We start from the raw sequence: 115,343 nt of genomic DNA on the forward strand, positions 1-115,343 counted from the left end.
ATACGGCGGCACCGGCGGCGACCCGGGCCAGGAACGGTGGTCGAGGCATGGTCCTAGCCTGCCCGAAATGGTGTGTTATGCAAAGGCGGGGTGGGTGCGGTTCGCATTTTCGTCCGGTCAGGCCGGTGCCGAGTCGGCCGACATTATCGCCCCACGTCGAGGTGATCGGTCGTCGCAAGACCGGGTTGCGGCGGAAGACTCCCACAAGTGGCGGGATCCAGTGCCGCACGTATCCTGTGGGCATGTCTTCGGCTATTCCCTTGAACGTCGGAATCGCCCGCTCGGCGGGCACCGGAAACGCCGATGCTGACGGCGGTAAGCGAGTGTTGCTCGCCGAGCCGCGCGGGTACTGCGCCGGTGTGGACCGTGCGGTCGAAACCGTCGAGAAGTCGCTGGAGAAGCACGGCGCGCCGATCTATGTGCGTAAGGAGATCGTGCACAACCGACACGTGGTGGAGACATTGCGTGAGCGCGGCGTCATCTTCGTCGACGAAACCGACGAGGTGCCCGAAGGGGCGGTGGTCGTGTTCTCCGCGCATGGCGTCTCGCCCGCGGTGCACGAATCCGCCGCCGCCCGCAACCTGCACACCATCGATGCGACCTGCCCGCTGGTGACGAAGGTGCACCAGGAAGCGAAGCGGTTCGCCCGCGACGACTACGACATTCTGCTGATCGGCCACGAGGGCCATGAGGAGGTCGAGGGTACCGCCGGTGAGGCGCCCGAGCATGTGCAGTTGGTCGACGGCCCCGAGTCGGTCGACAAGGTCAGCGTGCGCGACGAATCGAAGGTGATCTGGCTCTCGCAGACCACGCTGAGCGTGGACGAGACGATGGAGACGGTGAAGCGGCTGCGGGAACGATTCCCAGGTCTGCAGGATCCGCCGAGTGACGACATCTGCTATGCCACGCAGAACCGTCAGGTCGCGGTGAAGGCGATGGCGCCGGAATGCGATCTGGTGATCGTGGTCGGCTCCCGCAATTCCTCCAACTCGGTGCGCCTGGTCGAGGTCGCGCTCAACGCGGGAGCGCGGGCGGCGCACCTGGTGGACTTCGCCCGCGAGGTCGACCCGGCCTGGCTCGACGGTGTGCGCACGATCGGCGTCACCTCGGGTGCGTCGGTCCCCGACATCCTGGTCCGCGGCGTCCTGGACATGCTGGCCGAGCACGGTTATGGCGACGTCCAGCCGGTCACCACCGCGAACGAGACGCTCGTCTTCGCATTGCCCCGAGAACTGCGCGCGACGCGCCACTGACCGGATCCGCCGCGCGTCGGCACTTGTGGTCGGCTCCGTCGACGCGGCAGGGCGATCCTGTTTCCCGGCCGGTCGAGGCTGTCGACGTACGGGTTGAACTCATCGGAATGAACCGGTCGGGCTCCGTTGTCGCTGTTGGCCGAATTCGCTGACAGCGCGCAAACCTGGTCGCCGCGGACCATGCGGTGCTGCCACCAGAAGATTCGCGGCGGCCGAACGGGCACCGGTTTGCGCCGATAGCGCTGCTCGGCTTCCGAGCGTGCGGCAACGTCATACGTCGACAGCTACGGGTTGTCCGGCCTGCGTCGTTCGGTGCGGCTCGAATCGCGTTCGCGGTAGCGCACATTGGGCTGGGGGTGCGGGGGCACATCGCGGCGGCGCGGGCCTCCGCGTGTCGGTTCGCCGTCGGCGCGGGGTGCGGCCGCCGTCGGACGGGGGCCGGTGCGTGGCGGGTCGCCCTCGGCACGGGGCATAGCCGCCGTCGGACGGGAGATGCCGCGGGCGGGGGTGCGGCCTTCGCGCGGGCGCGACGGCGTGACGCGGGGGGGAGCGTCGGCGACCTGCGCTCCCTGGCGGCGGGTCGGGCGAGGAGAGTCCGCGCTCGACCTGGGCTCGTCGGCTTCATCCAGCGGGCGGCGCGACTGGCGGCGCGCCGAGTCCGTCGCCGGGCCGGAAGGGCGGCCGGGCCTGGTCCGCTTGGCAGCGGACCTGCCCGAGTTTTCGCCCCGGCGCGATGTCGGTGGCCGGCCCTCCGCCTCCTCGCGGCGATGCATCATGATTCGAGCGCCGGCGATCAGCAGGACGACGACGGTGGCCAACATCATGGTCGGGAATCGGTTCACCAGCGGGATCGCCAGGTTCAGCAGGATGTCCTTGATCGAGGTCGAGCCGCCCGCGGTGAGCTGCTGGTAGGCCAGCGGCACGGCAACGAACAGCAGCAGCGGCGGCAACACCATCGTGCTGAACAATCCGCGGTAGCGCACGGCGGATACGGCCGCCACACACCCGACGATGTACAGCGCGGCGAACGTGCCGGTCAACTCGGCGCCGCCGCCGCTTGCATCGATCAGAAATCCCAGAAACGTGCAGGCAACCGCGATCAGGACCGCCGCGCCAACCGGGATTCCCGGCACCGACGGCAGGATCGAGCGTTGCGGCGCGGGCACCCGGGATCGCACACGTTGGGAAGCAGCCACATTATGCACACTAACTGTCGCCGCGTTCGGCGGCGTGATGGCACGGCCATTGCCCGCTACTCGCCGACATCGGCGAAGCCGACGACACGCGGCCGGGCATCCAGCCGCTGGATGGCAGACACCTCCTGTTCAGCTATTTCCAGGTCGTGCAGTTTGCGTGCGGTGACCAGCACACGCGACTCGACCGAGGCGACGGTGTAGTTGAACGCATCCACGGCCTTGCCGAGCTGCCTGCCGAGCTGGTCCAGGTGCTTGCCCGTCATCCCCAGCCGTTGATAGAGCTCACGCCCGAGGCGCTGCACCGTCGCCATGTCCCTGGACAGCGCTTCCTGCCGCCAGCCGAACGCGATCGTGCGCAGCAGCGCGATCAAGGTGGTGGGCGTCGCGAGGATCACGTTCCGGCCGAACGCGTACTCCAGCAGCGTCGAGTCCGTGGTCAGCGCGGCGTCCAGGAATGGATCGCCGGGCACGAACAGCACCACGAACTCCGGCGCCGGATCGAACGCCGCCCAATACGCTTTGTCGGACAGCTGGTCGACATGGGTGCGCAGATGTTTGGCGTGTCTGGTGAGCAGCCCGGCCCGAACGTCGGGATCGTCCGTCGCGCTCGCGTCCAGGTAGGCGGTGAACGGAACCTTGGCGTCTACCACGATGTGCCTACCGCCCGCGAGATGGACGACGAGATCCGGTCGCACCGCGCGGTCACCGTCGCTGCGGGCCGCCCGGCTCACCTGGGTCTCGAAATCACAGTGCTTGGTCATCCCGGCCAGCTCGACCACCCGCTCCAGCTGGATCTCGCCCCATCGCCCGCGCACCTGCGGCGCGCGCAGGGCCGCGACCAGCTGACCGGTCTGGCTGGTGAGCTGGTGCGAGGTGCGCTGCATGCCCGCGACTTGTTCACGCAGACTCGAATACGCGGCGATGCGATGCTGCTCGACCTGCTGGATGTGCTGGTTCAGCATGCCGACGGCCGCGCGCAGCGGTTCCACCATGGCGCCGATGGCGTGCGAATGCCTGCGCGCGGCATCCTCGTTCGCCGCGTCCAGAGACCGCCGCAGCAGCACCTCGTTGTCGGTGGTCGCCGCGAGTCTCGCCTCCGCCGCGGTGGCGCGATGTCCGGAGCGCGCGGTATGGCCGAGCCAGCCGAGGCCGGCCCCCGCGGCGAACACCAGCATCAGTGCGACGAGCATCGGTGCGGTCATAGCGCAGATAGTGCCGCACGGCACCGACAAGAGCGAGGATCGAGCAACTGTTCGGCATCGCGTCGGCAACCGGCACTGCCAGCGACTTGCCGAACGCTCGGCAAATCTTTCGATCGTGTGGCATCCAGAACCGGCCGGATTCCGGCGTCCGGGAAGCCGAGGTGTGCGCGGCGACTCATCGCTACCCGGCTGCCGAGCCCGCCGACCCGGGACACGCGGCAGCGGGCGAAGAGACACGCCGGGCCGCGGTCCGGCAGATTCGGCACGGTAGGCGCGGCGCTTGGAGTCTGTCGGTGGGTTGGCCTACGGTTTCGCGGCATGCGGATGCTGCACACCTCGGACTGGCACATCGGGCGCACGTTCCACGGCGTGGATCTGCTTGCCGACCAGGCCCATTCACTGGCCGCGATCGCGGAGTTGGTTGCCGAGGAGTCGATCGACGTCGTCGTGTTGCCCGGGGATGTGTACGACCGGTCCATCCCCAGCGCGGACGCGATCGCTGTGTGCAACCGGGGATTCGAGGCCATCCGGGCGGCAGGGGCACAGATCGTCGCCACCTCGGGCAATCACGATTCGCCCACACGGCTCGGGGCCGGCGCGAGTTTCGCCGCGGCGGGCGGGTTGCATCTGCGCACCACCATTGCCGATGCCAACCGACCTGTGTTGCTCGCGGACGAGCACGGGTTCGTGGCGTTCTACGGCATCCCGTACCTGGAACCGGAGATCACCCGCGCCGAACTCGGTGTACCGCAGGCGCGTTCGCATGCCGAGATCCTGGCAGCGGCGATGGACCGGATCCGCGTGGACCTGGCGGGGCGCGACAGCCTGCGGACAGTGGTGCTCGCGCACGCCTTTGTCGTCGGCGCGCAGGCCACCGGGTCGGAGCGGTCGATCTCGGTCGGCGGAGTGGAGACCGTGCCGCTGGCAGCCTTCGCGGGTATCGACTACGTGGCGCTCGGTCACTTGCATTCGCCGCAGACCCTGTCGGAGTCGGTGCGCTACTGCGGCTCGCCGTTGCCGTATTCGTTCGCCGAGAGCTCGCACCGCAAGGCGGTCTGGATCGTCGAGCTGGACGGGTCCGGATTGCACTCGGTCCGCCGCCGAGATCTGCCGCTGGTCCGGGGATTGAGCACACTCACCGGCACCCTCGACGAATTGCTGACCGATGCGGGGCACAACGCCGCCGAACAGCATTACGTGTCGGCGGTGCTCACCGACTCCGCCCGCCCGGTCGACGCGATGCGCAAGCTGCGGGAGCGGTTCCCGTACGCGGTGCACGTGGAATGGGCGCGGCCCGAAGGAAACCCCGAGTTGCGCTACCGTGAACGGGTGCACGGCCGCCACGACACCGAAGTAGCACGCAGTTTCCTCACCGACGTCCGTGGCGAGCCGAGCGCGGGCGAGGCGGCGTGGCTGGAACGCGCACTCGCCGCCGCCGTCGCGGAGCGGGATCCGGTAGCGGTGGGCGCCCCGGCCGGGGAACTGTCGGCATGATCCCTCGGCCGGATCCGGGTGTGGCGGCGGCATGAGGCTGCACAAGCTCGAGATGACCGCGTTCGGCCCGTTCGCCGAGACCACGGTTGTCGACTTCGACGCACTCGGTGCCGACGGACTGTTCCTGCTGCACGGCCAGACCGGCGCGGGCAAGACCACTGTGCTGGACGCGATCGCCTTCGCCCTCTACGGCAAGGTTCCCGGCGCACGCGGGGAGAGCAAGCGGCTGCACTCCGACCACGCCGCCGAACAGACGCCCCCGCTGGTCATGCTCGAAGCGACCCTGAGTGGGCGGCGACTACGTCTGACCCGCACGCCGGAGTTCGAGCGGCCGAAGAGACACGGCACCGGCCTGCGCACCGAGCGGGCCAAGGCGACGTTGACCTGGATGGACGGCCGCGGCGAAAATCTGTCCCGGATCCCTGATATCGGCGAGGAGATTCTCCGCCTGCTCGGGATGAGCGCCGATCAGTTCTTCCAGGTAGTGCTGCTGCCACAGGGGGATTTCGCCCGATTCCTGCGGGCGGAGAACGAAGATCGCGAGAAGCTGCTGGAAAAGCTCTTCGACACGCGGCGTTTCGGTACCGCGGAGCAGTGGCTGGCGGACAAGCGCCGCGCCGCGCACGCCGATCTCGACGCACGGTCGGAGGGCATCACCCGACTGATCACGCAGGTCGGGATGGCGGCCGGAGTCGCGGATTCGGTCGGCTCGGCGGAGTCCGTCGGCTGGTCCCAGGATCTGCTGTGTACCGCGCGCGACGATCTCACCACCGCTGCCGCGGAGGTCGAACGCTGCCAGCGGGAGTCGACGTTGGTCCGTGCGCAGGCCGAACAACAACGCCGGGTGCACGAGCTGCAGCGCCGCATGGCCGCGGCGCGTCGACAGTTGGACGACTACGCCGCGGACGCCGAGCGGCGCACCGCCTGGCAAGCCGAGCTCGAGCTGGCGCGCCGCGCCGAGCCGATCGCGGCGACCATCGACGAGGCGCGTTCGGCGGTCCGGATGCAGCGGCACCGCGACAGCGAAAAGCGGAGCGCGGCGCAGCGATTGGCCGCCTTGCTGCGGGAGCTGGCAAGCGCCGATCTCGGCGGCGGCGAGCTGGTGCGATCCGCGGACGGGACGAAGGTTCGTGATGACGTGTTCGGTGCGGACAGTGATGCGGCGATCCGGCTGTGGAGCGCGCAGATCGGCGCGCTGGACGAAGTCCGCGCGGATGCCGCTGTCGCCACCCGTCTCGGTGCCGAACTCAGCGTGCTGCGCGCCGAGGCCGCGACGCTGGTCGGCCGCGCCGCGGAACTCGCCGCGCGGCGTGACCGGCTGCCCGCCGCACTCGCCACCGCGGAAACAAGGCTGCGCGAGGCGACCGAAGCGGTCGCGGCGCTACCTGGCCTGTCCGCGGAAACCGAACGGCTACACACCGCGGCGACGGCGGCCGTCGAACTGGCCGCGCGGCGCACGGCGCTGGACCACGCCAGGGTCGAGTTCGACACCGCCCGCTCGGCTCACCTCGACGCCAAGGAGTCCGTGCTCGACCTGCGCGAGCGTCGGCTGACCGGGATGGCCGCCGAGCTGGCCGCCGAACTGGTCGAGGGGAGTCCGTGCGCGGTTTGTGGTTCAGCCGACCATCCCGCGCCCGCCCGGCCTACCGCGACCGCGGTGTCCGAGGCGGAGGAAGAGGCCGCCGTGGCCGCCGAGCGCGCGGCAGAGGACCTCCGCGACCGGACGCTGGCCCGTATCACCGGACTCGAACGCGAGATCGAGGCGCTCGTCGCACGCGGTGGCGATACCGACCGGGTCGCGCTGGCCGCCCAGGTTCGCGCCGCCACCGACCGTTACGCGGACACGGCCGAACTTGCCGCCCAGGCTGAGGGCCTGACCAGCGAACTCACCCGCCTGCGTGACGAGCAGACCCGCCTGCACGACGAGCTGCGTGAGTCCGAGGCCGGCCACAGCGCTGTCACGGCCACCATCGCCTCCGCCCAGGCGCGCCTCGACGAACTCACCGACCGATTGCGCAAGGCGGCGGGCGCCGACGAGACCATCGACCGGCGCCGCGCCCGGCTCGCCGCCCTGGTCGCCGCGGCGACCGCGCTCCGCGATGCCCGCGCGGAAGCGGTGGCCGCGCGCGAGCAGGTATCGGCGATTGCCGAGCGGGTCGTAAAGCTCGCCGGTGCGGCGGGTTTCGTGCCGGAGGACGAAGAGGGCGGCGATCGCAGTCCCGGTATCGGCGACGCTGCCTCGATCACGAGAGAACTGTCCGCGGATCACTCGGCGACCGAGGGGCCACCTGATGGCGTCGGGGTGCTGGCCGCATACGCGAAGGTCATCGCCGCTGCTTCCCGTTCCCTCGAGCGACAGGCGGAGATCGAAGGTGATCTCGTGGCGGCCGACCGGGCCCGAGCCCACGCGGAAGCCGTCTTGGCGGAGCCGGAGATCCAGGCGGTCGTGTCGCTGCGGCCGGGCGACCTGACCGAGCTCGACGGACAGGTCGCCGCCGCGCAGACCAGTCTCAACGCCGCGATCGCCGCCCACGCCGACGTGAGCAAGCGGGTGAGCCTTCTCGAGGACCTCGGCAGTCAGCTCTGGGCCGCGGTCGATCGGATCGCCCCGGCACGGCAGGCGTTCGAGGAGCTGGACGGGCTGGCCGATGTGGTCGCCGGGCGCGGCGCGAACAACCGGCGCATGTCCCTGCACTCCTACGTGTTGGCCGCCCGGCTGGAAGAGGTGGCGCAGGCGGGATCGTTGCGGTTACGCAGGATGTCCAGCGGCCGTTACGAATTCGTCCATTCGGACAAGGCCGGGCCGCGCGGGCGGCGGGGCGGGCTCGGACTCGACATCCGTGACGACTACACCGGCGCCATCCGCCCCGCCAAAACGCTCTCCGGCGGCGAAACGTTCATGGCCTCGTTGTCGTTGGCACTCGGCCTGGCCGACACCGTGGCCGCCGAGTCGGGCGGGCTCGTGCTGGATACCCTCTTCATCGACGAGGGCTTCGGCGGCCTCGACGGCGACACCCTCGACGCGGTGATGGGCGTGCTGGACGAACTCCGTGCCGGTGGCCGGGTGGTCGGCGTGGTCAGTCACGTGGACGAGATGCGACAGCGCATTCCGAGCCGGCTGCACGTCCTGCGCGGACGTACCGGCTCTCGGGTCAAGGCGACCGTTGCCTGAGTGCGCGCGCCGCAACACTCGGTGAGTGTCCGCGCCGCGGCGTAGCGTCGACGCCACGAACGCGCTGGCCACTCACTCCTCGTGATCGAGCAACCACCGCTTGATCGGCAGGCCCCAGCGGAAGCCGCCGAGTGCCCCGCCGACACGAAAGATCCGATGGCACGGTACGAAGAGCGCGGCGGCGTTGCGGGCGCAGGCGTTGGCCGCGGCTCGGGTGGCGTTCGGGCGTCCGGAGATGGCGGCGAATTCGGTATAGCTGAGGGGGCTGCCCGCGGGGACCTTGCGCAGCACGTCCCACGCGTGCATCAGGAATTCTCCGGAACGCTGCCGAACCGGAATGCTGTCGATCGCCGTGACATCGCCCGCGTGGTAGGCGATGACGGCGCTGGTCACCGAGCCGAGCGAAGACCGCTGGCGCAGTGTGGCGGGACGCAGCACGGGATGGATCAGGCCCTGCAGGTTCACCGCGTCGGCGGTCCAGCCGGCGGCGAGCACGGCTCCGTCCGCGTCGACGAGCGTGGTGAAGGGACCGATCGGGGTATCGGTGATGGCGAAATCCGCAGTGGTGGAGGCGGAGGTCTCGCGAACTGTGCGGGGGTCTACAGGGATGGTGTTCATGATTCGACGCTCCTTCTCGCCGCGGCGAGCGCGGCGGTTCTCGATGGTGTGGCGCGGCCGCTCAGCGCCGCCTTCCACAAATGCATGGACAGGTAGGACCGCCACGGCGCCCAACGCACGGTGTCGGTGAGATCGATGCCGAGCAGGCTCGCGCCCTGGCGGACGACCAGATCGGTGCTGAGCAGGACATCAGGGTCGGCGAGCAGGCGCATGGTGACGTAGTCGGCCGTCCATGGCCCGACGCCGTCCATCGCGAGCAGTTCGCGGCGTAGATCGGCCGCGGTGCGACCCTGGTGCAGCGCCAGCTCGCCGGAGGCGAGCGCCTCCGCCGCGGCGACGATCGCGCGGACTCGCCGTGCGGGGCCGGTCAAGACCTCGGCGCCACGTTCGGCGATCATCGCCGGCGTGGGGAACAGCAGGGGGATCGGTCCGTCCACCCGCTCGCCCAGTGCCTCGACAAGCCGGGCGGTGTGGGTCGCGGCGGCGGACACCGAGATCTGCTGTCCGATCATGGTGCGCAGGAGCAGTTCGGGCCCGTCGAGGCAGCCGGGCGCCCGAATGCCCGGCGTGAACGCGATGTGCTGCGGCTCGGAGCGGCCGGCCTCGGGCATCGCCTCGGCGTCCGGTCGTGACCCCGCGCCCGCGTCCAGTAGTTGTTCGGTGCGCGGGTCCGAGAGTCGTTCGTCAGAGGGTGCGGCCCCGGCCCCGAGGGCCTCGTCGATGCCGATCGGATCGGCATCCAGATCGAGCAAATGCCGTAGCCGAGCCACCGTCGGCGCCAGATCGCGCATATCGCGCAGGGACAATTCGGCGCGCACATGGTCGCGCTGGAAGCTGAGGCGTGTCGTGGCGTGTCCATGCGGAGTGCGCAGGTTCCTGGTGTACGCGCGGTCCGCCCAAAGTTCCAGGCCGGGTGCGACATGTGCGGAGAGAAACCACTCCAGCCAGGCGCGGTCCAACGGCTCGCGGTAGGGAAGTCGCAGGATGAGCGACCCGGTGGCCGGGGGAACCGGATGCGCGTCGGATCCGGCACGCCGCACCTCGGTCCGCATGGTGGTCGGGCTGACCGCGAAGACCTCGCGTACCGTGTCGTTGAACTGGCGGATGGAGGCGAACCCGGCCGCGAACGCGATGTCCGACATCGGCATGGCCGTGGTCTGGATCAGCAGCCGCGCGGTGTGCGCCCGGTGCGCACGGGCCAGCGCCAATGGTCCGGCGCCCAACTCGGTGGTCAGCACGCGGGTGAGTTGGCGCTGTGAATAGCCGAGCGTGGCGGCCAGCGCGGGTACTCCGCCGCGTTCGATGACGCCGTCACCGATCAGCCGCATCGCCCGCGCGGCCAGATCCGCCCTGGTATTCCACAGCGGCGAGCCCGGCGCGGCATCCGGTAGGCAGCGCCGGCAGGCCCGGTAGCCTGCCTGCTGTGCCGCGGCGGCGGTCGGCAGGAACGACACGTTGACGCGCTTCGGCGTGATGGCCGGACAGGAAGGGCGGCAATAGATTCCGGTGCTCCGCACCGCGGTGAAGAATTGCCCGTCGAAGCGGGAGTCTCGGGTCGACACCGCCCGATAGCAACGCTCGAAATCCAATGCCGTCATGGTCACGTCCACCACAATGTCAGCCACGACCGACCTGCGCTAGCGGAAATCAGCCATCGTTGCCAGCGCTGACGCGCCCTTCGCACAGGCGCCGTGACATCGCACAACGAACCAGCTCGGGTGGGTTCGAACTACCGATTCGACATGCGACGACGCGCGCCGAAATCGGTGCCATCAGGTTCGGACTCAGCAGCAGCGATTCGTGGGATTGTTGTCCGCTTCGGCATGACGTTGCCGCCAGTACTCCCGCTCGGTCGGAATCTCGCACCCTGGATGGGTGCGCCGCAGATGGTCGACGTACCGCTGGTAGTCCTGCCCGCCCAGGATCGAATCGAACCACCAGATGCCGGCGCGAGCGCCTTTGACGCATATCCGCGCCGCGCCGCGCAGCCGGGCGCCGGCTGGTCCATTCGACCAGCCGGCCCGCGGCGCCGTGGCATCGCTCATCGCGCGTGCGCGTGCGCCGCGCCGGAAGCACGCACCTTTCCGGCCGCGATCAGCTCGTCCCACTGCTTCTGAACTTCCTTCTCCGCCGCGGTGGCGACGAACCCGCTGGGCGCGAAGATCTTCGACGGCTCTTCCGGCGTCTCGGTGGTCGTGGGCTGTCCGGACCGCCAGGCACGGAAAGCCACCACGGCGCCGACGATCGCGACGATCAGCACCAGCACCGCGAAGATGATCGACAGCGTGCCCTGGATGAAGGTATTGCGCAGGATCGCGGTCATGTCGTCCTGGGTCTTGGCCGTCAGGCACATCTTGCCGGCCGCCTGCGCCGTCTGGCAGATGCTGTGCTGCTTCCAGTAACCGACCTTCGGATCGGCGGAGAAGATCTTCTGCCAGGACGCGGTCATGGTCACCGCGAGGTCCCAGACCAGCGGAAGGCCCGGAATCCAGGCCCACTTGGCCAGGCCCTTACGCACCACGATCACCAGAACGACGGTCAGCGCCATCGCCGCGAGCAACTGGTTGGCGATGCCGAACAGCGGGAAGAGCGTGTTGATACCGCCCAGCGGGTCGGTGACGCCCATCAGCAGGATCGAACCCCAGGCCGCGACGACGACGGCCGAGCACAGCCAGGCACCGACCCGCCAGGACGGATCACGGAACTTCTTCGCCGCACCACCGAAGTTGCCCAGCGCGTCCGACAGCATGAAGCGCGCGACGCGGGTGCCCGCATCGATCGTGGTGAGGATGAACAGTGCCTCGAACATGATCGCGAAGTGATACCAGAACGACTTCATACTCGCGCCGCCGAGGAACTGGTGGAAGACCTCGGAGATCCCGACCGCCAGCGTGGGCGCACCGCCGGTCCGGGAGATGATGGTGGTCTCACCGACATCACTCGCTGCCTGGCTCAGTCCGGCGGCCGTCGCGGGGGCGCCGCTCAGCCCGAGGCTGTTGGTGTAGGCCGCGGCCTTCTCCGCGGTGCCGCCGGTGAGGCCGAGCGGCGCGTTCATCGCGAAATACAGGTGCTGGTCGATGATCGAAGCGGTGATGATGGCCATGACCGCGACGAACGACTCCATCAGCATGCCGCCGTAGCCGATCATCTTCGCGTGCGATTCCTTCTCCAGCAACTTCGGCGTGGTGCCGGAGGAGACCAAGGCGTGGAAACCGCTCAACGCACCGCACGCGATGGTGATGAACAGGAACGGGAACAGCGAGCCCGCGAAGGCGGGGCCGGTGCCGGAGGTCGCGAAATCCGAGACCGCGGGGGCCTTCAGTACCGGGAGGGTGACCAGAATGCCGACCGCGAGCAGGACAATGGTGCCGACCTTCATAAAGGTGGACAGGTAGTCGCGCGGGGCGAGCAGCAGCCACACCGGAAGCACCGAGGCGAAGAAGCCGTAGGCGATCAGCAGCCAGGAGATGGTCACCGGCGAGAGTGTGAACAAGTCGGTGCCCCACTCGGTTTCCGACACCCAGCCACCACCGAGGATGGCCAGGATCAGCAACGCGAACCCGATGACGGACACCTCGCCGACCTTGCCGGGGCGCAGATAACGCAGATACAGGCCCATGAACAGCGCGATCGGGATGGTCATGCCGATCGAGAAGACGCCCCACGGGCTTGCCGCGAGCGCGTTGACCACGACCAGCGCGAGCACCGCGAGCAGGATCATCATGATCACGAGAACGCCGACGATGGCCGACCAGCCGCCGATCACACCCAGTTCGTCGCGTGCCATCTGTCCGAGGCTGCGACCGCGCCGTTTCAACGAGACCCAGAGCACCAGGTAGTCCTGCACCGCCCCGGCGAGCACCACGCCGACCACGATCCAGATCGTTCCCGGCAGGTACCCCATCTGTGCCGCGAGCACCGGGCCGACCAGCGGACCGGCGCCGGCGATGGCGGCGAAGTGGTGCCCATACAGCACGCGCCGGTCCATCGGCATGTAGTCCCTGCCGTTCTCCAAAATCTCGGCGGGGGTAGCCAGGTCATCGCGTGGTTTGGTGATCTTGCGCTCGATGAACCTGGCGTAGAACCGGTACGCGAGGATGTAGGTACAGACGGCGGCGATCACGATCCAGACCGCGTTGACCGATTCGCCACGGGATACCGCGAGCACCGCCCAGGCAATGGCGCCGAGTACGGCGATACCGGCGAAGATCGCTTTCTTGGCCGGAGTGATCGGGGACTTGTCGACTACACCGACAGGCGGCAAATCGGGATCGGTCCGTAGATATTCGATTGTCGCCATCCGTCTACTCTCCTGTAAAACGCGCAGGATCCTGCTGAAACACGTGACAACGTATCCGATCGGCGCTCGCCCTCGTGCCGATTCCGAGCGCAAGGCAAGTGCCGTGAAATATTGTTCATGTGTCGGCCGTCACCATGATGTAGCCGAACGTATGCTGCCATGCGGTTCGAGAAAGCACCACATCTGCCCTGGAGGAGGGCTGTGTCGCATTCCAGGTCGCATTCCAACCCTGTCACCCGGGTCCGACGTCGGACGCTGCTCGGGTCGGCGGTGGCGGCGCCCTTACTCGCCGCCACCGGCTGCGGCTCTTCCGATGACGCGCTGACCTTCTTCTTCCAGGCCAGACCAGAAGAGGCGCGAGTGCGGCTGGCGATCATCGACGAGTTCCGAAAACGGCACCCGGACATCAGGATTCGCACCATCATGTCGGGGCCGGACCCGATGCAGCAGATGCTCACCTATTGCGCGGGCGGCAAGTGCCCGGACGTGATGATGGCCTGGGAGCTGTTGTATTCCGGGTTGGCAGAGCGTGGTGTGCTGCTGGATCTGAATATCCTGCTCGACCGTGATCCGGCCTACGCGACCGCGTTGCGTGCCGACAGCTACCCCGCGCTCTACGACACCTTCACCTTCGGCGGTGGTCAGTACGCCCTGCCCGAGCAATGGTCGGGGGTGTTCCTCTACTACAACCGGGAGCTGTTCGCCGACGTCGGGCTCGTGCCGCCCGCGCGCTGGCGCGACGCCTGGTCGTTCGAGGAGTTCCTCGCCGCCGCTCACACGCTGACCAGGCACGAATCCTCCGGACGAACCCAGTGGGGCTTCGCCGACGCCTGGGTGCCGTACTTTTCGGCGGCCTGTTTCGGTATGAACAACGGCGCCGAGTGGTTCACGCCGTCGGTTCGTCCGACCAGAGCAAATCTGGGTGATCCGAAGTTCGCCGAAGGATTTCAGTTCTACGCCGACCTCGCGGTCCGCCACCGGGTGGCGCCGAAAGTATCCGACACCCAATCGGTGTCGGCACCGGACCTGTTCCGGCGCGGCCGGGCGGCGATGGCTTTGGGCGGGCACTGGCTCTACTCCGAGTTCGCCGGGCACGACGATCTCGCCATCGACGTCACGGTGCTGCCGGTCGGCCCGCACGGCGGCCCCGGCGCGATCACCGACGTCGGCAGCACGGGCCTGTCCATCGCCGCGGACAGCCCGCGGATCGAACAGGCTTGGGAGTTCGTCAAATTCGCGACCGGGCCGGTGGGGCAGGCGATCATCGCCGCGTCCGGACTGTTCGTGCCGGTGCTGAAATCCGCGATGGGCGCACCGGGTTTCGCCGCCGCGCACCGGGAAGTCCGCAACCTCGAGGTGTTCACCGACGGCCCGGCCAACTCCCGCCCCCTCCCGGTGACGCCCGCGTGGGGCAAGGTCTCCGCGCTGTTGGAGCGCGGCGCCAACCGGGTGCTTCGCGGTGCGGATACCGCCGCCTCGCTGAACGGTAGCTTCACCTCCGACGTCGACGCCATCCTGGACACGCCATGACGAGATCGCAGTGGTCGCAGACCGTCGGCAAAGTCCTGCGCCACGCTCCAGCCGGTGCACCGTCCGGTTTGGCGCGGCGTCGGGAACGGGCCGGCTGGGCGTTCGTCGCGCCGAATGTGGCGGCTGTCGCCGTTTTCTTGTTGTTCCCGTTGATGTTTTCGCTCTATCTGAGTTTTCATTCGTGGGATCTGTTCGGCCCCATGAGCTTTGTCGGATCGAACAACTATCGGCGATTGTTCGGTTCGGATCCACTGTTTCTCATCGCCTTGCGCAATACCGCCGTTTTCACCGTGCTGACATTGCTGCCCACGGTGGCGATCGGTCTCGGAGTGGCGGCGATAGTGAATCGAAAGTGCGTTGGTATCGGGATCTTTCGAACGATGGCGTTCCTGCCTCTGGTCGCTTCCACGGTCGCCATGGCAGTGGTGTGGCGGTTCATCTTCACCGAAGACGGGTTGCTGAACCTCGCACTCGGCGGGATCGGAATCGATGCGGTGCCTTGGCTGACCGATCCGAACTGGGCGCTGGTCTCGCTCAGCATCGTCACGGTGTGGAAGAGCGTGCCGTTCGCGACGGTCATTCTGCTGGCGGCGATGCAAGGGGTGCCGGAGACGCTCTACGAGGCGTCGAAGATCGACGGCGCCGGAGCGTTGCGCCGGTTCTCCTCGATCACGCTGCCGTTGATCCGCGGGCCGCTGTCGTTCGTCTTCATCATCACGATCATCAACTCGGTGCAGGCTTTCGACCAGGCCTACGCGCTGACCGGAGGCAACGGCGGACCCGAGACCGGCACCTATTTGCTCGGGATCATGTTGTTCCAGAACGCGTTCGGCTTCTACGAGGTCGGCTACGCGTCCGCGCTGGCCTGGGTGATCTTCGCGATCCTGTTCGTGCTGACGCTGCTGCAGTTGCGCATGGCCCGGCGCGCGGAGGTCGAACAGTGAATGCCTATGAGGTGGTGCGTCGCGCGCTGCCGGTCCGGCGCGACAGCGTGGTTGTCGCGCGCTGTCGGGTCGAGCGGGCGATCATGCGGCGGTTGCTGCGCGGCATCGCGGTCTATGCCGCGCTCGTCGCCGTCGGCTGGTGCGCGCTCGCGCCGATTCTGTGGGCGGTCTCCGGGTCGCTGAAGCAGGAGGGTGAGATCGCCGACGCCGCGCTGCTTCCGGAGCATCCGCAGTGGTCGAACTACGGCAAAGTCTTCGAACTGCTGCCGCTCGGCCGCATGCTGCTCAATACGGCCGTCTACGCGCTGTGTGTCACAGCGGGCCAGGTCTTCTTCTGCTCGCTGGCGGGTTACGCTTTCGCGCGCTTGCATTTTCGTGGACGCGAAGTGCTGTTCCTCGCCTATCTCGGCACGCTGATGGTGCCGTTGACCGTGACAGTGATTCCGCAGTTCCTGCTGATGCGGGCCTTCGGCTGGGTCGACACCCCGTGGGCGATGATCGTGCCCGGCCTGTTCGGCAGCGCGTTCGGCACCTATCTGATGCGCCAGTTCTTCCGGACACTGCCGACCGAGTTGGAGGAGGCGGCGATCCTCGACGGCTGCTCCACCTGGCAGGTCTATTGGCGAGTCCTGCTCCCGCACACCCGCCCCGCCTTGATGGTGCTCGCCGTGCTCACCTGGATCACGGTGTGGAACGACTTCCTCTGGCCATTGGTCATGATCCAACGCAACGACATCGCCACCGCGACCCTGGGTCTGGTACGGCTGCAGGGGCAGTACCACACCCAGTGGCCCCTCCTCATGGCTACCGCGGTGATCATTCTGCTTCCGCTGCTGGTGATCTACGCGATAGCCCAGCGCGCGTTCATCCGTGGCATCGCGCTGTCGGGAGTCGGCGGTCGCTAGGAGCCCCAGTAGGTCCCGAAACTCCAGAGGTTGCCTTCGGGATCGCGGACCGTGAAACCGCGGGAGCCGTACTCCTCGTCGCGCAGGCCCTGCACCACGTCGGCGCCCGCGGCGGTGGCGCGGGCGAACAAGGCGTCGGGGTTTTCGCAGACCAGATAGACCGCGTCGTGGCCGGGCGGGCGCGCGCCGAACGGGCCGTCGTCCTTGCCCGCCGACCCGAACATGATGCCGCCGCCCAGCGGCCAGCGCAGTTCCGCGTGTTCGACGATGGACGGATCGTCGGCGCGGGTGTAGAGCGCGCTCTGGCGGAAGCCGAACGCCGCGACGAGGAAGGCGGCCATCGCGTGGGCATCGCGGAAGGCCAGGGTGGGCCACACCGCGGTACGGGTGCCGGTTTCGGCAGTCGTCGGATTTGTCATGTCGTTCATCGTCATCCCGCGAACTCGTCGGAGTCTTGGACGGATGGAATCTCCTCGGCCAGCCAGGTCGTTGGGCTGACCCCGGCGAGTTCGGCGAAATCGCGATCGAGATGAGCCTGGTCGTAGTAGCCGCAGGTGGCCGCAACCTGCGCGAGGGTGACGAACGACGGTGTGCGCGCGAGCATCCGCCGGGCCCGCTCGAACCGGGTGATCCGCGCCGCCAGTTTCGGGCCCAGGCCGAATTCCCGGGTGAACCGGCGGGTGAGATGCTGCCTGCTCCACCCGATCTCCTCGGCCAACGGGCCGACCGCGATCGCGCCGCCGGAACGGACCACGGTGCGCCACGCCCAGGTCAACTCGGGCCCGACCACGCGGTCCTGGTCGGCGAGCGCCGAGAGCACTCGGTCGCACGCCGCGAAGCGTTCCGGCCAGGTCGGCGCGTGCTGCACGCGCTCGCACAATTCCATGCCCGCCGGACCGACCAGGTCGGCGAACTCGACCGAGGTGTCCCACAGCGCCGCCGCGGGCATCCCGAACAGCGTGCGGCTGCCCAGCGGTGTCAGCTGCACGCCCACGCCTTCCTGATATCCGCTGTGCGCGATCAGCGCCGTGCTCGCCTGCAGACCACTCACCACACAGCGGTAGCTTTGTGGCGACTGACGCGGATCGGTCTGCTCGACGACATCGATGGTGGGGCCGAGGGCGACGATGAAAGTCATGTGCCGCGAGGGCAACCCGCGATGCACCGCCGCGGCGAACCCGGACATGCGGTAGCCGACGTAGCGGTCGACGAATGCCGCGAGCGCCGGTGCCGGACGCGCCATCACCACCTCTGTGGTCGGCTCCATGTCGATTACGGTACGCCGAGGGAGCCACGAGACGCGGACGACGGCGCAGGCGGGTCTCGAAGCGGAACAGTTCGGGATGTACCGGCCGCAACGTTGTCGCGATGCCACATGTCCTGCGGCCGAACGGCCTGGAATTCCGGCGTCTGGAACGGCGCGCCGACCGCAACCCGCGGAGGTGAGATCGCACACCTTCGCGGCTATATGGGTGGGTAGTGGCACCGCGGTCCGGTTAGCGTTGCGCCTTCGAACGGTTTTCTGGAGGTGCGATGCGGCAGGTTCACTACGAGCGCAGCGGTGGACCCGAGGTGCTCGAGCTCGTATCGGTCGAAGCGCCGACGCCGGGCCCCGGCGAGCTCCTGGTCCGTGTCGAGGCGATCGGGGTGACCCTGCCGGTGGTGCGGAAGGTGCGCGAGCAGCGTGCGCCGATCGCATTGGGCGGCGAAGTCGCCGGTGAGGTGGTCGCGGTCGGCGAGGGCGTCGAGGGGTGGGCGCCCGGCTATCGAATCACCGGGTTGGTGTTCGGACCCGGGTATGCCGAGTACGCGCTGCTGTCGGCGGCCATGGCCACGCCGATTCCCGACGGTGCCTCGGCGGTCGACGCCGTCGCACTGGTACGCAGCGGTCTGGTCGCACTCGGCGCGCTCGACGCCGCGTCCCCACAGCAGGGTGAGTCGACACTGATCACCGCTGCCGCGAGCGGCGTCGGACACCTCGCGGTCCAGCTGGCCCGGGTGCGCGGAGCGGGGCGTGTGGTCGGCGCGGTATCGGATCCGGCCAAGGCGGATTTCGTGCGGCAGCTCGGCGCCGACGAGGTGGTGGGATACGGCCAGGAGTCCTGGGGCGAGCCCGTCGACTACGTGCTCGACGCGGTCGGCGGCGATCTGCTCACACCCGCGATCGCTGCCCTTGTGCCCGGTGGCCGGCTGGTCGCCTACAGCTCCGGTGGCGGAGCCATCCAGGCGTATGACCTGCTCGTCGGCGCAAAATCGGTGGTCGGCTTCCAGCTGGCCCGCATCGCGCGAGGGCAGCCCGATCGATACGAGCACTGGCGTCAGGAGTTGTGGCAGTACTTCGCGTCGGGCCAGCTGCGTCCCGCCGTGCACGCCGAGTTCGCACTCGAGGACGCCGCCGAAGCGCACGCCGTCATCGAACGCCGTGCCAACCTCGGCAAAGTAGTGCTGATCCCCTGAACATACTGGTCCCCACACATCGGCCCGATCCCGACCGACCACAGGTCGAAAAGCGCCTGGCATCCCTGAACTCCTCGAACTGGGCATCGGGCCGATCGGCCGCGCGAGAGCGGCGCGGTGCTGCCTTGCGGCAGGCGCGGGGTAGCGGGGTCGGTGTGCCGCGTAGACTCTGTTCCTCGTGAGTCTCACCCTCGGAATCGTCGGCCTGCCCAACGTCGGAAAGTCGACGCTGTTCAATGCGTTGACCAAGAACGATGTGCTCGCCGCGAACTATCCGTTCGCGACCATCGAGCCCAACGTCGGGGTGGTCCCGCTGCCCGATCCTCGGCTCAACCAGTTGGCGGAGATCTTCGGTTCCGAGCGCATCGTGCCCGCCACCGTGTCCTTCGTCGACATCGCGGGCATCGTGAAGGGCGCCTCCGAGGGCGCGGGCCTGGGCAACAAGTTCCTCGCCAACATTCGCGAAGCCGACGCCATCTGCCAGGTGGTGCGGGTGTTCGCCGACGACGACGTGGTGCACGTCGACGGCCGGGTCGATCCCTCGGCCGACATCGAGGTGATCGAGACCGAACTCATCCTCGCCGATCTGCAGACCCTGGAGAAAGCGGTCGTGCGGTTGGAGAAGGAAGCCAAGGTCAAGAAGGACCGCAAACCGGTCGCCGACGCCGCCAAGACCGCGCAGGAGATCCTCGACAGCGGCACCACCCTGTTCGCCGCGAGCGACAAGGTGGATACCGAACTGCTGAAAGAACTTTCGCTGCTCACCACCAAACCTTTCCTCTACGTCTTCAACGCCGATGAAGCGGTGCTCACCGACGAAGCGAAGGTCGCGGCCCTGAAAGCCTCGGTAGCCCCAGCGGATTCGGTATTCCTCGACGCGAAGGTCGAAGCCGAGCTGCTCGAACTGGACGAGGAGTCGGCGATCGAACTGTTGGAATCCATCGGTCAGACCGAGCCCGGTCTGCACGCCCTCGCCCGCGCCGGCTTCCACACCCTCGGCCTGCAGACCTACCTCACCGCAGGCCCGAAAGAATCCCGTGCCTGGACCATCCACCAGGGTGACACCGCGCCGAAGGCCGCCGGCGTCATCCACACCGACTTCGAACGCGGGTTCATCAAGGCGGAGGTTGTCGCCTACAACGACCTGATCGAGGCAGGCTCGATGGCCGCGGCCAAAGCGGCGGGCAGGGTCCGGATGGAGGGCAAGGACTACGTCATGGCCGATGGTGACGTGGTCGAGTTCCGAAGCGGATTAGCGTCTGCGAAGAAGTAGCCCAGCGCGTGTAGTGCTGGTCGAGACTCCGCTGATTTTCGGTCGGTTTGATGATCGTCTCTGCGTCGAAGATTGGGAGCGCCCGATGTGTCTCGAGTTCAACAGTCGCCCTCAAACCCAACGATACAGAGGTGTAGTGGGGTTGGTCGGCTGTAGCAGAATGCATTCTCAGCCGCGGATCAACCACGATGCCGAGCAGCAAGGCATCTGTCGTCGAAAACCGACGCACCGGATGGAACCCGGCCGGCTCGACACAGGCCACCATGCGCAGGGCGATGGCGCTCAGCGGGAGGGCGCTATCGCTTCCGGCATTATTGCGGGTGAGGAGGAAGAGTTGGTATTCGTCTTCCGCCCAATCGAGAGCCCGCGCTCCCTTGATAATTTCGGCGATGCGTTTGTCGTCTTCCTTCCCCGAGCCCATCCTTGGGCCGGGGCGTTCGACTTGGTGCGACTGGTCTGTTGATGCCCCAAGGTGGGGCCTGGGTGCTGTCGGCGTGTCGGTCGCTGTCTGCCTCTGACTGCCTGCTAGGTCGCCCCCTGCCGGACTCCGGCGGCAGCTGACTGTCTCAGCGGGGCAAGTCGGTTGATGATCCTGGATAATCCCTGGGGCAGAGTGCCTTCCAAGCGAACCGAAAGAGCAAAATTGGCCCGATGGTGGAAAAGGTTGTTCGGCAACAACTCCGGGTACGTTCTGCCCGGCTACACCGAGGAGGAGATGGCCCGAATCAAGGCTCAGTTCGCGGAATACAACCGCAAGGTGCGGCAGGCCGAGGCTGAATTGCGGGCCAACCCCTACCATCCCGACCCGGGCGAGAATCCCGCCATCGAATCCGCCCTCCGTGCCGCACGCCCGGAAGCATGGGAGCAACTGTGGTCCGCGGTCGGCGAAGTTCTCACCGAGGATCCAGAGTCCCAGGCGGGTTGGCGGTTCGAGAATTCCGACGGCTCTCTGTCGATGCCCTACGTCGACTACAGCGACGCGATCCAACGAATGATCCAGGCAATCTATGAAGTTCATGCAATCGTGGGCTTCCCCTGGATGAAGTGGGATCTAGAGAGTGCCTATCCGGGCGGCCGGGGCCTCGATACCGCCCCTGTCGCCGACGCCGCCCGCGTGCTGACCGCCGTGGTCCGTGGCGAGCGCTTCAGCGACGGCACAATACTCGCGGCACTTGGCGACGGCACCCTGCGGTCCGCTCTGCAACGGTTGCGGACCTGGTACGAGCAGCAAGCGAACAATTGATCCTAGCTTCCGAAGGAGTTGGCGCACGGCGCTATGCGTCCATGCCTGTCCGTCCTGAAATCGGTACTACAGGACGTTCGGCGGCGCGGCGGCGCCCCGGTCTCCGCTCCTATTGCGCGCAACGCGCCGACTGATCAGCCGGTCCTCAACTGCCGACACGCCCCCAATAGGCTGAGCACCATCCAATCGGACAGGGCTCAGTTCTACTTGTTGGTGTTGTTGCCGTCGAGTTCCGAAGCGGAGCAGCCCCACCATTCCTGTCGGTGTGTCCGGTTACTGTGACGGCCATGTCAGGCACGGTGGCTTTCGAGGATCTGGCGACTTGAGACATCACTCTCGAAACAGTGTATTTTGGGCGGCGGCAACGCCGGCATCGGCCTGGGTTACGGCTAGTGGCCAGACAAGCACACCCGGCATCACGCCAACCCGAATCACGAAGAACTCGATCCCGATGCGGCACCCGACATTCTGGTTTGGTCACAACAGTGATCGGCGGTCCGGCCGGCTCCGGAGTCCGGCACCCCTGCGTAGTCGGGCAGTTTGACGCCGTTGATCGCACGCTCGACCAGCTCGGCGAACCACTCTCCGGCGAAATCGGGGCCCGGCTCGGCATCCGGCCCGGGGACGTCGCGGCTGCGGGCGTTCAATTGGGCGATCTGCTGGTTGGCCTCGACGAACGAGCGCATCCGCTCCTCGTATGCGGCGAACCCGGCCTCCGGGTCCCACCCGGCCGCGGCCAGCTCACCGGCCAGCAGGTACGCGCCGACCAGGGCCAGCCCGGTGCCCTGCCCGGACATCGGCGACGAGCTGAACGCCGCGTCCCCGAGCAACCCCACCCGCCCGCTCGACCAGCGGTCCATCACCACCTGGGCGACCTGGTCGAGGTAGAAGTCCGGGGTGTCGTCCAGATGCGCGAGGATGCCCGGGGTCAACCAGCCCAGACCGGCCATTCGCTCACGCAGCAGGCGCTTCTGGGCCGCGACGTCACGGTAGTCGACGACGAGGTCGGCCGCGGGGAAGGAGAACATGGCCATCGCCCGGGTGGCGTTCTGGATGGGCCGCAGGCCGGCCGAGCGCCCGGACTCCTGGTACTCGATCAGCCACTTGTCCAGCCCGAACTCGTTGGGCACGCTGTAAAAGGCCAGCACGTGCCCGAGGTGGCGAACGAACTGCTCGTGCGGCCCGAAAACCATTGTGCGCAGCGCCGAATGCAGCCCGTCCGCCCCGACTACCAGCTCGAAACGCCGCCGATCGCCACCTGCGAAAGCCACGTCGACCCCGTCCGCGTCCTGGGTGAGTTCGGCGATCCGGTCGCCGAAGACGTACTCGACACCGTCTCGGGTGTCGTCGTATAGCACCTGCGACAAGTCACCGCGCAGGATCTCGATCTCCGCGATGAATCCGTCGCCGCCGGCGTCGTCCACGCGGAAGGTCTCCAGAACGTTGCCGTCCACGTCCACGGTGTGCGCGCCGATGGTCTGGGTGCAGGCCGCGCGCACCGCCGGGTCCAGTCCCATCCGCCGGATGACCTCCTTGGTCACTCCGCGCGCGTCCACCGCCTGCCCACCCGGACGCAACGCGGGAGCCCGCTCCACCACGGTCACCTCGGCCCCCCGTCGACGCAACCAGTGGGCCAGCGCGGGCCCCGCGATACTCGCCCCCGCCACCAACACTCTGGTACCGCTCACTGCGCCTCCCGCTCACCCCGCCGGATCACTGTCCGGATCGATTGCTCTGCTCTGGCCCACCGCTGTTGGTGTATCCAGAGGTATCGACGACGGATCCATCGAGAATTCATCGGTGCAGCCAAGATCGTGTCCACGTTCCTGCGAACACCCAGAACCCGGCATTATCGAGCGGCCGGCGACATGGGCATGTGGACTTCGTTGTGTCACCGTCCAACCTCTGCTCCAAATGTGCGCCTATTGGAGTACTGGGAGCCGATTCCGATGAATCTTGTTGTGCCGCAGGAATTGTGAGCGCCGCTTCGGCCGTTTACCGACCGTCGCGCAGTGGGGCAGAGGTAGCTTGGCTGATCGATGTCAAGAGGGTCGAATTCCGTTCAACATGTAGTCGCGTTTCGGTTCAACCTCAGGGCTTCTTGCGAAGGCGTCGGGACGCCCGAACGTTCAGAGGTCGGCGTTCGAGGTTGCTGGTTCGGGCGCGTCGCTGCCACTGGACCATGCCCCCGCTCTCGCTATGGCGGCCTCGAACGCGTGCTGCAGTCGTTCGGACGCAAGGGGGCGTTCGGGGGCGCGTCGCGGAATGCCGAGGTGAATCTCGCGGAGCTCGTCGATGAGGTCGTCGACGAGGTCCGGGGACTCGGCCAGGATGTGAGCGCGCACGCTCAACGCGTGCGAGGTGGGTCGATGATGCATGCCCCAGGTCCCGAGGGTCACCATCACCGGAACCGTCTGAATTCCCGCCTCGGTGAGCGAATACGCCGCCCGCTGCCCCCGCGTCGCATCGTCACGAGAAAGCAGGCCCTCCTCGACCAGATTTCGGAGGCGGTTGGCGAGGATGTTCGACGCGATGCCTTCGTCGTTGCGCGCCAGGAGTTCGCGGAAGTGTCGGCGACCGCCGAAAACGATGTCGCGAAGCACGATCAGGCTCCAAGCGTCGCCCAGCACCTCGACCGCCGCATTGATTGCGCACCCTGATCGGAGCTGTTCTCTCGCCACCTGACCTCCAAAGTGGTTGCAGATGGAAACCACTCTACGCTACGGTACGAGTGATTTTATTTTGCAACCACCTGTATTGGAGTCATTGTGTCGCGTACGCGAGTCCACAGCCTCTTCGTCTCCTCGGACGGGTATGCCGCCGGCGATCACGTGACGCTCGAAGCGCCGATCGGCGGAGCGCAGGCGCTCTTCGGCAAGTTCGACGGACGCGTCATCCACGGCATTCACGGAATCGACGAACCGGTGACCGTGGACCGCGCCATGTTCAGTATGTGGGGGCAGGGGGTCGGAGCGGAGATCATGGGTCGTCGCAAGTTCGGCCCGCAGGCGGGCGAATGGCCGGATGACGGCTGGAATGGATGGTGGGGAGATGCGCCGCCCTTCCGCACTCCGGTCTTCGTTCTGACCCATTACCCGCACAAAACACTCGAGTTCGACAACGGCACCAGTTTCCACTTCGTGAATGCCTCGCCGCAGGAGGCGCTTCGCTTGGCGCAAGATGCGGCCGGCGGGTTGGACGTTCGGATCGGTGGCGGGCCGTCCACCGTGAGCGAGTTCCTCGAGGCCGATCTCATTGATTTTCTGCACGTGTCGATCGTTCCGATCGTGCTCGGTGCCGGTGTTCGGATCTGGGATCACCTCACTGGCCTGGAAGAGCGATTCAGTGTTGAGTCCATCAGCACATCCAGCGGTCTGACGCATCAGCTGTGGAACAGGAATCGCAGCGAGTGAGAGCGCGGTGGCTCGGGTAGGTGGCTTTGGTCCTCATGCTCGAGCTGGAGTCCCGGTACGGCTGGGGTGTCCCCGTAACGCCGCCTGATATATAATCAGTCATATAATATACGGGAGGGGTAATCATGGCAGTCACCAGCGTCGACTTGGATCCGCAGCTGATCGAGCGTGCGCGAGCGCTCACGGGCGAGCGATCGAACCGAGCCGTCCTCGACCTCGCGTTGCGCCGGCTCATCGCCTCGAAGCAGAAGGGCGCGATGATCGACGGTATCGCAGGACTGACCGACCTCGACAACGAGCTCGGCGCGCCGGTGGTCTCTCCGGGCGAGTCCCAGTCCTCGTGACCGACTACCTCGTTGACAACTCGGTCTGGGCGAGGTTGGCCACTGGGGACCCGGATATCACTGCGCGCCTGCGGCGTATCGAGCGAGCACCGGCCGACCTGTTCGTCACCTGCCCGCCGCAGGTGCTCGAGTTCTGCCACAGCGCCCGGACGCCCGAAGACCACGCGAACTACCGAGAGCAGATCTCCCTCGGATTCCCGCTCGAGCATCCACCCGACGAATCGCTCGTGCTCGATATCCAGGCAGCACTGTGGAACGCGGGGCTCGTTCGGGCGGCCGGCTCGCACGATATCCTCATCGCCGGCTATGCCATCGTGAACGACGCGACCGTGCTTGCCGCGGACTACGACTTCGAGCACATCGCTAGCGTGTCCGACCTGCAGTGCGAATACATCGCGCCTTCGTCGTGACGTTGGTTCGTGGCGGAACGTTGTGGAGTTCCGTTTCAACATGTTGCGCCTGGGCTCGATTGTGCAGAAGCCCAGGCGCATGAATTGTCGCAGAGGCGGCAATGGGGCTTTCTCCGACAAGCGCGCCCGACACCGCCTGAGCGCCACTCGGCTAGTGGTCATTTCATGGTGGCGACGTTGTGCCACAGGTTCTCGAGGCTGTCGGTGCCGCCGAACAGTGTGGTGAAGTTCGTGGAGTCGATGAGCACGATGTCGCCGGCACGCCGGCCGGTGGGTGGCATCCAGATCAGCGTGTTGAATTCCGTGTTGCCTGCCTCGGTGAAGGGGTGGGGTCGGGTGGGGTCGACGCGCTGACGTGCCAGGACCCGGAGGGATTCGCTTTCTGGTGCGGTGAGTTCGTAGTGCGGCAGATGGGGGTGGAAATTGAAGGTGGTGACGTTATCCAGCAGGTGTGGTGTGTCCAGATCGCGGAATCCGGTCAGGGGAGCGATCTCGCCGCTGCCGTCGACGACCGCGGGTCGTAGGCCCCACTTGTTGTGGACCGGCACGTCGAGCGCATTCATCAGGGAGCGCGTGTACTGGCCGAACCTCTGTTGACGGGGGACCAGCGGGTCGCCGTGATGCTCGTATTCGGTTTGCCGTTGCGTGTAATCGTCGGTGAAGCCGACATCGTGGTGTGGCGCCAAAAGTAAGCAGGTGTCTTCGCGTTGCAACCAGTCCCGGATCGCGGCGCACTCGTCGACTGCGGCTTCCTGTTCGGAGAGGACGTGATCGAGCCCGAATACCATCAGCGTGTCGGTATCGGCCAGGATCCGCTCGTCGATCGGCAAGCGGTAACCGGCCTGATCGATGCGCTGGAACACTGCGACGGGATGACCGGTCGCCGCACCGGCCAGCCGCTGAAACGCCAGAGTCGAGCGATGGAACAGCTCGAGTGTGCCGGCAATGCCTTGTAGGAAGTGCGTCGCGGCGTACTCGGGGGTCTCGTAGGCCGGCCACGTCGCATTGCGGACTTCGGTCATCGTGGAGAAGCGATTGTACATTTCGGCGGGATCGCGTTGGGCCTCCCACGGGTAGCTCCACGCCCAATAGATGCTGATCCGCCGGTGCCCATCATGCGTGCGCGGGACATGGTTCTGGTTGTAGGTGCGGGCGAAGGAAAGGGCGCTCATGATGTCACCTTTCGGCTGTCGAGCGTCGCGAGATATCGCAGGGCGTTGATCCCCGGCAGGAAGAAGTACGCGCCGCCTCTGAGCGTGGTGAAGGCCGGCAGGCCCGTGAGCACTGTGCGGATGGGCCGCTTGGGGATGGTGAACTCCAGGGTTCCGTCCTGCGTGCCGCAGATGGGATCGCGTTCGTTGCCGAGTTCGTGAAATGTCTTGTCGTTGATCCAGACGTTCTGGGCGAACTCGAACTGGCGGACCAGGCTGGCGCAGATGATGAACGCGGCGATGCCTCGATCGGCCCCATCGTCGGGTTCGCCCTCGGGTAGTGCGGGCCCGTAGGTGGCGCCGCGGCGAATCATTCTGCGACGGTTCATGTTGACTGCGGTATCGCGCGGATTGAGTCGCCGGATGTGCGAGCCGAGCGGAACTGCGTAGCCGTGCGGGTCCATATCCCGATAGGTGAAGTCGTTGTTCCGCAATGGGTCCGCGCCCAGTTGCGGATCGTCGTGCTCGGGGGCCAGCGTCAAGGGCGCGCCGCTGCGCCAGCGGCCCATGAACTTCGCGGCCAGTAGTTCCTGCTCCTCCGGAGTGTCGGCGTGCTCGCGCAAATGGGTCCGAAACGCGCCGACGTGTTCTTGCAGTCGCCGGTAAGCCATATAACTGCCGTTGCGGGACAGCGCGTGCGGCTGCGGAAGGCCGTGCGGCGGCCCTTCCTCGTCCGGGTAGCCCAGGATGAATTCGCCGGGCTTCAGTGCGGGGCCGGAGCCCGGCGTCGGGGTCTGGCCCGAGCCTTCGATCACCGGCTGGGACAACCGGTCTCGGAATCCGAAATGGTCGTGGGCGTGGTCGAAGGGTGGCGTCGCGTTCAAATCCAGAAATGACAACACCCGCACGCCAGGGCAGCGGGCCACGAGCTTGTGGTGCTCGGCCGTGCATCGCTGGTGTTCGGTGTCGGTGCGGGCGAACAAGATCGCGATGGCGTGCAGGTCGTCACCGGCCAGCCCGCCCGTCCAATTATCCGGGCTATTGGCGCCCGTGTCGCCCAGGATGTCGGCGCGTGCGGCCATACCTTCCCGGAATTCGTCGGGAAAGGTGGCGAGCGATTGCTCCGACACCCCGAGCGCCCGCAGCCCTTTCCAGGTGAAGGCCAGGGTGATCCAGCGCTGGGAACTATCCATCGTGGCGCGCGCGTCTGCCGCCGACTGGACTCGATCCAGCAGCGCGGCCAGCCAGGCCCGCCCTCCGGTGGGGTCGTCGAACGACAGGAACTCGTAGCGGCCCGTCATCGCTGGGGTGCGGGTCAGCAGGATGTGTTGGATATCGTCGAGCTCGAGCGTCGACGGCGCGCTCACTGCATCTGGTCGAGCATATCGGAGAACGATGCCTTGATGCGCAGCGCTTTTTTGATTTCCTCGGCGGTGACGTAGGGGTATTCACCGTATTCGAGGAAGCTCGGAAAATGGTGTTCTCGGACGAATCGGGCGAAGGCGCCCGGGTTTTCCTTCCAATCCTCGGGAAATCCTTCGAGGTTGGTGAATACGGTGGTTATCCCCGTCTGGGCGAAGAGCGCCACCGCATCCTCGGTGTATTTGTCGAAATCGGTATCGAAGATGCCTTGATATTGGAAATGCAATCCGGAGCCGATATCGAACAAAACCCATCGCAGGTAGTGCAGCCGCAGTGGCGCCAGCACACCCGGCTCATTCGCGACCGCATCCTCGATCTGTTTGCCGTACTCGCGAATGGCTTCTTCTCGGCCAGGCTTCACCTTGGCGATGATCGAAAAACCGTAGGAGGCAGGCGTACGTGGATAGATAGGACCGTATCGGCCCCGCTCCAGCTCGAAATAACCGTCCGCCGGTATGGCCATAGCCGCCGGTTTGCTCCAGTCGCGATCTGTCGTCGACACAGCGCCACCTTCCTCACCACCGTAGGAAACCGGACGTCGATCAGCGTACCGCTTCCGAGCGTACGGTCGCAGCGCAATGGGCGTGGCAGGCCGGCGGTGCGTCGACCACCATCGATGGGCGATATTCACGTATTACTTATGTTCGGTTATTGTAGCCATCGACTCTTGGTGGCACATTTCGGGCCCGGCAGGATGGTGTCATGTCGGTTTCCGATTGACGCACTGATCAATTTTCGAATTCTTGCCGGTTGTCAACGCAATGGTCTGACGCAGAAATCGGAGCATTATTTGCGGTGTCGTTTCGGAACAATGTTGATCTCGGTGCCCATGGAAATATCCGAAAAAGGTTCGAGAGGGCGCGATCGATGGGAGCAACCGACTCCGAGTGCACCAGCGGCCGTGTCGATGCCCACTGCGGGCATCGACACGGCGTTCCGCCGGCGAGGTGCAGCCTTCCGGTCTTCGATCACTCGCGGGCAGCCGGCGCCGTGAAGTGCACACCGCGCAAACAGAATTCGTGTTCATGCTGACATCCCGGTGGATGACGCCACGGGCTACTGGGCGCGCCATACCCGTGATCGCGTTCCCGGGATGTCCGTCCCCGTGCGCGCGACGGGGGCGGCCCGGCATCGACGGCCGTGCCGCCGGGGTGGCTGGATACGGCTGCCGATCTGCGCAGTCCGTGCTCGCTGTTTCGGGAAGTCCTGCCGCCGCCCGACGGTCGATTCCGCCCCTCGTCGACGACAATCTGGCCCAACGGTTTTCGATGACGCCGTTCGGATCTATTCTTTGGTCTCGGACGAGGCCGTCGTCGCGTTCGGCGGATAGACGCCAACGGGCGGATGTCGTTCTGGCTCGCTGAGTCTGGAACACTGCATCGTCGGAAAGGTTCTTGCTGATGATCCGTCGTTTCACGACCCTTGCGCCCGCTACGGCGGCGCCGGTGGACGATCTGGTGGCCGGCGCGCTGCCGGACCGGGTACAGATTGCGCACGAGCGGCTGGCGCACCAGGACGATCCAGCCCTGCTGGAGGCGTTGTCGCAGCGGGAGCTCGCCGCTGCCCGCGAGCTGGCGGAGCTTGTGCGTGACCACGAACGCAACGAGCAGCGGGCGCGCATCCAAGCGGCCGCCGACGCCGCGGCGCGGGTGCGGCACACGGCTGCGGAGTTGGCCGAACGCGAGGCCGCGGACCTGCTGCGTGCCGCGCAAGCGATCGGCGAACAGCGCCACAGCAGTAGTCCGCACGCGAAAGTGGCTCGCCTGCACCAGCGCAAACCACGAGTGCTGGGGTTGCTCACCGGTGTCGTGGCGTTCTCGATGCTGTTCTCCGCGGTCACCGTGCAGCAGAACATCGCGCCGAACGGCGGCATGACGAATCCGATGTGGTGGCTGTCCTACGGTCTGGAGGCTCTGATCAGCGCGGTACTCGTCGCGTTGATGCTGTCCACCGGCGATACCGCCGAGTGGGGTGTGATCGATAGACTGTGGCAGGTCTACACCGTGGAGGGTGTACTGCTGACCGCGAGTATCGCGCTGAATACCTTCCCCTATATCAAGGCGGGAGCGGTCAGCGGGATCGGGATCCACGCGATCGCGCCGATCATGATCGGCGTCGCGCTCGTCACGCACAGACTCGTGGCCGAGCGCTACGGGCGAGCCATCGAGCAGGCGACCGCTGCTGTGCCGGACCACGAAGATCTCCAGGCCCGGCTCGCGGCGCTCACTCAGGTCGGCGGCGCCGGGAATCAGATCCTGCCGAGCATTCTCACCGAGCAGCCCGCCACCGCTCGCAGCGCCAAAGAGCACCCCGCCGACGCCGTGGAGCGTCAACCGGGCACGTCGGACGATTCCGCGGAGCACCCCACCGCGGAACTCGAAATCGCGACGGGCAACGCTGATCCTGCTGCCATGATGCCGGAGCAGGCGACTACCGACCCGCGGTCGGGCGCAAGGGGGACCCTTGCGGGCGAGCCGGCCCCGGGCGGCAGAGAACCGTCTGCCGGGGGCAATGCCGGCGCGGGCGACCTGGATGCTCGATTGGCGGCGGCGTTGCGGCAGACGCTGGCGCATAAGCAGATCAGCGCGCAGGCGGCGCCGGTACCGATTGTGCCGCCGGGATCGCGCCCCAATGCTGTTGAGCACGAGCGGAACACCCCGGCGTCCGCTGCGGCGGAAGCCGAGTGGGTCGCCCCTTCGGGATCAGCCGAGTTGCCTTCCGAATCGATCGCACGCGGTCACTGGGGACCGATGTCCGCGCAATCGGGCGAGGGTCCCGCACCGACCGCGCGGGAAACCGATTCTGCGCGACACCCGGAACAGAGCGCACTGATCGCGCCGGATACGTCATCTCGCGTCCGCGAGGCCGGAGATCGGCCCTTCGCCGCGGCGGCGCCACACCGGGCAGGCGAGCCGGAACCCGCACAGATGGCCGGGTATCCGATCGTCGATCACGAACCGCCCGCGCAGGAAATAGATCGCGCGTGGCTCGCGGCGCACGACTCGGCCCACGTCGAGAAGAGCCAGGTGCCGAGCGCGAGTGACGAGTATGCCGCGCGCTCCGCGGTCGCTCCGGTCTGGCTCACCAACCGCACCGGGGTCGCGCGCGGGCCCGTCGCACGCCACCTGTGAGCAAATCTCGCGAGGGCGAATCAGCCTGGGCCGCAGTGGGCCTCGCCTAGGCTGATTCACCTGCCCTCGTGTGCGAGAGAGCGGAGATCGAGTGGCAGGTACGCCGGAATCCTCGTTCTGGGCCGCGCCTGTGAACGCGGAGGTTGCCCGTTTCGGCGAATTCCACCTGACTGTCGTATAGCCTGGACCTCCCACGGACCGCGCCGATCTCCCGGCGCACGACCCGGCCGCCGCCTACGAGTCGCCGCATCCTTCGGCACCATCGACACGATCCTCGAAGACCTGGGAACCGTCCGCGCGGCCGATGGCCGATCCGCTGCCACTCGCGCGGACCTGGAACTGGTCCGAGTCGGAGGCTGGGGACGCGTCACCGGGATCACCGACGCAGGCATCGTGGGCCGCAACGGCAGCTACCCGGTCGTGGGCGAATCGGAATCTCTCGCCGAACGCTGGTGAATTGATCGGGGTCGGACCACGATGCGGGTGGGGATGGCTGTCGTGCGACGGCCGTGTGGTGCGGGGCACGTACCGCTGCGGTATTCGGTGAGTCCGGTCGAAGGTGTGCTCGGTTACCGCGACCATGTGGGCCGCCTGTCGGATCCGGCAGCGACATTGCAGCGTTCGGCTGTCTGAAAATTGAGTGCGAGAAAAGATTTCGCCTGCCGTTCGGCTTGCCTGTCGGCGCACGCCGACGATGCCCCTTTTGCATCAGCGGCCCGCGGCGGAACCGACGCGATGGACAACGACAATCGTTGTCGTTAAATTTCCGTGAAGTCGAGAGCTCAGCGGACGGTGCGGAGATCAAGTGGGCACGTCGTTGTGGTGCTCAGGGATGCGCACCCATGATCGGCGGCCGACTCGGCTACGGACCATCCGACACTGCGTTGTCAGTGCATATCAGAGATAAGGGCGTACATGAACAAGATCACCCGCGCTACTGTTGCCGCTTTGACGGTTGTGACTGCCGTGGGAACCGGGGCCGCTACCGCGCTGGCAGCACCCGCGACGCGGGACGGGCGCACACTGAGCACCGAGATCGCGCCGGGCGTGCTGTACACCAGCAGCACTCTGGACCAGTCCGTGGTCATCGAGACCGGTATATCCACCCTCATCACCCAGGGCGGGCAGTTCCAGGTGACGGACGCGGCCGGCAACGCGGTGGCCGGTATTCCGGCTTTCGCGGTCAAGCCGAAGGCGCTCGAGGCCGTCGAGGCTCCGGCGGACGTGAAGGCGGCGGTGCGCGCCGCGACGCCGGATATGCACCTCGACGAAATCACCGCTGATCCGCAGACCGAGCGGTTCGACACGGCGATCCAGGCCGCGATCAACGAGTTCGATCTGGCGGTCGGGATCGGAACCCTGGCCGGCGGTGTGATCGGTGCGGCTGTCGGGTGCGGTGTCGGTGCGGTGGGCGGCGCCGTCTTCGGCGCGCCCATCCTCGACGCCGGCGGTCTCACCCTCATCGCAGGGTGCCTGGCCGGTGCTGGTGTGCTCGGTGGCCTGGGAGCCATCGCCGGCGCGGCGGTGCTCGGTGTCCCGGTGGGTATTGCCGCGGCGATCAAGTTCCAGAACACCATGAACCGGCCGTACGACGAGGAAGGGGCGCACGGTGACACGGAGTGAGGGTTACCGCAGACTCGACACCGTCGACTGGGTATTTGCCGTTGGTCAGCCCTCGATCGCCTTGTCCGACGCTATGACATAGATCCCGGCGGGGTGAACTGACTTGCTGTGAACTCCGCGCCTTGCGGATCGCGGATCAGCACGGCTCGCGTCCATTCGGTATCGGCGGTCGAGAGCACGGTCGCGCCGAGCTGAACTGCGGCAGTTGCTGTTTCGTCGCGGTCGGCCACCGTGAACGTGACATGCCAGTGCGACGCCTTGGCTTCCTGAACCGGAGTCAGCCATCCGATGGCGTCGGCGAATCCGGGAGGCACCATGTCACCGGATTGCCGCTCGTAAATGTTTGGGTCGGTAGTGGCAGCGAGATGGTCCCCATAACCGGGACGGCGAATCATCGTCGCGAAGCCGAGATCATCGATGGACCACCCGAATACCTCGGCGTAGAACGAACTCGACTCGGCGGTATCCACCGCATGGAGATCGCTGAAGTTCCACGATCCCGGAGTGTTGGTGATCTGTGCTCCCGGCCGCCGTTTCGCCTGCCACAGTCGGAACTCCACGCCGGCCGGGTCGGCGCACACCACCGATATCCCGCCCTCGCCCGCGACTGCGGGCGGTGTGACAATGCGCCCACCCGAATCCGTGACGAGTTCGGCCGTGGCGTGCGCGTCGTCGACCGCCACGTAGGTGTTCCACGCCGAAGCGGCCGGTTGTGCCCGAGCGATGTCGGCGGGACCGCCGATCCCGGCGACATCCTTACCGTCCAGTCGCGCAATGACATATCGGAACGGCGCGCCTGGTGCGGTCGCCTCCATGAATGTCCATCCGAATAGTCCGCCGTAGAAAGCCTTCGCCGCCGCTACGTCGTTCTGCTCCACATCGATCCAGGACGTCACTCCGGCTGGATAGGTCCGCACGCCAGTCATCAGTCGCTCCTCTCGGTTTGTGTTCACGAACGTAGGCGCAGGCACCGACAACCTTCGGAATCTGGACAAGCTCCCGAGCGCGACCGGTGCTGGTCGCGGCCATCACGTCGGTGGTGCGAGGAGCCTTGCCGCTCACGGTGCTGCTGTGGTCGCGGTCGTCGTCGGAACCGGCGGCGACGTCGGGCGCGGTGACCGCGGTCCTGCTGAACTGTGGCAGGGTTCCGTTGCTGTGGTGCGAGGGTGCCAGTAGGCCCTGCCGACCGAGCTCAGCGCAGACCTGGTGGGCGTGGCCAGGGATTGTTTTCCCGGTGCTCGACCGATTGGTTGAATCGCGCGACAAGTTTGCTCAGCTGATCGACGTCGGAATCCGTCCAGTCGGAGACCACCATTCCTATGCCATGGCGGCTCTGTGTCCGATCGGACGCCAGGAGTTCCAGCCCCTTGGCGCTGGCGCGGACCTTGCGGGCGATGCCGCCGTCGGGGTCGGGAACCCGGTCGACCAGGTCTTGCTTGAGCATTGCCCCGACCTGGCGATTGATCGTGGAGATGTCGAGTTGCAGCGCTTCGGACAACTCGCGCAGGCTGAGCGGGGAGTCGAGGTCGAGCCGGGTCAGGATCAAAAAGGCCGAGCGGTCGAGCTGGAACCCGGGGCGGCGCTGCAGTGCGGCGGGAAAGTGCCTGGCCAACAGGGACAGCTCGAAGACGAGGCGATTCAGCGCTGGGTTGTCGGCGGGACCGAAATCGGACATGGCCACACTATGTCGTGGATGTCACGCCGAGATCAAACTGTGCACCATACATACGATGTGTACCGTGCATTGATGACTGTTGCGTGGACGGGTCGTCAACTGTCTCCGTGATCGGTGATCGGGTCCGCGTCTTCCGGTGTGGTGACGAGAACGTCGCGTTCGGTGTACCGGTATGGAACGGCCATTACATCGTGGAAATCGGCCGACAGGGCGTAGGGATGGATGCTTCGGCGGCGATCATGGGTTCCCTCTCGTGTCGGTCGGTGTCTGCCCGGTAGCGGGGGTGCTGTCGCGGCGGTCGACGTTGCGCAGGAGCAGCGCCGAGATGATGGCGGCTGCCAGTGCGCCGCAACCGGCAAGGACGAAGATGAGCCGCAGGCCGTGGGTGAACGCGGAGATGGCGAGTTCGGTCTGCGCGGCGCTGGGATAGCGCAGGATGCCCGCGATCACCGCGGCGGCGAAGCGTTCCGCGCCGGCTCCCACCGCCTCCGCGTCGATCTCGGCGCGGACCCGGCTCGACAGCACCACGCCGAACAGGGCGACACCGGCCGCGGTGCCGAGCGGCAGGGCCGTATTCGCCGCACCGGTGGCCATGCCGGCCTTGTCGGGCGGAGCGACATCGACCGCGAGGTTCATCAGGTGCGGCATCGCGAGCCCACAGCCGATGCCGACCGCCACGAGGCACGGCAGAGCCGCCTGCCAGGGACCGGTCCCGTCGATCAGGGTGCCGAGGAACAGGCCGGCGGCGGTGATGATCATCGCCAGCGTCATGGTTCGAGCGACTCCGATGACCCGGGCCAGCGGGGTCCCCACCCCTGCGGCGATCATCAGCGGCACCGCGAGCGCGGTGAGGACGAGCCCGGTTCGGAACGCGGACATCTCGTGGGCGCCGGCCAGCCACAGGATGAGGAACGGGAAGATCCCGAATGTCAACAGCCGCACCACGAAACCGAGCACGATGGCCGCGGCGAAGGTGGGGATGCGGAACAGTCCGAGATCGAGCAGCGCGGTACCGCCCCGCCGCAGTTCGAGCCACACGAAACCCGATCCGGTGGCCACCGCGATGGTGAGGGCGGCGATGACCTTCGGCTGCCCCCATCCGCTGTCCGCTCCGGTCAGTAGCCCATAGTTGGCGGTGAACAACGGAACGACCACCAGGACGGCTCCCACGCGATCTACGGCACCGTCGATCGCCGGAGCTCGTTCGACAGTGGGTACCCGCAGGACCGTGGCGACGATCAGGACGACCCCGATGGGGATATTCACCGCGAAGATCCACTGCCAGGACCCGGCCTGCACCAGCCCGCCGCCGATGAGCGGGCCCAGCGCCGCCGCGGCGGCGCCGGCGGCTATCGCGGCGCCCACCGCCTTTCGTCGCATCTCCTCCGCGGCACCGATGTAGGCGTCCGCGACCAGCGCCAGGCAGGTCCCGAACACCAGTGCGCCGCCGACGCCCTGCACGGCGCGTGCCGCGATCAGGGCCGTGTCCGAGCGTGCCGTCATGCACAACGCCGAGGCCACGGAGAAGACCGCCAGTCCGGCCAGGAACAGGGACCGGCGGCTGTACCTGTCGGACAGGCTGCCGACAGTCAGCAAGAGGGCGGCGAACGCCAGAACGTAGGCATTGACCGTCCACTGGAGGCTGTCGAGCGAAGCGTCGAGATCTGACTGGATCTCCGGAAGCGCGACATTGACGACGGTGACGTCAAGGGTCATCAGAAAGCAGGACAGCGCCGCGACGGCGGTGGTCCACCGTCGGCGAGCACCGTCTGCGAGTGTCGCCGATTCCGTTGTTGCGGTATCGATGTCGCTTCCTCCTTGCGGCCGGTCGACCGTCGCTCGGTCCACGGTGCTCCCACTATAGGCGATAGGTAATGGAAACCATTTGCGTTAACATGACACGCAGAGTCCACCTTGCGCGAGCAGTTCGACCGCCGTCGTCGTCGGTTATCGCGTGAACGCGGCAAGATCCGCCGCCGTGTGCCGCTGTATGTGCGGTGCGGCTGAGAATGGAGACAAGAGATTTGAGTACCGCCCCCCATTCGCTGTCCGCCGAATCCGCCGCTGTTCAACGGTCCGTTAGCGAGGTATTCGACGACTGCGCGCAACGCTGTCCGGATCGGATCGCGCTTCGTACCGTCGCGGTCGGCCTAACCCGGGAATGGACCTATGCGGAGCTGGCCGAGCGGGTCGCAGCGACCAGCAGCGCTTTCGCCGATCTGGAGTCCGGGGCACGGGTCGTGCTGGCCCTGCCGAGTGGGGTCGACTTCGTGGCCGGTTTCCTGGCCGTACTATCGGCCGGGGGACTACCAGTGCCCATCTACCTGCCGTCGCTGAGGTCTCCGCAGCGGTACCTCGCCCGCGCCCGCCATATCCTGCGGGATTGCGAGCCGGCCGCGATGTACACGCTCCCCGAACTGACCGAGGCGGTGGCACAGGAGCCCGGCACCGCGGATATCCCGGTGCGCACCCCTGCCGATCGGGGCGCGGTGGCGCCGCAGGTTTCGCGCCGGCCAGCGGATCCGGCGTTCCTACAGTATTCGTCCGGGTCGACCGGGCGCCCGAAAGGCGTGGTCAACACCCATGCCTCGATCCTGCGCCAAGTGGGGATCGCTACCACGATGTGGCGCAGCCCGGACCCCGTCCACACAGTGAGCTGGCTGCCGCTCTACCACGATATGGGTATGTTCTGGGGGGTTCTCGTACCGTTGCTCACCGGTGGCTGCGCGACCCTCATCGCACCGCACGATTTCGTGCGCGATCCGCGGATCTGGTTGGAAACCGTGTCCGCCGTTCGTGGAAACTGGATCGCCGGACCGGATCTCGGCTACCGCCGATGCGTCCAGGCATTCGACGCCGAGGCCGTCGCCGCGCTCGATCTGAGTTGCCTGCGGATCGCGACCAATGGCGCGGAACCGATCCACCCGGACAGCGTGCGCGAGTTCACCGAACATTTCGCCCCGGCCGGACTCGGCGCGCGGGTCCTCGCACCGCAATACGGGCTCGCCGAGGCGGGCCTCGGGGTGAGCGGTAGCCTGCGCCCGCGCCGCCCGCGACAGGCCGATTTCGACGCCGCGGAGTTGGAGCGGGGCCGGGCAGTGGTGGTCACCGGTGCGACCGCCGCCCGCGTCCGTACGCTGGTCGGCTGCGGTGATTCCGCCCTGGGCTGGGATTTGCGCATCGTCGATCCGGACAGTGGAGAGGTCCTGCCGGACGGTCGGGTCGGGGAGATCTGGGTCGGTGGACCCGGTCTACCGCAAGGGTATTGGCGCCGACCGGAGGACACCGAGGCGGTATTCCGGGCGGTGACCGCCGATGGCAGCGGGCCGTTTCTCCGGACCGGCGACGCGGGGACGCGTCGGGACGGCGAACTGTATATCTGCGGACGCTACCGAGATCTGCTCGTGATCGGTGGTAGGAACCATTTCCCGAACGATCTCGAGGCCACCGCCGAGAACGCCGAATGTGGTGTCGACCGCGGCGGCGCGTGCGCTGTGCAGCCGGACTTCGGGGATCAGTCGTGGACGCTCGTTGCCGAAACCGACCGGAGCGCGGACGATCTGGACGATCTGGCCCGGATTCTCCGCCGCCGGATACTCGCCGAACACGAGACCACCCCCGATCGCATCGTCTGGGTGCGGCCCCGGACGCTACCGCTGACCACATCGGGCAAGATCCGGCGCCACGAGGTCGCAGACCGGCTGGCGGCGGGAACGCTGCCGGTTCTGTACGAGTCCGGCGCGGCGGCCGATGACGGGGCGCGTCGGGACGAGTTGACCAACTATGTGGCCGGCCTGCTCGGTGTGCATCCGGACCGGCTGGACGCCGAGGCCGATCTGGTGGAATGCGGCTTGACCTCGATGCTGACCGCGGATGTCATGACCTGGGCCGCGGCCAGGGGGAGCAGACCGGCCTTCGCCGACCTCTATCGGACGCCGACCCTGGCCGCCTGGCGGACACTGCTCGAGCGCACGACCGTGCCGGACGGGACCTTCCGGCCGCCGAACCCCGCGCGATCGATACCCACCACCCCCTTACAGCGGGCGTACTGGATCGGCCGGGACTCGCGTCAGCCGCTCGGCGGAGTGGGATGCCAGACCTATCTCGAATTCGCCGAGGCGCGGCTCGATCCCGAACGGCTGCGGGCGGCGGTGACAACGCTGACACAGCGACATCCGATGCTGCGCAGCAGATTTCCCAGCGCCGAGCACTACATCATCGAACCCTGCGCGGCAGCACCGGTGCCGATACCCGTCCACACTGTCGGCGCCGCGGATACGCACCGACATCTCGAGCAGGTGCGCGCCCGGTTGCGTAACCGCCGGTTCGATCCGGTCGCGGGCGACAACTGGGCCGTGGAGTTGACGGTCACCCCGGATACCTCGGTCCTGCATCTGGCCGTCGATCTGATAATCGCCGATATCACCGGCATCGGCGTCCTGGTCCGTGATCTCGCCGCCCTGTATCGCGGGGCGGAGCTGCCCGAGATCGACGACGGGTTCACCGTATCCGCCCCGCCCGAAGAGGGCATTGCCGCACCGGCATCCGGGATCCCCACGGTCGCCGACGCCGCGACCGATTCCGGGAAGTCGGTGAGCGGTGGAGAGAGTTCGGCGGATGCCTCCCTGCCGGAACCTCCGCAGCTTCCGCGGGCCGCCGAACAGGCGATCGAATTCCGGCGCCGACGCCACACGCTGTCGCCCGCCCTGGTCGCGGCGCTGGACCGGTCCTGCCGGACGGCCGGTGTCACCCGGGCCGCGCTGTTGCTGGCCTGCTATGACCTCGTCCTGCAACGGTGGTCGACCCGTCCGACATTCCTCGTCACGGTGACGATGTCCGGCCGGACCCCGGAAACCGCGCAGACGGTCGGTGATTTCACCGCGGCCCGGCTGCACCGGTGTACGGCCGCCCCGGGCAAATCGTGGACCGACCTGATCCGCGATACCCAGCGCGCACTGCGGGCGGAACTGGACAATCCCGACGCGAGCGCGGTCCTGCGCGCGGAAAGCGCCCGCGGAGGTGGGCATTCGGGGCTGTCGCCGATTGTGTTCACCTACGCCGCGGATATCCCGCTGCTCGACGAACCGACCACCGCGACCCTCGGTGCGGTCCGGGAAGTGACGTCGATGACACCGCAGGTGTTGATCGACAACCAGATCTGCACCATCGGATCGGAGCTGATGGTTTCCTGGGATCACCGGTCCGGATGTTTCCCGCCCGGGGTGGTCGACGATATGTTCGACACCTACACCGGTCTGCTGGAATGGCTGACCAGCGGCGACTGGGACGAACCGGCACTGGTCGACCTCCCCGCACATTCGCGCCGTATCCGGGCCCGGCGCAACGCCACCGAGGCCCCGCTTCCGGACGGCCTGCTGTATGACGGGTTCCGGCGACGGGCACTCACCGAGCCCGACCGGGTCGCGGTGCGCTGGCAGCCGGACGAGTACGACGGTGACGAGGTGGTGGCGGCGCTGGTCGGACCGCGCGCTGGACTCGACTACGGCGAGCTGGACCGCCACGCCCGTGCCGTCGCCGCGACGGTGAGCGCAAATCACGCGCCGGGCTCGGTGGTGGCCGTTCAGCTGCCGAAGGGGCCGGCCCAGATCGTCGCGGTCCTCGGCGTCCTCATGGCCGGCTGCACCTATCTGCCGATCTCGGTGGACCAACCGGCCGAGAGATTGGCGCGAATCCGACAGCGATCGGGGATGCGCGCGCTGATCCGGGCGCGAGCCGACGCCGGGAATACCGGCACCGACGGCGTGGCCCGGTACGCGCTCACCGAGATGCTCGGCCAGACACCTGGCGAACCGATACCCGTGGACCCGGCGCAACCTGCCTATATCGTCTACACCTCCGGCTCCACCGGCGAACCGAAGGGTGTGGTGGTCTCGCACACCGCCGCGCTGAACACCGTGCTGGATGTTAACCGCCGCAACGGTATCGACCACACCGATACGGTGCTCGCAGTCTCCGCACTCGACTTCGACCTCAGTGTCTACGACATCTTCGGCCTGCTCGAATGCGGTGCGGCGATCGTCACCATTTCCGAGGATGCCCGCCGCGACGCCTTCCGCTGGCGTGATCTGGTGCGCTCCTTCGGGATCACGGTGTGGAACTCGGTGCCGGGACTGATGGAGATGCTGCTCATCGCCGCCCGATCGGACGCCGCGGCGCTGTCGAGTTTGCGGCGGGTGTTGTTGTCCGGCGATTGGATTCCGTTGGTCCTGCCGGGCCGGCTGGCCGAACTCGTGCCGGGATCGCGGCTGGTGGCCATGGGCGGCGCCACCGAGGCGGCGATCTGGTCCAACGAGTACGTGGTGGATTCGGTCGACCCCGAGTGGCCGTCGGTGCCCTACGGGACGCCGCTGACCAACCAGATGTATCGGGTGGTCGGCGAGGACGACCGTGATCAGCCCGATCAGGTGCCGGGCGAACTGTGGATCGGCGGTGCGGGTGTCGCGTTGGGCTATCACAACGCTCCCGAGCTCAGCGCCGCCCGGTTCCTCGTCGACGACAACGGAATTCGCTGGTATCGCACCGGAGATCTGGGCTGCTATCGGCCCGACGGCATCCTGCAGTTCCTCGGCCGGATCGACGCCCAGGTCAAGATCCGCGGACATCGGGTGGAATGCGGAGAGGTGGAGCATATATTGCGCGCGCACTCGGTGGTCGAGGACGCGGTGGTGGTGCCTATCGGCGGCAATTCCGCCCTGGGCGGGGTCGTTGTACTCGCCGGCGCCGCCGATCTTCCCGACGACGAACTGCGGACCCATCTGGCGCAGCGGCTACCCGGCTATATGGTGCCGAGAACGTTCGTCCGTGCCGATGCCGTGCCACGCAGCGCGAACGGCAAAGTGGATCGCCGGGCTGCGGCCGGCCTGATCGAATTACAGCAGTCGGCGGACGATACCGCGCCGGCGGGGCGGCTGTCGATGGTCGAAGAAGTGGTCGCCGCGGCATGGGCCGAGGCATTGGATGTACCGGTCCGGACGCTGACACCGACCGCCAATTTCTTCGCCTTCGGCGGCGACAGCCTGCGCGCCACCGAGGTATGCCGGCGTCTGGAACAGCGCGGTATGCGCGGAGCGCAGGTGGAGGCGCTGCTCGGGCGACAGACATTGCGCGATTTCGCCGCCGTGTGCGTTCCGGGGGTGGGTGCCGACCGAGCTGCCTCGACGCACTCGGCACCGACGACGCCCTTTCCGCTCACCCGTCTCCAACAGGGCTATGTGCTCGGCGCCGGCGGACTGAACGGAGTGGTGCGGGCGCCGACGGCGTACGCGATCGTGCTCGCCGGATCCGCGCCGATCGACACCGCTCGGCTGGCGCGCGTGATCGGCGACTGTACGGCCGAATTCGCGGTGCTGCGATGTCGTCTCGACTCGGATGTCGCCCAGCTCGTCCGAGGCGAGACCGATCCGACGCCGGTGCATATCCTCGACGGTCTGGACGACGACCCGGACGAGCTGATGTACCACCTCGGCGGCGTCGACCTCGACTTGCGCACCGATCCCGTGGTGCAGTGTTTCGCGTCGGCGGCGACACCGAAACACATCGGGCTACTGGTCAATTACCTCGCCCTGGACGCTCGCAGTATCGCCACGGTGGTGCAGACGATCCTCGCCGACTACGATGCCGTCGCCCGGCCCGTCGCGGTCGACGGTGGTGCCGACGTCTTCCGCACCTACGCGGAAACCGGAGTGGACGCCAACGCCGTGCCCTTGACCCCCGTGGCCCCGCCGGAACTGCCCCTGGCGCGCGACTGCGGCGAGGGATCGGACACTGCGTGGCCCGCCCGCTTCGTGCGCCGCGACTTCACGCTGAATTCCGAGGAATACCAGCGTCTTCGGCGGCGGGCTGCCGATGGCCGGGTGACGCCGAACGCTCTGATCCTCGAGGCGTTCGCGCACGCCCTGTACTCGATCGGCAGGGGCGAGCGGTTCGCCGTGTCGATTCCACGCACTCACCGGCCGTCCTACGCTCCGCGCGACCGGGAGATCCTGGGCAATTTCACCCGTCTGTTCCTGTGCGATATCGACTTTGCGACGCATCGTCCCGGTTCGGCGGCCGCGGTGGGGCAAATCCAGGACAGGTTGCGTGCCATCGTGAGCGCCGAGGGCGACGGCACCGGGGGTATCGCCGCGGCGAGGTCGCGGCACCGGGACGGGTACCCGGTGGTTTTCACCAGCACATTGGGTTTCGGGGCCCGGCAAAGCTATTCGCTGCGCGGTGTCGCGAGTCTGACCAGAACGCCGGGCGTCCTGCTGGACTGTCAGGTCGAAGACCACGAAGGCGGGATCCGGATCGGCTGGGATATCCCCGACGACACGCTGGCGCCGACGCCGACGGCCGTGGCCTTCGCCGCGTTCGAGCGGTATGTGCGCGCATTCCTGGAAGCAGCGCCCATCGCGCCGAACCCGGTCCCCACGTGGCCGCGCACCGCGCCCGGCGCTCGCGACACCGAGTCCGGCCACGTGACGTCGCAAGGTTCCAGCGCATCCACTATCGATGGCGGCATCGCCAGAGTGGGCGTGGCAGACGGTGACCCGCGGAATTTGGCCGGGCCCTCCGTCGGGAGCCCGGTAACCGCCGCCAGCGGATCGGAGGGTAGTCGGCCCGGTGATCTCTGGCCGTCGGCCGTGATCACCGCCGCGCTGCGTCACCTGAGCGCGGAGGGGAACACGGACGTTCTGGCGGAGTACCGGCCGTTGGTCGACCGCTGGTGGACCGTATCGAGAGCGGGGGAACCCGATGAGTCGGCGCTGCGCGCGGGACACCGGCTGGCCGCCATCGTCACCGGAGCGATATCAGCGCACGCAGTGCTCGGCGATCCGGAGCTCTCACCCGAAGAGTTGCTGCTGCGGCGGCCGGAGGTATCGGCCGGGATCGCCGAACTGGTGGACCGGGTGTACGCGCACGCGCGCGCCCTGGGCCGGCGGGTACGGGTCGTCGAATTGGGTTCGCGCACCGGGGTCGTCGCCGCTCGGATGTTCGCCGAACTCGCCCCTGTGCTCGACTCGTACACGGCGGTGGAACCGAACCCCGTCCTGCGGGCCATGGCCACCGAACGCACGGCGGCGACCTCGATCGCGCATCGCACGCCCGCCGAGGCGTGGACCGGGGAGCCGTTCGATATCGTGCTGTGCTTCGGCTCGCTACATCGGACACCCGAGGCGGGCCGGCTGGTCCGCGACATTCCGGCACACCCGCGCGGGTGGCTGTGGCTGGCCGAGCACCAGCAGTTCACCGCCGCGTCGCTGATCAGCGCGGCCGTCATCGATCCCGGAATGGTTGCCGATGAACCGGTACCGGCCGATCGGTGGTGGCGCTTCCTCGTCGAGCACGGGTGGACCCCGACGCGGATGACCGCCACCGGCCCCGGGGTCACTATCCTCGCCCGGCCGGAGAACATCGAGGACGACTTGACCGGAACCGTCTCGCCAGCTGAGCCCGAACCGGCCTCGCTCACACGTCGGGAGACCGGAGAGGTGTCAGGGCGTATTCCGGACGAGCCGATCGACGACGCCGCCGTTGTCCTGCTGACCGAACTCTGGCAGCGATATCTGGGGGTGCGGCCGGGTCTCGAGGACGACTTCTTTTTGCTCGGCGGGGACAGCCTCGCCGCCACTCGGATCTACACGCAGCTTCGGGCAGCCGGATACGAGCGTCTCGCCATGGTCGACCTGTTCAACCATCCGGTGCTTGGCGATCTGGCAGGCAGGCTGGGCACGCCGAATACAACCGCGGCACAGCCGAATACCGCACGATACGACAATCCAGAGGTGATCGGCGCGCCGGCGCGATACACCCTCACCCCGGTTCAGCGCGCCTATGCCGCTGGTCGCCGCCGCGGATACTTGCTCAGCGGGGTCGCCGCGTATTGCTATTTCGAATTCGCTGCGGCCGATCTGGACCTGCCGCGGTTTCGTGCTGCGGTGACCGAGTTGGTGCGCCGTCATCCAGGCCTGCGCACCACCGTGCACGATGGCTCGGCGACCGTGCATCCGCGACCCCTCGAACCGGTGGTCCGCGTGCTCGACGACCTGCGCGCCGCCATGCGCGACCAGGTGATCGACCTGTCCACGCGTCCCGGAATCGATATCGGCGTCCAGTTCCCGGCGGCGGGCGAGCGCACGCTGATCGGGATCGGCATGGACAACCTGCTGCTGGACGGCGCCAGCATGATGACCGCGCTCGCCGAACTCGACCACCTCTACCGCGGCCGACCCGTTACCGAGTTGCCACCGATCCCGGTGACATTCGCCCACTATGTGCGGACCCATCCCGTCCTCGACGGCGATGTTGACGAGACGGCCTTGCCGGAACTCGCCGCGGCCCGGGACTACTGGCGGTCCCGGCTGGCGATCCTGCCCACCGCGCCACCGCTGGTCTCCCCGACGGTTCTCACGGAGATCGAACGACCAGCGTTCGCCCGAGCCACCGCCGCCATCGAGCGCGAGGTGTGGCAGCGGATCATCGCGCGCTGCCGCGCCGACGGCGTGACGGTCGCCGCGCTGCTGCTGGCCGGATATGCCCGCACCCTGGCCCGCTGGTCGCGCACTACGCATTTCTGCGTGAACGTGACCATGTTCGACCGTGATCCGTCGATCGCCGGCGTGGAACATGTCATCGGCGATTTCACCTCGCTGGTCCTGCTCGAATGCCGGGTCGAACCGGGGGCCGGTATCGGGGAACAGGCGCGCGCTGTCCAGGCGCAACTGATGACGGATCTGGCGCATCGCGCCGCCGACGCGGTGTGGTTGCAGCGGGAACTGCTCGCCCAGCACGGCACACCCGGCGCGGCCATGTTCCCGGTGGTCTTCACCAGTGGGCTCGGGCTGCGTGAGATCGACACCGGCGGTGGGCTCGCATTCGGCGAACAGGTCTACGCGGTCTCGCAGACCCCGCAGACCTTGCTCGATTTCCAGGTATGGGAGGACGGCGGCGGACTGAACCTGTCATGGGATTTCGTCACCCAGGCGATCGCTCCGGAACTCGCCGACGAGCATCTGGCAGGTCTGGTATCCGATCTCGTCGCGGGCGCGACAGGGGTGCACGACACGACCACATGGTCGCAGCACCTCGACGCCGGTACTCCGGTCGTCGACGCCACACCGGTCCCGGTCCCGGATACGGACCCGGCCGCGCGGTCGTCGCGCTCCGAGACCGGGACATCGGTCGTCGACGCGACATCGCCGCCGGTCGCGATGTCGGAGGCGGAACTGTGCGTACGGATCACCGAGATCTGCGCATCGGTGTTGGGCAGCCCTCGGGTGGACGCCGACACGAACTTCTTTCGAGCGGGCGGCGATTCGGTGACCGCCACCGCCGTCGTCGATCGGATCCAGTGCGAGGTCGCGCCCGCGGCGACGCTGCGGATGCTGCTCGCCCATCCGGTGCTCGCCGACTTCGCCGCGGCGATCGTTCGCGCGACGGCCGCCGCTCCCACCACCGAAGACGATGTCGAGGAAGGCATACTGTGAGGCCCGAAGAACTACTCCGTCGGCTGCGCGACGCGGGCGTCGAACTCTGGATCGATGAACCCGGACTACGGTTCCGGGCACCGCGCGGCGCCCTTACCCCGGAGCTGAAGACCGCTCTGGCCGCAGCCAAATCCGAGATCATGACGTTGCTCGCGGCCGCGGATACGCTGATCCGCGAACCGGAGCACCGGTACGAGCCGTTTCCGCTCACCGAGGTACAGGCGTCGTACCTGCTGGGCCGCACGCGCGCGTTCCGCTGGGGCGGAGTGGGATGCCACGGCTACGCCGAATTCGCGGTGCGCCCGCAGCGGGGGACACGGTCCCCGGACGCACAGCGTTTCCGGGACGCATGGCGGAAGGTGATCGCCCGGCACGAGATGCTGCGCTGCGTCGTGTATCCCGACGGATACCAGCGCATCGCACCCCTCGGTGATGCTCCCATGCCCCCGGGCTTGACGGTCCACACCTGCGCCACCGCCGCCGAGATGACCGAACTGCGGACAGATATCGGCCGGACCCTGGCGCACCGCGGGTACGAGCCCGGTATCGGTCCGATGTTCGATCTGGTGGTGACCCTCGGCCCCGAGGACACCGTGGTGCACTTCTCCATCGACCTGCTCATCGCCGATTTCGTCGGCATCGCGGTGGTCGTGCGCGATCTCGAACGCTGTCTGCGCGACCCCGATATCGACTTGCCCCCTGTCGAATTCGGCTTCCGAGACTATGTGCTCAACCTCACCCGCGCGACCCACGCTCCGGCCGAACGCGCCCGCCGCGATCGGGATCGGCAGTACTGGTTCTCCCGCCTTGACACCCTGCCGCCGGCGATCGGTATGCCGCTGCTCCCGGACGCGGATTCGGCGCCTGCCCGGTTCGCCCGCCGGTCCTTGCGACTGTCGACCGACGAATGGTCGGCATTCACCCGCGCCGCTGCCGAGCACGGCGTGACCCCGACCGCGGCCCTGCTGACGGCGTTCGGTCGAGTACTCGGCCGCTACGGTGACCGCGACCATTTCCTGCTGACCCTGACTACGATGAACCGTCGCCGGATCACCGAGGCCGTGGACGAACTCGTCGGCGATTTCACCGGTACCAGCCTGCTCGAGGTCGACGTTCGGGGCGAGGTGCCGTTCGCCGCGTTGGCCGCCCGCGTGGGTGAGCGGTTGTTCGACGATATGGACCATGCCCGGGTGAGCGGGGTGGAGGTCCTCCGCGAACTGGCCCGCCGGGACGACAACCGCGGCCAACAATCACCGGTGGTGTTCACCTCCACCCTCGGCGCCGCCGCTCGGGACGGCGGCGAGGCGCTACTGGTGCCGGTCTCCGGACGTGGGCTCAGCCAGACCCCGCAGGTGCTGCTCGACTGTCAGGTCACCGAAACCGTCGCCGGCGTGGATGTGAACTGGGATACCCGTGCGGGAGCGATCCCGGATGCGGTGCTGGATCGCGCCTTCGCCGATTTCGACACGATTCTGCGCGTGCTGTCGTCCGACACCGCTGCCTGGGAACGGCAACTGCTACCACCGGTACCGCCCCCGTTGACATCGGTCGGACCACTCTCGACCGATCTGCTGCACAGCGGTTTCCTCCGGAACGCCGCCGAGCGGCCGGAGGCGGTCGCGATCCGGCGCGGTGACCGCGCGATCACCTACGCGGAACTGCTCGCAGCGGCCACGGCGGTCGCCGCGGAGCTGAGCGCGAGCGGTGTCGGTCCGCGCGACCTGGTCGGGGTACGGCTGGAGGCCGGGCCCGAGCAGATCGCCGCCCTGTTCGGAACGCTGTTGGCCGGCGCGGGATATGTGCCGCTGGACGTTCGCTGGCCCGATGCCCGAGTCGCGCAGATCGTGCAGCAGTGCGGTTCGGCGGTGCGCATCGAACCCGACGGCGCGATCGCCGCCTTGCTGTCCGATCCCGCTACCTGGGCCCCGCCCACATCGGAAGTCGTCGCCGCGCAGGCGCGTCGGAAACAGGCCGGTCCGATGGACACCGCCTACGTGATCTTCACCTCGGGCACCACCGGAAGGCCGAAGGGGGTGGTGATATCGCATGCGGCGGCGGTCAATACGATCGACGACCTCGAGCAGCGGTTCGGCGTCACCGCCGCCGATTCGGTACTGGCGGTTTCCCAGCACACCTTCGATCTGTCCGTCTATAACGTCTTCGGCCTACTCGCCGCGGGCGGCTGCGTCGTTGTCCCGGAAGGGGATGAGCGCGCCGATCCGCAGTCTTGGCTGGATGCCGTGATCACCCACGGTGTCACCGTGTGGAATTCGGTGCCCGCGCAGCTCCAACTGCTGTTGGACCACATGCGGGATCTGGGCAGGGAGCGCGGATTGTCGGACCTGCGCCTGATCATGCTGTCCGGTGACTGGATTCCCGTCGGACAACCCGTACAGATCGCGGCGGCAGCGCCGAACGCGCGGGCCTACAGCCTGGGTGGCGCCACCGAGGCGGCCATCTGGTCGATCCTGCATCCCCTCGACGCGAGAACCTATCTTCGGAGCGTGCCGTACGGCACGGCGATGCGCAATCAGAGTGTCCGGGTGCTGACGCATCGCGGTGAGCTCGCCGTGCCCTGGCAGATCGGTGAGATCACGATCGGGGGCGCGGGCTTGGCCACGGGCTATCTCGGCGACTCGGAACGCACCGCCCAGGCATTCATCACCCATCCGGTGAGCCAGGAGCGGCTGTACCGCACGGGCGACTACGGGCGCACCGACGAGGCCGGCGTCATCGAACTCATGGGCCGCCGCGACAACCAGATCAAGATCCGTGGCCACCGGATCGAACTCGCCGATATCGAATCCGCCCTCGACCGGCTCGACGGTGTCGCGGCGGCGGTGGCCTGCGTGGTGGGCGACCGGGACCGCCCCACCCTCACCGCGGTGGTGACCCCCGCGCCGGCCGACGCCACCGAACTCGCGCGGCGGCGGGTGATCGAGGACGCGGTGGCGGAAACCGCCGCGATCGCCCACCGGTCGCTCACCGCCGACCTGCCCACGGAGGGACTCGTCGCGTTCGCCGCCGCCGCGAAAACGGCGGCGCTGCACAGTATGACGGCCGCCCTGGCACCGGCCCTGCCACCCGGGCAGCGGTCGAGTTTCGACGAACTCGCCCGCGATCTGAAGGTGTCCGACGATCTGCACCGGCTGCTGCGCCGGTGGATCGCGGTACTGGTCGACGAAGGAATGGCCCGCCGCGGCGGTGACGGTATCGAACTGCTCGAACACCACGACCTGGACCGGTGTGTCGGTGAGTGGGCGCACGTGCGGGAACTGGCGGCGAATATCGGCTACGGCGACGAACTCATCGCCTATGTCGGCCGGTGCATCGCGGAACTGCCCCGGCTGCTCACCGGCGCTGCCGATCCGCTGACCCTGCTGTTCCCCGCGGGCAGTACCGATATCGCCACCGCCGCCTACCGCGACAACCTGCTCAGTCGATACGCCAACGGCATGGTGGTGGCGCAGGTCGTCGAATACGTGCGTCACCATGTCGGTGATCAGCCGCTGCGCATCCTGGAAGTGGGCGCCGGGGTGGGTGGTACCAGCGCGGAGCTGGTGCCCGCGTTGCGTGGGCTCCCGGTGCGGTACACGTTCTCCGATGTCTCGCAGTTCTTCCAGAACGCTGGCCGCGAACTGCTCGCCGACCACGATTTCGTCGATTACCGGTTGTTCGACCTGAACACCGACCCCGCCCGTCAGGGTTTGTTCGATTCCTCGTTCGACCTCATCGTCTGTGCGAATGTTCTGCACAACGCCGAACACATCGAGGAATGCCTTGCTCGGCTCGACCGGTTGCTGCTGCCCGGCGGCGCACTGGTTTTCCTCGACTCCACCGGAGTCAACCATCCGCTGATGATCTCCATGGAATTCAAGGACGGCCTGGGCGGTCACCGTGACCTGCGCGCCGACGGCGACTCGCCCTTCCTCACCTTCGATCAGTGGGGGCAGGTCCTCGAGCGCTCCCCCTTCGGCGCGATCCATGCCTTCCCGCCGCGCGGTCACAGCCTGGAGCCCTTCGGACAACATGTGTTCTGGTGCGCGAAACAGGCGCCGACGCGGGCACTTCGACCGGCCGGACTGCTCACGGCCGTGCGGGAGTTGCTGCCGTCCGCTATGCTGCCGCAGCAGCTCCGCGTCGTTTCCGCCCTGCCGCTGACCGGCAACGGCAAGATCGATCGGGCGCGCGTTCGCGAGGATATGGAGCGTTTCGTCACCGCCGTCCGCGCCGACGCCGCCACGACGTCCGATGGCGGCGAACTCACCGCGGTGCAGACCCGGATCGCCGAGATCTGGGCTTCGGTACTCGGACTCACCGATGTCGGTGCGCTGTCGCCCCGCTCCGATTTCTTCGACCTCGGCGGCGATTCGCTGCTGCTCGCGCAGAGTATCGGGCGGATCAGGCAGGAGATCGAGAGCGCGGCCGACCGTACCTGGGACGAACTGCTACGGGCGATGGTCACCGACCCGACCTTGGCCGGTGCCGAACGCGCCGTGTGTGGTTCGGACGGCTCGCGGGTGGGTGTCGACAACGAGACGGCAGCGACCTCGGTATCGCCGTTGGTGCGAATCGGCGCCGGGTCGGTGACCGACGGAGCGAACCGTCCCATTGTCGTGTTGGTGCACGACGGCAGTGGTGGCCTGGCGCCGTACGCGGAACTGATCGACGCGCTGACGCGGACGCAGACGACACCCGACCTGTATGGCGTGCGGCGTATTCCCGGCGACGACTACGCGCGGATACCGCCGCAGGACCTGTTCACCACGCTCGCGGTCGGCTACGGACGCGCCATCGCCGAGATCGCCCCCGCCCGGGTCCATCTCGTCGGCTACTGCATGGGCGCACTGCTGGCCACCGAGATCGCCAGATATCTCGAGGAAGCCGGCATCCCGGTGGGCGGGGTGACCGCCATCAGCTCCTACCGCGTTCCCGTCGAGATCGACGACGAGGACGTGCTCGACTACTGCTTCGCCCAGATCATGGGCGTGCGCGCCGCCGAACTCGGGTTGGTATCCGCCGACGCGGACTTCGTCGACGCCTTCGCCCGCGCCCGCGCCGACCATCCGCGGGTCATCCCGGCGGGAACATTGCGTCGGATCAGCCCACCCCTGGCCCGCGACCTGGCCACCGCACCGGAACCCGGGGCGCCGCGCTTGCGGCTGCTGGCGGAATCCGGTGTCCTGGGCCGGGACTGGTCGGCGGAATCGCTCGCAGAACTGCGTTCGGTCTTCGCGCACAGTATCCGCGCCGTCGCGCGCGGAGCCCGCGAACCGTTCCTCGGTGATGTGCATTTCTTGCGGCAACGCGGCGATATCCACTTCCTGCCGACCCTCAAGGAGGATATGACCGACTTCTGGCGCGAGCACTGCCTGGGCGAACTCACCATCACCGATATCGACGGCAACCATTTCGACTGCCTTACCGGTGCGAACGCCGTCGCGGTGGCGCGGGTGCTCGCCGCGTCCTGGCAGGAGGTGGCTGGTCGATGACCCGGGTATTGCTGGTGGGAGCTACGGGGGCCGTCGGGCGTGCCTGCCTTGCCGCGCTTGCCGCCGACTCACGGTTGGCGATCACCGTGGCCGGACGTGATCCTCGGCGGGTGGTCGAGTTCTGCGCCGGAACCTCCGCACGACCCGCGCCGCAACAGATCGATCTCGCGGCCCTCGCCGCCGGACACGACCCGGGCATGACCGAACTCGTCCGGACCGCCGACGTGGTCGTCAACTGCGCGGGTCCCTCCCACCGCTACAGCGTCGCTCTCGCCGAGATCGCGCTGCGCGGCCACAGCGCCTACGTGGATCCCGGTCTGGACGAGCCGCAGAGGCAACGGTTGCGGCGTATCGCCCCGCCGGATGGTGTCGCGTTGGTTCAGGCCGGGATCCAGCCGGGGTTGTCCGGGCTGGCGCTGCGCATCGTCGCCGACCGTCTCGGCGGACGAGCCGACGCCCTCATCGCCTGGTGTGGTGGGCTGCAACCACTCACCCGGGCCGCGGTCGACGAATACCTCGACAGCATCACCGTCGGGAGCGGGGGAGCATCCACGGTCCGGCGAGCCGGCGGGCGTGTTCGGGTCCGGCCACACGAGGTGTCGCCCGCACCCGCGCCGTGGTTCCCGGATACGGCGCGATCGCACGCTCACCTGGACGTCGAAACCGAAGACCTCGCCGACGCCGTGGGAGCTCACGACGTGGAATGGGTCAACGTCACCGACGGCGAACGCACCGTTCGCGCCATCCAGGACCTTCAGATCTCGGTGTCCGGCGAACCGCCGTCCGAAACATCCGTCGACGCCGTGCTCGCGGCGGCGGAACTGGATCTGTTCGGCCGCGACCCGTATTTCACCCTGCTCGCGACCGCGCGGTCGAGTGGGAAGGCGGCGACCTTCCTGCTGCGTACTCGCGACAGCTATGCCGTCACCGGCGCCATCGCCGCGTGGGCCACCCGTGTGGTCACCACGTTGCCCGCCGGTATCCATCCGCTCCGGTCGATACCGGACCCGCGGGCCCTGTCGGACGACCTCGCCGGGCTCGCCGGAACCGAGGTGCGTGTCCTCGACGGTGCCGGGGGTGCGGTGACCGGCCACCGAGACCTCGTCGAGGAGGGGGTGCTGTGACAACCGCTGTCCGCTCGCCGCATTCGCCGCTCGGCGCGGCATCAGGTCCGGATATCGCGGTCCAGGAGCGTGACCGGTGACCGCGCCCCGGACCGCGGGCAAGCCGACCGCGGTCATGGTCGGCGGTACCTTCGGTGCCGTCTACGCCGAGGCGTTGACCTCCCCGGACTCGCCGGTCGAACTTGTCGGGATCTTGGGAACCGGCGCGGGTCCCGCGCGGGATCTGGCGCGTCGGCTGGGACTGCCGCTCTATACCGACCCGAACGCGCTGGGACCGGTCGATATCGCCGTGGTCGTCGTCCGGTCCGGGGTGGTGGGCGGCGCGGGTGCCCGGATCAGCGCGGAACTGCTCGAGCGCGGTATCCACGTCCTCCAGGAACAGCCGGTGCACGCCGACGAGATCGTGGAACTGCTCAGAGTCGCCGCCCGGCATGGAGTTCGCTACGGCGTCAACGATTTCTACAGCTCGCTGGCGCCCGTGCGACGATTCGTCGGCGCCGCACAGTTGCTCGCCGCGCGCACACCGGTGCGCTACGTGCAGGCACGGTCCGCGATCCAGGTCGTCTTCCCGTTGTTCACGATGCTCGCCGATCTGGTCCCCGCTCTCACACCCGCGCGGGTCGAGATATTGCCCCCCACCCCGGGCGCGTTCGACACCGGGCGGATAACTCTCGGCGATATTCCGGTGGATCTGCTGATCGACAACCAGCTGTGCGCGAGCGACCCGGACAACTACGTGCGGCTCATGCACGAGGTGACCGTAGGCAGCGACGCCGGCGAACTGGTACTCACCCATACCCACGGCCGCACCCACTGGCGCCGCCGGCAGACGGGCGCCGTGGCCGACCGGGCGATTACCGAAACCATTGGCGACGCCGACGAACCCACGACCGCGACCATCCGCGAGCGCATATGGCCGGACGGAGTGCGTCGCGCGGTCGCCGATTTCGCCGGCGCGATCGCGGCCGGCCGCAACCCCGTCTCGCATCGTTTCATCCGGGCCGTGCGGTTGTGGTCGGAGTTCACCGCGGCGGCCGGTCCGGCCACCCTGATCGAACCGTTCGAACCGCCGCCGATCACCGCCGAGGAGTTGCTCACGCCATGACCGTGCACATCGATACTCTCACCGAACGCTCTGCCGCCGCGGTCGTTGTGGTGTTCCCGCACGCGGGCGGTAGCCCCCGGTTCTTCGCGCCGTGGTCGTCGTCGCTGCCGGAGACCTTCGAACTGGCCGGGGTGACCTATCCCGGTCGCGACGCCCTGCTCGACGCGCCCTCGGCCCCCGATATCCCGGCCCTGGCCGCGGACTGCGCGGCGGAACTGGCGCCCCTGGCCCGGTCGCGTCCGGTGCTGCTGTTCGGACATTCCATGGGCGGCCATGTCGCCTTCGAAACCGCGAGGCGCTTGGAAGGCATCGGCTGTCCGGTCGCCGGACTGGTCGTCAGCGGTGCCGACGCGCCGTCCCGGGGGACCATCGAGCGGTGGCATCTGGCCTCGGATGTCGAGTTGGCCGACCATATCGGCGAGCTGGACCCGAAAATCCGAGCGGTACTGGCCGAACCGGCATTGGCGCGGATGTTCCTGCCGACGATTCGCGCCGATTACCACCTGGTGGAGACCTATCGGGCCGATCCGTGGGCGACGGTGTCCTGCCCGACTGTGGTCGTCTCCGGTGACAGTGACCCGGAGATCACCCCGGACGGTATAGCCCGGTGGATCGAGCACGCCCCTGGCGGTTGCCGGTTCCGGTTCACGCGCGGCGGACACTTCTCGCTGGCCACCGACCCTTCCGAGATATACCGGTGCCTGGATGAGGTGCTCGGCACACGGGTGGGATGACGGTCCGGCGTCTGGATGGCGAACCGCGTGCTGACGTGCGCGGTGTGGTCGGCTACCATGCAATTGAAAATAGATTTCATTATCTTTCTGGTCGGAATATCGACCTATCGGCCTGCGCGCGAAGGGTTTCCATGTCTGCACCTGCCACCGAGGCCGCTCCGCCGACCGAGGTGAGGCGAGCGCCTTCGGTGTTCGCCGGCGCCCGTCTCACCCTGATCGGCTGTGCGGTGCTCACCGCCGTCTGCGCGGTCGCCGGAATGGCGCCGCTCATCGCGGTTGTCGAGATCACCCGCCGTATGTTGCGCGGCGACAACGACGTATGGCCGATCATCATCGTCGCTCTCATCGCGCTCGCGATACGGCAACTGGGCATATTCGGAGCCGGTGTGCTCACTCATCTCGCCGATATCGAGGTGTCGTTCGGTATCCGACGGCAGTTGCTCGGCAAACTGAGCCGGGTACCGTTGTCCTGGTTCACCGATCGCAACTCCGGCATCGTCAAGAAGACCGTCGAGGACGACGTCGCCGCGCTACACCGGCTCATCGCCCATTCGATTGTGGAGATCACCGCCGCGTCGGTGCCGCCGGTGGTCGCCGTCGGCTACCTGTTCTCCGTCGACTGGCGCATGGCGCTGCTCACCCTGCTGCCTGTAGTGGTGGGCCTGGCCGTCTACCAGTGGGCGATGTCCGACGCGAGCACGAAATATCCGGAATACCTGCGCTGGCTGGAGCAGTTGAACGGCGCCGCAGTGGAATTCGTCAATGGGATCGGTGTGGTGAAGACCTTCGGCACCCCGGGCGCCACCACCCTGCGGTTTCGGGAGATCTCGCGCGATTTCGCCCAGTTCTTCCATGACTGGGTCAAATCCACCAGTGTCGCCGGGGTGATTGCCGAGATCATGGTGTCGCCGCCGAGCATGCTGGTGGTGGTCGCCACCGGCGGAGGGCTGCTCACCCTGGACGGGAGGCTGCCGTTGCCGGATCTCATCGCGGTCCTGGTGTTCGCCACGGTCGTCACCGCCGGGGTCATGATCGTGATGATGTCGGCGAACCAGCTGGTCACCGCGTTGGACGTCGCCCATGGTATCCGCGGACTGCTGTCCGCCCCGGAACTGACCGTCCCGGACGAGCCGATCACGCCGGACCCGAACCACGCCGGGCCGGTGGTCCGACTCGACGGTGTGCGCTTCACCTACGGCGATACGACCGCTCTCGACGGGATCGACCTCGAACTGCACGCCGGTACCGTGACCGCGCTGGTCGGCCCATCCGGATCGGGGAAATCCACTCTCGCCAAACTGCTGCCGCGCTTCGACGATCCGGTGGCGGGTTCGGTCGAACTGTACGGTGTGGACATCCGGCGGATGGCTCCCGCGCAGCTCTACCGACACGTCGCGTTCGTCTTCCAGGACGCGACGCTGTTGCGGACGAGCATCCGTGACAATATCCGGCTCGGTCGGCCCGACGCCGACGACGCCGCGGTGCGCGAGGCGGCCCGCAAGGCGCGGATCGCCGACTGGATCGAGGAACAACCCGGCGGATACGACGCCATCGTGGGGGCGCAGGCGCAGCCCTCCGGGGGACAGCAGCAGCGCATCTGCATCGCCCGCGCAATCCTGGCCGACCGCCCGGTTCTCGTTCTGGACGAGGCCACCGCCGCCGCCGACCCGGAGAACGAGGCCTGGATCCAGGACGCCCTGAGCGAGGTGGCGCGCGACCGCACCGTTCTGGTGATCGCGCATCGACTGGGCACGATCCAGGGCGCGGACCGGATCGTGGTCCTGGACGGGGGACGGATCGCCGACCAGGGCACACACGACGAACTACTCGCCCGCGACGGGCTCTACGCCCGCCTGTGGGACTACGACCGGCGGGCACGCGACGGGGACACCATGCAGAGGGGAACCGATTGATGGGCACGATGATCCGATACCTGCTCGACCTGCTCGACCTGCTCGATCCGCCCGGTCGCCGTCATCTGCGCACCATGCTGATGCTGTTGGTCGGCCAGGGTGTACTCCAGGGACTCGGGTTCCTGTTCGTGGCACCGCTCATCGCGGCGCTCGCGGAGACACCAGTGGACCGGGACCGAGCGCTGCTATGGATCGGCGCACTCGCCGCCGTCGTCGTCGCGCACCATGTGCTGCTGGCGTGGAGCACGTCGCTGGGCTACCGCATCGGCACCGATGTGCTCACCGGTTTCCATAGCCGCATCGGTAACCACCTGGCCGTTCTGCCGATCGGCTGGTTCCGTACCGACCGCACCGGTCCCGTCGCGCGATTGCTGAGCAAGAACACGGTCGATGTCGCCGACCTGCCCGCGCATCTGCTGCGCTACGTGGTGGTCGGCGTCGTCGCGCCGATCGTCATGATCGCCGGTAGTTATCTGCTCGACTGGCGGATCGGCCTGACCTTCACGGCCGGCGCACTGCTGTGCGCGCTCGCGCTGCGGCTGCTCATGGCCGTGATCGCCCGCAACGACGACGGGCACGAGCACGACATCGGCGTCTCCGCCTCCGGCATCGTGGAATTCGCACGGCAGCAGCCGATCCTGCGCGCCTACGGTGTCCTGGACCGACCGGATCTCGGCACCCTGGGCGCCGCCCTGGATCGGCAGCGGGAATCACAGTCCCGGCTCACCATCGGCGGTGCCTGGGGGCTGATGCTGTTCTACGGCGCCGTGCAGCTGGTGATGACCGCCGTTATCGCGTTGACCGTGGCGTTCGCGATGGACGGCAGCCTTGCCGTGGCGTCCATGGTCGGTCTGCTGATCATCACCCTGCGCATGCTCGATCCGCTGGCCCAGTTGGGTGATCTCGCCGGACACGTCCAGGTGAATGCCGACGCCATTCGCCGGGTACGTGCCCTGCTCGCCGAACCGCGGTTGCCCGAACCCGCGCAGCCGGCCGAGCCGTCCGGATACGATATCGAGTTGCGCGGGGTGCGATTCGGCTACGACGACCGAATCGTTCTCGACGGTATCGATGCCCGGCTACCACAGGGCACGCTCGCTGCGATCGTCGGTCCGTCCGGCGCCGGGAAGAGCACCCTGCTGAAACTGATCGGACGCTTCTTAGACACCGACGACGGCACGATCCGGATCGGCGGTTGCGATATCCGTGATCTGGGCAGTGCCGCGGTGGCTCGGATGACCGCGCAGGTCTTCCAGGAGGTGTACCTGTTCGAGGGCACCATCGCCGAGAATCTGCGGATGGCCGATCCCGACGCCACCGATGCGGACCTGGCTCGCGTGGCGCGGATCGCCCGCCTGGACGAGATGATCGAAAGGCTCCCCGACGGCTGGAACACCCGGGTCGGCGAGGCCGGATCCACCCTGTCCGGTGGTGAGAAGCAGCGGGTGTCCATCGCCCGAGCCCTGCTGAAGGACGCTCCGATCGTCCTGTTCGACGAGGCCACCGCGGCACTGGACGCTGTCAACGAGGCCGCTGTCGCCGATGCCATCGCCGAATTGGCGCGCGACCGCACCGTCGTGGTGGTGGCCCACCGCATGTCCACGGTGACGGCGGCCGACCAGATCCTGGTGCTCGACGACGGCCGGATCACCGAACGCGGAACCCACGGCGAACTGCTCGCTCACGGCGGAACCTACGCCCGGTTCTGGCACGAACGCCGCCGGGCCCGCGGCTGGCAGTTGCGCGGCGACGTACCGGCAGGTGCCTCATGACTCTCGACCGCCCACCGCGAGAACACTTCTCGACCGGACGCCGCATCGATATCCGGATGAGCGCCCAGGATCTCATCACGATCGGAATCTTCGCCGCCCTCTATGTCGTGATCGTGTTCGCGATCAATATGCTCGGATTCCTCAATCCCGCGATCATGCTGGTCGCGCTGGCCGCTGGGATCGTTGCCGGCGGTGTGCCCTTCATGCTGTTTCTCACGCGGGTCCGGCACGCGGGCATGGTTGTCCTCTTCGCGGCGATCACCTCCGGGCTGATGACCCTCACGGGCCATCCGCCGATCGGTGTCCCGCTCACTCTGCTGTGCGCGCTGTTCGCCGAGATCGCGCTGTGGTTCGGCGAATACCGCTCCCCCCGGATGAGCGTGCTCGCCTACACCGCCTACTCGCTCTGGTACTGCACTCCGCTGCTGCCCATCTTCTACGCCCGCGACGAGTATTTCGCCGACCCGGCCATGCAGCAGATGGGCAGGGGCTACATCGAACAGATGATGGACCTCCTCTCGCCGACGGTACTGGCCGTGTTCAGCGCTTCCACCGTTTTGTTCGGCCTGCTCGGGGGACTGCTGGGATTACGGATGCTGCGAAAGCATTTCGAGAAGGCCGGTCTGGCATGACCGGATCCGGTATCACCGACGGGGCGGCCGTCGCCGCGGCGGCCATGGCGGACCGGGCGGTCGAGGAAACCCACACGGAGCCCCGGAGTGCGGGACTGGATCCGCGTACGAAGATCGGCATCGTCCTCGTCACGTCGGTGGTGGTCATGGCGCCGGGCGGCGTGGAGTTCGTACCGGCCGCCCTGATCCTGGCGGTGGCGCTCGCCCTCGCCGAACGGGCCTGGCCGCGGGCGGCCGGGCTGCTCGCGGCGGCGACGGTCGCCGCGTCCTTCGCCTACCTGCTGCCGCGGGCGGTGGTGCATCCGCTGACCGGCGTCCTCGGCGTTCTCGCCGCCTATCTGCTGCGGCTCATCGTGATCGCGGGTGTGGCCATGTATCTGGTGCGCACCACCACGCCGAGTGAGTTCACCGCCGCATTGCGCGCGGCCCGGGTGCCTCGGGGCATCACGGTATCGGGCGCGGTGATGCTGCGTTTCATTCCGACCATGATCGCCGAGGCCCGCGCGGTGCGCGACGCCATGCGACTGCGCGGTGTCGGCATGCTCGGCAACCCCGTCCGAGGTCTCGAGTACTTCACCGTGCCGCTCATCGCGTCGAGTCTGCGCGCGTCCGAAGATCTTTCGGCCTCGGCGCTATTGCGCGGTCTGGGCTCTCGTACCCGGCCGACGTGTCTGCGCCCGCCGCGGTTCGGGATCGCCGACGTCGTGGTCTGGCTGTTCGTCGCGCTCCTGGCCGGAGGCACGCTGCTGTGGTAACCGAACCGATGATCGAGATCGCCGACGTGAGCTGGCGTTACGCTGGCACCGACACCCCGACCCTGGCCGGCCTGAACCTGCGGATCGAGCGGGGCGAAACCGTGGTGCTGTGCGGGGCGAGCGGGTCGGGGAAGAGCACCGCGCTCCGACTCGTGAACGGACTCATCCCGCACTTCCACCGCGGAACCCTCGAGGGCGCCGTTCGTCTCGACGGCGAACCGGTCGCCGAGCAGCGCCTGGATGTCATCGGCCGGCGGACCGGAACCGTCCTGCAACATCCACGGCGCCAGTTCTTCACCGACAGCGTCGACACCGAATTGGCCTTCGCCTTGGAGAATTTCGGTGAACCGCCCCCGTCGATCCGAGAACGCGTCGCCGCCGCTCGCATCGAGCATCGACTGACCGATCTCACCGGCCGTCGACTGTTCGAACTCTCCGGCGGCCAACAGCAGCGGGTCGCCTTCGCTGCCGCCACTGTTCACCGGCCCGCGGTGGTAGTCCTGGACGAACCCACAGCCAACCTGTCCGCCGCCGCCGTCGAACAGTTCATCGCCCGAATCGCCGAACTCCGCGCCGCCGGCGTTACCCTGGTGATCGCGGAGCATCGGCTTCACCGGCTCGCCGATCAAGCGGATCGCATAATCTTGCTGCGGGACGGCCGCGTCGCGACGGAATGGTCCGGCGCGGACTTCGCGCGCCTGCCCGAAAGCGTGTGGACAGCAGCGGGATTGCGCAGCGAATCGACCGCACCCCAGGCACGGCCATGGGTACTCGGCCACGGACCCGGTGTCGAACCGCCACCACGCTCGCCGCAACAAAAGAATCCAGCGGGCGGATCCGAGCCGTCTCGCGGCCTGACGCTGCACCAGATTCGCTGCTCTCGCAGGGGCCGCCGGGTACTCGATATCGCTGCGGCACATTTCCCGGCAGCAGCCGTCACCGCGGTCACCGGACCGAACGGGGCGGGCAAGACCACTCTGGCTCATGTGCTTACTGGATTGCAGCGCCACAGCGGCGTGATCACCCTGGATGGGCGCCGGCTCGACCGGCGTCGTCGACTCGCCGTCTCCGCGCTCGTCATGCAGGACGTACAACGTCAACTGTTCGCCGACAGCGTCGCCGCGGAACTGCGTCTCGGGACCGACGAATCCGATTCCGGCCGAGCGGATTCGGAGTTCGTGCCAGGGGAGTCCGCAAGTCATCCCCTGCTCCGAAAGCTCGGATTGGCAGGACTCGACGACCGGCATCCTCTTGCCCTGTCCGGCGGCCAACAGCAGCGTCTCGTGGTCGCGGCAACCCGGCTGAGCGGGCGCCGGATCGTGGTGTTCGACGAGCCCAGTTCCGGTGTCGATGCCCGTCATCTGGCCTCGATCACCGACGTCCTGCGCGACCTCGCGACCGAGGGAGCCGTCGTAATACTGATCAGCCACGATGACGAACTCGTCGCCCGCGCCGCCGATCTGGAGCTCCGGTTACGCCCGTTGCCAGTCCAGATCGACTGAGGCCCCGGCGAGGTCCACATCCACCGTTTCGCCCGATGTGTCGGGGGCGAAACCGGAAAATCGGCTACATCGAAAGTCGATCCGGGTGTGCCGTGGCCGGCTTGCGGTACGGCGCGTGCCGGCCCGGACGCGGAATGACCCGAGCCCGGCCGCGCACCTCGTCGCGGCAGGTCAGTCGTTCGGCGCGTCGGCGACTGCCTCGGTGTACCGGCGGGCGAGGGTACGGATGTGCGCGAGCAGTTCCGGCGGACTGTCGACGCGAAAGTCCATCATCAGCATGGACAGGTAGATCGCGACCGTTTCCAGTGCGTCCGCGCCGGTGTGGAGAACGCAGGTGTCGGCGTCCACGGCCTCCACCATGCCGACAGCGGGGTTGATGCGTGCGATCACGGTCTCGGCCGGGGCCAGCACGATGATCCGCGCATGCACCCGCCAACCGGTGACGGCGATGTGGCGCATGACGAAGGCGACGAGGTCGTCGTCGGGAAGTGAGCGGGCGGCGAAGCGACGCTCGCCCGGCTCGGTGCGGTGGAGCCGGGCAACGGGAATGGCACGCCAAGAATGGTCCTCGAGGCTGTAGGCGACCAGGTACCAGCGGCGCTGCCAGTTGATCAGGCGATACGGTTCGACCTCCGATCGGGGATGGTGTCGGGCGGTCTCCTCGATGAGGACCGTCGCGCCGTCTCGGATGGCACCCGCCAGTGTGGTCAGGACCGCGGCGGGCACCGGTGTGTCGGGCTCGCGGGAGCCGGTGGTCGCCGGGCCGATCGCGGTCGCGTCACGCAGCGCGGACACCTTGCGTTGCAGGCGTTTCGGCAGAATCTGATCCAGTTTGGCGAGCGCTCTGCTGGTGTGGTCGGCGATGTCCGCGATGCCGGTGGAGCCGTCTTCGGCCACGCCGATCGCGACCGCGACCGCGACCGCTTCATCGTCGTCCAGCAACAACGGCGGCATGGTCGTGCCGCGGCCGAGCCGGTAGCCGCCGCTCGCGCCGCGCTGTGCGTGTACGGGGTAGCCCAACTCGCGCAGCCGCTGGATGTCGTTGCGCAGCGTGCGGTCGGTCACGCCCAAGCGCTCGGCCAGTTCGCGGCCGGTGCGCTCACGGTCTTGGAGCAGGGCCAGCAACCGCAGGACACGCGTGGTGGTAGGTGCCACTATTCACCTCGACAAATTAGGAAAGTAATTAGCCTAATGGCCTCATAGGCTGGATGTCAGCAGCACCGACAACCCGAAAGGTCTGACATGAACGCCGCAGCCGCCACCACTTCCGTTGTCACCTTGCGTCCTGTCTGGCGGGAGGTTCTCGACGCCGCTTACCGCGCCTTGGACAGCGTCATCGCGGGTATCGCGGACGACCAGTGGCACGCGCCGACACCGTGCTCGGAATGGAATGTGACACAGGTGGTTCAGCACGCCGCCGGCGATCAGCTGGCGTACGCCGAGTCGCTCGGCATCGGTGACGGTCCCGCCTACAACCCGTTCGCGCCGTCCGGCACGGTCGACGGGAGCCCGGTGCAGCTGGTCCGCGCAGCGATCGAACGGGCCGCGGTCGCCTGGGCCACGGTCGCGGACGACACCGAGGTCGTGCCGACGCCGCTACCGCACGGCGCCCTTGCCACGCCGGTCGCCGCTGTCATGTGCGCGCTGGACGCCGCGGTACATGCCTGGGATATCGCCATCGCGACCAGTCAGCCCTCGCCCTTGACCGACGACCTCGCTGTCCATCTGCTGACCGCCGCCCGCACCGTACACCCGGCTCCCGGCAGTGGCGCCCGAGCCGAAATCATCGAACCCCTGCGTCAGTGGGGTGCCTACGCCCCGATCGTGGGCGGTTCGGCCGTGGGTACCACTGCCGCCGAACTCCTGCGCTACCTGGGCCGCAACCCGGGTGCCTGACCGCCGCGGCCGGCTGCGGCACCGCGCCCGGCAAAGCATCATTGCGCAGCGACAACGTCATCGATGACCAGGCCGCCACCGAGCCCGCCGAGCAGGACCTGATGCAGCAGCGGAGGTCGCTGGTGTGGACCTCACCGAGGCTCTCGACAGTGCGGTGCGTGCGGCGGTGGCCGGCCAGATCACCGCCGCGGCCACGGCCTTCACCAAGGGGGCGCTGGAGCAGGTGCTCACCGATGAGGTCGTGGTGGGGATGCAGCAGCTGGCGTTGCGTGAGGCCAGCGCTGCTGTCGACCCGGAGCAGGAACCGGTAGAGAAGCCGCGAAAGTTGCGCTACCGCAGCCTCGAAGAGTTCGTCACCGGGCATATCGCGCACCTGTACCCGCGTGATATCCCCGCCCACAAAAGCGAGACCACCCCACGGTGGTGCCCGTGCTGGTGGGCACACGGCGAGGCCGTGAGCCGTCTGGGGGCGTTGTGGCGGGCGTTCGAGCACATGCGTCACGGTGACAACGTCGAGATGGTCGTGTGGTGGGTGCAGTACGCCGACCCGCTGATGGAGCGGCTGATGGATCCCGAGGGCACGTTCAAGTACTGCTCGGTGGCCGACGGGCACAGCACCAAGCTGACCAAGCTGGCCACCTTGGTGATCGTCGCCGACCGCGACACCGCCGGGTATCGGCGCGCCGAGCGGGTCATGGGCAGCCTGGTCGGGCTGGTCGGGCGGGTGCGGGTTGTGCAAGCCGCCACTGGCAAGGACCTGCACGACCACCTTCAGTGCGGCCACGAGATCCGCGAGCTCGAGCCGGTCCCGCATCTGGATCCCTTCACCCCCGGATGGTCTGCCGCACCCGCGCCGGCTACTCCCGCTCCCGCAGCCGAGACCCAGACCGTCTCGGTTGCTTCGTCTGTCGCCCCTGCAACAACTCCGGGAGGAAACCTGATGCTCCCGCCCCGCACTCCGACGAGATGGACCACATGGGCAGTCAGTGGTCGATGTTCGTGCGGCTGCTGATGGAGCAGGTGATGACCATCGCCCGCAGACAGGCCGAACAGCGCCGCCGCGACGCCGAAACACGGGCGCAGTGGGAGGACAACGAGCGGATCGCAGCGGAACAACGCCTGAGTGCTGAACGCACCGCGGTGGAGGCCCGGGATCCGCAAGCTGCGCGATGCTGGGCTGTACAACGTGTCACGGACCGAACTGGCTGAACTGCTTGCCGATTCGGCGGCGTGGTCTGAGGACAGCCAAGTCGCAGCATCCGCGTTGCAGGAGGTCAGTGGGCACATCCACCGCCGCTACGGCGTCCTGATCGACTCCGAGACCGGCCAGGCGGCCATGGACGGGCCGATGGACGCGGTGGCGCGCGGCGACAACCGGCCTTCTCCGGTCGCGGACGCGCTCGTCGCCGCCGAGCAGGAGCGAGCCGCGTTGGCCCGGTTGAAAACCGCCCAGGACCGCCTGGTCGAGCTCGTCGCCGCCGAGCAGGGCTTGGAGCAGTCGACGACGCAGCAGCTCTACGTCGCGATCGAGCAGTGGCGGGCCGACCCCACCGCCCGCCAGCTCGATGCCCTGACCCGCACACTCGCCGATAAAGGCGTGGGTGGGCAGGTCCGGACGCGGGTGCGTTTCGTCGCCGCCTACCTAGGCAGCCCCGGGCAGCTGGTGCCGCTCGACGAACTCGGTGCGGTCAACGCGGTGTCGGCCACGACCGAGCTGCGCAAACTCGGATAGGCGCTCGTCGACCCCGGCGAGGAGGTCAAGCCGCGGGTCGATGCACTGCTGGAGTCCTACCAGGACGCGTTGCGTCTCGGTGCGCCAACCACGTTGGTGCGCGAGCGGCTGACTCAGGCGACGGCGGTGCTGAGCCCCGAAGATGAGCAGGCTGTCCGCGATCGGGGCAACGCGATCCGGTCCAACCCCGCGCAGAAGTTCCCGCAGTTGTGGCCGGAGCACGTCGACGGTAACGAGCTGGCGACCTCGATCCGGGTCTACGCGACGCTGGCGCCGCAGGTCGAGCGCGCCGCCGGAAAGGCCGGCGATCTCGACGACGCCGCCGCTACCAGCCTGAACAAGCAGGCCAACAAGCACCGCCGCGCGATCGGTAAGGCACTCACCCAGGGCAAGGGCCTGCACGAGTGGGAGAAAGACCAGATCGCAGCGGTGCTACGGGATGTGGAGGCCGGTAGGACCACCACCCCGGAACTGTTGTTCGCCGACGACCGCTCCGCCGCAGCCGTCGATACCGATCGGGCCACCCGCATCGCGTATGACACCACCCACGCCCACCGCCGCCAGCTCGAACAGATCCTCGAATCCAACACAGCACCCCAAGGCACGGTGCGCCGCACCCGCGACGCGATCACCCGTGTCACGGACGCCCAAACCGCGCTCGCGACCGGACATGCCTCGCTGCCGGACTACGAGCGCACCGGCCTGGACCGCCAGCTCGACGCCATACTCGCCGCTGTCGGGGTATCCGAGCCGCTGCGCAACAAGATCCGTCACCACCTCGACCACTCCGCCGGCGAGGCCGCGACCGCGGGCAAGCAAGCCGCCCGGATCGCGATGGGTCTGGGCCGACCGCATGGAAGCCGTCGCGATCGAACGCGACCGGGCCAAGACCCAAACCTCCGACGCAGGCTACGACAGCCCGCAGCGCCGTGCGGAATTCGAGCAGACCCTTCGGGCGAAGGGACTCAACGACGACCAAGTCACCCAGCACATGGCCGCCGACGCCGGACACGCCAAACCAGCCTCAGCAGCGGCAGCACGCGGCACCGGTCAGGGCAGCCACCGCAGCACCTCGCAAGGAATGTGTGTGCGCCGCACCCATCACTGCGGCACCGGTCGCGGCGAGCGCGGCCTCGGGCACTGAGCAGCAGGGGATCACGCGCACCGAGGCACATCCAGCCGTCGAGTCGGCCCCCGGGTTGGCCGGCTCGACCCCCGTCCCGCAACCACTTCAGGGAGGAAACATCATGTCCGACACCACCATCGACCCGCAGCCACAGCTGGGGCTGCAAAGAACCCTGTCCGGCGCACAAAAACCGCTCGCGAACTGGCTGCGAAGTGGGGCGCATCGGACCGCGCAATCCGCCGGATCGTCGCGGAGCCGCGCGCCGACTACGAGTCTCGGGTGCTCGAGAAGCGCCGGCGGGCTCAGCAGATGCGCAGCGAGGGCGCGACCTACCGCCAGATCGCCGGCGAGCTGGGCGTCGGAATCGGGTCTGTCTCATCCCTGCTCCGAACCCCGGTTTCCGCCGAGGCGAAGTCCGCGTACCCTTCCCGGAACTAGAACGCTTGTGCGATTTCTGGCCGACGATAAGCGGGCGAAGTCGGCGGCCGGTGGTGACGCAACCGTGAGCCCACTGCGACGGCGACCGCAGCGGCGTCGGCCGTGATCGCGACGATCAGTGTTGCCCTCTGGCTGCTGGTTCCCGCCAACCGCCAGGACAAGCCGGAACAAGCGAGCCCACGTGAGACTACTCAGCAGGTTCTTCGGCAGCCGGAGCCACCAGCTGCCGAAGAACCTGCACCGCCGATCGAGGCCCCACCGCCGCCTGCCCCCACACCGCGACGGGGCGGCTGCTATCCGTTCCAGCCGAACTGTGTGCGCCACGAGGCGCCGACTTCCATACCGGGGGTGAGGTGACTCCGGAGTGATTGTGTCGCAGCATGATCGCTGTAGCTGAGGGTAGCTCGAACCAGGAGATGCTGGGGAGGGTGGAAAGCAGCCCTGACAAAGTCGGGACGTGCCAGTACTGCCGAATGGCGCGGGTCCGGTGAGCGTGGAACAGAGGTGGACGCGAGGAACCGGCGTTCTAAAGTCCCTCAAGGTTGGAGCCAGCTCAAATTCGGTGGATATGGGCTGGATTGCGGCGCGTATCCGATCCCTCATCACGGGTCGGAGAACTCCCTCAAGGGTTGCATTGCCCGGCGGGGAGGTCACGGTGAACTTCTGCGGTGTAGTCGTGACGAGGCTGCTGGGACAAAGCCGGCCACCTCCTGTTCCGAATGGAATTCGGTGAACGTGGGAACCATCCCGTCTCGCCCATCGAAGCTGGCAGCCAGCGGGTTTCGGGAGGCAGGCTCATCGTCGGCTGATGAGGCGTGGATGGGGCGGAGAGGCCGTAGTACTCCGAGCCGGGGAAAGCCCGAGCACATGGGGAAGGGCCTCAGTGAATGTCGACAGTGTGGAGCTGTAATGGACGGAGTCATCTGTGAATTCGGATGAGTCGTGGCCGGACTTCGACGAAGCCTGGTCGCGGGTACGGCGGATGCAGGCCAAACTGTACTTGTGGGCGGTCCGTGGTGCGGACCGAGTGTTCGAGGATCTGCACAATCTGGTGTGTGATCCGGCGTTTCTCGTCCACGCTTGGGAACGGGTTCACGGCAACAAGGGCGGACGCACTGCCGAGGTCGACGGGCTCATACCCCGCTCGATCCCGAAAGAGTCCACTCAACTGTTGTCGACGTTGCGGATGGAGTTACGGGCGAGAACCTATCGCCCGGATCTTGTCCGTGAGAAATTGATCCCGAAACCGGGCTCGGCGAAGAAACGCCGGTTGGGGATACCGACGACAGCGGACCGGGTAGTACAGGCCGCGCTGAAGTTGGTGCTCGAGCCGATCTTCGAGGCCGGATTTCAGCCCTACTCATACGGGTTCCGGGCTGAGAAGGCGTGCTCAGGACGCGATCGCCGAGATCCACAACTTCAGTGTCCGAGGGTATCACTGGGTGCTGGAGGCCGACATCGAGGCGTGTTTCGATCGGATCGACCACACCGCTCTGATGGAGCGGGTTCGGAACCGGGTCACCGATAAACGCGTCCTAGCCCTGATAAAAGCCTTCCTGAAGGCCGGTATCTTGACCGAGGAAGGCGTGAATCGGGAGACCTACACGGGAACTCCGCAGGGCGGTATCTTGTCGCCGTTGCTGGCGAATATCGCCCTGTCGGTGCTGGACGACCACTATCAACAGAAGTGGGACGCCGCAGGCGGAAGCGGAACTTACGCGGCTGCCAACTCGCGGAGATATCGTCTGCGCCGAGACGGAGGCGCAACCTATCGGCTCATCCGATACGCGGATGATTTCGTGGTCATGGTCCACGGCAAGCAGCACCATGCCGAACAAGCCAGGGCTGAGGTCGCGGAGGTAATCGCGCCGATGGGCCTTGTCCTGTCGGAGGCGAAAACCAGTGTCACACACATAGATAACGGGTTCGACTTCCTCGGCTACCGTATCCAGCGGCGGTCGAAACCTGGCACGAACCGCGCGAAGAAGGTGGTCTATACCTACCCGGCGAAGAAGTCGCTGCACTCGATCGTCGGGAAGATCAGATCCCTTACCAGCAGATCATGGACAGGCATGTCTCTGAAAGAACTGCTCAAGCGCCTGAACAGGGTTGTTCAAGGTTGGTGCACGTATTTCAAGCACGCGTGCTCGAATCGCACATTCAGCTATATCAGCCACTATGTGGTTCGAAGTAGCGCACTGGATGAGGATGAAACATCGGCGGATGACCTGGCCGAAACTGCGACGTCGATACTTCTCCGACAAGCAGTTCCCGGCCTACCAGCCATCCGAAGGTGGGATCGCGCTCTGCAACCCAGCAGAGATCGTCATCGAGCGATACCGATGGCGGGGTCACTCGATCCCGACACCATGGAGCGCTCTGGCCGAACAACTCGACACACTCTCGCGAGCATGACACTCATGGAGAGCCGGATGCGGTGAGAGCCGCACGTCCGGTTCGGTGGGCGGCCACGGGAAACGGACCCGCGGGCAACCCGGACACCGCGCCCGTGGCCGACCCAACTGGATACGGGTTAACAAGACGATGGACGCCAGCAGGCGGTGAACCGGAAGCCATCCCTCTTCACCGCCTGCGGCAGGTTCGTTCCTGATATCCGTTCTACTCAGGGCTTCTACAAGTCGATGCCGAATTCGAGTGGTCGACCAGATACCTGGACTTGACCCGGCTGGGTTTTTCTATCACGACGTCTTCGGTAGCTGCGCTGCTTATTGCCATGACTGAATAACGGAGGCGTACACTACCCAGGTAGAATCTACGTGGGTCGTTACCGGTAAAGGAGTGCTGACGTGGTTGTTCTGCAATCGGATGAACATGGGGTATTCCGACTTTCTGATCAGCCGTGGCCGACGTTGCATCGCACCCGCGGCGCGTCACCCGCCTTGCTCGATTACATCCGGCAGGCCGAGACGGTTATGCGGAAAGCTGTCGATATACTCGGAGACCCCAAGATGGCACGCCCTCTTCCTTTGCTGCCGCCGCCGCCTCCGGTTCCGCCTCCGACTGTATATATTGACAACTTTTCTGGGAAGATGGCGGGAAGTTACTCGTTGCTACGCAACGGACTTGGTGAATCGTCCGTCGCGTGGCAACATGGCGAGGCCGAAGTAGACAGGATAGTCAAGGAGACGCAAACCGCGGCCGAGGAAGTCTTAGAAATTCTTCGAAAGAACCATGTCGATCCGCTCAATGCGGTGTTAAGAGCGGCCGAAGCCGAGACTATTAAACTGGCATATTATTCACCCGCACAATACGCCGAGTCGAAACTGTCTGTATACACTGAATGGAAGCTTGCGGAGCTCCTGGAGAGCAAAATGTTCTGGGTGCAAGACGTGATCAGCTGGTTCGCTTGGCGCGCCGGTATGCGCGCGGTCGAGTTTCCCGACCCACCGCAGCCCAGTTACCCGTTAGTTCCCCCACCGGATTTCTACATGAATCGAGATCCGAATTCCGTTGTCGAAACCTGACATTATTGTTTGGAAGGGCATTGCCCGCATCGCGTTTCTGCTCCAGACTATGCCGCACAACGAATTACACCCATGTAAGACACCCTGTTAGAGCTTCCAGTCCGGTGAGGCGACCCCGTCACATGTCGCTGAGCGGCAGGATATCGTCGGCCTCACACCAAGCCGACTTGGGAGGGAGCCGGGGACGTTTCGCGCGAAGGCAGTTTCGCGCTTCGCTGCTCTCGGTTTCGTGTTCGAACCCGGACACTGCGCAGCTCAGGCCGTCACGGTCTCGGCCCGCAGGTAGGTGTAGACGGTTTCGCGGCTGATGCCGAACTCTCTGGCCAGCGCGACTTTCGGTACTCCGGCGGCTGAGCGGGCGCGCAGCTGGGCGGCTTGCTCGGGGGTGAGGGCGGGTTTGCGGCCGGTGTAGGCGCCGCGGGCCTTGGCCGCGGCGATGCCTTCGCGTTGGCGTTCGAGGATGAGGGCGCGCTCGAACTCGGCGAAGGCGCCCATCACGCTCAGCAGCAGGTTCGCCATCGGTGAGTCCTCCCCGGTGAAGGTCAGCGATTCCTTCACGAACTCGACCCGCACGCCCTTGCCGGTCAGGGTGCGCACCAGCCGCCGCAGGTCGTCGAGGTTGCGGGCGAGGCGGTCCATGGAGTGCACGATGACGGTGTCGCCCTCGCGGACGAACGCGATCAGCTCGTCCAGCTGCGGGCGTGCGGTGTCCTTCCCGGAGGCCTTGTCGACGAAGGTGCGCTCGACCTCGATCCCGTCGAGCTGCCGCACGGTGTTCTGGTCGACCGTACTCACCCTGATATAGCCGACGCGCATAACTGACCTCTCCACGACTTGGGATGTCAAGTTGAAGTCTAGAGGATCAGCGGACATGCGTCAATAAATTCGGAAATGGACCTCATTCTGACACTTTCCAGCCCGGTCACGCGCGTGGCGTTGGGGTTGTACCCAGGCGGACACATCGTGACCCCGACCCGCGATCTGTCGCCAGAGTCCGGTGGCGCTGGCTGGGGCGTGTTTCGGTCATGTCCATTTCCGGGGTTCAGTCGGGGTCGGTGCGCTGGGCGAGGGTGTGGCGCAGGTCGGTGTTGAGGCGTTGCGCCTCGGCGAGCTGGTCTTCGAGGATGACGATGCGGCAAGCCGCCTCGAGGGCGTTACCGGCATCGACGAGTTCGCGCACGCGCCCGGCGATGTGCAGTTGGTAGCGCGAGTAGCGGCGGTGTCCGCCCGCCGAACGTTGCGGGGTCAGGAGTTTGGCGGCGTCGAGGGCGCGCAGAAACGATTGGGTGACACCGAGTATCTCTGCGGCGCGTCCCATGCTGTAGGCGGGGTAGTCATCGTCATCGAGTTTGTCGGCGGCACTGGGGCCGTCGGTGGGGTTCGTGTTCGGTTGCTGCACAGCACCTCTCATGGTTCAACGCCAACAGGCCCCGGCGCACGTGCGCCGGGGCCTGGGGTCTACGAAGGGGATTGATACCTACTCTGTTCACCGGCCGCGTGGGCCGATGTCGTACACCGCACCCGACACTTCCTGGGACGCGGAACTGATAAATGACTACTCAGTGATCACCACCTCCTGGATTGCCGGTCTGCTCTGCGTTACTTCGCGGTCTTGCTTCTTCGCCCCCTCTGGCGGGCCGGCCGACTGCACCGGATTCTCTTCTCCGCCAGAGGGGACGGTGGAACCTCATGTTCCGGGCAGTTCACCTGCCCGGCCACTGGACTTATCAACTCAACGACAGCGACTGTATACCGGCCCTCGCAGAATGTCTATACCCGACACAACAGATTTTTGTCTGCTGGTGCGGGTGTTTATTTCACGTGGGTGGACGGTTTCGGATCGTTTCTACCGGGACCCCGTGAATCGGCGACTTCTCAAACCAGACGCAGGACGGGGCGTTCATCGGGCTGGCCGAGCAGCAGTCGCAGGCGCGGAAGGTTCCACCGCAGTTCGTGGGCCAACTTGGCGGCGGTCAAGCTGCCGTTGGATTCGGCGAGTTCAAAGGCCTTGGCCAGCAGGCTCGGAACCTCGCCGGGGTAGTTCGTCGCCGGGTCCGGGGCGATGATTTCGAGTTCGTAGAGATGATTGAGACGCTGGTAGGCGCGCCTGGCGCTGGCATCGGAGATGGTGCCGAGTTCACGGCTGCGGTACACCAGCGATTTGAGCGAGACGCCCCACTCTCGGCTGACCTGCTTGAGCGCCTTGACGTCGAAGCGGTTGGGCAGATGCGTTTGGATCTGCCCGGAGGGAGTGAGGAATTCGGCGGCGACGTCGGCCTCGCGTTCCTGCTCGGCATCGCCAGGGGCAGCGTGGGAACCGGGACGGCCCGCGAATGCGGCACGGCGCATGTTCCACCCGTCGTGTGCGCCCTTGATCTCGGCGTCGATTTCGTCGCGATCGACGCGGGCGACAATGGCGCCGGCACGGTAGGCAGCGACCCAGGCCGGAGATCCCTGATCACGCACATGCGGTAGGGCGGGATCGACACCGGCGGCACGTATGTGGAGTTGGCGCGGGTAATGGTCGCGGTAGCTGGCCGGATCGAGGCCGACCAGCTCGAGCATTTCGTCGACCCGCGTGCTGATGCGCTTGCGGTGCCAACCGACCAGGCCGGGAACGGTCGCGATGTTCTTCCCGACCGCCATGTGGGGGAACAACCCCGCCTGCTGGATCGAATAGCCGATTCCGCGTCGTAGCCGATCGGGATCCATCGAGGAGGCGTCCCGCCCGCCGATCGTGATGGTGCCCGAGGTGGACTCGATCAGCCGGTTGATCATCCGCATGGTGGTTGTTTTGCCGCAGCCGGACGGCCCGACCAAGTCCACGATTTCACCGGCGGGAATGGTCAGCGAGACGCTGTCCATCGCGGGATCGCGGTGGCCGAGGTAGCGCTTGGTGACCGAGTCGAGCACGATGTCGACGCCGGATACGCCCGATTCGGTGGCGCCGGTGCGAGTTTCGATGTCACTCACGCCAGTCCCCTCGAAGTGGTGAGCTGTCCGAGCAGGACGTAGATCCCGTCGAGAACAAGTGCGAGCACGACAATGAGGACCGTGCCGATCAGGGCCTGCGGCGACGCGTTCGGGCTGCCGAGCCGTGCGAGTCCGGAGAAGATCAGATTGCCGAGGCCGGGACCTTTGGCATACGCGGTGCACGACGAACGTCCACAGCGTGTCCAGGGCCGTACCTCCCCGCTGGGTTCTCGCGGAGACCGTAGCGGTTTCCGTGCGACCGGACGCTATCCCGGCTCGTAGGGGTTGCCCCATGGACGGGTCATCGAAACCACGGTGCGGTGGGGAACCGTTGCGGCCGTTCGATCGTCGAACTCACGCGGGCCCACGGGCCGGCGCTGGGAGGCCGCTACCGCGATGGCCCGACCGCATTTTCGGCTGCGAGGCGCTGGCATGGTGATCATGCTCAGCCTGGTGCTTGCGCGATGGGTGCCGATGGGACAGCAGGGGTCTGTTGGTGGCCTGGCAGTCGAGCGGTCCTGTTCACGCCGGCGATGTGTTGCTTCCCGCGGCGTCCAGCCATTCGGTCGGCACACGAACATCGTGCTGTGAACGGACACGGACGAGGTGAGCGCGATCGGCGGCAGCAAACTCGGCGAGATCCGCACCCCCCGATTCTCCCGACGTGTCGGGTGGGGTCGAATCGGGTTGTCCGTAACAAGCCTCGCCGGTGCGGCTCGGATTTTCCGGTGCGGGCGTGAAACGGAATGCTGGATGGTCCTACGATGAAGTCGGCGGCGCCCGGCAGCGCCGTCGCCGATCCCCGGCCCTGCTTCCCCCTCATCAGCAGGTCGGGGATCTCGGCTCTTGGCGTGTGCGGTTTCGACGCACGATTTCTGGCGTACGGTGTCGGTTGTCCATCGAGAGGTGAGGGTTCCGGAATACTGATGCAGCCGACCGACGAACGCAGCGGTACGCCGGCCTGGATCGACTACGCCGAGTTCGGCCGACGTTTCGTCACGCACGCCGTGACCGCGGCCCGGATCGAGGCAGCGGTGTCGGGCATGGCAGGTCGGGGCATCACTATCGGCCCGGTCTCGATCGGCCCGGCCGGGCTCGCCGGTTTCGTCGCCGAGGGCAAGGTCGGTACACCCGTCGTCCTGCACAGCGGTCCGCGGGTCACGTTCGAGGTCACCGTTCCGGTCTCGCTCATGCTGAAGGTGCTACTCGGTGGCAGGAAGTTGCGGCTGGAGGCCAGGGTCGAGATCGATCTGACATTGCATGCCCGCACCGCGGATCCACTGCTCATCGTCATCGATATCCCGCCGATCACCCAGCGTGACATCAGCTTCGTGCTGCGTGCGCAAGCGGTGGAATCGGCATGGGAGTGGCTGCTCGACCCGATCGCGGGGGTGGTGCAGCGCGAGGTCGCCGCCAGGGTGAACGCCATGCTGGCCGATCCGCAGACCCGTCGCGGCCTGGTGTTCGACATCGAGGCGATGGTCGGCGGCACCCGTTCGGGTCATCGGGACAAGACCGCGTTCGACTTTATCGATTACGACGAGTTCGGGCGCCGGTTCTTCGCCCGTGTCGTCACCCGGGATCGCGTGTTCGACGTCGTGGAACGGTTGGCGGGCAGGCCGATCGAGGTCGGGCCGCTACGTGCCGGTCCGCGCAACGCGGCGTCGGTGTCGGTCCGCGGATCGGTGCGGGTGCCGCGGCTGGTGGAGCGATCGGCTGAGCCGGTCGCGTTCGACCTGACGCTCCCGGTGAGCCTGGACATCACCGTCGAGGTGTTGAAGGCCAACCGCTACCGCGCCGACGTGGAGGTACCACTGGTGCTGACCGCGCGGGCCGCCGATCCGCTGGTGGTGGTGATCGACGTCCCGCCGCCCGACTTCGACGACATCCGGCTGGAGTTCATCGCGCACGGTGTGCGCGCCGCTACCCTCGGGGTATTCGCCGGCATCAAGAAGCACATCGTCGCCCAGGTCGCCAGGGTCGTCGGCAGCGAACTGGCCGACCCTTACAGCCGAACCATCGACGTCGCCGCCCGGATCGATGGGGTGGTCTGAGGAGTCGTCGCATGGCCTACTCGTATGTGGCGAATGTGAAGTATGTGCCCTGTGGGTCTAGCGGTTCCAATGTGAATGTGGTGAAATGAGTTCACGTTCGAGGCTCCCGGCGCGCGTTGGATAGGGGAAGGCGCGCCGGGCTCTGTGCCATCCATGTCGGGTTGCGCGAAGGAGTCCACGATGCGTTCCAGTTCGGTATCCCGGCGTGAACTGTTCGCCTATGCGGCCGCAGTGGCGGCGGTCGGAGTGACCGCTTCGGCGGCTCCCGCCACTGCCGCCACGCCCGCACTCGGCACGCTGGTCGACTACGCCGGCGGTGTCCCCTCGGCCGCGGCGATCAGGGACGCGGGCCACCTCGGCGTCATCCGCTACGTCTCCGATCGCAGGCCAGGCGCGGAGTGGATGGAAGGCAAGCCGCTGCGCGCCGCGGAAGTCGAGCAGCTGAAGGCGGCCGGCCTGCGGATCGTCTCCTGCTATCAGTTCGGCAAAGGGCCCACCGCAGACTGGCGCGGCGGACTGGAGGCCGGAAAACGACATGCCGAGCGCGGGCTCGAGCTGCACCGCGCGGCGGACGGCCCGGACAACGTGCCGATCTACGCGTCCATCGACGACAACCCGTCCCCGATCGATTTCGCCACCATGATCGCGCCGTACCTCCTCGGCTGGCAGTCCGTTCTCGGCAAGGAGAACACCGGCGTCTACGCGAACGCGCCCACCATCGAGCTGGCCGCCCTCGCGGGGTTGTGCTCCTGGTTTTGGCAGCACAATTGGGGCACGCCGAAGGGCTTCGTGCACCCCGCCGCGCACCTGCACCAATTCGAGATCGACAAGCGATCCATCGATGGTGTGGGCATAGACCTGAACAACGTGCTGGTCCCCGAGTACGGGCAGTGGTGAGGGCGTGCGAGCGCGGCAGAAGGATCGGCCGGACGCGCGGCGAAGCACCTACGTCTGGGAGTGACTCAGTGGTGTGACGCCCAGGTCGGGCTCGGCATCGGGGACAACCCGCAGCGTCGGACGGCTGTCGGGCGCTGCGTGGTTGCCGAGCCAGGACAACAGCGACCACTGGGACAGGCCGGAGAACGCCGAACCGAGGCTGGTGAACGAGAACGAGGAGATCGCCGAGCCGAATGACCCGACCGAGCCGATCGACAACACCGAGCCGACGCTGCCGATGGACAGGATCGAGTAGGCCGAGCCGATCGACAGGATCGAACCCTCCGAACGGATCGACAGAATCGAGCGGCGCGAGCGCCTGCTCCGAATCGAGTGACCCGGCCGGGTCGAACGATCGATGGTAGCCATGGTCAGGGGTTACCACCGTCCTGGCGGCTCATGCGTGATGGTCGCCGACTTTCCCGTTATCCGGAGGATCGTTCCGGTACGACTACGGGCGGCGCCTCCGGTGGAGACGCCGCCCGCGGTCGAAAGATCAAGCGACAGTGAAGAATCCGAGCGTCGGCAGGAATGAGCAGGTCCGCGCCTCGGCGTCGTCGGCCTTGGTGGTCAGTGAGCCGGCGATGACCGCGACCACGCGGCCGGAGCCGGTGTCGGCAATGGCGGACAGCGTGGCCGGGCCGCCCGGGTTGATCTTGGCTTCATCGGTCAACGGCAGGACACCGGACTGACGGGTATCCAGGTTCAGCCACTGCACCGTCATCGGCGGGTTCTGCACCGGCGTCGGCGACTTGGTGCCGAGCGCGGTGAACACGAAACCGGTCTGCCCAGCCTTCGGTCCCGGTGGCGGCAGCGTCGCGGGGCCGGGCACGGCCAGCGCGGTACCGATCGAGTCGGCGGTCGGGCCGATGCACCCCTTGCCGACGGTCGGGTACAGGAACTGCGCGATCGCGGGTCCGTCCTTCGGTACCTCGGGGCCCCCGCCGCCGCTGCCGTCGAGGAAGGTGATGATCCGCTCCAGCGTCGACTTGATCTGCGGCGGCAGATTCAGCAGGTTCAGCAGCCTGCGCGCCTGGTCCAGAATCGCCGACTGCGGGCCGGCGACATCGGCCGGACCGGCGATGGATCCGACGATGGCCGGAGCGAGTGCGGCCAGCGTATCCACCGGAACACCCTCGGGGACCATCGGGACGCCCTGTGTGGTCGCCGTCGTTGCCGCGGGCGCGGGCGCAGGGGCCGCGACTGCCGTCGTCGGCACGGCGAGCGTGGCGCTCGCCGCGATGGCGAGCGCGGACAATGCGATCCGCGATCCTCGGGTGCGAAGCACTGGTCTGGCCGTCCTTACCTCGGGTACATCTGGGGCCGATGCCAAAAGCCATCGTTTCGGGGTCACTCTAGGGACATCACGGCAATGTGTACAGCCGGGTGCCCGAAAGGCGCTGTGGACGATCAGTGTTATCAGACGGTAACGCGTCCCTGGTGCTGCTGGTGTGAACGGTGATGCAAATGTTATCAGTGGTTCGAGGGTGGAACAGCGACGATCCGCGCTGCGGTTAATCTAATCCTGCCGTCCGCCCCGTCGTCGGATTTACGGAACTCCGGGCGTGCCGAACCGACGTCCCGCACCCGAGCCGAAAGCCAGCGATTTGAATCGTCACCTCCGATGGGCTGTGTCGGTGCTCGGTCTTTCTGTGCTGGCCCGACTGCTCTGGATGCTGCTGTCGACGAACGGTATGAACCTCGTCGACCTTCACGTCTACGTCGGCGGATCGGCCGCGCTGCTGACCGATCACCTCTACGACTTCACCTATGCGGAGAAGACTCCGGACTTCCCGCTGCCGTTCACCTATCCACCGTTCGCGGCGTTGGTGTTCTTCCCGCTGCACTACCTGCCGTTCACCGTGGTCGCGGTGGTCTGGTTGCTCGCCATCGCCGCGGCGCTGTATGTCGTGGTGTACATCAGTTTCGAGCTCATGCTCGGTGCGGCGGCCCTGCGGGCGCCGCGGTGGCGGGTGGCGACGGTCGGCTGGACCGCGGTGGGACTGTGGCTGGAACCGGTCCGGACCACGATCGATTACGGCCAGGTCAACGTATTCCTGGTGCTCGGCGGAATGCTCGCGGTACGAAGTTCGCGCTGGTGGATCTCCGGCGGACTGGTCGGCGTCGTCGCCGGGATCAAGTTGACGCCCGCGATCACCGGGCTGTATTTCGTCGCGCGGGGACGCTGGCTGACGGTGGTGTGGTCGGCACTGGTGTTCGGCGCGACCGTGGGGCTGAGCTTTCTGATCGCGCCGGAGGAAGCGCGGCGCTACTTCGGCACGTTGCTGGGGGACGCGGACCGGATCGGGCCGGTGGGCTCGGTGTGGAATCAGTCGTTGCGTGGCGCGCTGAGCCGAATCCTCGGCCACGACGTGGAGTCCGGCCCCTGGTGGATCGTGGCGGTGCTCGTGATCGCGGTGCTCGCGTTCCTGGCCTGGCGCGCGCTAGGTCCCGACGACCTGCTCGGCACGCTGATCATCGTGCAGTTGTTCGGGCTGATGGTCTCGCCGATCTCGTGGTCGCACCACTGGGTGTGGCTGTTGCCCACGGTGCTGTGGCTGGTCTACGGACCGCTGTGTCCGGCGCCGGGCGCGCGGATCTTGGCGGGATATTGGTTGGTGACCATGCTCGTCGGTGTGCCGTGGGTGCTGTCGTTCTTTCAGGACTCGATCTGGACCATCTCACGCCCCGGCGTGCTCGCCTGGCTCGGCGCCGTCGATGTGCTCGGCGTCGTGGTTTTCTACATGTGGGTGATCGGGTCGGGGCGCCGGCGTGCGCGGTCCGGCGCGCAAGGGGGAGTCGCCGTGACTACCGAGGGACCCGCGCACGCCGGATAGGCGCTGTTCAGGCGGGTCGCGCCGCGAGACGATCGATCTCGTGGGCCAGTGCGACGTCCTTGGCGGTGAGCCCGCCCGCCGAGTGGGTGGACAACGTGAAGGTGACCTTGCGCCAACGGATATCGATGTCCGGGTGGTGGTCGGCGGCCTCGGCGGCCTCGGCGACCTGTCGCACCAGTTCGATGCCAGCGGGGAAGGTGGCCGCCGTGACGGTGCGGACGATACTGTCCTCGGACCGGGCCCAGTGCGTCAGCTCGGTGAGGGCATCGGCGATTTCGGTGTCGGAGAGCAGTGTCTGCTGCGCCATATCTCCTTATTACTCGCTTCCGGCGGCAGCGGGAAGGGTGACTGGCGGCGGTCAGGCGGCGCGGGCTTGTTTGAGTGCTTTTTTCAGATCCTTCCCGCCGACGCCGGCGGCTTCGCACTTCTTCATCCGCATGATGACGACGGGGCACTTCACGCAGCGCGTCTTCTTGCGACAGCACTTCTTCTTCGGCTTCAGGCCCGAGACCTTCTTAGCTTTGACCTTGCCCACGATGGTTAGCATACCCTAAGTGCAACGCCTGAAACGTGGCCGGAATGGGACGGGCGGTAAGGTGTAACCGGCCGCAATGCCCGGTGAGTTTCGATTCTCCACCTGTTTGCAGGGGTCGGCCGGCACCAACACCTAACAGCAGGAGGATTCAGCGTGTCGTCTGCACGCGATTTTCGCAACGTCGCCATCGTGGCCCACGTCGACCACGGCAAGACGACGCTGGTCGACGCCATGCTGCGCCAGTCCGGCGCCTTCGCCGAGCGGGCCGAGCCCGTCGATCGCGTGATGGACTCCGGCGACCTGGAGCGCGAGAAGGGCATCACCATTCTCGCCAAGAACACGGCGGTGCACCGCCATCACCCGGACGGTTCGGTCACCGTGATCAACGTGATCGACACCCCCGGCCACGCCGACTTCGGTGGTGAGGTCGAGCGCGGCCTGTCCATGGTGGACGGCGTCGTGCTGCTGGTCGACGCGTCCGAGGGGCCGCTGCCGCAGACTCGGTTCGTGTTGCGTAAGGCACTTGCCGCGTCGTTGCCGGTGATCCTGGTCGTGAACAAGACCGATCGTCCCGACGCCCGGATCGAGGAGGTGGTCGAGGAGAGCCACGACCTGCTGCTCGACTTGGCCTCCGATCTGGACGACGCCGCCGCCGAGGCCGCCGAACTCGCGCTCGACCTGCCGGTGCTGTACGCGTCCGGCCGCGAGGGCAAGGCGTCCAAGGAGCGTCCGGAGAACGGCAACGCGCCCGCGGCGGAGAACCTCGACGCGCTGTTCGAGGTGCTCATGGAGAACATTCCGGCGTCCAAAGGCGACCCGGCCGCGCCGCTGCAGGCGCATGTCACCAACCTGGACGCCTCCGCATTCCTCGGTCGCCTCGCGCTGGTTCGCATCCACAACGGCGAACTGCGCAAGGGACAGAACGTCGCGTGGATGCACGCCGATGGCATCAAGCAGGTGAAGATCACCGAACTGCTGCAGACCATCGGTGTGGAGCGGCAGCCGGGTGAACTCGCGGTGGCCGGCGACATCGTCGCCATCGCGGGCATCCCCGAGATCATGATCGGCGACACCCTCGCCGATATCGACGATCCCGTGGCGCTGCCGCGGATCACGGTCGACGAGCCCGCCATTTCGGTCACCATCGGCACCAACACCTCGCCGCTGGTCGGCAGGGTGCAGGGACACAAGCTGACCGCGCGCATGGTGAAGGCCCGGCTGGATCAGGAACTGGTCGGCAACGTGTCGCTGCGCGTGCTCGACATCGGCCGACCGGATGCCTGGGAGGTGCAGGGCCGCGGCGAGTTGGCATTGGCCATCCTGGTCGAGACCATGCGCCGCGAGGGCTTCGAGCTGACCGTCGGCAAACCGCAGGTGGTGACCAAGCAGGTCGACGGCAAGGTGCACGAGCCGTATGAAGAACTGACCGTAGACTGCCCCGACGAGTACCTCGGCGCCATCACCCAGTTGCTCGCCGCACGCAAGGGCAAGATGGTGCAGATGAGCAACCATGCCGCGGGGTGGGTGCGGATGGAGTTCATCGTCCCGTCGCGCGGTTTGATCGGCTTCCGCACCGACTTCCTCACCGAAACCCGAGGCACCGGCATCGCCAATGCGGTCTCGCACGGCTATGCGCCGTGGGCTGGTGAGATCCGGGCCAGGCACACCGGCTCGCTGGTGTCCGACCGCGCCGGCTCGGTGACACCGTTCGCCATGATCCAGTTGGCCGACCGTGGGCAGTTCTTCGTCGAACCCGGTGCGGATACCTACGAGGGCATGGTCGTCGGCATCAATCCGCGCGCGGAGGATCTCGACATCAATGTCACCCGCGAGAAGAAGCTGACCAATATGCGCAGCTCCACCGCCGATGTGATGGAGACCCTGGCCAAGCCGCTGCAGCTGGATCTGGAAGCCGCCATGGAGTTCTGCGCCGCCGACGAATGCGTCGAGGTCACTCCGGAGGTGGTTCGGGTGCGCAAGGTCACCCTGGGCCAGAACGAGCGGGCGCGGGAGTTGTCCCGGCGCAAGGCGCGCGACCGCGCAGCGCTGTAACCACTTGTCGCGTATCGGAATCCGGCGTCGCCACGGCGGCGCCGGATTTTTCCTGCTCGGATCGCGACTGGCGATCAGGTGAGCCGGGATGACGTGCGCACCCGGCGGCGGAAGCTGGGTCGGCGTCGAATCGAGCAGGTGGGGTGCGGGCGGCAATTCATCGCGATATCGCCATGAATTGAGATTTCGCTCGTCGAGAAAGAATATTCCGGCGATGAGAATCCTATTGCTGGGAGCGGATTCGCCGATGAAAAACATACTCGGAGTGGGCGAGGCGTTCGGTCGACACGATCAGGTAGCGCTTCGATCGTTTCGACCGCGTGCGCATCGGGAGAAATCGTGCCTGCCGAACGTTCGGTGGCGACCACCGCTTCCTTTCGAGTCGCCTCCGACCGTCATGGATGACCAGAATTCAGTTCGAGGGCCACTGTCGCCGACTGCACCGCGATTCGAGCGTAATTGCTCGATTCCGGCCACCCATGCGTTCTCCGGCGCGATATGGCCGGCATGGGTCGCGCTCATCGGCCAGTGTGGTGGGCACACTCCGACCAGGCATCTCCAGTGCTGTTGAGCAGGAACGTCGGCTCGGCCTACCCGCGGCGGCCGCCGGACGCAGTTTCGCGGCCGGATGCGGTGGCCCGCTCAAGACGAATGCGGCCGTGGTTGCTCGGTTCGAGTAGGCGGTATTGCGCAGCGCATATCACTTCCTGCTCGCTGTCCGATTCGATTGTTGGTCGGAATTCGGGTGAACGCGTACTGCCGCGGTCTATAAGCTGAATATTTGCCCAAGATTGACTTGGTAATAGATCGCTGGCGCGCCTGATAGCGTGGCACATGCTTTTCTCGTCGGGTCGATATCGCACACGGCAGCATGGCGCGCTCTTGTCGGCGGCGACACCCGTGATTCGGTGAGCGGACTCGACAATGCGGTAGAGTTCCCGAGCGTGAAAGTGGGCGCAGGAAAACGCGCAGCGTGGCGCACGTTGTTGCCGACCGTGGCAGTGCTGATGCTGATCAGCAGTTGCGCGGCGAACCCGCCGCCGCCCATCGAGAGCACCGACAGTCCGAAGACCACGCCGGTGAAGCCGGAGGAGTCGACGGTGGTCGTCGCCCTCGACACCATCGGCACGGCCTTCAACCCGCATCTGCGGTCGGACCAGTCCGCCGCCACCTCGGCGATCGCCTCGCTGGTGCTGCCGAGTCCGTTCCGGCCGGTCCCCAGTCCGACCACACCGGGGGCTACGGCGTGGGTGCCGGATTCGTCCTTGCTGGTCGCTGCCGAAGTCACCGCGCCGGAACCGTTCACGATCACTTATCGACTGCGGAACGAGGCGTCTTGGTCGGATGGGGCGCCGATCGCGGCCGAGGACTTCCGCTACCTGTGGCAGGAGATGATCTCCGAACCGGGAGTAGTCGACCCGGCCGGCTATCGGTTGATCTCGGATGTGCACTCCTCGGCCGGCGGCAAGACGGTGACCGTCGTGATGACCCAGCCCTACCCCGGCTGGCGCGAACTGTTCTCCGATCTGCTGCCGTCGCATCTGCTGAAGGATGCTCCCGGCGGGTTCGAGCGTGGGATGAACGGCCAAGTGAGCGGCGTTCGAGTGTCCGGTGGACCGTTCGGCATCCGATCGGCGGACCCTGGGCGCGACGAGATGCTGCTCGAACGCAACGACCGCTTCTGGGGAACGCCCGCCATGCCCGGTCAGATTCTGCTGCGCCGTGGCGGCACAACCGCTCAACTGGCGGGCTCGCTGCGCACCGGCGATGTGCAAATGGCGCTGGTCCACGGCGGTGTCGCGACCCAGGCGCAACTGGGAGCGATCCCGTCGGTGCGAACCGCCATCATGCCGCAATCGCGGGTGTTGCAACTGGCGCTCAACGGACGCAAGGGAGAGCTCGGCGACCCGCGGGTCAGGTCGGGCATTCTCGCGTTGCTGGACCCCGCGCTGCTGGCGACGGTCGGAGCGCAGACGGGTAACTGGGTGGAGCCGGCGCGCGCGCAGGTGCTCGCCCCGTCCGACCCGGGCTACGTTCCGACCGCTACGCCGCGCCCCTCCGCGGAGGAGGCTTTCGCGTTACTCGCCGCCGCGGGCTTCGGTCGGGCGCCGGAGCCGCCGCCGGTGGCCTCGCCGACCTCGCCCGCACCACAGCCACGACCGATCGGTAAGGACGGTAAGCCGCTCACCGTGCGGATCGGCGCGGCCGATAAAGACGCCACCGCGCTCGCCGTCGCCAATACCGCCGCCGACCAACTGCGCAGCGCCGGAATCGACGCTACGGTGCGCAGCGTCCCCGCCGACGAGTTGTACGGCAAGGAGTTGATCGACGGTACGGTCGACGCGATCGTCGGCTGGGAGGCGGCCGGTTCGGATCCGGCGACCATGCTGGCATCCCGGTACGGATGCGCACCGCTCGCGGCGCCGGAACTCACCGGCATCGCACAGGTCATCGCCGAAGCCGCGCAGCGCGCGCCGAGCAACGTGTCCGGCGTGTGTGATCCGACGTTGCAGCCCGCGATCGAGGAAGCGTTGCGTGGCGTCGAGGTGGGCCGGGTGCTCGCCGAGGCCGAGCCGAAGCTGTGGGCCATGGCGACGGTACTGCCGATCGTGCAGGACAATCAGGTCGCGGTGTCCGGGCCGAGGGTGGACGGCGCCTCGCTCAGCGGCGCCATCCAGGTCGGCATCTTCGGCGATGCGTCCATGTGGCGCAGAATTCCGTGACCGCCACCGCGACGGGCGGGCTGCTGCTCGTGCACGCCCACCCGGACGACGAATCCATCACCACCGGTGGCACGATCGCCCACTACCGCCGCACCGGCATTCCGGTCACCGTGCTGACGTGCACGCTCGGTGAGGAGGGCGAGGTGATCGGCGACGAGTGGGCGCAGCTGACCGCCGATCGCTCCGATCAACTCGGGGGATATCGCATCCTGGAGCTGACCCGCGCGCTGGCGGTGCTGGACGCGGCGCCGCCGCGCTTCCTCGGGGGCGCCGGGCGCTGGCGTGATTCCGGAATGGCGGGTACCGCTGCCGCGGCGAACCCGAGGGCGTTCGCGCGGTCGGGCGACGAGGCGGTGCGTGCGCTCACCGAGGTGGTGCTGGAACTGCGGCCGCGCGTGATCGTCGGCTACGACCCGAACGGCGGCTACGGCCACCCCGACCATATCCGGGCCCACGAGATCACCACGGCCGCGGTGGACGCCGCGGCGGACGCCGGGTGGAACACCCCGAAGTTCTACTGGACCGTCACCGACGCCGACATGCTGCGTCTGCACACCGCCGCGCTGGCCAAGCGCACGGTCGACGGTCTCCCCGGTGGGCTGCCGCCAGGGTGGCAGCTGCCCGCCGAGGACGAACTCGCGAGCGTGCCGAGCCACACCGTGACCACCACGATCGACGTGTCCGACGTGCTCGCGGCCAAGCGTGCCGCGCTGCGCGCGCACGCCACCCAAGTCGTCGTCGCGCCGTCCGGGCGGGAGTTCGCGCTGTCCAACAACATCGCGCAACCGGTGCTGCCGGAAGAGCATTTCATTCTGGTGCGAGGTCGACGTGGTGCGCTCGGATCGGACGGCCGCGAGCACGACCTGTTCGCGGGCCTCGGCCCACGGAGTGACGACGAATGATCGACGTGGGCGGGTCGGCGTTCCGGACACGTCGCCCCTGGTTTGCTGAATCGCGCACCGCACTGCGCGGATTCGTACCCTGAGGGTCGCATTCGCTCCGAATCCGCACGGCGGGTACCGTTCCCCTGAACTCGAGCCATTCGATGTGAAGGATGCAGCGGTTCATGACAGAGGTCGACGGCAAGGCTCACCTGAGCATCGAGGATCACGGATACCACAAGAGTCTCGAGCCGCGGCAGCTACAGATGATCGCGATCGGCGGTGCGATCGGCACCGGCTTGTTTCTCGGCGCGGGTGGCCGGCTGGCCAACGCCGGCCCCGGGCTGTTCCTGGTCTACGCCGTGTGTGGTTTCTTCGCGTTTCTGATTCTGCGCGCGCTCGGCGAACTGGTGCTGCACCGACCTTCGTCCGGTTCGTTCGTCTCCTACGCCCGCGAGTTCTTCGGTGAGAAGGCCGCGTTCGTCGCCGGGTGGATGTATTTCCTGAACTGGTCGATGACCGGCATCGCCGACACCACCGCGATCGCACAGTATTTCCACTACTGGTCCGGGTTCACCGCCATACCGCAGTGGGTGCTCGCGCTGATCGCGCTGATCATCGTGCTCGGCGTCAACTTGATCTCGGTGAAGTGGTTCGGCGAGATGGAGTTCTGGGCCGCGTTGGTGAAGGTATTCGCGCTTTCGGCGTTCTTGATCGTCGGCACGATCTTCCTGCTCGGCCGGTTCACAGTACAGGGCAGCCCGACCGGTCCGAGCGTGATCGCCGAGCACGGCGGTCTGTTCCCGACCGGGATCATGCCGCTGGTCGTGGTGGTGTCCGGCGTCGTGTTCGCCTATGCCGCCGTCGAACTGGTCGGCACCGCGGCGGGAGAGACGGAGGATCCGGCCAAGATCATGCCGCGCGCCATCAACTCGGTGATCGCACGGATCGCGGTGTTCTACGTCGGTTCGCTGGTGCTGCTCGGACTGCTGCTGCCGTACACCCACTTCACCGCCGACGAGAGCCCGTTCGTCACCTTCTTCACCATGCTCGGTGTCCCCGGCATCGGCAGTGTGATGAACCTCGTCGTTCTGACCGCCGCGTTCTCCAGCCTCAACGCCGGCCTGTACTCGACCGGGCGCATCCTGCGCTCGATGTCGATGAACGGCAGCGCGCCGAAGTTCACCGGCGTCATGGGACGCAACGGTGTTCCCTACGGTGGCATCCTGCTCACCAGCCTGATCGCGCTGGTCGGCATCGCGCTCAACGGCGTCGTCCCGGATCGGGCCTTCGAGATCGTGCTGAACATCGCCTCGCTGGGCATCGTCGCCTCTTGGGCCACCATCGTGCTGTGCCAGTTGCAGCTATGGCGCTGGTCCCGGCAGGGGCGTCTGCAGCGGCCCGCGTTCCGGATGTTCGGGGCGCCGTATACCGGCGTGCTCACCCTGGTGTTCCTGTTCTTCGTCGTCGTCCTCACCGGATTGGACTATCCGGTGGGGACCTGGACGGTCGCGACCCTCGCGTTGATCATTCCGGCCCTGATCGTCGGCTGGTTCGGCGCTCGCGGCCGAGTACTGGCCATCGCCCAGCAGCGCGCGGGCTATACCGGCGAGTTCCCGGTCGTCGCGAACATCCCGGCCGACGGAGAGAACTGATCGTGCGCGTGATAATGCCGGAATAGACTCGGCGGCATGTACAACTGGGAGCTCCAGGACGCGATCGTGGCGTTCGTCGACAGCATGAAGCCGCACTGGCAGGCGCAACACGATCTGTACACGGCGGTGCTGTACGCCTTCGCGGACCTGCAGAGCCAGCTGCTGACTCTCCTCGGCTACCCGCCCGTACCGTGACGACGAAGATCGATCGCCACGCGGCCGATCATCCCCCGGTGGGATCCGGTTCCGGTCGTATGTCGGCGGTCGGGGTTCTCGCGGCGCCGGTGATCCTGGTTCTCTTGGTCGTCAATGCCCTGATCACGTTGTCTCTCGAAGTGCTGTACCTGCCGACCTATCTCGGCGCCACCGCCTTTCCGCTTTCCGGTGTGCTCGCCGGCGTGGTGAACCTCTTGCTGGTCTTCGGCGCGCGTTCGGTCTCCCAGCGAACCGCCGCGATGGTCCTTCCCTTGATCGCCTGGACGCTCGGGTTCCTGGTCTGCGCGAGTACCGGCCCCGGCGGTGACGTCATGCTCGCCAGTGATTGGCGCACCGTGCTGCTGCTGTTCTTCGGATTGGTGCCGCCGTTGCTGTACATCTACTTCCGGGTGAACTCGGGACTGTTCGTCAGGATGTGAGCCGGGGGCGCTCAATCGAGCCGGACCGCGAGGGTGGCGACCACGGCATCGGTGCGGGCGCGCAGGGCCGCGGTCAGCACCGGTCCGCGTGGGTTGTGCAGCGGGCGCCGCCACCAGCGGCTGGCTTCGACGTGCGCGAGCAGGACGATGACCCCCCGCCCACTCGCCGTCTGTTTGCGGATGTAGCCGACCAGGGTGGCCACCAGGCTGCGGTGCGGGCAGGGAAGGACAACCAACGGAACCCCGGGGTCCCACTCCTTCCACAAGGCGCTCAGGCGTTTGACCGTCGCGGCATCGATCTCCGCGGCGACGGCGACGATCTCCCCCCGCATGCGCAAGGCCGTCTGGAGGGCGCGATAGGTCACCTCACTCAGGGTGACCACCGGGACGACGACCAATTCGGTGGTGTCCGGCATCGGGTGCGGGCGCGGCGGGATCCGGCCGAGTCGCAGCTGCTGGGCCACGGCACGGTAGTAGTTCTCGGTACGTGCGAAGCTGATCATCAGCACCGGGATGAGAATCAGCAGCAGCCAGGCGCCCTCGGTGAATTTCTCGGTGAGCAGAACAACGCCCGCGATCGCGGTGAGTGTGGCGCCGAACCCGTTGAGCAGAGCGCGCGGAGCCCAACCATCGCCACGTGCGCGCAGCCAATGCCGGACCAGACCTGTTTGGCTGACGGTGAAGCCGATGAAGACGCCGATCGCGAAAACCGGCAGCAGACGATGCGTTTCGGCGTCGACCAGCATGAGCACCAATGCCGCGAGCGCCGCCAGCGTGGCGACGCCATAGCGGAAAACCGGACGTTCGGAACGCAATGCGAACAGCGAAGGAACCCTGTGGTCTTTGGCCAACAACGCGAGCAGCACCGGCAGTCCGCCGAAGCTGGTGTTCGCCGCGAGCAACAGCACGGCCGTCACCGCGAGATTGGTGAGATAGAACAGCCAGCCGGAACCATACGCCGCCGCCGACAGCTGCGCCAGGATGGTCACATCACCCCGCGGTACCACATGGTGCGCACGGATCAGCACGGCGAGGCCGAGCAGCAGCGCGCCGAGCAGGATGCCGAGTGCCATCTCGGTGTGCTGGGCGCGGCGCGCGGCAGGCGTCCGGAACGCGGGCACCGCGTTGGCGATCGCCTCGACGCCGGTCAGCGAAGAACAGCCCGCGGCGAATGCCTTGAGCAGCAGGACGATTCCGATCGCCTCGACCGGTTCGATCGGCCCGAGGTCGGCGCCGATCACGGCGACCGGGCCGGGCCGCAGCAGCCCTACGACGATGACTCCGACGATCAGGATGATGAAGACGAGCGTCGGCCCCATCAGGGCTTTCGCTGATTCGGCCACACCGATCAGGTTGATCACCGTCAGCACCGCGAGTCCGATCAGCGTCAGCAGTAGTAGGTGATCGGCCAACGTGGGGAACGCGCTGGCCAGACTGGCCGCGCCGGCGGCGAGGCTCACGGCGACGGTCAACACGTAGTCCACCACCAGGCTGGCGGCGGCGAGCAGCGCGGCCCCGCGGCCGAGTTCCTTCTTCGCCACCGCGTACGCACCGCCGCCGTCCGGGTACGCCGCGATCACCTGCCGGTAGGAGACCACAAGCACCAGCAACAAGGTGGCGATCGCGCAGGAGACCGGTAGCGTCCACGAGACCGCTGCCTGGCCCGCCGCGACCAACACCAGCACGATCGCTTCGGGGCCGTACGCCACGCTCGACAGCGCGTCCAACGACAGCGCCGCGAGCCCGCCGATTGCGGTCAGCCGGTACTTGTCGCCGCGCTGCATCCGCCGCAACCGGCGATCGGCGATGCGTGGCTCGAGCAGATGTGGCTGTGTCGTGGTACCCACGACCCATATTGAACGCCGACTCGGTTCGGCAATCGGTCAGCGACACCGGCCGCGCCGAGGTATTCCGCGTGCCGAGCCCGTCGGTTTCGATCAGGTGGAACGCACGGCCCTGGCCAGGTGAGTCGGCGGCGTCAGCGCGTGCCGAGCTGTCCCGGCGTCACCGCCTCGATGAGCTGCCAGGCCTTCTCGATCGGGATATCGATCACCGCGTAGTGCTTGGTGCCCGCGGCTGTCGCCGCGACCACCGTGGCGACGCCAGCGCGCCGCTGGAACAGGGTCTGCCGTACGGTCCAGCCGATCACGCCGGGCGCCTTCAGGCAGTCCCGGTCCCGGTCCAGCGATCCGGAGCGGGTGACCAGCCAGGTGGGCGTCGTCGCGGTCGCGGGTAAGACGGCATGGCCGAGGCCGCGGTACCGGTCCTCCGCCAGGGCGAGTGCGGCCGGAAGGGACAAGGTGGGAATCGCCCACACCCACAGCGAATAATGTTGTCCCACAAGAGAAAGTGCAATCAGGACGGCCGCGGTGAGGACGACTGGGAGGAGGGTGCGGACATGTCTGCGGCGCCGGGCTACGGGGCCGTGGGGGATCAGTGGTGCGTTGCCGGGCGCCGGATACGAGTGCGGCGACCCGCTCGATGCCGGGCCGGAACGCCGCGCGGCGCTCGGCTGCACCGGGACATCAGTCGTCGCGCCAGGCTGTGCTGTCGCGCCGCGCTCGGTGGTGCCCGGTGGTGTCGAGTCGCCGACCGACCCGTCCAGTCGTGGCCGGTCGTGGCCGGTCGCGCGGTGGTCTGCGGCGGCGTTCGACACAAGGCCTGGTGGCTTCGACTCGGGCACCGCCTCAGGTTTTTCCGGTGTGCCGCCTGTCCGGTTCGACCGTGTCGCAGTGCGGGTGGTTTCCGGCGCGTCGAGTGGTCCGGCGCCACCGGCTGATCTGTCCGGCGGCGGGGGAATGTCGTAGTCCCGCAGCTCGTTCGGTGCGAGTAGATGGCTCAGGGTGTGCTCGATGGCGGCACGTGGGGCTTGGGGCAGGATCTTCTGGCGCGGTTTCTCGCCGGTCATGATCGCCTCGAGTTCAGCGGCGCCCGCCAGCCGCAGCAGCAGCGGCTCTTTGACCGTCGCGCCGCGCAACCTGGCCAGGTCGAGGGTGATCTGCCGGGTGGTGAACAGGCCGTGGCGCAGCTGCAGGGTTTTGCCGTTGTCGGTGACGCGTAGCCCGTAATAGGTGGTCAGATAGTGCGCGCAGGACGCGGCGCCGACCACGACGACGATCGTCAGTACCAGCGCCGCCGCGGCGATCGCCAACACGAGGGCGCTGCTGTTCTCCACGTCGTGCACCGCGTCCGACCGGAACAGCACTTCGCCGAGCCCGTACTGGAACGCGACGCCGATGATCGGCGCGATGATCGCGAACCCGGTCAACGACAGTGGCGCGTATCGGACCCACTCCGGCCTCCAGTGCCCGATTTCCTGCGCCGGGGTCCGTACCGTCGTGAAAACGTCGGATGTCTTTTCCGGCAGAACATTTCGTCTGTCCGCCGGTTCCGCCGTCCCCGCGGCGGGCGCGAGCAGGGCGGTCCGCAAGCGCGGTACCGCTCGGGCATCCAGGGCGTCGAGTTCGAACCGCTCACTCGAATCCGCCTGCTGCCCGGTCCCGATCGCCAGCACCGCGAGCCCGAGGATCCGGTGCAGCACATCCGCTTCGATGTCCACCGAACGGATCCGCGATCGCGGCACCGACAACTTCTTGCGCTGCACCAACCCGGTGCGCAGCTCGACGTGGGTGGGTCCCACCCGATACGTCGTGGTGAACCACCGGGTGAGCGCGAACCCGACGATCAGCGTCAGCGGGATGATGCTCCACACCGGGTTGCCGCTGCTGGTACCCAGGATCACCGAGCCGATCAGCACGGGGATGTACCGCACCACCTCGGTGATCGGATGGACCAGCAACATCCGCTTGGCCAGCCGCTGCCACGGCTGGTCGCTGGGTGGGACGGGTGGCGGGCTCACGTCGCGTCCCCGCGGTGCTGAGCGGCGATCCTGGTCAGCCGCGTCACGATGTCCTCGGCCACCGCGAGATCGAGGGCGCTGATCCGCACGGCGCCCGCCGAGGAGGCGGTGGTCACGGTGACTGTCGCCAGTCCGAGCAGGCGCTCCAGCGGGCCGCGTTCGGTGTCGACGGTCTGCACCCGGGAAATCGGCGCGACTCGGTACTCCTGGCTGAGCCACCCGACCCGGGTGTACACCGCCTCGTCGGTGACCTCCCAGCGGTGCACCGCGTACCGCCACCACGGGACGATGCCGATGGTCACCGCCGCGGCCGCCAGCGACACCATAAACACTCCGAGTTGCCACCCGCGCCCAGTCGCATCGACCACTGCCCAGACAATCTGCGCCGCGAACGGAACCGTCCAGGCCAGCGCCGCCTGCACGGTCCACAGGAGCCTGGCTTTCGGGCTGGGGCGCCGGGCCGGATCGGCCATGATCGTGCGCGGCTGCGACATGGTGTCATGGTCGCACGTCCACGCGCCGGATGCTGCCCGTGCCAGTCCGCCGATCGGGAAGCGGCACGCCCGCGTCGACGGTGCCTCGGCGCGAACATGGCGCCGCGTTGTCGACGATGCCTTTCCGTTGTGCGGCACGGGATTTACCACGAACTCGGGCAGGCGCCAGGAGTTCATCCGCCGCTTTCGGGGCGCCGCCGATCTCGACAACCAGCGCAGGGGCTGAGCCTCAGGGTCGGTCATGGGACCGAACAAACGACACGACGCGCCGAACTACGGTTGCATCGGGCGGGATGTCGAGTGGACGCTGATCACCGCAGCCGCGATCGCCTCGCACGCGCCCGGTACCGACGGAATCCACAGCATCAATCCACGGCATCTCGGAATAGCCTCGGGTGCCGCACAGTTGTGAACGCTCAGCGGTGCCTCACGTCCAGCTCGGGCTCCGTTGTGCGTGAAGCCGTCGTTGCCGGTGGCTCGTCCGCTTCGCCGCACTCACAAGCACTGGAGGGAGACAGTTCCGGATGTGTAGCGCATGATCGAGGGCGTGACCGACCTACCGAACCCGAGCGTCCCGTTCGCACCACCGAGCCCGTCGGCCATGCGTCGTGCGCTGCGACGAGCCCGTGACGGTGTCACATTGAACGTCGATGAGGCCGCGGTGCTGTTGCACGCGACCGGCGACGACCTGGTCGACCTGTGCCACAGCGCCGCTCGGGTGCGCGATGCCGGGCTGGCATCGGCGGGTCGTCCGAAGACGATCAGCTATTCGCGCAATGTCTTCATCCCGCTGACTCGCCTGTGCCGCGACAAATGTCACTACTGCACCTTCGTCACCGTACCGGGCAAGCTGCGCGCCGAGGACAAGGGCATGTTCCTCGAGCCCGATGAGGTGCTCGACATCGCGCGCCGCGGTGCCGCGCTCGGGTGCAAGGAGGCGCTGTTCACGCTCGGTGACCGGCCGGAGGATCGCTGGCCGGAGGCCGCGCAGTGGCTGGACGAGCGCGGATACGACTCCACGCTGGACTACCTGCGCGCTGTGTCGATCATGGTGCTGGAGGAGACCGGCCTGCTGCCGCACCTGAACCCCGGCGTGATGTCGTGGGAGGAGATCTCCCGGCTCAAGCCGGTGGCCCAGTCGATGGGCATGATGCTGGAGACCACGGCCACCCGGCTGTTCACCGAGAAGGGCAATTGCCACTACGGCAGCCCGGACAAGGATCCCGCGGTCCGGCTGCGCGCCATCACCGACGCGGGCCGCCTGTCGGTGCCCTACACCACCGGAATCCTGGTCGGTATCGGCGAGACGATGGCGGAGCGGGCCGACTCGATCATGGCGATCCGTAAGCAGCACAAGGCTTTCGGGCATATCCAGGAAGTCATCATCCAGAACTTCCGCGCCAAGGACGACACCGCGATGCGGGATGTCCCGGACGCGGGAATCGAGGAGTTCCTGGCCACCATTGCCGTCACCCGTATCCTGCTGGGTCCCGACGTGCCGGTGCAGGCTCCACCGAACCTGGTTTCGCACTCCGAGTGTCGCGCGCTGATCGACGCCGGCATCGACGACTGGGGCGGTGTGTCGCCGGTCACGGTGGATCATGTGAACCCGGAACGACCGTGGCCGAATCTGGACACGCTGCGCGAGATCACCGAGGCAGCCGGATACCAGCTGGTCGAGCGGACCTCGGCGCATCCGAAGTACGTGCGTGCGGGCAATCCGTGGATCGATCCGCGCATCGGCGCGCACGTCGCGGCGCTCACCGATCCGGTCACCGGTCTTGCGGACCCGGAGGCGATGCCGGTCGGACTGCCGTGGCAGGAGCCGGACGAGTCCTGGGAATCGGCGGGCCGGGTCGACCTGAACACCGCCATCGACACCGAGGGCCGCAACACCGACAGCCGCAGCGACTCCGCACTCGGCGATGGGAGCGACGAGCCGGGCGGCAGCCTGCGGGACGGCGTCGGGTCCGGAATTCGCCCCTCGACTACCGACCTCGTCGGCGCCTTCGGCGACTGGGACACGATTCGTGAACAGGCCCGCGATCTCGCGGTCGCGGCGCCGCAGCGCCTGGACGCCGACGTCCTCGCCGCACTGCGCGCGGCCGAACGGGACCCGGCGGGCCTGACCGACGCCGAATACCTCGCCTTGGCGACGGCCGAGGGTCCCGACCTCGACGCGGTGGCGGCGCTGGCCGATCAGCTACGCCGCGACACTGTCGGGGATGACGTCACCTACGTGGTGAACCGGAACATCAACTTCACCAATATCTGCTACACCGGCTGTCGGTTCTGCGCATTCGCGCAGCGCAAAGGCGACGCCGATGCGTTCACGCTGAGCATGGATCAGGTCGCCGACCGGGCGTGGGAGGCGCATGTCGACGGCGCCACCGAGGTGTGTATGCAGGGCGGCATCGACCCCGACCTGCCGGTCACCGGATACGCGGACCTGGTGCGGGCGGTCAAGCGGCGAGTGCCGACGATGCACGTGCACGCGTTCAGTCCGATGGAGATCGTGAACGGCGCCTCGCGCGGCGGTGCGAGCATCCGAGACTGGCTTGTCGCGTTGCAGGAGGCCGGCCTGGACACCATTCCCGGCACGGCCGCGGAGATCCTGGACGACGAGGTGCGCTGGGTGCTCACCAAGGGCAAACTGCCCACCTCGGCCTGGATCGAGGTGATCACCACCGCGCATCAGGTGGGCATCCGGTCCAGCTCGACGATGATGTACGGCCATGTGGACAACCCGAAGCATTGGGTCGGACACCTGCGTGTGCTGCGCGGAATCCAGGACGAGACAGGCGGCTTCACCGAGTTCGTGCTCCTGCCGTTCGTGCACCAGAGCGCACCGCTGTATCTGGCCGGCGCCGCGCGCCCCGGGCCGACGAACCGGGACAATCAGGCCGCGCACGCGCTGGCGCGGATCATGCTGCACGGCCGGATCCCCAACATCCAGACCAGCTGGGTCAAGCTCGGCACCACCGGCACCAGGGTCATGCTCAACAGTGGCGCCAACGACCTGGGCGGCACCCTGATGGAGGAGACCATCTCCCGGATGGCCGGTTCGCAGCACGGCTCCGCCAAAACCGTCGCCGAGTTGGTCGACATCGCCTCGGGTATCGGGCGTCCCGCCCGTGAGCGCACCACTGTTTACGGTGTGCCGAAGCATAAGATGTCGGCATTGCCGCTGACCGTGGGATAGTGCACATCAACACCGCCTTTCGGGGCGGTGGCCCGGGTGCGGATCCGGTGCCGTGTACGGGTCGTCGACGACCGGTCCCGGAACAACCTCGCACAATGTGGCCGACACGGAGCGCGTCGGTTGGCGGAGTCGGATTCGCCCGGTCAGTGCTGTGCGGACCATCTGCAGTTAGGGCAGGCCGACCGGTAGTAACGTGGTGCGCCGGGATAGGGTTTCGTCGGCGGACCATCCCGCAGGCGAGGACAGACTAGGAGAGCGGCAGTGCCGTACATCATCGCGGAACCGTGCGTTGACGTGAAGGACAAGGCGTGCATCGAGGAATGCCCCGTGGACTGCATCTACGAGGGCGGTCGCATGCTGTACATCCATCCCGACGAGTGCGTGGACTGTGGTGCATGTGAACCGGTGTGCCCGGTGGAGGCGATCTTCTACGAAGACGACACCCCGGACCAGTGGACCGGATATGTGAACGCCAACGTCGACTTCTTCGACGAGCTGGGCTCGCCCGGCGGCGCCTCGAAGGTCGGCAAGGTCGACTACGACCCTCCGTTCATCAAGGAACTGCCTCCGATGGCGAGTGAGTGAGATCTGCCGTGTTACCGCGTGGCCGGGTCAGCGGCCTGCTGCCCGATTTTCCCTGGGACACCATCGCTTCGGCCAAAGCGAAGGCGGTGGCTCATCCCGGCGGAATCGTCGATCTTTCCGTCGGTACCCCCGTCGACCCGGTTGATCCGCTGATCCGGACGGCATTGAGTTCGGTCGCCGAGGTACCCGGATACCCGACCACGCACGGTACCCCCGAGCTCCGCGCGGCCGCGGTCGACGCGCTGAAGCGGCGCTACGGGATCACCGGCCTCGATCCGGCGGCGGTGTTGCCCGCGATCGGCACCAAGGAGCTGATCGCGGCACTGCCCAGGCAGCTCGGCTTGGGCGCGAGTGATCTGGTGGTCATCCCCGAGGTCGCCTATCCCACCTACGAGGTCGGTGCGCTGCTGGCGGGCGCGCAGGTGGTGCGCGCCGACGGCCTGACTCGGCTCGGGCCGCGGACGCCCGCGCTGATCTTCGTGAACTCCCCGTCCAACCCGACCGGTCGGGTGCTCGGCGTCGACCACCTGCGCAAAGTGGTGGCCTACGCCCGCGAGCGCGAGGCGATCGTCGCGTCCGATGAGTGCTACCTGGGTCTGGTGTGGGAGGGCCGAGCGGTCTCCCTGCTCGACCCGGAGGTGTGCGACGGCGACCATACCAATCTGCTTGCGATGCATTCGCTGTCCAAGACCTCCAATCTGGCCAGCTACCGTGCCGGTTTCGTCGCAGGCGATCGCGCCCTGATCGCCGAGTTGCTCGAGGTGCGCAAGCACGCGGGCATGATGGTGCCTTTCCCGATCCAGGCCGCGATGACCGCCGCGCTCAGTGACGACGCGCACGAGGCACGGCAGCGCGAGCGGTACCGGGCTCGGCGCGAAATTCTGCGAAAGGCACTGGTGGGAGCCGGTTTCCGGATCGACCACTCGGAGGCGGGCCTGTATCTGTGGTCCACCCGCGGCGAGCCGTGTCGGACCACTCTGGATTGGCTGGCCGATCGCGGCATCCTCGCGGCGCCAGGTGATTTCTACGGACCTGTCGCAAGCCAGCACGTGCGGATCGCGCTGACCGCGAGCGACGAGCGAATCGCCGCCGCCGTCGAACGGCTCGCCGCGGGCTGAGCGACCGCCGCTCCGCAATGGGCACGCGGCGCGGATCGGCCCTTTTGTGCTGGTCCGACGCATCTCCGTGGGTCGGCGCCCGGGCCCGCCGCGCTGGTGGAGTTAGCCTGAGGTATGGACGCTGTCACGGTTGTCCCCACGCCCGGCAACGAGCCGGTGCACTCCTACGCGCCGGGAAGCCCCGAACGAGAGATATTGCTTGGCCAACTTGCCGAGCTGTCCGCGGAGCCGGTCGATGTGCCGTTGGTGATCGGCGGCAAGCATCGTCCCGGGATCGGCGAACGGCACGACATCGTCGCGCCGCATCGGTACCGGCATGTGCTGGGTACCTATACCGACACCACACACTCCGAAGCCGACGGGGCGATCGATGCCGCGCTGGCGGCCGCACCCGGATGGCGGGCCATGCCGTTCGAGGAGCGCGCGGCGGTCCTGTTGCGCGCAGCCGACCTGCTCGCCGGGCCGTGGCGGGAGACCGTCGCCGCGGCCACCATGCTCGGGCAGTCGAAATCGATCCAGCAGGCCGAGATCGACGCCCCCTGCGAGCTGGTCGATTTCTGGCGATTCAATGTCGCCTTCGCGCGCGCGATCCTGGAGCAACAGCCGCAGTCGGGTGCCGGGGTGTGGAATCGCATGGACTATCGGCCACTCGAGGGTTTCGTCTACGCGATCACGCCGTTCAACTTCACCGCGATTGCCGGGAACCTGCCGACAGCACCCGCACTGATGGGTAACACGGTGGTGTGGAAGCCGTCGCCCACGCAGACATTAGCGGCGTTTTACACCTTGCGGGTGCTGGAGGCGGCAGGTCTGCCGCCGGGCGTGATCAACATGGTGACCGGCGACGGTGTGCAGCTGTCGGAGGTGGCGCTTGCCGATCCCCGACTGGCCGGCATCCACTTCACCGGTTCCACCAAGACATTCCAGCATCTCTGGCGGCAGGTGGGCGCGAATATCGACCGATACCACGGCTATCCGCGCCTGGTCGGGGAGACCGGAGGCAAGGACTTCATCGTCGCACACTCCTCCGCCGATCCCGACGCGCTGCGCACCGCCTTGATTCGCGGTGCTTACGAGTACCAGGGCCAGAAGTGCTCGGCCGCGTCGCGCGCCTATATCGCCCGGTCGGTGTGGCGCGAGATCGGTGACGACTTCCTGCACCATACCGACCAGCTGACCTATGGCGACATCGCTGATCTGGCCAATTTCGGTGGGGCACTGATCGATCGGCGCGCGTTCGACAAGAGCGCCGCGGCCATCCGGCGGGCACGGGACGCGAGCATCACGATCCCGGTGGGCGGCACCTGCGATGACAGCGAAGGCTGGTTCGTCCGGCCCACCGTGCTGCTGGTGGACACTCCGCGGGACGAATCGTTCGCCACCGAATACTTCGGGCCGATCCTTGCGGTGTACGTCTACGACGACGCCGAGCCCGGCTCCTACAGCGCGATCCTCGCCGAGGTCGAGTCGGCGGCGCCGTACGCGCTGACCGGCGCGGTGTTCGCGCAGGACCGGCATGCGATCCAACAGGCCGACGCCGCACTACGATTCGCGGCGGGCAATTTCTACATCAATGACAAGCCGACCGGCGCGGTGGTGGGTCAGCAGCCGTTCGGTGGCGCGCGTGCCTCCGGCACCGACGACAAGGCGGGCTCGCCACTGAACCTGCTGCGCTGGGTCGCGCCCCGCACGATCAAGGAGACCTTCGTTCCGCCGGTACGGCACTACTACCCGCACATGGCGACGTGATGCGCGGCGGCGCGCTGGAATCCGGTGGCGAACCGGCGAATCCGGCGGGCGCCGGGTGCCGTGGCCGGCGATTCCGGACCGACGGGAGCGCGCGGACCGGAAGCGGGCAGGGCGGATGCCCTGCCCGCCTACCCTCTGGTGCCACGTATCCGAACCTTCTACACCAGTGGTCTTCCCAGACGCAGACGTCTGCGCAGATCGAAAAGATACGCGTTCAAGGGGAACATTCGTGCCGATTTGGGTAATCGCGTGTGTATCGCGGCGATGACCCGCAGCAGCCGATCGAATCGACGCTGGTCACGCTCGGTCCACGTCATGCCCATCTCGTCGCGCAGGTGCTGTGGCAGCAGTCCGGTGACGACGAATCGTTGCACTGGCGCGAAGGCGAATCGGACTGGCCGCGGCAGCATGGCCAGGTCGATCAGGTCGCTGAGGTAGTTCCGCAGTGCGGGTTCGATGCTGCGCTCGACCAGGTTCTCGTTCCAATACCGTTGGAACTCGGCGCGGTTCGCTGGCCACATCTGCGGCCGCATCTGCAGCGTAGTGCCGAGTCGTGCGGCGTAGCGGTAGAGGGCTTCGGCGGTACGGGGGTCCATCGGGCGGTGCATTCGGGTGTAGAGGTCATCGATGCCCCAGTACAGGCACGCGGCCACCCGCAGTTGCAGGTCGGCGTCGAAGGCGTGGTATTCCACCGGACTCGCCGCCGTGGAGTGCACCGGTCGGTGCGAGGTGTTGACCGCGTCTCGGTAGGCGGCACGTTCCTGGTCCGAGCCCAGCAGCGCGACCGCGAGATAGGTCAGGGTGGTGCGCAGCCGCTTGATCGGGTGCAGGGTGACTTTGCCGCTGTCGACGGTGCTCTCCAGTACGCCGCGCCCGACCGGGCGCAGACTCAGCTGCAGGTGCCGCCGAGGAATGCGGCGATGCCGTCCAGATATTCCGCAACGGTCTCCGGGGTGAGGCTCGGGCTCGGATCCGGCTCGTGCTCGGGATCGCGCAGCGGGGCGCCCATGGTCGACCTCGTCTTTCGGTCTCCGTCCGCACCCGGCGCGGCGAAGTGATGAGAAGATGTTGATAGACGCTCTCATTGCCTCGAGGGTGTGTCAACCACGCTGATGGTATGCAATGCTTGCAATGTCATCGTGTCGCCTATCCGGAAGGTAGAGGTATGGCCAGGCTGACCAGGTTGCTGCCGCTGGTGCGCGGCGCGGCGCCGGCGGACGGCAATCAGACGCGGGTGCTCGACGCTGCGTTGCTGGCATTCCTGGATTTCGGTATCAAGCGCACCAGCATGGTGGAGGTCGCGCGTCGCTGCGGGTTGTCACTGGCCACGCTGTACCGGCGCTTCGCGAGCAAGTCCGATCTGATCAAGGCTGTCGGGCTGCGGCAGACCCGCGAGTTCATCGAGCAGGTCGACGCCGCGCTGCAACGGCAAGTCGATCGGGACGCGAGCGCGCAAGACCAGATCGTCGAGCTGTTCGCCGCGTTCATCACCGGCTTGCGCGACAACCGGCTGATCCACCGGCTGCTGGCCACCGAGCCCGAACTGGTGCTGCCCTACCTGACCACCGAGGGCGCCCCGGTCATCGAGCTCGGCCGTGACTATCTCGCCGAGTTCATCACGCGGCTACAGCAGGAAGGCAAACTGCCGGACTACGATCCGGAACCGCTGGCCGAAATGATCGCCCGCACAGCGCTTTCGCTCGCACTGACGCCGCAGACCGTGATCCCGCTCGGCGACGACGTGGCGATCCGGCAGTTCGCCCGCGACCACGTGGTGGTGTCGTTTCGAGTGCGGTAATGGATCCGGCAAGCCGGCGCCACCGCGTGTTCGGAATCAGCGGCAGGCGATTAGTCCGGCGGTAATCGCGGGGAGGGCGCCGAGGACATCGGCGGTCTGCTCGGCGGCGGTGCCGTGCGTGTGCGCGGTCACCGCGAAACCGGGACCGTAGGAGGCCGACGCCACCTCGGGCTCGCCGGAATCCGACCAACCCCACTTGGTGCCGAGCACCAGAGGAAATCGTGCGGTACCCCAGTCCTGTTCGGTGCCGTCGAGGGCGGTCGAGCCGGCGGCGGCCATCCACTCGAAGATCGGCGACCCGGGATCGGTGCGCAACTTGGCCACGAGGAAATCGGATACATCCGCGGCACTCGTCGTCCCCGCGCCCCAGTCGTCTCCGGCGCGTGTCGCGGTCAGGCCGTATTCGCCAGCGATGGTGCCCACGGCCTGCGGGTATTTCGCCGCCATCAGGCTCGCCGCGCTGTCGTCCGAGTAGCGGATCATGCGCTCGGCGAGGTCGCGATCGTCCGCCGAGCGGTCGCCGTGGCGCAACGCGTAGTCGGCCAGGAAAAGCTTGGCCAGCGACAGGCTCGAGCGCGGCTCGTGTTCATTCGCGCTGCCCCATCCGATGCCGAGGATGGTTCGCACGGACATCGCGGTGCGTTGCGGCACGGCGACCTGGCAGGGTGTGGCACTCGCGACCGGCGTCGCCAGGGCGAGGCAGGTGCCGAGGGCGACTAGCGTGCTCACCGTCAATCGATAGCCCATGGTTGTCTCCTGGCTCGCTTCGGTGTGAAGAACTTCGGAGTGAGTCGAGATATCACAGGTACGGGTGCGATTGGACGGTACAACACGCAAATGCTGAAAGTTGTCTGTTATGAGGTAATCGCGGCAAATTCGTGTCGTTCAGACCAGACGTAGGCCGAGTTTTCGCCGGATGCGCATATCCAGCAGGTAGGCATTGAAGGGGAACGCCCGGACCTGGCGCGGCAGCCTGGCTTCGGCGGCGCCGAGGGTGCGTAGGACGCGCTGCAGAATGCGGTCGTCGCGCTCGGTCCATGGGAGACCCATCTGGTCGCGCAGGTGCTGGGGGAGTAGGCCGGTGACGAAGAAGCGGTGTACGCGTCCGAACGCCAACCGCGCGGGGCGCGGCAGCATGCGCAGGTCGATCAGGTCGTCGAAATAGTCGTGCAGGATCGGATCGATGCTGGTCTTCGCCAGATTCGCCACCCAGTACGCGGTGAACGCCCGCCGGTCGGCGGGCCACATGTCCGCGCGCATCTGCAGGGTGGTGCCCAGGCGGGCGCCGTGCTGGTAGAAGATCTCGGCGGTGACCTCGTCCATCGGGCCGTGCATGCGCTCATAGAGGTCCGTCGCGCCCCAGTACAGGCACGCGGCGACCCACAGCTGCAGATCGGGATCGAACGCGTTGTAGTGCACCGGGCTCGACGCGCTGGAGTGCACCGGTCGGTGCGATACGTCGACCGCGTCGCGGTAGGCCGCGCGCTCCTCGTCGGAGCCGAGCATCGCCACCGACAGGTAGGTCAGCGTGGTGCGCAGCCGCTTGACCGGGTGCACCATGACCTTCCCGCTGTCGACCGTGCTCTCCACTACGCCATAGCCGACAGGTGGGGCGCTGAGCTGCATGATGACGTTCGCGGTACCGCCGAGGAACCCGGCGATCCCGTCGATGTACCGCCCCATGTCGAACGAATCCGGTGATTCGGGGTGCGTCGTCGCGTGCGATGGCCTGGCCATCATCGACCTCGCTCCTTCTGACAAGACTAGATATCAACAGTCTCACTGCCTCACGCGAGTGTCAACCGGAACAGCCGCGATAATTCGTCTCGGCTCCGGTGGATGTCGCGGCGATGCGACTGAACCCGGCGAAGTAGCGTGGTCGAATGTCGTTCGGTCCGCCACTGCTACTCAGTTCCTTGAACCCGCTGGCCGTCGCAGGCGGTGCGGATATCCCGAATGCCGTCACCATCGACGGCTCGACCCTGTCGCGCAGCGACCTGCTCGGCGCGGCGACCTCGGTAGCCGAGCGCATCGCCCGGGCGGAGCGGGTGGCAGTGCTGGCCGAGCCGACCGTGACCACTGTGCTCGCGGTGGTCGGCTGCCTGATCGCGGGCGTGACGGTGGTGCCGGTGCCGCCGGACTCGGGCGCCACCGAGCGGGCCCATATCCTCGCCGACTCCGGTGCGCAGGTTTGGCTGGGGAAAGCGCCGGAGGGCAGCGAACTGCCCGTGGTTCCAGTGCGCAGGCACGCCAGATCCTGGCACTCGTATCCCGAACCCGACCCGGCCACGCCGGCTTTCGTGCTCTACACCTCGGGAACCACTGGTCTACCGAAAGGGGTTGTGCTCGGGCGCGGCGCTATCGCGGCGGGGTTGGACGCGCTCGCCGATGCCTGGGCGTGGACCGCCGATGATGTTCTGGTGCACGGACTTCCGCTGTTCCATGTGCACGGGTTGATTCTCGGCGTACTCGGTGCGCTGCGCGTGGGAAGCCCGCTGATCCACACCGGTAAACCGACCCCGCGAGCGTACGCCGCGGCGAAGGGGTCGCTCTATTTCGCTGTGCCTACCGTGTGGTCGCGGATGGTCGAGGATCCGGAAGCGGCACAGCAATTGACTACCGCCCGGTTGTTGGTCTCCGGCAGCGCGCCGCTGCCGATGCCGGTGTTCGAGCGGCTGCGCGAGCTCACCGGGCACGCGCCGATCGAGCGCTATGGCATGAGCGAAACCATGATCACGCTGTCCACCCGGGCGGACGGCGAGCGCAGGCCGGGCTGGGTCGGCACACCGGTGCGCGGCGTGCGGACCCGGCTCAGGGACGAGTCCGGCGCTCCGGTTCCCCACGACGGCGAGAGTATCGGCGGCCTGCAGGTGCGTGGTCCCATGCTCTTCGACGGCTATCTGAACCGGCCGGACGCGACCGCCGAAAGCTGGACCGACGACGGCTGGTTCAGAACCGGTGACGTTGCCGTCATCGACCCCGAGGGCTTTCACCGCATCGTCGGCCGGGAATCGGTGGACCTGATCAAGTCCGGCGGCTATCGCATCGGCGCGGGCGAGGTGGAGACGGTGCTGCTCGGGCACCCCGCGGTCGCCGAGGTCGCGGTGGTGGGGCTGCCCGATGACGATCTCGGGCAGCGCGTCGTCGCTTTCGTCGTCCGGCGCGCCTCCGATGCCGGGACCACGGAGCGTGAGTTGATCGCCCATGTGGCCGAGCAGCTTTCGGTGCACAAGCGCCCGCGTGAGATCCGACTGGTCGATGCGCTGCCGCGCAACGCGATGGGCAAGGTGCAGAAGAAATTGCTGAGCTGAAGTTATTGCCGCCGTTGCCGGTCGCGAAGATTGAGACCTGACAAAGCCCTATAGGCGCGTGTGGCGCGTCAACACCGCTTGTGCTCTTGCTACGCGGGTATGGTCATGCGCCTGGTGCTGACCGCGACGACGAACATGGCGCCCGTCAGCAGAATGCCGACGCCGGTCGTGCCCAGCCCACTGACGAGGTAGCCTCCGAGCAGCGCGCCGAAGGCGACGCTTCCGTCGGTCACCATGGTGAGTATGCCGACCGTCCGGCCGAGAGTTTCCTCGGGGATGACTTCCACGCGAAAGATCGACATGAGGACGGTGATTATGAGGCCGCTACAGCCCACGGCGAACCAGGCTATCGCGAGCACGACGGGGTTCGAACTCAGCGAGACCGGCAACATCAGCGCCGTGTACGCCCACAGCGCGCCGTGGTAGACACGTGCTCGGCCGAACCATGTGATCAGCTTCGTCGCGGCGGCGGAGCCGACGATGCCGCCGACGCCCGCCGCGCCGAGGACGATACCGATCGTCCACGCCGGTGAATCGCTGTCGTCGAGTTTCACCATGATCAGCAGAATGGCCACCTGGATGATCATGTTCGTCAGCCCGCTGATCGCGGTCGTGGTTCGCAGGAACGGTTCGGCCCAGGCACTCCTGGCGCCGTCCCGGACGACGCTCCCCATTCCGTCAGTGAGCCGTTCGCGCAGCGCGGGCCCGGCGGCCCGCGCGGGGGTGTTCCATCGGATCGCCTGCAGGGTCTTCCGGCAAAAAATGTATGACATGGTGTTTACCGCGAAGGGCAGCCAGGCCGCCGCCCCGTAGGCGGCAGCGCCGGTGGCCCGGCCGATCACGATGGCGACAGGCTTCTCGGCTGACAAGAACGACAATGCGACGCCGCGATCCTCGGCGTCGACGATATTTCGGACCGCGGCCAGCTCGCTGACTTCGAAGAAGACATTGGCGGTGCCCTCGACGAAGGCGGTGAGCATGAGAACCGGTGCGAAATACGGTATCTGGAGTATGACAACGGTGATGGCCAGGCAGGCCGCGGACAGCCCGGCCGACTGGCAGATCAGTAGGATTCTTCGCTGATTCCCGTAGTCCGCGGCGATGCCCGCCGGGATCTGGAAGATCAGACTCGGCACGGTTACCGCGAAGGTAACCCAGCCCGCAAGCGCGGGATTGTCGGTCGCCGCCAATGTCAGTAGCGGATAGGCGATGCGTACTCCGAAGAAGCCGACCAGCGAGGCTGCGTTGCCCGACCACAGCAACGCGAAATTCCGGTCGACGTAGACTGTCCGCGATCCGCTCATCCGCTGGATACGGAATATTCGCGATCCGCTCATTCGCTCGGTAGGACTGTCGACGATGTTCTGGGCGGGACGGTAATTCGTACGCCGTGCGATCCCGCTGGCGAGGTCGCGACACCGGACCAGAGCTGCCGAAAGTCGTGGTCGGTAAGCATCCCAGCCCTACTCATCTCGGCTCGGTTCGCTGGACAACCAGCGCAGCAGATCGACGATCTCGATATCACTGCTATCCGGGATTGCGCGATACAGACCGGCTGCTACTGCGGCCCTGTCGTTCAGGATGCTGAAGGTGTCGTCTGGATACAGTTTCGGCAGTGTCAGGGCCAGGCCTGCCCACAATTGCGGCCGCAACGGATCCGCCCGCAACTGCTGGGTGTAGAGCGCGGCGGCCTCGGGGAAGTCACCGGCCAGGTAGGCGCGGTCGCCGGGCTGCTGCTCCTGGCTCGACAACACGTCGGCCGCGCTGGTGTCGAGCAACTGCGCGGCCAGCTGCAGCCGCCGATGATGGGTCGGCACCGTCTGCTGATCCACCTGGGTCACCGGCGGAAGGGTATCGGGCCGTTGTGCTCGTGCTGTCCAGCATGCGACAAGGTCGGAAATACCTCCTGGGGAGACGGTCGAGTTGCGCACCTGCCAGAAGGTCCGATGGGCGACGGATACCTCAGCGGTGGCCAGCGCCGTCGCGGCGGGCACGTCCTCCGCCGCCCACGCACCCATGCTCGCCGTGAGCCGATCGAGGAAGTCTTCCCCCGCAGGGGTCAGCAGACCCGATGTCGCCGCCTGCGCGATGGCCGCTTCCACCTGGACGCGCCACAACGCGAAATTCACGTGCGCTTGCATGGACCGGTGGCACTCGGCATTCCGATGAATTCGCCAGAAATCAGTGACACCGAAAAACGCGTAGATTCCGTGCAATAGGCCATAGATCGGCCGCGGATCGTCGCGCCACGGTGCGTAGAAGCGGCACGTCGGATCTGGATCGAACAGCATGATCTGATCGGTCAACAGGGTGAACTTGGCATGCTGGATCTCGTGGATCAGCGTCAGCGCCAACTGGCAGGGATCCGCGGGGGCGGTGGTGTAGACGCAGCCGAGTCCATTGAACGCGGTGTGGCTCGTACTCGCAGCCAGCGGCTGCGCACTCAGTGGTGCGAGCGCCCGCAGGCAGGGACGCATGGGTAGCAGGTAGTGGTTGAAATGGCGGTGCAACAGGTCCCAGGCGCCGGCGAAGTCCTGCTGCCACCGATCACTGTGCGCGGCTGTCAGCCGGGGTGGATCGAGGTGGGCGTCACGCAGGTCACGGAAGGGGTCGAGGTCGTCGAGCAACACCTCGCGTTCCTCTGGGGTGCCCCGGACTGTCCGCAGCGGTAACCAGGCGGGATCGGACTCCTCGTCGACGGCCGAAACGGTAACTGTCCCGGTGTCGGTGGTGAAATGCAACGTGCCGCTGGCCCAGCGCAATTCGCAATGCCCGGCGGCTTCGGAGGACCCCAGGCGAGCAAGGCCGATACCCGGCAGCATCACCGCACCGTTACGCGTCACGAGTGTCACCGATCCCTCGGGTCGACATGTGAGAGCACCGGCGGCGGCGAGCCAGCCGAGGTAACCGCAGTCGGCCCACAACGTGGCCGGGACGGCGTCCGACTCGGCATCGAGCACCGAAAAGACATGCGCGAGCCACAAGCCGACGTGCGGATAGGACAGCAGGGCCCTGACCTCCGCCGGATGCGTTTGCTGCAGGTCGGCCAAGCTCTGATAGGCCTCGACGAGGCCGGCGCGTTCCGCGCTTCCTGGCGCCCGTGCAGTTACTTCGGCAATCAGCGTTCGCAGCAGGATCATCCGCGTCGTCACCATACCGTCCACCAGTGTTTCGACGGACGCGACGGTGCCGTAGCCGGAACTCAGATCGATAGCGGCATGACCGATCTCGGCCAAGGCGATGGGCATATGATTTCCAGCTTCTATCGGGCGGCGGAGTCGATATCTGCCCGGATCCGGGACGAGATGTGGTCGATCAACTTCTGCAGATCGGCGCAATACACGGAAGGATTGCGGAAACCGTTATCCGCGCGGTATCGGTGCACGTAGTGCCCACCGCCGCATACGGTGTGTACCGGGCACACACGGCAGGTGTCACTCAGCGCATCCAGACCGATCTGACGAGCGATCAGCGACGGCTCCCACAGCGCCTGATCGAGCGGATTGCCTTCGCTCTTGGTCCGTAGTTTGGTCGCCCCCGCGAAGGTGGACTTCAGCTCGTCGACCTGTTCCAATGTACCGTCGGTTTCGATCACCGCCATTCGAATAGGCGCGAGACCCACGGCCTCCGACCCGCCCTGCCCGCCGAGTAGGAGATCGATGATGGTGTCGAAGAGCCGAACTTGAGTTTCCAACTTCGGTGCGTGATACCAGCGATCGAAAACCGCGATCAGCCAGTCCGCGTATGGTGTGGCGCGCTGATCCATCGCTGGTGGCGGCGTCGTCCAATTACCATGTGGCAGTAGAAAGTCGACCGCAGGTGGCTGAAACTTGACGAGTGCCTCATACGTCTGCACAGGATCGTTCGCGACGTCGATCGTGCACAGTAGGCCGGAAAACAAGTGACGGCGGTCGTCGGCATCAAGCCGCGTCAACCCCGCAGCGACCCGGGCATAGCTACCCGCACCCCGCCGATCGCGTCGATGCCGGTCATTCTCGTCCTCGCCACCGTCGATACTGACGCCGATCCGAATACCCCATCGGTGACAAATATCCAGGAATTCCTCATCGAGCAGTACCCCGTTGGTCTGGATCCCCAGACGCACATCGGTGATCGGCTCGAGTAACATTCGCGCCTGCTCGGCGTAGTACTCCAGGTCGTCATGACCTACGAGAAGCGGTTCACCACCGTGGAAGACGAGATTTACTACAGGCAGCGCATGAGTGCGCGCATGTTCACCAATCATTCGGCAGGCGTCATCGAAAACGGCGCGGCTCATCGTCTTCGGTTGTTCACGCCAACTCTGATCGGCCATCTCGTAGATGTAACAATAGTCGCACGCTAGATTGCATCGACTATGGATCTTGATCACGAACTCGATAAAAGGCAGCGGCTCCCAACCATCGCGCACCAACTCGCCGACATCCAAACCGGCTGCGGGCCATAAGTTCTGCTCGCCAAAACTACCCAACGACAGCGGAACCGGCGTCATCTCGTCTCCCGGAGCTGCAACCGGCCACGGGTATTACCGAACGCGGAAATACCCCGTGGCCGATGCTTGTTACAAGCTACTTTTCGGGACTGATGAACGACTGAAACCTTGCGGTGTGGTCTGTGGATTGGGTGCGATGACGCTCGAGCACCGCACGGAGTGCAGGGCTGGTAACGGCCGTCAACTGCTCCGGTCTCAAAGTGCCGAAGTCTGCGAGATTTTCCATTGCAGTACCTCCTGCTCGCTCTCCTGCTTGGCATTCGAGAACCTCGGCCGAGGAAGTCGAATCTTCGGGCGAAATCTCAACGCCAACATGGGAGATGATCTTCATTGGCGGACACGCACCGTCAGCCGATAGATGAAGTGTACTACAGCACAACATGATCTGCGCGGCGCACCATGACCTGATGCGGCGCAGCACCCTCCGATAGCGATACCCGGTCGGCGCTCCTCTGAAACCTGGTCATCGGCGCTGTCCGAAAAGCAGGCCACCCGAACGGTATTGGACGGGTGATCAGGTTGCCGGACCTGGTCGAGATCAGGTACCCCCACGAGGGCGAGTGCCTGTAGATCAGGGCGATCCCGAGTTGGACGGGTCTCTCGCGGGACACGGGTAGTGCGGGCGGTGCGCTCGGATTCGCCGCCGAAGTACTCGCGGGTGTCGGGCGGTCGGCGTTCGAGCCGTTCGAGGGTGCAGGCCGCGTGCCCCCATATGCCGGCGTCCGCGGTCGCCGAGCGGGTCGACCGGGTCCGGTCCCGATCGTGGTTTCGGAAGATGCTCGTGCTGACCATCACCCTGGAAGATGTCGACTCCTACCGGGCAGCCGCTGTCTGTCGCGAAGGGTTGACCTCGAGCTGAGTCGAGGTTCTACGGTCACCCCATGACCTCGACCTTGACTCCCGAACAGATCGGTTATCTGAGCAGCCAGCGACTCGGTCGGCTGGCGACCGTCCGTCCTGATGGCACGCCGCAGAACAATCCGGTGGGCTTCCGCTACAACGCCGAGTTCGACGCGATCGACATCGCGGGTTGGAACATGGGCGCCTCGTGGAAGTTCCGCAACCTCGCCACGAACAAGCACGTCGCCTTCGTGGTCGACGACATCGCTTCGACGCAGCCCTGGCGAGTCCGCTGCCTCGAAATCCGTGGCACCGCAGAAGCGTTGACCGACGTCGACCCGTACATTACCGGCGTTTCGCGCGAAATGATCCGCATCCATCCCGATCGCGTCATCGCCTTCGGCCTGGTCCCCTCCACCACACAGTGAGCACATCCGGACGAAAAGCCGGGCAGGCCCAGGCGAGGGAACAACTGCCTGATCTACCCGCCCCCGCAAGCGATGGGCTCTCGATCGAAATCAACGTGTCAAATACTTTCGTAAGCGCATGGGTAATTTCGCCGAGTACGCCCAGATCCCGAGCCGCACTCGACTCGGGACCTGAACGCTATTCCTGCCTCATCCAACGGTTACGGCCTGAAAATCCCGGAGCATCGAAAATTGCATCGCGCCAACTGCTTTCGTAAGCACATGGGTAACTCACCGGGAACGCCCAGACCTCCGGCGGCACCCGACGCCAGATCTGAACGCTACTCCCGCTGACCCAACCAGTACGGCCTGAAACGGAGAGGCGGAAAAGCCAGCTCAGTCGTTGGCGTGGAGGGCGGCGTTGAGTTCGATGCCGGTGCCCTTGCGCGCGACGACCTCGACCGCGCCGGTGGTGGAGTTGCGGCGGAACAGCAGGTTGTCGCGGCCGGCGAGATCGGCGGCTTTGACCAGGGTGCCGTCGGGGCCGGTGACCTTGGTGCCCGCGGTCAGGTAGAGGCCGGCCTCCAGGACGCAGTCGTCGCCGAGCGGAATACCGAGGCCGGAATTGGCGCCGAGCAGCGAGCGCTCGCCGATCGAGATCACCGTGGTGCCGCCGCCGGACAAGGTGCCCATGGTGGACGCGCCGCCGCCGATGTCGGAGCCGTCCCCGACCACGACCCCCGCGGAGATGCGGCCCTCCACCATGGACGCGCCGAGCGTGCCCGCGTTGAAGTTCACGAAGCCCTCGTGCATGACGGTGGTGCCGGCGGCCAGATGCGCGCCGAGTCGGACTCGGTCGGCGTCGCCGATGCGCACGCCCGAGGGGACGACGTAGTCGACCATGCGCGGGAACTTGTCGATGCTGTACACCGTGACCGGGCCGCGGGCGCGCAGTTTGGCGCGGGTGGTCTCGAAGCCCTCCACCGCGGCGGGGCCGTGGTTGGTCCAGACGACGTTGTTCAGCAAGCCGAACTGGCCGTCCAGGTTCACCTCGTGCGGCTTGACCAGGCGGTGTGAGAGCAGATGCAGGCGCAGGTAGACGTCGTGCGCGTCGACCGGGGCGGCGGAGAGGTCGGCGATCGTGGTGTGCACGGCGACCACCTCGACCGCGCGCGCTTCGTCGAAGCCGAGCAGCGCCTCGTACTCGGCGGGCGGCTCGTCGAGTCGGTTGGTGCCGGTCGAGCCGAACTCACCGAGCCGCGGGCTCGGGTACCACGTGTCCAGCACGGCCCCGTCCGGGGTCACGTTGGCGATACCGACTGCAGTTGCTCCCTGAATGCTCACGTCGGAAGAGGTTACCGATACCGGTCCGCCGATGCGGAGCCTCCCTCGTGTGCTCGCACACACCATGGATCGGTCGCGCGGTGCGGTGCGATAGCGCCGACTGTGACATTCGGACCGTGCCGCGGTCGTAGGGTGAAGAGCGTGACCATCGACCTATATGCCGACCCGATCACGCTGACCGCCGCGCTCGTCGACATCCCGAGCGTGTCGCGGAACGAGGCGGCGATCACCGACGTGGTGGAGCGGGCACTGCGCGAGCAGACGACCGGTTTCGAAGTGCTGCGGAACGGGAACGTGGTGCTCGCGCGGACCAATCGGGGCTTGCCGACCAGGGTGCTGCTGGCCGGTCACCTGGACACCGTACCGATCGCCGACAACGTGCCGGGTTACTTCGCGGTCGGCCCGGCGGGCGAGCGTGTGCTCTACGGCTGTGGCTCGGTGGACATGAAATCCGGCGACGCGGTGTTCCTGCACTTGGCCGCGACCGTCGCCGAACCGGTGCACGATGTGACGCTGATCTTCTACGACTGCGAAGAGATCGCCGCGGAGTTCAACGGGCTCGGTCACATCGAACGCGATCACCCCGACTGGCTGGTGGCCGATCTCGCGGTGCTCGGCGAACCGTCCGGCGGCTGGATCGAGGCGGGTTGCCAAGGAACGCTGCGGGTTCGGCTGAGTACCTCCGGTGTCCGCGCGCACTCGGCGCGATCATGGCTGGGCGACAACGCGGTACACCGACTGGCTCCGATTCTGCAGCGGCTGTCGGATTATCGGGCGCGCGAGGTCGACATCGACGGCTGCGTCTATCGCGAGGGGTTGTCGGCGGTCCGTATCGACGGCGGTGTGGCGGGCAATGTCGTGCCGGATGTCGCCGAAGTCGACGTCAACTTCCGGTTCGCCCCCGATCGCTCCGTGGACCAGGCCATCGATCACGTCCGCGAGGTCTTCGCCGGCCTCGACATCTCCTTCGAGGTGACCGACTCCGCACCGGGTGCACTACCTGGCCTGACCGCGCCGGCCGCCAAGGACCTGATCGCCTCGGTGCACCGGCACGGCGGCGGCGTGCGCGCCAAATACGGCTGGACCGATGTCGCCCGCTTCGCCGCCCGCGGCATCCCCGCGGTCAATTTCGGTCCCGGCGACCCCAACTTCGCGCACAAGCGCGACGAACATGTTCCCGTCGATCAGATCACCGACGTCACCGCGATACTGCGCGGCTATCTCACCGGAGCCGAGGGCTGAGTCTGTCGACGTGCGGAGTGTGCTCGTGTCACACGCGTGCGGCGCACAGTTGAACGTCGGACGACTTCTCCGTTCCGCCCGGTGCGTGCGGACGGCCGGGCGGTAGCGTGGGCGGCATGTCCGCCGACGCCGCCGATCGTGAGGTCTCCAACAAGCCGAAGTCGACAGCCAAGTTCCGCGGACCGATAATGTTCCGCCGCGCTCGCAAGGACGAGATCGGGACCGCCGACCGGAACCTGCTGGACCGACGCGGCGATACGGACTGGGTACATACCGACCCGTGGCGTGTGCTGCGTATCCAAGCCGAATTCGTCGAGGGTTTCGGCGCGCTCGCCGAGGTTCCGCGCGCGGTGACCGTGTTCGGTTCCGCGCGCACACCCGCCGATCACCCCGAATACCAGGCGGCCCATGCGATCGGCGCGGCGCTGGCCAGGGCGGGGTTCGCGGTGATCACCGGCGGCGGGCCCGGCGCCATGGAGGCGGCCAACCGCGGCGCCTGCGAGGCGGGCGGCTACTCGATCGGCCTCGGGATCGAGCTGCCGTTCGAACAGAGCCTCAACGAGTGGGTCGATCTGGGCATCAACTTCCGTTACTTCTTCGTTCGCAAGACGATGTTCGTGAAGTACTCGCAGGCGTTCATCTGCCTGCCCGGCGGCTTCGGCACGCTGGACGAGTTGTTCGAGGCGCTCACCCTGGTGCAGACCCGCAAGATCACCCGCTTCCCGATCATCCTGTTCGGCAGCAGGTACTGGTCCGGGCTGGTCGACTGGGTGCGCGACACGCTCGGCGGCTCCGGCAAGATCTCGCCGGGCGACCTCGGCCTGCTGCACGTGACCGACAGCGTCGAGGAGGTCGTGAGTATCATCCAGGCCAACGTGCAGGCGGGCGCCGCCGAGGATGCGATCGGTACGGAGGATCAGTGGTGAGCGAACAGCCTTTCACGGTCTGTGTCTACTGCTCGGCGAGCACGACGGACACCGGCCAACTCTCGTTGGCGGCCCGGGTCGGCACCGAGATCGCCCGGCGTGGATGGCAATTGGTGTCCGGCGGCGGCCATGTGTCGATGATGGGTGCGGTCGCGACCGCGGCGCGCGCGGGCGGTGCGAACACCATCGGCGTGATCCCGAAACACCTGGTGCACCGGGAAGTTGCCGACGTCGACGCCGACGAGCTGGTGGTCACCGACACAATGCGCCAGCGCAAGCAGGTCATGGAGGACCGCGCCGACGCCTTCCTCACCCTGCCCGGCGGCATCGGTACCCTCGAAGAGTTTTTCGAGGCATGGACCGGGGGGTATCTGGGCGAGCACGACAAGCCCGTCGTTGTGCTGGATTCCGATGGATTCTTCCGCGGGTTGTTCTCCTGGCTCGATGAGTTGCACGACCGAAAGTTCGTGCCACAGTCGGCCCTGTCGCGGATTACCGTCGCAACCGATCTTCCTACCGCATTCGCCGCACTGGAGGCCTCGCGTACTGCGTGATTCGGTGAGCTGAACCGGGAACACCGACTGCCGCCCAGCGGTGGGTTCGGTTACCGAGTTCGAGGGATCTGCGGTGGCGAATTCGGCTGACGAGCAGCTGACGACGGTCTACCGAGCGGGACCATGGTCGCGGCGCTCTGCGGACTAGCTACAGTCGTGGGCATGTTCAGCTCGGTCACGGCGCCGCTTCCGACACTGTGCGGCAGGCCGGTGGCGACGAATCGGGCGCTGGTGATGGCGATCGTGAATCGCACACCGGACTCGTTCTACGACCGAGGCGCCACCTTCACCGACGCGGCGGCGATGGACGCGGTGGCGCGTGCGGTCGACGAGGGCGCCGATCTGGTCGACATCGGCGGTGTGAAAGCCGGCCCGGGTGTGCTGGTCGACGCGGCCGAGGAGACCAGACGGGTGATCCCGTTCGTCGCCGCCATTCGGGCGAAGTACCCCGAGCTACTCGTCAGCGTCGATACCTGGCGTGCCGACGTGGCGTCGGCTGCCGCGGGCGAGGGCGCCGACCTGATCAATGACACTTGGGCCGGCGCCGACCCGGATCTGGTCCGGGTGGCGGCCGAGCACGGTGTCGGGGTGGTATGCAGCCACACCGGCGGCGCGGTGCCGAGAACCAGACCGCATCGAGTCCGCTACGCCGATGTGGTGGGCGAAGTCGCGGACGCGGTGGTGATCGCCGCCGAGAACGCGCTCGCGGCGGGGGTGCGCAAGGATTCGATTCTGATCGATCCCACTCATGATTTCGGCAAGAACACCTATCACGGGCTCGAGTTGTTGCGCGGAGTGGACATTCTTGTAAATACCGGATGGCCAGTCTTGATGGCGCTGAGCAACAAGGATTTCATCGGGGAGACTTTAGATGTCGATCTTTCCGAACGGCTGGAGGGCACATTGGCAGCAACAGCATGGTCGGCGGCCGCCGGCGCCCGAGTCTTCCGAGTCCACGAGGTAGCCGCGACCCGGCGGGTCGTGGACATGATCGCCGCGATCCAGGGCATCCGGCCCCCCGCACGAACCTTGCGAGGTCTGGTATGAAAATCCAACACCGCGAGCCCGCCTGGGCGACGACCAATACCTGGGACAGCCCGGACTGGACGGTCGACGAACTCGTCGCCGCCAAAGCGGGGCGCGCTGTCTCGGTGGTGCTGCCCGCGCTGAACGAAGAGCGCACCGTGGGTGATGTGGTGGCGAGCATTCGGCCACTGCTCGGCACACTGGTCGACGAACTGATCGTGCTCGACTCCGGCTCGACCGATGCGACCGCGGAACGGGCACGCGCCGCGGGGGCCGAGGTGATCAGCCGCGAACAGGCGGTACCCGAGCTGAATCCCGTCCCTGGCAAGGGCGAGGTTCTGTGGCGATCTTTGGCCGTGACCAGCGGCGACCTGATCGCGTTCGTCGACTCCGATCTCATCGACCCGGACCCGGCCTTCGTGCCGAAACTGCTCGGTCCGCTGCTCACAGTCGGCGGTATGCACTTGGCCAAGGCGTACTACCGCAGGCCGCTGCGCCAGGGTGACGCAGTGGACGCGCATGGCGGCGGCCGCGTCACCGAGCTGGTGGCCCGACCGCTGCTCGCTGCGCTGCGGCCCGAGCTGTCGCAGGTGCTGCAGCCGCTGGGTGGTGAATACGCGGGTACCCGCGAACTGCTCACCTCGGTGCCGTTCGCGCCTGGCTACGGTGTGGAAATCGGGCTGCTGCTCGACACCTACGACCGGCTCGGCCTGAGCGCGATCGGCCAGGTCAATCTGGGTGTGCGGACGCACCGCAATCGACCGCTGGCCGACTTGGGGGTGATGAGCCGCCAAATCCTGGGGACCGTGCTCGGCCGCAGCGGTGTGCAGGACTCCGGTTCGGCGCTCACTCAGTTCCCGCTGATCGGTGACGAATTCACCGCGCACAGTACCGAGGTGTCCCTGACCGATCGCCCGCCGATGAACACGCTGCGACCCGTGCGGGCGGCCGCCTGAATCTCGATCGCCAGTTGCTGGGTGGCGGGTTGCTGCCGTCCTCGGGTTCGGCCGGTCCCCGGATACCCGTCGAGGGAACAGGAATCGCGCCGCGGTGGCGAAGGATGCCCGTGTGTCGACCGACGGCGCAGCCGTATCCGCAGTTCAGCTATCGGATAGCTATTCGGCCCGGTTGTGTTGTTCGGGCAGCGATTCGGCTACCGGCTCCTCG

At 67.0% G+C, this 115,343-nt stretch carries 92 protein-coding genes and 1 pseudogene (2 of these 93 cut by a window edge); 54 read left to right on the plus strand and 39 right to left on the minus strand.

Going from position 1 to position 115,343, the window contains the following annotated elements:
• Nucleotides 1-49 carry the beginning of a lipid droplet-associated protein gene (locus AB0B25_RS04745; RefSeq protein ID WP_357174699.1) on the minus strand. The gene continues 650 nt to the left of window position 1, outside the view, so 49 of the gene's 699 nt are visible here — the first part of the coding sequence; its start codon is at nucleotides 47-49; its stop codon lies beyond the left edge, outside the window.
• Nucleotides 50-242: 193 nt separating this feature from the next.
• On the opposite strand from AB0B25_RS04745, the gene AB0B25_RS04750 reads away from it, so the two are divergent.
• Nucleotides 243-1,253, plus strand: a complete 1,011-nt coding sequence (locus AB0B25_RS04750) for a 4-hydroxy-3-methylbut-2-enyl diphosphate reductase (RefSeq protein ID WP_357174702.1) — start codon at nucleotides 243-245, stop codon at nucleotides 1,251-1,253.
• A gap of 284 nt (nucleotides 1,254-1,537) precedes the next feature.
• On the opposite strand, the gene AB0B25_RS04755 is transcribed toward AB0B25_RS04750, so the two are convergent.
• The gene (locus AB0B25_RS04755) at nucleotides 1,538-2,449 is read right to left on the minus strand and encodes a DUF6542 domain-containing protein (protein WP_357174705.1); all 912 of its coding nucleotides are present in this window, start codon (nucleotides 2,447-2,449) and stop codon (nucleotides 1,538-1,540) included.
• 56 nt (nucleotides 2,450-2,505) lie between these two features.
• Nucleotides 2,506-3,651 carry a DNA recombination protein RmuC gene (locus AB0B25_RS04760; protein WP_357174708.1) on the minus strand — a complete coding sequence of 382 codons (1,146 nt, stop codon included), beginning with the start codon at nucleotides 3,649-3,651 and terminating at the stop codon, nucleotides 2,506-2,508.
• Nucleotides 3,652-3,969: 318 nt separating this feature from the next.
• Between AB0B25_RS04760 and AB0B25_RS04765 the strand changes: the two genes are divergently transcribed.
• Complete coding sequence (locus tag AB0B25_RS04765; protein WP_357174710.1) at nucleotides 3,970-5,145, plus strand: exonuclease SbcCD subunit D; 1,176 nt, start codon at nucleotides 3,970-3,972, stop codon at nucleotides 5,143-5,145.
• A 31-nt stretch (nucleotides 5,146-5,176) separates the two neighbouring features.
• Complete coding sequence (locus AB0B25_RS04770; protein ID WP_357174713.1) at nucleotides 5,177-8,317, plus strand: AAA family ATPase; 3,141 nt, start codon at nucleotides 5,177-5,179, stop codon at nucleotides 8,315-8,317.
• Between the two features lie 72 nt (nucleotides 8,318-8,389).
• Here the strand turns inward: AB0B25_RS04770 and AB0B25_RS04775 are convergent, their stop codons facing one another.
• The 4 genes from AB0B25_RS04775 to AB0B25_RS04790 all read right to left on the minus strand — a co-directional run bounded on the left by AB0B25_RS04775 (nucleotide 8,390) and on the right by AB0B25_RS04790 (nucleotide 13,235).
• Entirely contained in the window at nucleotides 8,390-8,935 is a 546-nt protein-coding gene (locus tag AB0B25_RS04775) for a methylated-DNA--[protein]-cysteine S-methyltransferase (protein ID WP_357174715.1), read from the minus strand.
• Nucleotides 8,932-10,533 carry an Ada metal-binding domain-containing protein gene (locus tag AB0B25_RS04780; RefSeq protein WP_357174982.1) on the minus strand — a complete coding sequence of 534 codons (1,602 nt, stop codon included), beginning with the start codon at nucleotides 10,531-10,533 and terminating at the stop codon, nucleotides 8,932-8,934. Before AB0B25_RS04780 ends, AB0B25_RS04775 begins: the two co-directional genes overlap by 4 nt.
• A 186-nt stretch (nucleotides 10,534-10,719) precedes the next feature.
• The gene (locus tag AB0B25_RS04785) at nucleotides 10,720-10,878 is read right to left on the minus strand and encodes a YbdD/YjiX family protein (RefSeq protein WP_357174985.1); all 159 of its coding nucleotides are present in this window, start codon (nucleotides 10,876-10,878) and stop codon (nucleotides 10,720-10,722) included.
• 98 nt (nucleotides 10,879-10,976) lie between these two features.
• The gene (locus AB0B25_RS04790) at nucleotides 10,977-13,235 is read right to left on the minus strand and encodes a carbon starvation CstA family protein (RefSeq protein WP_357174718.1); all 2,259 of its coding nucleotides are present in this window, start codon (nucleotides 13,233-13,235) and stop codon (nucleotides 10,977-10,979) included.
• Between the two features lie 201 nt (nucleotides 13,236-13,436).
• Here AB0B25_RS04790 and AB0B25_RS04795 point away from each other — a divergent pair, with 201 nt between their 5' ends.
• From AB0B25_RS04795 to AB0B25_RS04805, 3 genes are all read left to right on the plus strand, one after another.
• A complete protein-coding gene (locus tag AB0B25_RS04795; RefSeq protein ID WP_357174720.1) occupies nucleotides 13,437-14,765 on the plus strand; it encodes a sugar ABC transporter substrate-binding protein in 1,329 nt (442 codons plus the stop codon).
• A gap of 68 nt (nucleotides 14,766-14,833) precedes the next feature.
• Entirely contained in the window at nucleotides 14,834-15,709 is an 876-nt protein-coding gene (locus tag AB0B25_RS04800; RefSeq protein ID WP_357174988.1) for a sugar ABC transporter permease, read from the plus strand.
• Between the two features lie 83 nt (nucleotides 15,710-15,792).
• Nucleotides 15,793-16,614 carry a carbohydrate ABC transporter permease gene (locus AB0B25_RS04805; protein ID WP_357174991.1) on the plus strand — a complete coding sequence of 274 codons (822 nt, stop codon included), beginning with the start codon at nucleotides 15,793-15,795 and terminating at the stop codon, nucleotides 16,612-16,614.
• Here the strand turns inward: AB0B25_RS04805 and AB0B25_RS04810 are convergent.
• Together AB0B25_RS04810 and AB0B25_RS04815 are read right to left on the minus strand one after the other, a co-directional pair.
• Nucleotides 16,611-17,033 (minus strand): VOC family protein, encoded by a 423-nt coding sequence (locus AB0B25_RS04810; protein ID WP_357174723.1) that lies wholly within the window; start codon nucleotides 17,031-17,033, stop codon nucleotides 16,611-16,613. The genes AB0B25_RS04805 and AB0B25_RS04810 overlap by 4 nt on opposite strands.
• Before the next feature lie 11 nt (nucleotides 17,034-17,044).
• On the minus strand, nucleotides 17,045-17,881 hold the full coding sequence (locus AB0B25_RS04815) for a helix-turn-helix domain-containing protein (protein WP_357174726.1): 837 nt from the start codon (nucleotides 17,879-17,881) through the stop codon (nucleotides 17,045-17,047).
• Between the two features lie 266 nt (nucleotides 17,882-18,147).
• On the opposite strand from AB0B25_RS04815, the gene AB0B25_RS04820 reads away from it, so the two are divergent.
• Both AB0B25_RS04820 and ychF read left to right on the plus strand, forming a co-directional pair.
• Nucleotides 18,148-19,071 carry a zinc-binding dehydrogenase gene (locus AB0B25_RS04820; RefSeq protein ID WP_357174728.1) on the plus strand — a complete coding sequence of 308 codons (924 nt, stop codon included), beginning with the start codon at nucleotides 18,148-18,150 and terminating at the stop codon, nucleotides 19,069-19,071.
• Between the two features lie 178 nt (nucleotides 19,072-19,249).
• Complete coding sequence (ychF, locus tag AB0B25_RS04825; protein ID WP_357174730.1) at nucleotides 19,250-20,344, plus strand: redox-regulated ATPase YchF; 1,095 nt, start codon at nucleotides 19,250-19,252, stop codon at nucleotides 20,342-20,344.
• Here the strand turns inward: ychF and AB0B25_RS04830 are convergent.
• Entirely contained in the window at nucleotides 20,286-20,765 is a 480-nt protein-coding gene (locus AB0B25_RS04830) for a hypothetical protein (RefSeq protein ID WP_357174733.1), read from the minus strand. The two genes, ychF and AB0B25_RS04830, sit on opposite strands and share 59 nt — an antisense overlap.
• Nucleotides 20,766-21,008: 243 nt before the next feature.
• Here AB0B25_RS04830 and AB0B25_RS04835 point away from each other — a divergent pair, with 243 nt between their 5' ends.
• Complete coding sequence (locus AB0B25_RS04835; RefSeq protein WP_357174735.1) at nucleotides 21,009-21,587, plus strand: DUF6508 domain-containing protein; 579 nt, start codon at nucleotides 21,009-21,011, stop codon at nucleotides 21,585-21,587.
• A 431-nt stretch (nucleotides 21,588-22,018) separates the two neighbouring features.
• On the opposite strand, the gene AB0B25_RS04840 is transcribed toward AB0B25_RS04835, so the two are convergent.
• Entirely contained in the window at nucleotides 22,019-23,275 is a 1,257-nt protein-coding gene (locus AB0B25_RS04840; protein ID WP_357174738.1) for an FAD-dependent monooxygenase, read from the minus strand.
• A 441-nt stretch (nucleotides 23,276-23,716) separates the two neighbouring features.
• Nucleotides 23,717-24,268 (minus strand): helix-turn-helix domain-containing protein, encoded by a 552-nt coding sequence (locus tag AB0B25_RS04845; protein ID WP_357174741.1) that lies wholly within the window; start codon nucleotides 24,266-24,268, stop codon nucleotides 23,717-23,719.
• An 87-nt stretch (nucleotides 24,269-24,355) separates the two neighbouring features.
• Between AB0B25_RS04845 and AB0B25_RS04850 the strand changes: the two genes are divergently transcribed.
• The 3 genes from AB0B25_RS04850 to AB0B25_RS04860 all read left to right on the plus strand — a co-directional run bounded on the left by AB0B25_RS04850 (nucleotide 24,356) and on the right by AB0B25_RS04860 (nucleotide 25,754).
• Nucleotides 24,356-25,000, plus strand: a complete 645-nt coding sequence (locus tag AB0B25_RS04850) for a dihydrofolate reductase family protein (RefSeq protein ID WP_357174743.1) — start codon at nucleotides 24,356-24,358, stop codon at nucleotides 24,998-25,000.
• Between the two features lie 125 nt (nucleotides 25,001-25,125).
• Nucleotides 25,126-25,344, plus strand: coding sequence for a type II toxin-antitoxin system VapB family antitoxin (locus AB0B25_RS04855; protein WP_327110033.1), 219 nt, complete (start codon nucleotides 25,126-25,128; stop codon nucleotides 25,342-25,344).
• Nucleotides 25,341-25,754, plus strand: coding sequence for a PIN domain-containing protein (locus AB0B25_RS04860; protein ID WP_357174746.1), 414 nt, complete (start codon nucleotides 25,341-25,343; stop codon nucleotides 25,752-25,754). The genes AB0B25_RS04855 and AB0B25_RS04860 overlap by 4 nt, the downstream gene beginning before the upstream one ends.
• Nucleotides 25,755-25,912: 158 nt before the next feature.
• On the opposite strand, the gene AB0B25_RS04865 is transcribed toward AB0B25_RS04860, so the two are convergent.
• From AB0B25_RS04865 to AB0B25_RS04875, 3 genes are read right to left on the minus strand one after another with little or no spacing between them, the layout of a single operon-like run.
• A complete protein-coding gene (locus AB0B25_RS04865) occupies nucleotides 25,913-26,926 on the minus strand; it encodes a hypothetical protein (RefSeq protein WP_357174749.1) in 1,014 nt (337 codons plus the stop codon).
• Entirely contained in the window at nucleotides 26,923-28,272 is a 1,350-nt protein-coding gene (locus AB0B25_RS04870) for a peroxidase (RefSeq protein WP_357174751.1), read from the minus strand. Before AB0B25_RS04870 ends, AB0B25_RS04865 begins: the two co-directional genes overlap by 4 nt.
• Nucleotides 28,269-28,790 (minus strand): hypothetical protein, encoded by a 522-nt coding sequence (locus AB0B25_RS04875; RefSeq protein ID WP_357174993.1) that lies wholly within the window; start codon nucleotides 28,788-28,790, stop codon nucleotides 28,269-28,271. The genes AB0B25_RS04870 and AB0B25_RS04875 overlap by 4 nt, the downstream gene beginning before the upstream one ends.
• Before the next feature lie 937 nt (nucleotides 28,791-29,727).
• On the opposite strand from AB0B25_RS04875, the gene AB0B25_RS04880 reads away from it, so the two are divergent.
• The 3 genes from AB0B25_RS04880 (at nucleotide 29,728) to AB0B25_RS04890 (ending at nucleotide 33,081) form a co-directional block, all read left to right on the plus strand.
• The gene (locus AB0B25_RS04880; protein WP_357174754.1) at nucleotides 29,728-31,458 is read left to right on the plus strand and encodes a hypothetical protein; all 1,731 of its coding nucleotides are present in this window, start codon (nucleotides 29,728-29,730) and stop codon (nucleotides 31,456-31,458) included.
• A gap of 177 nt (nucleotides 31,459-31,635) precedes the next feature.
• Nucleotides 31,636-31,914, plus strand: a complete 279-nt coding sequence (locus tag AB0B25_RS04885) for a DUF6333 family protein (protein WP_357174996.1) — start codon at nucleotides 31,636-31,638, stop codon at nucleotides 31,912-31,914.
• A gap of 492 nt (nucleotides 31,915-32,406) precedes the next feature.
• A complete protein-coding gene (locus AB0B25_RS04890) occupies nucleotides 32,407-33,081 on the plus strand; it encodes a hypothetical protein (protein WP_357174756.1) in 675 nt (224 codons plus the stop codon).
• Nucleotides 33,082-33,152: 71 nt separating this feature from the next.
• Here the strand turns inward: AB0B25_RS04890 and AB0B25_RS04895 are convergent, their stop codons facing one another.
• The 3 genes from AB0B25_RS04895 to AB0B25_RS04905 all read right to left on the minus strand — a co-directional run bounded on the left by AB0B25_RS04895 (nucleotide 33,153) and on the right by AB0B25_RS04905 (nucleotide 36,562).
• Complete coding sequence (locus tag AB0B25_RS04895) at nucleotides 33,153-34,007, minus strand: VOC family protein (RefSeq protein WP_357174759.1); 855 nt, start codon at nucleotides 34,005-34,007, stop codon at nucleotides 33,153-33,155.
• Nucleotides 34,008-34,273: 266 nt separating this feature from the next.
• Complete coding sequence (locus AB0B25_RS04900) at nucleotides 34,274-34,756, minus strand: MarR family winged helix-turn-helix transcriptional regulator (protein WP_357174762.1); 483 nt, start codon at nucleotides 34,754-34,756, stop codon at nucleotides 34,274-34,276.
• Between the two features lie 237 nt (nucleotides 34,757-34,993).
• On the minus strand, nucleotides 34,994-36,562 hold the full coding sequence (locus AB0B25_RS04905; protein ID WP_357174999.1) for an MFS transporter: 1,569 nt from the start codon (nucleotides 36,560-36,562) through the stop codon (nucleotides 34,994-34,996).
• A gap of 218 nt (nucleotides 36,563-36,780) precedes the next feature.
• Here AB0B25_RS04905 and AB0B25_RS04910 point away from each other — a divergent pair, with 218 nt between their 5' ends.
• The 10 genes from AB0B25_RS04910 (at nucleotide 36,781) to AB0B25_RS04955 (ending at nucleotide 61,271) form a co-directional block, all read left to right on the plus strand.
• Nucleotides 36,781-46,242 carry an amino acid adenylation domain-containing protein gene (locus tag AB0B25_RS04910; RefSeq protein WP_357174765.1) on the plus strand — a complete coding sequence of 3,154 codons (9,462 nt, stop codon included), beginning with the start codon at nucleotides 36,781-36,783 and terminating at the stop codon, nucleotides 46,240-46,242.
• Nucleotides 46,239-51,734, plus strand: coding sequence for an amino acid adenylation domain-containing protein (locus AB0B25_RS04915; protein ID WP_357174768.1), 5,496 nt, complete (start codon nucleotides 46,239-46,241; stop codon nucleotides 51,732-51,734). Before AB0B25_RS04910 ends, AB0B25_RS04915 begins: the two co-directional genes overlap by 4 nt.
• Nucleotides 51,731-52,858 carry a saccharopine dehydrogenase NADP-binding domain-containing protein gene (locus tag AB0B25_RS04920; protein WP_357174771.1) on the plus strand — a complete coding sequence of 376 codons (1,128 nt, stop codon included), beginning with the start codon at nucleotides 51,731-51,733 and terminating at the stop codon, nucleotides 52,856-52,858. Before AB0B25_RS04915 ends, AB0B25_RS04920 begins: the two co-directional genes overlap by 4 nt.
• 76 nt (nucleotides 52,859-52,934) lie before the next feature.
• Nucleotides 52,935-53,963: a Gfo/Idh/MocA family oxidoreductase gene (locus AB0B25_RS04925; RefSeq protein WP_357174774.1), complete on the plus strand. Its 1,029-nt coding sequence runs from the start codon at nucleotides 52,935-52,937 to the stop codon at nucleotides 53,961-53,963.
• Entirely contained in the window at nucleotides 53,960-54,697 is a 738-nt protein-coding gene (locus tag AB0B25_RS04930; protein WP_357174777.1) for an alpha/beta fold hydrolase, read from the plus strand. The genes AB0B25_RS04925 and AB0B25_RS04930 overlap by 4 nt, the downstream gene beginning before the upstream one ends.
• 131 nt (nucleotides 54,698-54,828) lie before the next feature.
• A complete protein-coding gene (locus AB0B25_RS04935; RefSeq protein ID WP_357174780.1) occupies nucleotides 54,829-56,610 on the plus strand; it encodes an ABC transporter ATP-binding protein in 1,782 nt (593 codons plus the stop codon).
• Nucleotides 56,610-58,382 (plus strand): ABC transporter ATP-binding protein, encoded by a 1,773-nt coding sequence (locus AB0B25_RS04940; protein ID WP_357174782.1) that lies wholly within the window; start codon nucleotides 56,610-56,612, stop codon nucleotides 58,380-58,382. The genes AB0B25_RS04935 and AB0B25_RS04940 overlap by 1 nt, the downstream gene beginning before the upstream one ends.
• Nucleotides 58,379-59,014, plus strand: a complete 636-nt coding sequence (locus AB0B25_RS04945) for an MptD family putative ECF transporter S component (RefSeq protein ID WP_357174785.1) — start codon at nucleotides 58,379-58,381, stop codon at nucleotides 59,012-59,014. The genes AB0B25_RS04940 and AB0B25_RS04945 overlap by 4 nt, the downstream gene beginning before the upstream one ends.
• Nucleotides 59,011-59,769, plus strand: coding sequence for an energy-coupling factor transporter transmembrane component T (locus tag AB0B25_RS04950; protein ID WP_357174788.1), 759 nt, complete (start codon nucleotides 59,011-59,013; stop codon nucleotides 59,767-59,769). The genes AB0B25_RS04945 and AB0B25_RS04950 overlap by 4 nt, the downstream gene beginning before the upstream one ends.
• Nucleotides 59,763-61,271, plus strand: coding sequence for an ABC transporter ATP-binding protein (locus AB0B25_RS04955; RefSeq protein ID WP_357174791.1), 1,509 nt, complete (start codon nucleotides 59,763-59,765; stop codon nucleotides 61,269-61,271). The genes AB0B25_RS04950 and AB0B25_RS04955 overlap by 7 nt, the downstream gene beginning before the upstream one ends.
• Nucleotides 61,272-61,442: 171 nt before the next feature.
• Here AB0B25_RS04955 and AB0B25_RS04960 read toward each other — a convergent pair whose 3' ends face one another.
• Nucleotides 61,443-62,426 (minus strand): WYL domain-containing protein, encoded by a 984-nt coding sequence (locus AB0B25_RS04960; protein WP_357174794.1) that lies wholly within the window; start codon nucleotides 62,424-62,426, stop codon nucleotides 61,443-61,445.
• Nucleotides 62,427-62,513: 87 nt separating this feature from the next.
• Here AB0B25_RS04960 and AB0B25_RS04965 point away from each other — a divergent pair, with 87 nt between their 5' ends.
• The 4 genes from AB0B25_RS04965 (at nucleotide 62,514) to AB0B25_RS04980 (ending at nucleotide 64,899) form a co-directional block, all read left to right on the plus strand.
• Nucleotides 62,514-63,167 (plus strand): TIGR03086 family metal-binding protein, encoded by a 654-nt coding sequence (locus AB0B25_RS04965; RefSeq protein WP_357174797.1) that lies wholly within the window; start codon nucleotides 62,514-62,516, stop codon nucleotides 63,165-63,167.
• A gap of 124 nt (nucleotides 63,168-63,291) precedes the next feature.
• Nucleotides 63,292-64,179, plus strand: a complete 888-nt coding sequence (locus AB0B25_RS04970; RefSeq protein WP_357174799.1) for a DUF4913 domain-containing protein — start codon at nucleotides 63,292-63,294, stop codon at nucleotides 64,177-64,179.
• Complete coding sequence (locus AB0B25_RS04975; protein WP_357174802.1) at nucleotides 64,143-64,376, plus strand: hypothetical protein; 234 nt, start codon at nucleotides 64,143-64,145, stop codon at nucleotides 64,374-64,376. Before AB0B25_RS04970 ends, AB0B25_RS04975 begins: the two co-directional genes overlap by 37 nt.
• Nucleotides 64,354-64,899 carry a hypothetical protein gene (locus AB0B25_RS04980; RefSeq protein WP_357174804.1) on the plus strand — a complete coding sequence of 182 codons (546 nt, stop codon included), beginning with the start codon at nucleotides 64,354-64,356 and terminating at the stop codon, nucleotides 64,897-64,899. The genes AB0B25_RS04975 and AB0B25_RS04980 overlap by 23 nt, the downstream gene beginning before the upstream one ends.
• A 432-nt stretch (nucleotides 64,900-65,331) precedes the next feature.
• Here the strand turns inward: AB0B25_RS04980 and AB0B25_RS04985 are convergent, their stop codons facing one another.
• On the minus strand, nucleotides 65,332-65,754 hold the full coding sequence (locus tag AB0B25_RS04985; protein WP_357174807.1) for a hypothetical protein: 423 nt from the start codon (nucleotides 65,752-65,754) through the stop codon (nucleotides 65,332-65,334).
• Between AB0B25_RS04985 and AB0B25_RS04990 the strand changes: the two genes are divergently transcribed.
• From AB0B25_RS04990 to AB0B25_RS05000, 3 genes are all read left to right on the plus strand, one after another.
• Complete coding sequence (locus AB0B25_RS04990; protein WP_357174810.1) at nucleotides 65,753-66,043, plus strand: hypothetical protein; 291 nt, start codon at nucleotides 65,753-65,755, stop codon at nucleotides 66,041-66,043. The genes AB0B25_RS04985 and AB0B25_RS04990 overlap by 2 nt on opposite strands.
• Nucleotides 66,044-67,872: 1,829 nt before the next feature.
• A complete protein-coding gene (locus AB0B25_RS04995; protein ID WP_357175001.1) occupies nucleotides 67,873-68,904 on the plus strand; it encodes a reverse transcriptase domain-containing protein in 1,032 nt (343 codons plus the stop codon).
• A 366-nt stretch (nucleotides 68,905-69,270) separates the two neighbouring features.
• Nucleotides 69,271-69,948 carry a hypothetical protein gene (locus AB0B25_RS05000; protein WP_357174813.1) on the plus strand — a complete coding sequence of 226 codons (678 nt, stop codon included), beginning with the start codon at nucleotides 69,271-69,273 and terminating at the stop codon, nucleotides 69,946-69,948.
• Between the two features lie 255 nt (nucleotides 69,949-70,203).
• Here the strand turns inward: AB0B25_RS05000 and AB0B25_RS05005 are convergent, their stop codons facing one another.
• The 4 genes and pseudogenes from AB0B25_RS05005 to AB0B25_RS05020 all read right to left on the minus strand — a co-directional run.
• Nucleotides 70,204-70,764, minus strand: coding sequence for a recombinase family protein (locus AB0B25_RS05005; protein ID WP_357175004.1), 561 nt, complete (start codon nucleotides 70,762-70,764; stop codon nucleotides 70,204-70,206).
• Between the two features lie 226 nt (nucleotides 70,765-70,990).
• Nucleotides 70,991-71,347: a MerR family transcriptional regulator gene (locus tag AB0B25_RS05010; protein WP_357174816.1), complete on the minus strand. Its 357-nt coding sequence runs from the start codon at nucleotides 71,345-71,347 to the stop codon at nucleotides 70,991-70,993.
• Nucleotides 71,348-71,823: 476 nt separating this feature from the next.
• Entirely contained in the window at nucleotides 71,824-72,921 is a 1,098-nt protein-coding gene (locus AB0B25_RS05015) for an ATP-binding cassette domain-containing protein (RefSeq protein ID WP_357174818.1), read from the minus strand.
• Nucleotides 72,918-73,097, minus strand: a pseudogene (locus tag AB0B25_RS05020) (ABC transporter permease); the annotation flags it as partial. The pseudogene AB0B25_RS05020 and the gene AB0B25_RS05015, both read right to left, overlap by 4 nt.
• Nucleotides 73,098-73,847: 750 nt before the next feature.
• Here AB0B25_RS05020 and AB0B25_RS05025 point away from each other — a divergent pair.
• Both AB0B25_RS05025 and AB0B25_RS05030 read left to right on the plus strand, forming a co-directional pair.
• Complete coding sequence (locus AB0B25_RS05025) at nucleotides 73,848-74,975, plus strand: hypothetical protein (RefSeq protein WP_357174821.1); 1,128 nt, start codon at nucleotides 73,848-73,850, stop codon at nucleotides 74,973-74,975.
• A 180-nt stretch (nucleotides 74,976-75,155) separates the two neighbouring features.
• A complete protein-coding gene (locus AB0B25_RS05030; RefSeq protein ID WP_357174823.1) occupies nucleotides 75,156-75,872 on the plus strand; it encodes a DUF1906 domain-containing protein in 717 nt (238 codons plus the stop codon).
• A 48-nt stretch (nucleotides 75,873-75,920) separates the two neighbouring features.
• On the opposite strand, the gene AB0B25_RS05035 is transcribed toward AB0B25_RS05030, so the two are convergent.
• Nucleotides 75,921-76,280 (minus strand): hypothetical protein, encoded by a 360-nt coding sequence (locus AB0B25_RS05035; protein WP_357174825.1) that lies wholly within the window; start codon nucleotides 76,278-76,280, stop codon nucleotides 75,921-75,923.
• A 127-nt stretch (nucleotides 76,281-76,407) separates the two neighbouring features.
• Nucleotides 76,408-77,199 (minus strand): hypothetical protein, encoded by a 792-nt coding sequence (locus AB0B25_RS05040; RefSeq protein ID WP_357174827.1) that lies wholly within the window; start codon nucleotides 77,197-77,199, stop codon nucleotides 76,408-76,410.
• Between the two features lie 277 nt (nucleotides 77,200-77,476).
• On the opposite strand from AB0B25_RS05040, the gene AB0B25_RS05045 reads away from it, so the two are divergent.
• The gene (locus AB0B25_RS05045; protein ID WP_357174828.1) at nucleotides 77,477-78,748 is read left to right on the plus strand and encodes a mannosyltransferase; all 1,272 of its coding nucleotides are present in this window, start codon (nucleotides 77,477-77,479) and stop codon (nucleotides 78,746-78,748) included.
• A gap of 7 nt (nucleotides 78,749-78,755) precedes the next feature.
• On the opposite strand, the gene AB0B25_RS05050 is transcribed toward AB0B25_RS05045, so the two are convergent.
• Together AB0B25_RS05050 and AB0B25_RS05055 are read right to left on the minus strand one after the other, a co-directional pair.
• Nucleotides 78,756-79,055: a 4a-hydroxytetrahydrobiopterin dehydratase gene (locus AB0B25_RS05050; protein WP_357174830.1), complete on the minus strand. Its 300-nt coding sequence runs from the start codon at nucleotides 79,053-79,055 to the stop codon at nucleotides 78,756-78,758.
• 51 nt (nucleotides 79,056-79,106) lie between these two features.
• Nucleotides 79,107-79,283, minus strand: a complete 177-nt coding sequence (locus AB0B25_RS05055) for a hypothetical protein (RefSeq protein WP_357174833.1) — start codon at nucleotides 79,281-79,283, stop codon at nucleotides 79,107-79,109.
• A 153-nt stretch (nucleotides 79,284-79,436) separates the two neighbouring features.
• Between AB0B25_RS05055 and typA the strand changes: the two genes are divergently transcribed.
• The 6 genes from typA to AB0B25_RS05085 all read left to right on the plus strand — a co-directional run bounded on the left by typA (nucleotide 79,437) and on the right by AB0B25_RS05085 (nucleotide 87,229).
• Nucleotides 79,437-81,335: a translational GTPase TypA gene (gene typA, locus AB0B25_RS05060; RefSeq protein ID WP_357174836.1), complete on the plus strand. Its 1,899-nt coding sequence runs from the start codon at nucleotides 79,437-79,439 to the stop codon at nucleotides 81,333-81,335.
• A gap of 1,007 nt (nucleotides 81,336-82,342) precedes the next feature.
• Nucleotides 82,343-84,058 carry an ABC transporter family substrate-binding protein gene (locus tag AB0B25_RS05065; RefSeq protein WP_357175007.1) on the plus strand — a complete coding sequence of 572 codons (1,716 nt, stop codon included), beginning with the start codon at nucleotides 82,343-82,345 and terminating at the stop codon, nucleotides 84,056-84,058.
• Nucleotides 84,055-84,960, plus strand: coding sequence for an N-acetyl-1-D-myo-inositol-2-amino-2-deoxy-alpha-D-glucopyranoside deacetylase (gene mshB / locus AB0B25_RS05070; protein WP_357174839.1), 906 nt, complete (start codon nucleotides 84,055-84,057; stop codon nucleotides 84,958-84,960). Before AB0B25_RS05065 ends, mshB begins: the two co-directional genes overlap by 4 nt.
• A 164-nt stretch (nucleotides 84,961-85,124) precedes the next feature.
• On the plus strand, nucleotides 85,125-86,594 hold the full coding sequence (locus AB0B25_RS05075) for an amino acid permease (RefSeq protein ID WP_357174842.1): 1,470 nt from the start codon (nucleotides 85,125-85,127) through the stop codon (nucleotides 86,592-86,594).
• A 36-nt stretch (nucleotides 86,595-86,630) separates the two neighbouring features.
• The gene (locus AB0B25_RS05080; protein ID WP_357174845.1) at nucleotides 86,631-86,789 is read left to right on the plus strand and encodes a hypothetical protein; all 159 of its coding nucleotides are present in this window, start codon (nucleotides 86,631-86,633) and stop codon (nucleotides 86,787-86,789) included.
• The gene (locus AB0B25_RS05085) at nucleotides 86,786-87,229 is read left to right on the plus strand and encodes a hypothetical protein (protein WP_357174848.1); all 444 of its coding nucleotides are present in this window, start codon (nucleotides 86,786-86,788) and stop codon (nucleotides 87,227-87,229) included. The genes AB0B25_RS05080 and AB0B25_RS05085 overlap by 4 nt, the downstream gene beginning before the upstream one ends.
• An 11-nt stretch (nucleotides 87,230-87,240) precedes the next feature.
• Here the strand turns inward: AB0B25_RS05085 and AB0B25_RS05090 are convergent, their stop codons facing one another.
• The 3 genes from AB0B25_RS05090 to AB0B25_RS05100 form a co-directional block, all read right to left on the minus strand.
• A complete protein-coding gene (locus AB0B25_RS05090) occupies nucleotides 87,241-89,013 on the minus strand; it encodes an amino acid permease (protein WP_357175009.1) in 1,773 nt (590 codons plus the stop codon).
• A 194-nt stretch (nucleotides 89,014-89,207) separates the two neighbouring features.
• On the minus strand, nucleotides 89,208-91,088 hold the full coding sequence (locus AB0B25_RS05095; RefSeq protein ID WP_357174851.1) for a PH domain-containing protein: 1,881 nt from the start codon (nucleotides 91,086-91,088) through the stop codon (nucleotides 89,208-89,210).
• Nucleotides 91,085-91,582 (minus strand): PH domain-containing protein, encoded by a 498-nt coding sequence (locus tag AB0B25_RS05100; RefSeq protein ID WP_357175012.1) that lies wholly within the window; start codon nucleotides 91,580-91,582, stop codon nucleotides 91,085-91,087. The genes AB0B25_RS05095 and AB0B25_RS05100 overlap by 4 nt, the downstream gene beginning before the upstream one ends.
• A 241-nt stretch (nucleotides 91,583-91,823) precedes the next feature.
• On the opposite strand from AB0B25_RS05100, the gene AB0B25_RS05105 reads away from it, so the two are divergent.
• From AB0B25_RS05105 to pruA, 5 genes are all read left to right on the plus strand, one after another.
• Nucleotides 91,824-91,994, plus strand: coding sequence for a hypothetical protein (locus tag AB0B25_RS05105; protein WP_357174854.1), 171 nt, complete (start codon nucleotides 91,824-91,826; stop codon nucleotides 91,992-91,994).
• 123 nt (nucleotides 91,995-92,117) lie between these two features.
• The gene (cofH, locus tag AB0B25_RS05110) at nucleotides 92,118-94,784 is read left to right on the plus strand and encodes a 5-amino-6-(D-ribitylamino)uracil--L-tyrosine 4-hydroxyphenyl transferase CofH (protein WP_357174857.1); all 2,667 of its coding nucleotides are present in this window, start codon (nucleotides 92,118-92,120) and stop codon (nucleotides 94,782-94,784) included.
• A gap of 261 nt (nucleotides 94,785-95,045) precedes the next feature.
• Complete coding sequence (gene fdxA / locus AB0B25_RS05115) at nucleotides 95,046-95,369, plus strand: ferredoxin (RefSeq protein WP_357174860.1); 324 nt, start codon at nucleotides 95,046-95,048, stop codon at nucleotides 95,367-95,369.
• A complete protein-coding gene (dapC, locus tag AB0B25_RS05120; protein ID WP_357174863.1) occupies nucleotides 95,366-96,487 on the plus strand; it encodes a succinyldiaminopimelate transaminase in 1,122 nt (373 codons plus the stop codon). The genes fdxA and dapC overlap by 4 nt, the downstream gene beginning before the upstream one ends.
• A 114-nt stretch (nucleotides 96,488-96,601) precedes the next feature.
• Nucleotides 96,602-98,236 (plus strand): L-glutamate gamma-semialdehyde dehydrogenase, encoded by a 1,635-nt coding sequence (gene pruA / locus AB0B25_RS05125; RefSeq protein WP_357174866.1) that lies wholly within the window; start codon nucleotides 96,602-96,604, stop codon nucleotides 98,234-98,236.
• A gap of 158 nt (nucleotides 98,237-98,394) precedes the next feature.
• Here the strand turns inward: pruA and AB0B25_RS05130 are convergent, their stop codons facing one another.
• On the minus strand, nucleotides 98,395-99,321 hold the full coding sequence (locus AB0B25_RS05130; protein ID WP_357174869.1) for an oxygenase MpaB family protein: 927 nt from the start codon (nucleotides 99,319-99,321) through the stop codon (nucleotides 98,395-98,397).
• Between the two features lie 80 nt (nucleotides 99,322-99,401).
• Between AB0B25_RS05130 and AB0B25_RS05135 the strand changes: the two genes are divergently transcribed.
• A complete protein-coding gene (locus AB0B25_RS05135) occupies nucleotides 99,402-100,034 on the plus strand; it encodes a TetR/AcrR family transcriptional regulator (protein ID WP_357174872.1) in 633 nt (210 codons plus the stop codon).
• A 36-nt stretch (nucleotides 100,035-100,070) separates the two neighbouring features.
• Here the strand turns inward: AB0B25_RS05135 and AB0B25_RS05140 are convergent, their stop codons facing one another.
• Both AB0B25_RS05140 and AB0B25_RS05145 read right to left on the minus strand, forming a co-directional pair.
• Complete coding sequence (locus AB0B25_RS05140) at nucleotides 100,071-100,781, minus strand: hypothetical protein (RefSeq protein WP_357174874.1); 711 nt, start codon at nucleotides 100,779-100,781, stop codon at nucleotides 100,071-100,073.
• 138 nt (nucleotides 100,782-100,919) lie between these two features.
• A complete protein-coding gene (locus tag AB0B25_RS05145; protein ID WP_357175015.1) occupies nucleotides 100,920-101,771 on the minus strand; it encodes an oxygenase MpaB family protein in 852 nt (283 codons plus the stop codon).
• 146 nt (nucleotides 101,772-101,917) lie between these two features.
• On the opposite strand from AB0B25_RS05145, the gene AB0B25_RS05150 reads away from it, so the two are divergent.
• Nucleotides 101,918-103,345 carry an acyl-CoA synthetase gene (locus AB0B25_RS05150; protein ID WP_357174876.1) on the plus strand — a complete coding sequence of 476 codons (1,428 nt, stop codon included), beginning with the start codon at nucleotides 101,918-101,920 and terminating at the stop codon, nucleotides 103,343-103,345.
• 89 nt (nucleotides 103,346-103,434) lie between these two features.
• Here the strand turns inward: AB0B25_RS05150 and AB0B25_RS05155 are convergent, their stop codons facing one another.
• The 3 genes from AB0B25_RS05155 to AB0B25_RS05165 all read right to left on the minus strand — a co-directional run bounded on the left by AB0B25_RS05155 (nucleotide 103,435) and on the right by AB0B25_RS05165 (nucleotide 107,837).
• Nucleotides 103,435-104,649, minus strand: a complete 1,215-nt coding sequence (locus tag AB0B25_RS05155) for an MFS transporter (RefSeq protein WP_357174879.1) — start codon at nucleotides 104,647-104,649, stop codon at nucleotides 103,435-103,437.
• Nucleotides 104,650-104,808: 159 nt separating this feature from the next.
• Nucleotides 104,809-106,593 carry an HEXXH motif domain-containing protein gene (locus AB0B25_RS05160; RefSeq protein WP_357174881.1) on the minus strand — a complete coding sequence of 595 codons (1,785 nt, stop codon included), beginning with the start codon at nucleotides 106,591-106,593 and terminating at the stop codon, nucleotides 104,809-104,811.
• Nucleotides 106,594-106,607: 14 nt separating this feature from the next.
• Nucleotides 106,608-107,837 carry an FxsB family cyclophane-forming radical SAM/SPASM peptide maturase gene (locus AB0B25_RS05165; protein WP_357174884.1) on the minus strand — a complete coding sequence of 410 codons (1,230 nt, stop codon included), beginning with the start codon at nucleotides 107,835-107,837 and terminating at the stop codon, nucleotides 106,608-106,610.
• 881 nt (nucleotides 107,838-108,718) lie between these two features.
• On the opposite strand from AB0B25_RS05165, the gene AB0B25_RS05170 reads away from it, so the two are divergent.
• Nucleotides 108,719-109,105: a PPOX class F420-dependent oxidoreductase gene (locus AB0B25_RS05170; protein ID WP_357174887.1), complete on the plus strand. Its 387-nt coding sequence runs from the start codon at nucleotides 108,719-108,721 to the stop codon at nucleotides 109,103-109,105.
• Nucleotides 109,106-109,480: 375 nt separating this feature from the next.
• Here the strand turns inward: AB0B25_RS05170 and dapD are convergent, their stop codons facing one another.
• A complete protein-coding gene (dapD, locus tag AB0B25_RS05175; RefSeq protein ID WP_357174890.1) occupies nucleotides 109,481-110,428 on the minus strand; it encodes a 2,3,4,5-tetrahydropyridine-2,6-dicarboxylate N-succinyltransferase in 948 nt (315 codons plus the stop codon).
• Nucleotides 110,429-110,569: 141 nt separating this feature from the next.
• Here dapD and dapE point away from each other — a divergent pair, with 141 nt between their 5' ends.
• The 5 genes from dapE to AB0B25_RS05200 all read left to right on the plus strand — a co-directional run bounded on the left by dapE (nucleotide 110,570) and on the right by AB0B25_RS05200 (nucleotide 115,132).
• A complete protein-coding gene (dapE, locus tag AB0B25_RS05180) occupies nucleotides 110,570-111,670 on the plus strand; it encodes a succinyl-diaminopimelate desuccinylase (RefSeq protein ID WP_357174893.1) in 1,101 nt (366 codons plus the stop codon).
• 188 nt (nucleotides 111,671-111,858) lie between these two features.
• Nucleotides 111,859-112,596, plus strand: coding sequence for a TIGR00730 family Rossman fold protein (locus AB0B25_RS05185; protein ID WP_357175018.1), 738 nt, complete (start codon nucleotides 111,859-111,861; stop codon nucleotides 112,594-112,596).
• Nucleotides 112,593-113,150, plus strand: a complete 558-nt coding sequence (locus AB0B25_RS05190) for a TIGR00730 family Rossman fold protein (protein WP_357174896.1) — start codon at nucleotides 112,593-112,595, stop codon at nucleotides 113,148-113,150. The genes AB0B25_RS05185 and AB0B25_RS05190 overlap by 4 nt, the downstream gene beginning before the upstream one ends.
• 162 nt (nucleotides 113,151-113,312) lie before the next feature.
• The gene (folP, locus tag AB0B25_RS05195) at nucleotides 113,313-114,197 is read left to right on the plus strand and encodes a dihydropteroate synthase (RefSeq protein WP_357174898.1); all 885 of its coding nucleotides are present in this window, start codon (nucleotides 113,313-113,315) and stop codon (nucleotides 114,195-114,197) included.
• Entirely contained in the window at nucleotides 114,194-115,132 is a 939-nt protein-coding gene (locus AB0B25_RS05200) for a glucosyl-3-phosphoglycerate synthase (RefSeq protein ID WP_357174901.1), read from the plus strand. The genes folP and AB0B25_RS05200 overlap by 4 nt, the downstream gene beginning before the upstream one ends.
• 159 nt (nucleotides 115,133-115,291) lie before the next feature.
• On the opposite strand, the gene AB0B25_RS05205 is transcribed toward AB0B25_RS05200, so the two are convergent.
• Nucleotides 115,292-115,343: the final stretch of a hypothetical protein gene (locus AB0B25_RS05205; protein WP_357174904.1), read on the minus strand. It continues 188 nt past the right edge of the window; only the last 52 of its 240 coding nucleotides appear in the window; its start codon lies off the right edge, out of view; its stop codon occupies nucleotides 115,292-115,294.

Origin of the sequence: Nocardia sp. NPDC049190 (genome assembly GCF_040648115.1) — a bacterium.
Lineage (GTDB): Bacteria > Actinomycetota > Actinomycetes > Mycobacteriales > Mycobacteriaceae > Nocardia.

Coding starts and splice junctions, on each gene's coding strand:
- AB0B25_RS04750 (WP_357174702.1), top strand. CDS start 243: ATGTCTTCGGCTATTCCCTTGAACGTCGGAATCGCCCGCTCGGCGGGC.
- AB0B25_RS04760 (WP_357174708.1), bottom strand. CDS start 3,651: ATGACCGCACCGATGCTCGTCGCACTGATGCTGGTGTTCGCCGCGGGG.
- AB0B25_RS04765 (WP_357174710.1), top strand. CDS start 3,970: ATGCGGATGCTGCACACCTCGGACTGGCACATCGGGCGCACGTTCCAC.
- AB0B25_RS04770 (WP_357174713.1), top strand. CDS start 5,177: ATGAGGCTGCACAAGCTCGAGATGACCGCGTTCGGCCCGTTCGCCGAG.
- AB0B25_RS04775 (WP_357174715.1), bottom strand. CDS start 8,935: ATGAACACCATCCCTGTAGACCCCCGCACAGTTCGCGAGACCTCCGCC.
- AB0B25_RS04780 (WP_357174982.1), bottom strand. CDS start 10,533: ATGACGGCATTGGATTTCGAGCGTTGCTATCGGGCGGTGTCGACCCGA.
- AB0B25_RS04790 (WP_357174718.1), bottom strand. CDS start 13,235: ATGGCGACAATCGAATATCTACGGACCGATCCCGATTTGCCGCCTGTC.
- AB0B25_RS04805 (WP_357174991.1), top strand. CDS start 15,793: ATGCGGCGGTTGCTGCGCGGCATCGCGGTCTATGCCGCGCTCGTCGCC.
- AB0B25_RS04810 (WP_357174723.1), bottom strand. CDS start 17,033: ATGACAAATCCGACGACTGCCGAAACCGGCACCCGTACCGCGGTGTGG.
- AB0B25_RS04815 (WP_357174726.1), bottom strand. CDS start 17,881: ATGGAGCCGACCACAGAGGTGGTGATGGCGCGTCCGGCACCGGCGCTC.
- AB0B25_RS04820 (WP_357174728.1), top strand. CDS start 18,148: ATGCGGCAGGTTCACTACGAGCGCAGCGGTGGACCCGAGGTGCTCGAG.
- AB0B25_RS04830 (WP_357174733.1), bottom strand. CDS start 20,765: ATGGGCTCGGGGAAGGAAGACGACAAACGCATCGCCGAAATTATCAAG.
- AB0B25_RS04855 (WP_327110033.1), top strand. CDS start 25,126: ATGGCAGTCACCAGCGTCGACTTGGATCCGCAGCTGATCGAGCGTGCG.
- AB0B25_RS04865 (WP_357174749.1), bottom strand. CDS start 26,926: ATGAGCGCCCTTTCCTTCGCCCGCACCTACAACCAGAACCATGTCCCG.
- AB0B25_RS04875 (WP_357174993.1), bottom strand. CDS start 28,790: ATGGCCATACCGGCGGACGGTTATTTCGAGCTGGAGCGGGGCCGATAC.
- AB0B25_RS04880 (WP_357174754.1), top strand. CDS start 29,728: ATGATCCGTCGTTTCACGACCCTTGCGCCCGCTACGGCGGCGCCGGTG.
- AB0B25_RS04895 (WP_357174759.1), bottom strand. CDS start 34,007: ATGACTGGCGTGCGGACCTATCCAGCCGGAGTGACGTCCTGGATCGAT.
- AB0B25_RS04900 (WP_357174762.1), bottom strand. CDS start 34,756: ATGTCCGATTTCGGTCCCGCCGACAACCCAGCGCTGAATCGCCTCGTC.
- AB0B25_RS04920 (WP_357174771.1), top strand. CDS start 51,731: ATGACCCGGGTATTGCTGGTGGGAGCTACGGGGGCCGTCGGGCGTGCC.
- AB0B25_RS04930 (WP_357174777.1), top strand. CDS start 53,960: ATGACCGTGCACATCGATACTCTCACCGAACGCTCTGCCGCCGCGGTC.
- AB0B25_RS04935 (WP_357174780.1), top strand. CDS start 54,829: ATGTCTGCACCTGCCACCGAGGCCGCTCCGCCGACCGAGGTGAGGCGA.
- AB0B25_RS04940 (WP_357174782.1), top strand. CDS start 56,610: ATGGGCACGATGATCCGATACCTGCTCGACCTGCTCGACCTGCTCGAT.
- AB0B25_RS04945 (WP_357174785.1), top strand. CDS start 58,379: ATGACTCTCGACCGCCCACCGCGAGAACACTTCTCGACCGGACGCCGC.
- AB0B25_RS04950 (WP_357174788.1), top strand. CDS start 59,011: ATGACCGGATCCGGTATCACCGACGGGGCGGCCGTCGCCGCGGCGGCC.
- AB0B25_RS04965 (WP_357174797.1), top strand. CDS start 62,514: ATGAACGCCGCAGCCGCCACCACTTCCGTTGTCACCTTGCGTCCTGTC.
- AB0B25_RS04975 (WP_357174802.1), top strand. CDS start 64,143: ATGGGCAGTCAGTGGTCGATGTTCGTGCGGCTGCTGATGGAGCAGGTG.
- AB0B25_RS04990 (WP_357174810.1), top strand. CDS start 65,753: ATGGAAGCCGTCGCGATCGAACGCGACCGGGCCAAGACCCAAACCTCC.
- AB0B25_RS04985 (WP_357174807.1), bottom strand. CDS start 65,754: ATGCGGTCGGCCCAGACCCATCGCGATCCGGGCGGCTTGCTTGCCCGC.
- AB0B25_RS05005 (WP_357175004.1), bottom strand. CDS start 70,764: ATGCGCGTCGGCTATATCAGGGTGAGTACGGTCGACCAGAACACCGTG.
- AB0B25_RS05025 (WP_357174821.1), top strand. CDS start 73,848: ATGCAGCCGACCGACGAACGCAGCGGTACGCCGGCCTGGATCGACTAC.
- AB0B25_RS05030 (WP_357174823.1), top strand. CDS start 75,156: ATGCGTTCCAGTTCGGTATCCCGGCGTGAACTGTTCGCCTATGCGGCC.
- AB0B25_RS05035 (WP_357174825.1), bottom strand. CDS start 76,280: ATGGCTACCATCGATCGTTCGACCCGGCCGGGTCACTCGATTCGGAGC.
- AB0B25_RS05050 (WP_357174830.1), bottom strand. CDS start 79,055: ATGGCGCAGCAGACACTGCTCTCCGACACCGAAATCGCCGATGCCCTC.
- AB0B25_RS05065 (WP_357175007.1), top strand. CDS start 82,343: ATGCTGATCAGCAGTTGCGCGGCGAACCCGCCGCCGCCCATCGAGAGC.
- AB0B25_RS05075 (WP_357174842.1), top strand. CDS start 85,125: ATGACAGAGGTCGACGGCAAGGCTCACCTGAGCATCGAGGATCACGGA.
- AB0B25_RS05080 (WP_357174845.1), top strand. CDS start 86,631: ATGTACAACTGGGAGCTCCAGGACGCGATCGTGGCGTTCGTCGACAGC.
- AB0B25_RS05090 (WP_357175009.1), bottom strand. CDS start 89,013: ATGCAGCGCGGCGACAAGTACCGGCTGACCGCAATCGGCGGGCTCGCG.
- AB0B25_RS05100 (WP_357175012.1), bottom strand. CDS start 91,582: ATGTCGCAGCCGCGCACGATCATGGCCGATCCGGCCCGGCGCCCCAGC.
- AB0B25_RS05105 (WP_357174854.1), top strand. CDS start 91,824: ATGGGACCGAACAAACGACACGACGCGCCGAACTACGGTTGCATCGGG.
- cofH (WP_357174857.1), top strand. CDS start 92,118: ATGATCGAGGGCGTGACCGACCTACCGAACCCGAGCGTCCCGTTCGCA.
- pruA (WP_357174866.1), top strand. CDS start 96,602: ATGGACGCTGTCACGGTTGTCCCCACGCCCGGCAACGAGCCGGTGCAC.
- AB0B25_RS05130 (WP_357174869.1), bottom strand. CDS start 99,321: ATGAGAGCGTCTATCAACATCTTCTCATCACTTCGCCGCGCCGGGTGC.
- AB0B25_RS05135 (WP_357174872.1), top strand. CDS start 99,402: ATGGCCAGGCTGACCAGGTTGCTGCCGCTGGTGCGCGGCGCGGCGCCG.
- AB0B25_RS05140 (WP_357174874.1), bottom strand. CDS start 100,781: ATGGGCTATCGATTGACGGTGAGCACGCTAGTCGCCCTCGGCACCTGC.
- AB0B25_RS05145 (WP_357175015.1), bottom strand. CDS start 101,771: ATGGCCAGGCCATCGCACGCGACGACGCACCCCGAATCACCGGATTCG.
- AB0B25_RS05150 (WP_357174876.1), top strand. CDS start 101,918: ATGTCGTTCGGTCCGCCACTGCTACTCAGTTCCTTGAACCCGCTGGCC.
- AB0B25_RS05155 (WP_357174879.1), bottom strand. CDS start 104,649: ATGAGCGGATCGCGGACAGTCTACGTCGACCGGAATTTCGCGTTGCTG.
- AB0B25_RS05160 (WP_357174881.1), bottom strand. CDS start 106,593: ATGCCCATCGCCTTGGCCGAGATCGGTCATGCCGCTATCGATCTGAGT.
- AB0B25_RS05165 (WP_357174884.1), bottom strand. CDS start 107,837: ATGACGCCGGTTCCGCTGTCGTTGGGTAGTTTTGGCGAGCAGAACTTA.
- AB0B25_RS05170 (WP_357174887.1), top strand. CDS start 108,719: ATGACCTCGACCTTGACTCCCGAACAGATCGGTTATCTGAGCAGCCAG.
- AB0B25_RS05185 (WP_357175018.1), top strand. CDS start 111,859: ATGTTCCGCCGCGCTCGCAAGGACGAGATCGGGACCGCCGACCGGAAC.
- folP (WP_357174898.1), top strand. CDS start 113,313: ATGTTCAGCTCGGTCACGGCGCCGCTTCCGACACTGTGCGGCAGGCCG.
- AB0B25_RS05200 (WP_357174901.1), top strand. CDS start 114,194: ATGAAAATCCAACACCGCGAGCCCGCCTGGGCGACGACCAATACCTGG.